107 protein-coding genes and 8 pseudogenes (1 of these 115 cut by a window edge) are annotated in these 112,794 nt (G+C 57.8%); 74 read left to right on the forward strand and 41 right to left on the reverse strand.

The window, feature by feature from the left end; translation table 11 throughout:
* Positions 1-36: 36 nt before the first annotated feature.
* The 3 genes and pseudogenes from rpsJ to CGZ77_RS10360 form a co-directional block, all read right to left on the reverse strand.
* Positions 37-348 carry a 30S ribosomal protein S10 gene (gene rpsJ / locus CGZ77_RS10350; protein ID WP_002642322.1) on the reverse strand — a complete coding sequence of 104 codons (312 nt, stop codon included), beginning with the start codon at positions 346-348 and terminating at the stop codon, positions 37-39.
* A gap of 19 nt (positions 349-367) precedes the next feature.
* Positions 368-505, reverse strand: a pseudogene (locus tag CGZ77_RS10355) (elongation factor Tu); the annotation flags it as partial.
* 105 nt (positions 506-610) lie between these two features.
* Positions 611-1,289, reverse strand: a pseudogene (locus CGZ77_RS10360) (IS1595 family transposase).
* 170 nt (positions 1,290-1,459) lie between these two features.
* Between CGZ77_RS10360 and CGZ77_RS10365 the strand changes: the two are divergent.
* The 16 genes from CGZ77_RS10365 (at position 1,460) to CGZ77_RS10445 (ending at position 16,688) form a co-directional block, all read left to right on the forward strand.
* Positions 1,460-2,002 carry an Ivy family c-type lysozyme inhibitor gene (locus CGZ77_RS10365; RefSeq protein WP_009425760.1) on the forward strand — a complete coding sequence of 181 codons (543 nt, stop codon included), beginning with the start codon at positions 1,460-1,462 and terminating at the stop codon, positions 2,000-2,002.
* Between the two features lie 85 nt (positions 2,003-2,087).
* The gene (gene aspS, locus CGZ77_RS10370) at positions 2,088-3,896 is read left to right on the forward strand and encodes an aspartate--tRNA ligase (RefSeq protein ID WP_009425759.1); all 1,809 of its coding nucleotides are present in this window, start codon (positions 2,088-2,090) and stop codon (positions 3,894-3,896) included.
* Between the two features lie 77 nt (positions 3,897-3,973).
* Complete coding sequence (pyrC, locus tag CGZ77_RS10375; protein ID WP_009425758.1) at positions 3,974-5,008, forward strand: dihydroorotase; 1,035 nt, start codon at positions 3,974-3,976, stop codon at positions 5,006-5,008.
* A gap of 189 nt (positions 5,009-5,197) precedes the next feature.
* A complete protein-coding gene (locus CGZ77_RS10380) occupies positions 5,198-5,740 on the forward strand; it encodes a carboxymuconolactone decarboxylase family protein (RefSeq protein ID WP_009425756.1) in 543 nt (180 codons plus the stop codon).
* Positions 5,741-6,003: 263 nt separating this feature from the next.
* A complete protein-coding gene (locus CGZ77_RS10390; protein WP_009425755.1) occupies positions 6,004-7,110 on the forward strand; it encodes an acyl-CoA dehydrogenase family protein in 1,107 nt (368 codons plus the stop codon).
* Between the two features lie 103 nt (positions 7,111-7,213).
* Positions 7,214-7,387, forward strand: coding sequence for a rubredoxin (locus CGZ77_RS10395; protein WP_009425754.1), 174 nt, complete (start codon positions 7,214-7,216; stop codon positions 7,385-7,387).
* 90 nt (positions 7,388-7,477) lie between these two features.
* The gene (gene dnaB / locus CGZ77_RS10400; RefSeq protein ID WP_036495828.1) at positions 7,478-8,887 is read left to right on the forward strand and encodes a replicative DNA helicase; all 1,410 of its coding nucleotides are present in this window, start codon (positions 7,478-7,480) and stop codon (positions 8,885-8,887) included.
* 121 nt (positions 8,888-9,008) lie between these two features.
* Positions 9,009-9,692, forward strand: coding sequence for a Tfp pilus assembly protein FimT/FimU (locus tag CGZ77_RS10405; RefSeq protein ID WP_083479436.1), 684 nt, complete (start codon positions 9,009-9,011; stop codon positions 9,690-9,692).
* Between the two features lie 13 nt (positions 9,693-9,705).
* Positions 9,706-10,299 (forward strand): type IV pilus modification protein PilV, encoded by a 594-nt coding sequence (gene pilV / locus CGZ77_RS10410; protein ID WP_009425751.1) that lies wholly within the window; start codon positions 9,706-9,708, stop codon positions 10,297-10,299.
* Positions 10,296-11,414, forward strand: a complete 1,119-nt coding sequence (locus CGZ77_RS10415) for a PilW family protein (protein ID WP_009425750.1) — start codon at positions 10,296-10,298, stop codon at positions 11,412-11,414. Before pilV ends, CGZ77_RS10415 begins: the two co-directional genes overlap by 4 nt.
* Before the next feature lie 12 nt (positions 11,415-11,426).
* Positions 11,427-11,921, forward strand: coding sequence for a PilX N-terminal domain-containing pilus assembly protein (locus CGZ77_RS10420; protein WP_083479435.1), 495 nt, complete (start codon positions 11,427-11,429; stop codon positions 11,919-11,921).
* Between the two features lie 13 nt (positions 11,922-11,934).
* Positions 11,935-12,426, forward strand: a complete 492-nt coding sequence (locus CGZ77_RS12685) for a prepilin-type N-terminal cleavage/methylation domain-containing protein (protein WP_009425749.1) — start codon at positions 11,935-11,937, stop codon at positions 12,424-12,426.
* 130 nt (positions 12,427-12,556) lie between these two features.
* Positions 12,557-13,405 carry a presqualene diphosphate synthase HpnD gene (hpnD, locus tag CGZ77_RS10430; protein ID WP_036495834.1) on the forward strand — a complete coding sequence of 283 codons (849 nt, stop codon included), beginning with the start codon at positions 12,557-12,559 and terminating at the stop codon, positions 13,403-13,405.
* Positions 13,402-14,697 (forward strand): hydroxysqualene dehydroxylase HpnE, encoded by a 1,296-nt coding sequence (hpnE, locus tag CGZ77_RS10435; protein WP_009425747.1) that lies wholly within the window; start codon positions 13,402-13,404, stop codon positions 14,695-14,697. The genes hpnD and hpnE overlap by 4 nt, the downstream gene beginning before the upstream one ends.
* A gap of 178 nt (positions 14,698-14,875) precedes the next feature.
* Entirely contained in the window at positions 14,876-15,628 is a 753-nt protein-coding gene (surE, locus tag CGZ77_RS10440) for a 5'/3'-nucleotidase SurE (protein WP_009425745.1), read from the forward strand.
* A gap of 127 nt (positions 15,629-15,755) precedes the next feature.
* Positions 15,756-16,688, forward strand: a complete 933-nt coding sequence (locus CGZ77_RS10445; protein WP_036495824.1) for a peptidoglycan DD-metalloendopeptidase family protein — start codon at positions 15,756-15,758, stop codon at positions 16,686-16,688.
* Between the two features lie 126 nt (positions 16,689-16,814).
* On the opposite strand, the gene CGZ77_RS10450 is transcribed toward CGZ77_RS10445, so the two are convergent.
* Positions 16,815-17,681, reverse strand: coding sequence for an ATP-binding protein (locus CGZ77_RS10450; RefSeq protein WP_009425742.1), 867 nt, complete (start codon positions 17,679-17,681; stop codon positions 16,815-16,817).
* A gap of 97 nt (positions 17,682-17,778) precedes the next feature.
* On the opposite strand from CGZ77_RS10450, the gene CGZ77_RS10455 reads away from it, so the two are divergent.
* A complete protein-coding gene (locus CGZ77_RS10455; protein ID WP_036495821.1) occupies positions 17,779-18,189 on the forward strand; it encodes a hypothetical protein in 411 nt (136 codons plus the stop codon).
* Between the two features lie 114 nt (positions 18,190-18,303).
* Here CGZ77_RS10455 and CGZ77_RS10460 read toward each other — a convergent pair whose 3' ends face one another.
* Positions 18,304-20,103, reverse strand: a complete 1,800-nt coding sequence (locus tag CGZ77_RS10460; RefSeq protein ID WP_009425740.1) for a bifunctional chorismate-binding protein/class IV aminotransferase — start codon at positions 20,101-20,103, stop codon at positions 18,304-18,306.
* A gap of 131 nt (positions 20,104-20,234) precedes the next feature.
* Here CGZ77_RS10460 and ppk2 point away from each other — a divergent pair, with 131 nt between their 5' ends.
* Both ppk2 and CGZ77_RS10470 read left to right on the forward strand, forming a co-directional pair.
* Entirely contained in the window at positions 20,235-21,164 is a 930-nt protein-coding gene (gene ppk2, locus CGZ77_RS10465; RefSeq protein WP_009425739.1) for a polyphosphate kinase 2, read from the forward strand.
* Between the two features lie 313 nt (positions 21,165-21,477).
* On the forward strand, positions 21,478-24,930 hold the full coding sequence (locus CGZ77_RS10470; protein WP_157697538.1) for a PilC/PilY family type IV pilus protein: 3,453 nt from the start codon (positions 21,478-21,480) through the stop codon (positions 24,928-24,930).
* A gap of 359 nt (positions 24,931-25,289) precedes the next feature.
* Here CGZ77_RS10470 and zwf read toward each other — a convergent pair whose 3' ends face one another.
* From zwf to plsY, 6 genes are all read right to left on the reverse strand, one after another.
* A complete protein-coding gene (gene zwf / locus CGZ77_RS10475; protein ID WP_009425734.1) occupies positions 25,290-26,702 on the reverse strand; it encodes a glucose-6-phosphate dehydrogenase in 1,413 nt (470 codons plus the stop codon).
* Between the two features lie 162 nt (positions 26,703-26,864).
* Positions 26,865-28,526, reverse strand: a complete 1,662-nt coding sequence (locus CGZ77_RS10480; protein ID WP_094031227.1) for an LTA synthase family protein — start codon at positions 28,524-28,526, stop codon at positions 26,865-26,867.
* Positions 28,527-28,834: 308 nt separating this feature from the next.
* On the reverse strand, positions 28,835-29,500 hold the full coding sequence (locus tag CGZ77_RS10485) for a TIGR02117 family protein (RefSeq protein ID WP_009425731.1): 666 nt from the start codon (positions 29,498-29,500) through the stop codon (positions 28,835-28,837).
* Between the two features lie 202 nt (positions 29,501-29,702).
* A complete protein-coding gene (locus CGZ77_RS10490) occupies positions 29,703-30,794 on the reverse strand; it encodes a metallophosphoesterase (RefSeq protein WP_009425730.1) in 1,092 nt (363 codons plus the stop codon).
* Positions 30,795-30,968: 174 nt separating this feature from the next.
* Positions 30,969-32,477, reverse strand: coding sequence for a patatin-like phospholipase family protein (locus tag CGZ77_RS10495; protein WP_009425729.1), 1,509 nt, complete (start codon positions 32,475-32,477; stop codon positions 30,969-30,971).
* A gap of 116 nt (positions 32,478-32,593) precedes the next feature.
* Positions 32,594-33,199 carry a glycerol-3-phosphate 1-O-acyltransferase PlsY gene (plsY, locus tag CGZ77_RS10500; RefSeq protein WP_036495819.1) on the reverse strand — a complete coding sequence of 202 codons (606 nt, stop codon included), beginning with the start codon at positions 33,197-33,199 and terminating at the stop codon, positions 32,594-32,596.
* 59 nt (positions 33,200-33,258) lie between these two features.
* On the opposite strand from plsY, the gene folB reads away from it, so the two are divergent.
* The 15 genes and pseudogenes from folB to CGZ77_RS10575 all read left to right on the forward strand — a co-directional run.
* Positions 33,259-33,609, forward strand: a complete 351-nt coding sequence (gene folB / locus CGZ77_RS10505) for a dihydroneopterin aldolase (protein ID WP_009425727.1) — start codon at positions 33,259-33,261, stop codon at positions 33,607-33,609.
* A gap of 294 nt (positions 33,610-33,903) precedes the next feature.
* Positions 33,904-34,107: a cold-shock protein gene (locus CGZ77_RS10510; protein WP_003770035.1), complete on the forward strand. Its 204-nt coding sequence runs from the start codon at positions 33,904-33,906 to the stop codon at positions 34,105-34,107.
* Positions 34,108-34,224: 117 nt separating this feature from the next.
* The gene (locus CGZ77_RS10515; protein ID WP_009425726.1) at positions 34,225-34,431 is read left to right on the forward strand and encodes a hypothetical protein; all 207 of its coding nucleotides are present in this window, start codon (positions 34,225-34,227) and stop codon (positions 34,429-34,431) included.
* 264 nt (positions 34,432-34,695) lie between these two features.
* Positions 34,696-36,039 carry a Na(+)-translocating NADH-quinone reductase subunit A gene (locus CGZ77_RS10520; protein ID WP_009425724.1) on the forward strand — a complete coding sequence of 448 codons (1,344 nt, stop codon included), beginning with the start codon at positions 34,696-34,698 and terminating at the stop codon, positions 36,037-36,039.
* Positions 36,040-36,041: 2 nt separating this feature from the next.
* Positions 36,042-37,274, forward strand: coding sequence for an NADH:ubiquinone reductase (Na(+)-transporting) subunit B (locus tag CGZ77_RS10525; protein WP_009425723.1), 1,233 nt, complete (start codon positions 36,042-36,044; stop codon positions 37,272-37,274).
* A complete protein-coding gene (locus tag CGZ77_RS10530) occupies positions 37,267-38,043 on the forward strand; it encodes a Na(+)-translocating NADH-quinone reductase subunit C (protein WP_009425722.1) in 777 nt (258 codons plus the stop codon). Before CGZ77_RS10525 ends, CGZ77_RS10530 begins: the two co-directional genes overlap by 8 nt.
* Positions 38,043-38,669, forward strand: coding sequence for an NADH:ubiquinone reductase (Na(+)-transporting) subunit D (locus tag CGZ77_RS10535; RefSeq protein ID WP_003741088.1), 627 nt, complete (start codon positions 38,043-38,045; stop codon positions 38,667-38,669). Before CGZ77_RS10530 ends, CGZ77_RS10535 begins: the two co-directional genes overlap by 1 nt.
* A 3-nt stretch (positions 38,670-38,672) precedes the next feature.
* Positions 38,673-39,266, forward strand: coding sequence for an NADH:ubiquinone reductase (Na(+)-transporting) subunit E (nqrE, locus tag CGZ77_RS10540; RefSeq protein WP_003741087.1), 594 nt, complete (start codon positions 38,673-38,675; stop codon positions 39,264-39,266).
* 13 nt (positions 39,267-39,279) lie between these two features.
* Positions 39,280-40,497 carry an NADH:ubiquinone reductase (Na(+)-transporting) subunit F gene (nqrF, locus tag CGZ77_RS10545; protein ID WP_009425721.1) on the forward strand — a complete coding sequence of 406 codons (1,218 nt, stop codon included), beginning with the start codon at positions 39,280-39,282 and terminating at the stop codon, positions 40,495-40,497.
* A gap of 200 nt (positions 40,498-40,697) precedes the next feature.
* Entirely contained in the window at positions 40,698-41,495 is a 798-nt protein-coding gene (locus CGZ77_RS10550) for an ABC transporter permease (protein WP_094031170.1), read from the forward strand.
* A complete protein-coding gene (locus CGZ77_RS10555; RefSeq protein WP_198142881.1) occupies positions 41,495-42,187 on the forward strand; it encodes an ATP-binding cassette domain-containing protein in 693 nt (230 codons plus the stop codon). Before CGZ77_RS10550 ends, CGZ77_RS10555 begins: the two co-directional genes overlap by 1 nt.
* Before the next feature lie 253 nt (positions 42,188-42,440).
* Positions 42,441-43,547, forward strand: coding sequence for an NnrS family protein (locus CGZ77_RS10560; RefSeq protein WP_255351467.1), 1,107 nt, complete (start codon positions 42,441-42,443; stop codon positions 43,545-43,547).
* Between the two features lie 70 nt (positions 43,548-43,617).
* Entirely contained in the window at positions 43,618-44,661 is a 1,044-nt protein-coding gene (locus CGZ77_RS10565) for a nitronate monooxygenase family protein (protein WP_009425716.1), read from the forward strand.
* A gap of 145 nt (positions 44,662-44,806) precedes the next feature.
* Positions 44,807-46,432 (forward strand): ABC-F family ATPase, encoded by a 1,626-nt coding sequence (locus CGZ77_RS10570; RefSeq protein WP_094031171.1) that lies wholly within the window; start codon positions 44,807-44,809, stop codon positions 46,430-46,432.
* 173 nt (positions 46,433-46,605) lie between these two features.
* Positions 46,606-46,907, forward strand: a pseudogene (locus CGZ77_RS10575) (IS1595 family transposase); the annotation flags it as partial.
* Between the two features lie 36 nt (positions 46,908-46,943).
* On the opposite strand, the pseudogene CGZ77_RS10580 reads toward CGZ77_RS10575, so the two are convergent.
* The 8 genes and pseudogenes from CGZ77_RS10580 to CGZ77_RS10615 all read right to left on the reverse strand — a co-directional run.
* Positions 46,944-47,204: pseudogene (locus CGZ77_RS10580) on the reverse strand (transposase); the annotation flags it as partial.
* A 264-nt stretch (positions 47,205-47,468) separates the two neighbouring features.
* The gene (locus tag CGZ77_RS10585) at positions 47,469-48,101 is read right to left on the reverse strand and encodes an NAD(P)-dependent oxidoreductase (RefSeq protein WP_009425605.1); all 633 of its coding nucleotides are present in this window, start codon (positions 48,099-48,101) and stop codon (positions 47,469-47,471) included.
* Position 48,102: 1 nt separating this feature from the next.
* Positions 48,103-49,932: a heme anaerobic degradation radical SAM methyltransferase ChuW/HutW gene (gene hutW, locus CGZ77_RS10590; protein WP_009425604.1), complete on the reverse strand. Its 1,830-nt coding sequence runs from the start codon at positions 49,930-49,932 to the stop codon at positions 48,103-48,105.
* A gap of 233 nt (positions 49,933-50,165) precedes the next feature.
* Positions 50,166-50,963 carry a 4,5-DOPA dioxygenase extradiol gene (gene ygiD, locus CGZ77_RS10595; protein ID WP_009425603.1) on the reverse strand — a complete coding sequence of 266 codons (798 nt, stop codon included), beginning with the start codon at positions 50,961-50,963 and terminating at the stop codon, positions 50,166-50,168.
* Positions 50,964-51,344: 381 nt separating this feature from the next.
* Positions 51,345-51,827, reverse strand: coding sequence for an aminoacyl-tRNA deacylase (locus CGZ77_RS10600; RefSeq protein ID WP_009425602.1), 483 nt, complete (start codon positions 51,825-51,827; stop codon positions 51,345-51,347).
* A gap of 65 nt (positions 51,828-51,892) precedes the next feature.
* Positions 51,893-52,537 carry a TetR/AcrR family transcriptional regulator gene (locus tag CGZ77_RS10605; RefSeq protein ID WP_009425601.1) on the reverse strand — a complete coding sequence of 215 codons (645 nt, stop codon included), beginning with the start codon at positions 52,535-52,537 and terminating at the stop codon, positions 51,893-51,895.
* Positions 52,538-52,612: 75 nt separating this feature from the next.
* A complete protein-coding gene (locus CGZ77_RS10610; protein ID WP_009425600.1) occupies positions 52,613-53,842 on the reverse strand; it encodes a multifunctional CCA addition/repair protein in 1,230 nt (409 codons plus the stop codon).
* Between the two features lie 91 nt (positions 53,843-53,933).
* Complete coding sequence (locus CGZ77_RS10615; protein ID WP_094031172.1) at positions 53,934-54,884, reverse strand: class I SAM-dependent methyltransferase; 951 nt, start codon at positions 54,882-54,884, stop codon at positions 53,934-53,936.
* 363 nt (positions 54,885-55,247) lie between these two features.
* On the opposite strand from CGZ77_RS10615, the gene CGZ77_RS10620 reads away from it, so the two are divergent.
* The gene (locus tag CGZ77_RS10620) at positions 55,248-56,582 is read left to right on the forward strand and encodes a DEAD/DEAH box helicase (RefSeq protein WP_094031173.1); all 1,335 of its coding nucleotides are present in this window, start codon (positions 55,248-55,250) and stop codon (positions 56,580-56,582) included.
* A gap of 349 nt (positions 56,583-56,931) precedes the next feature.
* On the opposite strand, the gene CGZ77_RS10625 is transcribed toward CGZ77_RS10620, so the two are convergent.
* Complete coding sequence (locus CGZ77_RS10625) at positions 56,932-57,570, reverse strand: hypothetical protein (RefSeq protein ID WP_036495713.1); 639 nt, start codon at positions 57,568-57,570, stop codon at positions 56,932-56,934.
* A gap of 119 nt (positions 57,571-57,689) precedes the next feature.
* On the opposite strand from CGZ77_RS10625, the gene CGZ77_RS10630 reads away from it, so the two are divergent.
* The 8 genes from CGZ77_RS10630 (at position 57,690) to CGZ77_RS12170 (ending at position 62,628) form a co-directional block, all read left to right on the forward strand.
* The gene (locus CGZ77_RS10630; protein ID WP_009425594.1) at positions 57,690-58,076 is read left to right on the forward strand and encodes a Spx/MgsR family RNA polymerase-binding regulatory protein; all 387 of its coding nucleotides are present in this window, start codon (positions 57,690-57,692) and stop codon (positions 58,074-58,076) included.
* Positions 58,077-58,086: 10 nt separating this feature from the next.
* Positions 58,087-59,148 carry a tetraacyldisaccharide 4'-kinase gene (gene lpxK, locus CGZ77_RS10635; protein ID WP_009425593.1) on the forward strand — a complete coding sequence of 354 codons (1,062 nt, stop codon included), beginning with the start codon at positions 58,087-58,089 and terminating at the stop codon, positions 59,146-59,148.
* Positions 59,145-59,672: a DUF2059 domain-containing protein gene (locus CGZ77_RS10640; RefSeq protein ID WP_009425592.1), complete on the forward strand. Its 528-nt coding sequence runs from the start codon at positions 59,145-59,147 to the stop codon at positions 59,670-59,672. Before lpxK ends, CGZ77_RS10640 begins: the two co-directional genes overlap by 4 nt.
* Before the next feature lie 10 nt (positions 59,673-59,682).
* On the forward strand, positions 59,683-59,865 hold the full coding sequence (locus CGZ77_RS10645; RefSeq protein WP_009425591.1) for a Trm112 family protein: 183 nt from the start codon (positions 59,683-59,685) through the stop codon (positions 59,863-59,865).
* Positions 59,862-60,623: a 3-deoxy-manno-octulosonate cytidylyltransferase gene (gene kdsB / locus CGZ77_RS10650; RefSeq protein ID WP_009425590.1), complete on the forward strand. Its 762-nt coding sequence runs from the start codon at positions 59,862-59,864 to the stop codon at positions 60,621-60,623. Before CGZ77_RS10645 ends, kdsB begins: the two co-directional genes overlap by 4 nt.
* A 112-nt stretch (positions 60,624-60,735) precedes the next feature.
* Positions 60,736-61,323 carry an aminodeoxychorismate/anthranilate synthase component II gene (locus tag CGZ77_RS10655; protein ID WP_094031174.1) on the forward strand — a complete coding sequence of 196 codons (588 nt, stop codon included), beginning with the start codon at positions 60,736-60,738 and terminating at the stop codon, positions 61,321-61,323.
* 71 nt (positions 61,324-61,394) lie between these two features.
* The gene (locus CGZ77_RS10660) at positions 61,395-62,246 is read left to right on the forward strand and encodes a DUF1853 family protein (RefSeq protein WP_009425588.1); all 852 of its coding nucleotides are present in this window, start codon (positions 61,395-61,397) and stop codon (positions 62,244-62,246) included.
* Positions 62,247-62,472: 226 nt separating this feature from the next.
* Positions 62,473-62,628: a hypothetical protein gene (locus CGZ77_RS12170; protein ID WP_009425587.1), complete on the forward strand. Its 156-nt coding sequence runs from the start codon at positions 62,473-62,475 to the stop codon at positions 62,626-62,628.
* Positions 62,629-62,738: 110 nt separating this feature from the next.
* Here CGZ77_RS12170 and CGZ77_RS10665 read toward each other — a convergent pair whose 3' ends face one another.
* Both CGZ77_RS10665 and rnc read right to left on the reverse strand, forming a co-directional pair.
* Complete coding sequence (locus tag CGZ77_RS10665; protein ID WP_009425586.1) at positions 62,739-63,074, reverse strand: hypothetical protein; 336 nt, start codon at positions 63,072-63,074, stop codon at positions 62,739-62,741.
* A gap of 25 nt (positions 63,075-63,099) precedes the next feature.
* Positions 63,100-63,852 (reverse strand): ribonuclease III, encoded by a 753-nt coding sequence (gene rnc / locus CGZ77_RS10670; protein ID WP_036495710.1) that lies wholly within the window; start codon positions 63,850-63,852, stop codon positions 63,100-63,102.
* 175 nt (positions 63,853-64,027) lie between these two features.
* Here rnc and folP point away from each other — a divergent pair, with 175 nt between their 5' ends.
* The 10 genes from folP to rplS all read left to right on the forward strand — a co-directional run bounded on the left by folP (position 64,028) and on the right by rplS (position 73,615).
* Complete coding sequence (gene folP, locus CGZ77_RS10675) at positions 64,028-64,879, forward strand: dihydropteroate synthase (protein WP_036495725.1); 852 nt, start codon at positions 64,028-64,030, stop codon at positions 64,877-64,879.
* A gap of 171 nt (positions 64,880-65,050) precedes the next feature.
* The gene (gene glmM / locus CGZ77_RS10680; RefSeq protein ID WP_036495708.1) at positions 65,051-66,388 is read left to right on the forward strand and encodes a phosphoglucosamine mutase; all 1,338 of its coding nucleotides are present in this window, start codon (positions 65,051-65,053) and stop codon (positions 66,386-66,388) included.
* Between the two features lie 240 nt (positions 66,389-66,628).
* A complete protein-coding gene (locus CGZ77_RS10685) occupies positions 66,629-67,321 on the forward strand; it encodes a DedA family protein (RefSeq protein ID WP_036495707.1) in 693 nt (230 codons plus the stop codon).
* Between the two features lie 84 nt (positions 67,322-67,405).
* Positions 67,406-67,927 carry a shikimate kinase gene (locus tag CGZ77_RS10690; protein ID WP_009425581.1) on the forward strand — a complete coding sequence of 174 codons (522 nt, stop codon included), beginning with the start codon at positions 67,406-67,408 and terminating at the stop codon, positions 67,925-67,927.
* 3 nt (positions 67,928-67,930) lie between these two features.
* Positions 67,931-69,010, forward strand: coding sequence for a 3-dehydroquinate synthase (gene aroB, locus CGZ77_RS10695; protein WP_009425580.1), 1,080 nt, complete (start codon positions 67,931-67,933; stop codon positions 69,008-69,010).
* Positions 69,011-69,426: 416 nt separating this feature from the next.
* The gene (locus tag CGZ77_RS10700) at positions 69,427-71,637 is read left to right on the forward strand and encodes a GNAT family N-acetyltransferase (protein WP_157058114.1); all 2,211 of its coding nucleotides are present in this window, start codon (positions 69,427-69,429) and stop codon (positions 71,635-71,637) included.
* Between the two features lie 79 nt (positions 71,638-71,716).
* The gene (gene rpsP / locus CGZ77_RS10705; protein WP_009425577.1) at positions 71,717-71,965 is read left to right on the forward strand and encodes a 30S ribosomal protein S16; all 249 of its coding nucleotides are present in this window, start codon (positions 71,717-71,719) and stop codon (positions 71,963-71,965) included.
* Positions 71,966-71,968: 3 nt separating this feature from the next.
* On the forward strand, positions 71,969-72,478 hold the full coding sequence (gene rimM, locus CGZ77_RS10710) for a ribosome maturation factor RimM (RefSeq protein WP_009425576.1): 510 nt from the start codon (positions 71,969-71,971) through the stop codon (positions 72,476-72,478).
* Positions 72,478-73,230, forward strand: a complete 753-nt coding sequence (gene trmD / locus CGZ77_RS10715; RefSeq protein WP_009425575.1) for a tRNA (guanosine(37)-N1)-methyltransferase TrmD — start codon at positions 72,478-72,480, stop codon at positions 73,228-73,230. Before rimM ends, trmD begins: the two co-directional genes overlap by 1 nt.
* Before the next feature lie 13 nt (positions 73,231-73,243).
* Entirely contained in the window at positions 73,244-73,615 is a 372-nt protein-coding gene (gene rplS, locus CGZ77_RS10720; RefSeq protein ID WP_009425574.1) for a 50S ribosomal protein L19, read from the forward strand.
* 188 nt (positions 73,616-73,803) lie between these two features.
* Here rplS and purN read toward each other — a convergent pair whose 3' ends face one another.
* The 4 genes and pseudogenes from purN to CGZ77_RS10740 form a co-directional block, all read right to left on the reverse strand.
* On the reverse strand, positions 73,804-74,430 hold the full coding sequence (gene purN, locus CGZ77_RS10725; protein WP_036495719.1) for a phosphoribosylglycinamide formyltransferase: 627 nt from the start codon (positions 74,428-74,430) through the stop codon (positions 73,804-73,806).
* 801 nt (positions 74,431-75,231) lie between these two features.
* Positions 75,232-78,264 (reverse strand): annotated as a pseudogene (locus tag CGZ77_RS12535) (hypothetical protein); the annotation flags it as partial.
* Positions 78,265-78,382: 118 nt separating this feature from the next.
* Positions 78,383-78,857: pseudogene (locus tag CGZ77_RS10735) on the reverse strand (transposase).
* A 58-nt stretch (positions 78,858-78,915) separates the two neighbouring features.
* Positions 78,916-79,608: a hypothetical protein gene (locus CGZ77_RS10740; RefSeq protein ID WP_009426185.1), complete on the reverse strand. Its 693-nt coding sequence runs from the start codon at positions 79,606-79,608 to the stop codon at positions 78,916-78,918.
* 342 nt (positions 79,609-79,950) lie between these two features.
* On the opposite strand from CGZ77_RS10740, the pseudogene CGZ77_RS12690 reads away from it, so the two are divergent.
* Positions 79,951-80,121 (forward strand): annotated as a pseudogene (locus tag CGZ77_RS12690) (helix-turn-helix domain-containing protein); the annotation flags it as partial.
* Entirely contained in the window at positions 80,054-80,296 is a 243-nt protein-coding gene (locus CGZ77_RS12175) for a hypothetical protein (RefSeq protein WP_157697540.1), read from the forward strand. The pseudogene CGZ77_RS12690 and the gene CGZ77_RS12175, both read left to right, overlap by 68 nt.
* 662 nt (positions 80,297-80,958) lie before the next feature.
* Here CGZ77_RS12175 and dnaG read toward each other — a convergent pair.
* Positions 80,959-82,728, reverse strand: coding sequence for a DNA primase (dnaG, locus tag CGZ77_RS10755; protein WP_009425197.1), 1,770 nt, complete (start codon positions 82,726-82,728; stop codon positions 80,959-80,961).
* Positions 82,729-82,882: 154 nt separating this feature from the next.
* Positions 82,883-83,446, reverse strand: a complete 564-nt coding sequence (locus tag CGZ77_RS10760; RefSeq protein ID WP_009425196.1) for a YceI family protein — start codon at positions 83,444-83,446, stop codon at positions 82,883-82,885.
* Between the two features lie 189 nt (positions 83,447-83,635).
* Here CGZ77_RS10760 and CGZ77_RS10765 point away from each other — a divergent pair, with 189 nt between their 5' ends.
* The 5 genes from CGZ77_RS10765 (at position 83,636) to CGZ77_RS10785 (ending at position 88,234) form a co-directional block, all read left to right on the forward strand.
* On the forward strand, positions 83,636-83,908 hold the full coding sequence (locus tag CGZ77_RS10765; RefSeq protein ID WP_009425194.1) for an accessory factor UbiK family protein: 273 nt from the start codon (positions 83,636-83,638) through the stop codon (positions 83,906-83,908).
* Between the two features lie 141 nt (positions 83,909-84,049).
* Positions 84,050-85,069: an ABC transporter substrate-binding protein gene (locus CGZ77_RS10770; RefSeq protein ID WP_009425193.1), complete on the forward strand. Its 1,020-nt coding sequence runs from the start codon at positions 84,050-84,052 to the stop codon at positions 85,067-85,069.
* Between the two features lie 83 nt (positions 85,070-85,152).
* Entirely contained in the window at positions 85,153-86,061 is a 909-nt protein-coding gene (locus tag CGZ77_RS10775) for an ABC transporter permease (protein WP_009425192.1), read from the forward strand.
* Entirely contained in the window at positions 86,058-86,852 is a 795-nt protein-coding gene (locus CGZ77_RS10780; RefSeq protein WP_009425191.1) for an ABC transporter ATP-binding protein, read from the forward strand. Before CGZ77_RS10775 ends, CGZ77_RS10780 begins: the two co-directional genes overlap by 4 nt.
* Before the next feature lie 317 nt (positions 86,853-87,169).
* Positions 87,170-88,234 (forward strand): 2,3-butanediol dehydrogenase, encoded by a 1,065-nt coding sequence (locus tag CGZ77_RS10785; protein WP_009425178.1) that lies wholly within the window; start codon positions 87,170-87,172, stop codon positions 88,232-88,234.
* A gap of 291 nt (positions 88,235-88,525) precedes the next feature.
* Here the strand turns inward: CGZ77_RS10785 and CGZ77_RS10790 are convergent, their stop codons facing one another.
* Together CGZ77_RS10790 and ccoG are read right to left on the reverse strand one after the other, a co-directional pair.
* On the reverse strand, positions 88,526-89,074 hold the full coding sequence (locus CGZ77_RS10790; RefSeq protein WP_198142877.1) for a FixH family protein: 549 nt from the start codon (positions 89,072-89,074) through the stop codon (positions 88,526-88,528).
* 2 nt (positions 89,075-89,076) lie between these two features.
* A complete protein-coding gene (gene ccoG, locus CGZ77_RS10795; RefSeq protein ID WP_009425180.1) occupies positions 89,077-90,645 on the reverse strand; it encodes a cytochrome c oxidase accessory protein CcoG in 1,569 nt (522 codons plus the stop codon).
* Between the two features lie 227 nt (positions 90,646-90,872).
* Between ccoG and hemA the strand changes: the two genes are divergently transcribed.
* The gene (gene hemA / locus CGZ77_RS10800; RefSeq protein WP_009425182.1) at positions 90,873-92,132 is read left to right on the forward strand and encodes a glutamyl-tRNA reductase; all 1,260 of its coding nucleotides are present in this window, start codon (positions 90,873-90,875) and stop codon (positions 92,130-92,132) included.
* 92 nt (positions 92,133-92,224) lie between these two features.
* On the opposite strand, the gene tuf is transcribed toward hemA, so the two are convergent.
* The 3 genes and pseudogenes from tuf to CGZ77_RS10815 form a co-directional block, all read right to left on the reverse strand.
* Entirely contained in the window at positions 92,225-93,415 is a 1,191-nt protein-coding gene (gene tuf / locus CGZ77_RS10805; RefSeq protein ID WP_094031176.1) for an elongation factor Tu, read from the reverse strand.
* A 97-nt stretch (positions 93,416-93,512) separates the two neighbouring features.
* Positions 93,513-93,752: pseudogene (locus CGZ77_RS10810) on the reverse strand (IS1595 family transposase); the annotation flags it as partial.
* A gap of 142 nt (positions 93,753-93,894) precedes the next feature.
* Positions 93,895-95,484, reverse strand: a complete 1,590-nt coding sequence (locus CGZ77_RS10815; protein ID WP_009424847.1) for a sigma-54-dependent Fis family transcriptional regulator — start codon at positions 95,482-95,484, stop codon at positions 93,895-93,897.
* A gap of 266 nt (positions 95,485-95,750) precedes the next feature.
* Here CGZ77_RS10815 and CGZ77_RS12330 point away from each other — a divergent pair, with 266 nt between their 5' ends.
* The 10 genes from CGZ77_RS12330 (at position 95,751) to CGZ77_RS10860 (ending at position 102,404) form a co-directional block, all read left to right on the forward strand.
* Positions 95,751-95,912 (forward strand): hypothetical protein, encoded by a 162-nt coding sequence (locus CGZ77_RS12330; protein ID WP_198142873.1) that lies wholly within the window; start codon positions 95,751-95,753, stop codon positions 95,910-95,912.
* A gap of 126 nt (positions 95,913-96,038) precedes the next feature.
* Positions 96,039-96,284: a hypothetical protein gene (locus CGZ77_RS12335; protein ID WP_198142872.1), complete on the forward strand. Its 246-nt coding sequence runs from the start codon at positions 96,039-96,041 to the stop codon at positions 96,282-96,284.
* The gene (locus CGZ77_RS10825; protein ID WP_009424845.1) at positions 96,229-96,594 is read left to right on the forward strand and encodes a factor H binding protein domain-containing protein; all 366 of its coding nucleotides are present in this window, start codon (positions 96,229-96,231) and stop codon (positions 96,592-96,594) included. The genes CGZ77_RS12335 and CGZ77_RS10825 overlap by 56 nt, the downstream gene beginning before the upstream one ends.
* A 152-nt stretch (positions 96,595-96,746) precedes the next feature.
* Positions 96,747-97,406 carry an amino acid ABC transporter permease gene (locus CGZ77_RS10830; protein ID WP_009424844.1) on the forward strand — a complete coding sequence of 220 codons (660 nt, stop codon included), beginning with the start codon at positions 96,747-96,749 and terminating at the stop codon, positions 97,404-97,406.
* A complete protein-coding gene (locus CGZ77_RS10835; protein ID WP_009424843.1) occupies positions 97,396-98,064 on the forward strand; it encodes an amino acid ABC transporter permease in 669 nt (222 codons plus the stop codon). Before CGZ77_RS10830 ends, CGZ77_RS10835 begins: the two co-directional genes overlap by 11 nt.
* Position 98,065: 1 nt before the next feature.
* Positions 98,066-98,797, forward strand: a complete 732-nt coding sequence (locus CGZ77_RS10840) for an amino acid ABC transporter ATP-binding protein (RefSeq protein WP_036495395.1) — start codon at positions 98,066-98,068, stop codon at positions 98,795-98,797.
* 158 nt (positions 98,798-98,955) lie between these two features.
* A complete protein-coding gene (locus tag CGZ77_RS10845) occupies positions 98,956-99,822 on the forward strand; it encodes a cysteine ABC transporter substrate-binding protein (protein WP_009424840.1) in 867 nt (288 codons plus the stop codon).
* Positions 99,823-100,079: 257 nt separating this feature from the next.
* The gene (locus tag CGZ77_RS10850) at positions 100,080-100,403 is read left to right on the forward strand and encodes a hypothetical protein (protein WP_094031177.1); all 324 of its coding nucleotides are present in this window, start codon (positions 100,080-100,082) and stop codon (positions 100,401-100,403) included.
* Between the two features lie 189 nt (positions 100,404-100,592).
* Positions 100,593-101,282 carry a nitroreductase family protein gene (locus CGZ77_RS10855; RefSeq protein WP_009426243.1) on the forward strand — a complete coding sequence of 230 codons (690 nt, stop codon included), beginning with the start codon at positions 100,593-100,595 and terminating at the stop codon, positions 101,280-101,282.
* Between the two features lie 282 nt (positions 101,283-101,564).
* Positions 101,565-102,404, forward strand: a complete 840-nt coding sequence (locus CGZ77_RS10860) for an SDR family NAD(P)-dependent oxidoreductase (RefSeq protein WP_009426245.1) — start codon at positions 101,565-101,567, stop codon at positions 102,402-102,404.
* Between the two features lie 155 nt (positions 102,405-102,559).
* Here the strand turns inward: CGZ77_RS10860 and cysS are convergent, their stop codons facing one another.
* The 7 genes from cysS to purD form a co-directional block, all read right to left on the reverse strand.
* Positions 102,560-103,981 carry a cysteine--tRNA ligase gene (cysS, locus tag CGZ77_RS10865; RefSeq protein ID WP_009426246.1) on the reverse strand — a complete coding sequence of 474 codons (1,422 nt, stop codon included), beginning with the start codon at positions 103,979-103,981 and terminating at the stop codon, positions 102,560-102,562.
* Positions 103,982-104,007: 26 nt separating this feature from the next.
* On the reverse strand, positions 104,008-104,241 hold the full coding sequence (locus CGZ77_RS12545; protein ID WP_232304387.1) for a hypothetical protein: 234 nt from the start codon (positions 104,239-104,241) through the stop codon (positions 104,008-104,010).
* The gene (locus CGZ77_RS10870; protein WP_232304388.1) at positions 104,222-104,629 is read right to left on the reverse strand and encodes a hypothetical protein; all 408 of its coding nucleotides are present in this window, start codon (positions 104,627-104,629) and stop codon (positions 104,222-104,224) included. Before CGZ77_RS10870 ends, CGZ77_RS12545 begins: the two co-directional genes overlap by 20 nt.
* Positions 104,610-104,825, reverse strand: a complete 216-nt coding sequence (locus CGZ77_RS10875; RefSeq protein WP_009426248.1) for a hypothetical protein — start codon at positions 104,823-104,825, stop codon at positions 104,610-104,612. Before CGZ77_RS10875 ends, CGZ77_RS10870 begins: the two co-directional genes overlap by 20 nt.
* Before the next feature lie 40 nt (positions 104,826-104,865).
* Positions 104,866-106,014 (reverse strand): GTPase ObgE, encoded by a 1,149-nt coding sequence (gene obgE / locus CGZ77_RS10880; RefSeq protein ID WP_009426249.1) that lies wholly within the window; start codon positions 106,012-106,014, stop codon positions 104,866-104,868.
* Positions 106,015-106,158: 144 nt separating this feature from the next.
* On the reverse strand, positions 106,159-107,613 hold the full coding sequence (gene pyk / locus CGZ77_RS10885; protein WP_009426250.1) for a pyruvate kinase: 1,455 nt from the start codon (positions 107,611-107,613) through the stop codon (positions 106,159-106,161).
* Positions 107,614-107,750: 137 nt separating this feature from the next.
* On the reverse strand, positions 107,751-109,034 hold the full coding sequence (gene purD / locus CGZ77_RS10890) for a phosphoribosylamine--glycine ligase (protein ID WP_009426252.1): 1,284 nt from the start codon (positions 109,032-109,034) through the stop codon (positions 107,751-107,753).
* 141 nt (positions 109,035-109,175) lie between these two features.
* On the opposite strand from purD, the gene lptB reads away from it, so the two are divergent.
* From lptB to hpf, 3 genes are read left to right on the forward strand one after another with little or no spacing between them, the layout of a single operon-like run.
* Complete coding sequence (gene lptB, locus CGZ77_RS10895; protein WP_009426254.1) at positions 109,176-109,910, forward strand: LPS export ABC transporter ATP-binding protein; 735 nt, start codon at positions 109,176-109,178, stop codon at positions 109,908-109,910.
* A 20-nt stretch (positions 109,911-109,930) separates the two neighbouring features.
* Positions 109,931-111,283, forward strand: coding sequence for an RNA polymerase factor sigma-54 (rpoN, locus tag CGZ77_RS10900; protein WP_009426255.1), 1,353 nt, complete (start codon positions 109,931-109,933; stop codon positions 111,281-111,283).
* 58 nt (positions 111,284-111,341) lie between these two features.
* Positions 111,342-111,704, forward strand: a complete 363-nt coding sequence (gene hpf, locus CGZ77_RS10905) for a ribosome hibernation-promoting factor, HPF/YfiA family (protein WP_009426256.1) — start codon at positions 111,342-111,344, stop codon at positions 111,702-111,704.
* A gap of 636 nt (positions 111,705-112,340) precedes the next feature.
* On the opposite strand, the gene CGZ77_RS10910 is transcribed toward hpf, so the two are convergent.
* Positions 112,341-112,794 carry the 3' portion of a LysR family transcriptional regulator gene (locus tag CGZ77_RS10910; protein ID WP_009425006.1) on the reverse strand. Its footprint extends 395 nt past the window's final position, so 454 of the gene's 849 nt are visible here — the last part of the coding sequence; its start codon lies off the right edge, out of view; the stop codon is at positions 112,341-112,343.

Genomic DNA, 112,794 nt, shown 5'->3' on the forward strand with positions numbered 1-112,794 from the left:
TTTCCCGTTCGGCTTTTCTTTACCGCTGCAAGCAGATTATTGGACTTTGATTTCCACGTCCACACCGGCCGGCAGATCCAGCTTCATCAGCGCATCGGTGGTTTTGTCGGTCCAATCCACGATGTCCATCAGGCGCAGGTGGGTACGGATTTCCAGCTGTTCGCGGGAAGTCTTGTTCACGTGCGGCGAACGCAGGATGTTGAAACGTTCGATTTTGGTCGGCAGCGGAATCGGGCCTTTGACAACGGCACCGGTACGCTTGGCAGTTTCAACGATTTCCTGTGCGGAACGGTCGATCAGGCTGTAATCGTAGGCTTTCAGACGGATACGGATTTTTTGGTTTGCCATTGATTCGTTATCCTTCAAATTAAGCGATTACGGTAGACACAACACCCGCACCGACGGTACGACCGCCTTCGCGGATGGCGAAGCGCAGACCTTCTTCCATGGCGATCGGAGCAATCAGTTCGACTGTGATGGCTACGTTTTCACCAGGCATAACCCCTTTTTCTGCTTTGAGGCCGTCTGAAAAGTCCAAAACGGCTTTTTCAGACGGCCTTTTCGCGTCGTATAGTGAGCCAAAATAAAAAAGGGGCTTAGGAAGCAAAAATCATTTTAAAGGATCATTCCGCAACATTTTCAGCAGTACTTTGTACAAATCATCATGCCTGTGATTGAAGCGAAATTCAGTTTCTTTCAGATGCAAGTAAAACGTATGTTTTGCTACACCATGTTGTGTATCAGACGGTGTTTTGCATAACTCCAAAACGACTCAATACCGTTAATATGTTGCGCTCCACGAGCAAACTCATTTTGCCCGTGATGCACCCTAAAATGCTTTGCAAATCCCATATCAATCAAACCATGATAACCGCGCCATCCGTCAGTATTGATGACGCTCTCAATGGAGATATGGCCGCGTATAACCTTTTGTAGCGTGGCTTTGGAGGCATCGGGTACGATTTCTGTATAAACCTTATCGCCCCGTTTGAGTACCCCAAAGACGATGGTTTTACCACCAGCACCGCGTCCGCGTTTGCCACGAATACGCTTCGCACCAAAGTAGGATTCGTCAAGTTCAACAACGCCATCAAAAGGAGTTTGCTGCTCGCATTCGGCAGCTAACCGTTGCGTAATTTTAAGAATAGCGTGTTGATACTTCTGACACTGATGCCAGTTAGTCTGGCAGTATCAGAAGCAGTCAAATCCAAGGCAAATAGCCGTAGAATTTGACGAAATTGTGGTTCAGAAATTTTGCTGAACTTTTGGTACTTGTTTTTTAATTTCATTTCAGAAGCTTATCACTGATTTGGGTGATTTTGCTTCCTAAGCCCCAAATAAACCTTTTCAGACGGCCTCTGAGGCCGTCTGAAAGCCCGATTAAAACCGCACAAAGTTTTGCAATCCGCCCGTTTGCCCTTTTCAGGCAGCCTGAAAAGGCTTTAACCCGTTTTATCAAATGCCCGCCATGCCCCGCCTTGCCCGAATTGCCGCCGCCCTTGCCCTGATGCTGGCCGTTGCCGCGCCCGCCGCCGCCAAATCCGTAGAAATCGAATGGATAGCCGATCGCCATCTGTCCGAGCTGCTCAAAAAACCCGCCTACCAACAAGTCTGGCGCAGCCAAATCCTGTCCGAAATCCCCGCAGAAGATCAGGCTTGGATTCAAGACGCCCTGAGTTCGAGCGGCCCCCACGGCGAAGTAAGGATAAACGGCAAACGCTATCTCGCTTCCACCCTGTGCCATCCGCACAACTGCGACGACAACAAGCTCTATATCCTGATCAACGAACAACGCGCCGTGGCGGCACACGCGCAGTTTCACGAACCGCACCGGATGCCGGCACACAGCGAACCTTACCAACGCACCGAAGCCTTCACGCTCCGCCACTACGGCCGGCCCGATAAAGCCGAAAAAGAAGCCCTGAAAGAACTGATATTTCAGGAATGGAAAGCGGAAGCCGAAGAAAATGCCCGGCAAAAACCGGACAGCAAAAACGAATAAACCGTTTTCAGGCTGCCTGCCTGAAAGCAGCTTGAAACAAACTTTTCAACCTATTTAATTGACGACTAACAGAAAGACCCAAAACATGCGTACCAACTACTGCGGCTTAATCAGCGAGCAATACTTAGATCAAACCGTAACCGTCAAAGGCTGGGTGCACCGCCGCCGCGACCACGGCGGGGTGATTTTCATCGACCTGCGCGACCGCGAAGGCATCGTCCAAGTCGTGATCGACCCCGACACGCCCGAAGCCTTTCAGACGGCTGATTCCGCCCGCAACGAATACGTTTTGAGCATCACCGGCCGCGTGCGCAACCGCCCCGAAGGCACCACCAACGACAAAATGGTTTCCGGCAAAATCGAAATTCTGGCCAAAGAAATCGAAGTATTGAACGCCGCCGCCACGCCGCCTTTCCAAATCGACGACGAAAACATCAGCGAAAACGTGCGCCTGCAAAACCGCGTGATCGACCTGCGCCGCCCCGTGATGCAGCGCAACCTGCGCCTGCGTTATCAGGTAGCCATGGGTGTGCGCCGTTATTTGGACGAACAGGGCTTTATCGACATCGAAACGCCGATGCTGACCCGCTCCACCCCTGAAGGCGCGCGCGACTACCTCGTGCCCAGTCGCGTGCATACGGGAGAATTCTTCGCGCTGCCGCAATCGCCGCAGTTGTTCAAACAATTGTTGATGGTAGCCGGTTTCGACCGCTACTACCAAATCACCAAATGCTTCCGCGACGAAGATTTGCGTGCCGACCGCCAGCCTGAATTCACCCAAATCGACTTGGAAACCTCGTTCTTGAACGAGGATGAAATCATGGACATCACCGAAGGTATGGCCAAACAGGTATTCAAAGACGCGCTGGGCGTGGATTTGGGCAACTTCCCGCGCATGCCCTATTCCGAAGCCATGTTCCACTACGGCTCGGACAAACCCGACATGCGCATCAGCCTGAAATTCACCGAGCTGACCGACCTGATGAAAACGGAAGAATTCAAAGTCTTCCGCGCCGCCGCCGACATGAAAGGCGGTCGCGTTGCCGCCCTGCGCGTGCCGAACGGCGCCAAATTCTCGCGTAAAGAAATCGACGAATACACCAAATTTGTCGGCATCTACGGCGCGAAGGGTCTGGCCTACATCAAAGTCAATGATGTAACCAATCTCACTAACGGCGAAGACAGCGGCCTGCAGTCGCCCATCGTCAAATTCCTGTCCGAAAGCAGCCTGAAAGAAATCATCGCGCGCACCGGCGCACAAAACGGCGATTTGATTTTCTTCGGCGCAGACAAAGCCAAAATCGTCAACGAAGCCTTGGGCGCATTGCGCATCAAAGTCGGCCTGGAACACGGCGCGGCCGACGGCTATTTTGTCGATGAGTGGAAACCCTTGTGGGTAGTCGATTTCCCGATGTTTGAATACGACGAAGAAAACGAGCGTTGGGCGGCCATGCACCACCCGTTTACTTCGCCCAAACCTGGCCATGAAGATTTGATGGACAGCGACCCCGCCAACTGCCTTGCCCGTGCCTACGACATGGTGCTCAACGGCTGGGAAATCGGCGGCGGCTCCATCCGTATTCACCGTGCCGACATTCAGGAAAAAGTGTTCGCCGCACTGAAAATCACACCTGAAGAGCAGCAAGAAAAATTCGGCTTCCTGTTGGACAACCTGAAATTCGGCGCACCGCCGCACGGCGGTTTGGCCTTCGGCCTCGACCGTTTGGTAACGCTGATGACCGGCGCCGAATCCATCCGTGACGTGATTGCCTTCCCGAAAACGCAACGCGCACAATGCCTGCTCACCAACGCGCCGAATGCGGTGGACGACAAACAGCTGCGCGAACTCGGCCTGCGTTTGCGCGTGAAAGCGGCGGAAAATAAAGAAGCCTGAGCAGTTTGAAACAAAAGGCCGTCTGAAAATCCTTTCAGACGGCCTCAATCACAAATACAGATTCCAAAGGAACATCCATGCAAACCCTCACCATCATCCGCCCCGACGATATGCACCTGCACCTGCGCGACGGCGACGCACTCAAAGCCGTTGCGCCCTATACCGCCCGCCAGATGGGGCGTGCCGTGATTATGCCCAACCTCAAGCCGCCCGTAACCGCCGTTGCCGACGCACTTGCCTACAAACAACGCATTCTCGCCGCCCTGCCCGCAGGCAGCCGCTTCGAGCCGCTGATGACGCTGTATCTCACCGACCAGGCTACGCCCGAACTGGTGCGCGAAGCCAAAGCCGCCGGCATCGTCGCTTTCAAACTCTACCCCGCCGGCGCGACCACCAATTCCGACTCGGGCGTAACCGACCTGTTCAAACTCATCCCCGTATTGCAGGAAATGGCGCGTCAGGGCATCCTGTTTCTCGTACACGGCGAAGTTACCGACCCCGACATCGACATCTTCGACCGCGAAGCCGCCTTTATCGAACGCGTGATGAAGCCCGTGCTCGCGCAAGTGCCCGATTTGAAAGTCGTGTTCGAGCACATCACCACCGCCGAAGCCGCGCGGCTGGTATTGGCAGCGGGCGACAACGTGGCCGCCACCGTAACTCCGCAACACCTGCTGCTCAACCGCAACGACCTCCTCGTCGGCGGCGTGCGCCCGCACCATTTCTGCCTGCCCGTGCTCAAACGCGAAAGCCACCGACTAGCCCTCGTCGCCGCCGTAACCGGCGAAAAATCCCACAAATTCTTCTTGGGCACCGACTCCGCCCCGCACGCCCGAACCGCCAAAGAAAACGCCTGCGGCTGCGCGGGCATGTTCAGCGCGATGACCGCCATCGAGCTGTACGCCGAAGTATTTGAAGCCGCCGGCGCGTTGGACAAACTCCAAGCCTTCGCCTCGCAAAACGGCGCACGCTTCTACGGCCTGCCCGAAAACAGCGACACCGTTACGCTGGTCAAAGAGCCGCAAAACATCCCAGCGTCCGTACCCTACGGCAGCGAAACCCTCGTCCCCATGCGCGCAGGCGGACAAACCGCCTGGCGCATGCTGGACTGAACCCGTCCGTACCGTCGGCAAGAGGCCGTCTGAAAAAACCGCGCAGCTGGTTTTTTCAGACGGCCTCCCACATTTCAGACGGCCTTATAACTTTTAGTTTGCCGCAACGGAAAAAGCGTTCTTTCCCCCGTCAGGCCGCCTCCGCTATTATCGCCGCCTCCCGAATACACACCGAAAAAAGGAAAAAACATGGCACGCTTAACCATCCATACCGTCGAAACCGCTCCCGAAAAAGCCACACCCCGCGTCGAAGCCGCGCTCAAAGCCAACGGTTTCCTGCCCAATCTTATCGGCGTGCTCGCCAATTCGCCCGAGGCGCTGGCCTTTTATCAGGAAGTGGGCAAGCTCAACGGCGAAACTTCGCTCACGCCGGGCGAGCGCGAGGTGGTGCAGATTCTCGCCGCCAAAATCAACGAGTGCGGTTTCTGCGTGGCCGGCCACACCAAACTCGCCACGTTGAAAAAACTGCTGACCGCCGACCAAATCGCCGCCGTGCGCGCCGTGTCCCCGATTGATGATGCCAAGCTGAATGCGCTGTCGGATTTCACGCAGCAGGTGATTGCGAAAAAAGGCAATGTATCCGACGACGAATTGCAGGCCTTCTTTGCTGCGGGCTACAACCAGCAGCAGGCGGTAGAAGTGGTGCTCGGCGTGGCGCTGGCAACGCTGTGCAACTACACCAACAATCTGGCGCGCACCGAAATCAATCCCGAATTACAGGCCTACGCTTAAAGATTCATTGCTTCAAAGGCCGTCTGAAACACCGAAATCCGCTTTTCAGACGGCCTTTTCCGTATCCGTACCGTAGGGGCTGTTGACATTCAGCTTGCGAAGCGGTTTTTTGAGGAAAAATCCGTGTTTGCAAGGAAAAAAGCGCAGCAAGGTTGGACACCTTGCGAGCATTTTTGACGCGGCAGGCGCGGATTTTTACCAAAAATACCGCCGCAATGCTGATTGTCAACAGACCCTAATACACCAATCAGGAGAACCGAAATATGTCACGCGAAACCCTGTTGCGGCAAACCGCCGAACTGGTGCAAACCGAATTGAAGCCCTTAGTCGAAGACATCGACCGCAAAGGGCTGTATCCCGAAGAATTTTTGCGCGGCCTGGGCGCGATCGGCGGTTTTGCCGCCGTCGGCACGCCGGAGGAGGGCGGCAGCGGGCTGGGTTTGACGGCGCAGATAGAAGTGCTGCGCGAGGTGGGGAAAGTGTGCGGCGCAACGGCCTTTTCCGCCTGGTGTCAGGCCGCCTGCGCCTGGTATCTGCACCAAACGCCCAATGCGGAAGTGAAACGCCGCTATCTGGCCGACGTGTTAAACGGCAAAGTGCTGGCGGGAACGGGTATGTCCAATACTGTCAAACACTTGGCAGGCATCGAGAAGCACCAGTTGCAGGCGGAAAAAACCGACGGCGGCTATATTGTCAACGGCATCCTGCCGTGGGTGTCCAACCTCGGCGAAAACCACATTTGGGCGAACACGGCGCAAATCGGCGGCAGCTACGTGATGTTTGTCACCGGCGGACAACGAACGGGCGTGTCGCTGATTCCCTGCCCGGAATTCTGCGGCTTGGAAGGCACGCGCACCTTCGCCATCAAATTTGAAAACGTGTTTGTGCCTCACGAAGACGTGATTGCTGAGCCTGAGCAGTTTGCCGACTATATCCAGAGCATCAAAGCGGGCTTCATCCTGCTGCAAATCGGCATCGGCGCGGGCATTGTCGACGGCTGTCTTGCCGAAATCGCCGCTGCCAACACGGGCAGCGAAACCAACGATTTCCTCGACAACGGTTATGAAGAACTGAACGGGCGTTTTCAGACGGCCTTAAACAAAACCGCCGAGCTGGCCGACGCTGCCTACCGCAACGAACCCGAACTCTTGGAAACCCTGCGCCTGCGCGAAGCCGCCGCCGTGCTCTGCCTCGACGCCGCGCAATCGGCCGCCCTGCACACCGGTGCGGCGGGCTATTTGATGCAAAGCCCCGTGCAGCGGCGCGTGCGCGAAGCGATGTTTGTCGCCATCGTCACCCCCGCCATCAAACACCTGCGCAAGGAAATCAGCGAGCTGGAATTTATGGGCGAAGGCGAGTTTTCGATTTAACGCCGCAGCAAGAGCCGCTACAATATGCGCGGGACGGACAGGCCGTTTTCAGACGGCCTGTTTCGTTTTGTGTAAAAACGGCAAATAAAAAGGAAAACGGAATATGGCTCAGTATGTATGCGTATTGTGCGAATGGATTTACGACGAAGAAGAGGGCGATCCCAAACGCGGCATCGCCCCGGGGACGAAATTTGAAGACCTGCCCGACGATTGGGAATGCCCCGAATGCTTCGCAGGCAAAGAGGAATTTCAACTGCTGGAATTTGGCGCGGAATAAAGTGCGCAGACAGAAAAAAGGGAGCGGCCGCAGGGCTGGCTCCCTTTCGTTTCGGCTATAATGCCGTCTGAAAAATATTGTGGTAAAGACATGAACGACTACGCCGATTACGACGAACATTCTTCCGAAGAAACCGCCGCCCTGTCGCTGCCGCCCAATTCGGTTGAGGCCGAACAGTCGGTGCTCGGCGGCCTGCTGCTGGAAAACAGCGCGTGGGACAGAATCGCCGACGTGGTGGGGGGCGAGGATTTTTACCGCCACGAGCACCGCGTAATCTTCCGCACAATCGCGTCACTAATCAACGAAAGCAAGCCTGCCGACGTGATTACCGTGCAGGAATACTTGGAACGCAACGACGAGCTGGAAACAGTCGGCGGTTTCAACTATCTGATTTCGCTGGCACAAAACACGCCGTCGGCCGCCAATATCCGCCGCTATGCCGAAATCGTGCGGGAGAAATCGGTGATGCGCCAGCTCGCCGAAGTCGGCACGGAAATTGCTAGGAATGCCTATAATCCGCAAGGCCGCGATGCCGCCCAGCTGCTCGACGAAGCCGAAAACAAAGTTTTCCAAATCGCCGAAAGTACGGCCAAATCCAAACAGGGCTTTTTGCAGCTGCCCGACTTGCTGCGCGAAGTGGTCGAACGTATCGACATGCTTTATGCCCGCGACAATCCCGACGAAGTAACCGGTGTTTCCACCGGTTTTATCGATTTGGACAAAAAAACATCCGGCCTGCAGCCGGGCGATTTGATTATCGTGGCCGGGCGTCCTTCGATGGGTAAAACCGCGTTTTCCATCAATATCGCCGAACACGTGGCGTTGGAAGCCAAGCTGCCGGTGGCCGTGTTTTCGATGGAAATGGGCGGCTCCCAACTGGTGATGCGTATGCTCGGTTCGGTGGGGAGGCTCGACCAGCATGTTTTGAAAACCGGCAAGTTGCAGGACGAGCACTGGGGGCGTCTGAACGAGGCGGTAAACCGTTTGGCCGATGCACCGATGTTTATCGACGAAACCGCCGGTCTGACCGCTTTGGAACTGCGCGCCCGCGCCCGCCGTCTTGCCAGGCAGTTTGGCGGCAAACTCGGTCTGATTGTTATCGATTACCTGCAATTGATGGAAAGCTCCGGCCGCACCGACAACCGTGCCGCCGCACTGGGTGAAATATCCCGGTCGCTCAAATCGCTGGCAAAAGAGCTGCAAGTGCCGATTATTGCCCTGTCCCAGTTGAGCCGCTCCGTCGAGCAGCGCACCGACAAACGTCCGATTATGTCCGATTTGCGCGAATCGGGCGCTATTGAGCAGGATGCGGATTTGATTATGTTTATGTACCGCGACGAATACTACAACCCCGAGTCGCCGATGAAGGGGTTGGCCGAATGTATTATCGGCAAACACCGTAACGGGCCGGTCGGTAAAATCTTCCTTACCTGGATGGGGCAGTTTACCAAGTTTGATAATGCTGCTTATGTGCCGGATGCGGCTACGGTTGAAGAGTGAGATACAGGGGTTTTAAATCAAATTGTGCTGGAATATGTATGCCTTTATCGTTTAGAATAACGGAATAATTATTTGATATGGGACATACGCTCTGTGAAAAGACGCGAATAGGGAAAGCTTCATGAAAATATTGGAAAAGGGTTTTACATTAGTTGAGTTGATGGTGACGATTGCCATTATGGCTATCATGGCAGCTGTAGCCATACCAAACTTCTCTGAGTGGTTGGCAAAACGCCGTGTTGCCGCAGCAGCAGAAAAGGTAGCTAACATGATTCGTTTGGGTAGATCTGAAGCTGCTCGATTGAATCTGCCCGTTTACCTTTGCCCTGCTCAGATCAGGAAAGATGGAAATCCTAATGGACAGTGCCAAGAGCAATACTCAGGTTCTGGATTGATGTTGTGGGCAGATAGAAATTTAGATAAGCAATATGTTCGAGGTGTTGATGAATCTTTGCGTGTGGCAATCATCAACCAAAGAAGTCAAGGGAACGATAATAGCGGCGATCGGGTTCAATATAGTGTACGTAGTGTGAAGTATGATGGGAGCGATGCGGCTAAAAATCCGAATACTTCCGTATTAGCATTTTTACCAGACGGATCTGTTCGGCGAATTACGACAGGAAATGCTACTGCAGATTTTCGTACGATAGATCCTATTAGTGGCTATGTTAAATTTACTCTAACCGATGCTCAGGCTAAGGATGAAAATAGTAAGTCTTCTCGTTCTGTTGTATTATTAGTATCAGGAAATCAAGTAAAATTCTGCGATAGAGCAGGTGATTTGAAAGCATGCGAATATAAATAAAGGGATATGTAGCATGAAGTCTGTAAATGTTTCTCAAGATAAATTACGAGTTCAAGGTTTTGCTCTTGTAGAGGTGTTGGTCTCTGTTGTTGTTTTGGCTTTGGGAATTTTGGCGTTGTTGGCGACACAGTTGCGCTCTGTGAGTAGTGTTAGAGAGGCCGAAACACAAACCATTGCAGCTCAAGCAGCTCAAAATCTGATTGAGGGGATACTTTCTAACCCTGAATTGGAGTTGGATAATGCTGGAACTTGGACTAAAAAAAATTATGGGCATTATAAATCAGATGATACAAAAATGCCTAAAAACGAACCAAAATATAATGAATATACATTAAATCAACTAGCTTTGTGGCAACTATTTAATTTTTCTAAAGAATTGGAATCGGGTAAGCTGGGGGATATGGGGGTTAAATGGCGAATTTGTGAAGATGATAATTTAAATGATAAGCCAGAGATTATGGCTGATGGTACTTTTGATGCTAAATGTAGTGGTAGTGGTAATATTGCTATCAAGATAGCGTGGTTAGTAGATCCAAATTCTTCTGGAGTGCAGGGGGCGAAAAACCAGTCAGTAAGTTATCAAACATATTTGAAAGATGGACAATGATGAGCAATAAAAATATAAAAATTAGTATGTTGTCTAATAATTATAGACGACAATTATCCGTATCTGGCTTTACTTTGATTGAACTCTTAGTAGCTGCTGCTTTAAGTATGATTGTTCTTGTTGCTGCTGGTTCTGGTTTTATTGCAACTCAAAAATTAAGTACTGCGGCTAATGCACGGCTTCAGGTACAGCAAGATTTAAGAAATGCAACTAATATGATTGTGCGTGATGCACGGATGGCTGGTTTCTTTGGATGTTTCAATCTATCTAAACAAAGTGTTGATGGTGGAATTGTTCTTAATGACTACGGGGTGTATAAAAATAATAATTATACTAATCACAATAGACTGGATGACTTGCTTTATAAAAATGAACAGAATCAGGGTATAAAATTGATACCTGTAGCGGATGCTCGTGGGTGGTTGAATTCTAATTTTTCCTTTCTAGGAAATAATGTTTTATTATTTACTTATGGTATTGGATCTGGTAACGCTAAAGTAAGCGGTAATTTTTTTAATATTAATATTCCTCAGACGGATGAGTTAGCAGAATTAAGTGGTCATGATGCTGCTCCTGTTGTAGTTAGTAGCTGTTCTACTTTGGAGAGGTTTTCTGGAGCAAAAAAAGTTTATGCTAGGCAACAACTACGAGTTGCTCAGGTTCCCGTTCCTCTTGTGGATGTGAATAATGCGACCATTTTTAGGCAATCCGTTAATGTATATGCTATTGGCCAACCTAATGGGGGAGATAAAGGTTTGTATTTGTTCCAGATGAATGCAGATGGTACATTTGGTGAACCGCAACTTTTATTAACGGGAGTGGATAGTTGGGATATACAGTTTGGTTATTATGCCTCTTCTCCTGCGTGTACTGAAAAAAATAATGATGCAAAAATTAAATTTCAAAAAACAATATTGACAGGAGCTAAGGCTCCTCCCCCAACTTTATTGCGTCTTAAGTTGCAAGGTAGGGGAGGGGATGGGAATTTAGTTGCAGGAAAAAGTTCTAATGGTTCTGCATCTGATATTCAAACGTATCATATTGATGCTACAGTACATGCAGGTGCTTTTTGTGCTGATCGTGGTTTCCAGCAAGAAGTGAAATTTATAAGATAGGAAAATTTTACAATGAGAATAAAGCAAAGAGGGTTTTCATTACCTGTGGTTATGGTGATGATGCTTGTGCTGGCAGTTATGGTATTGGCAGCAGCACAGTCATTTAATACAGAGAGTAGAATCAGCAGCAATGATGCAGATAGGAAGATGGCGATGCAAGTGGCTGAGTCTGCATTACGAGGGGGTGAGGCTAAGATCAGCAGTCTTAAATTAAGTCAATTTCCGACAGTTCCAGGCTGCAGTAAAGAGGGATTATGTATGCCTGGTGATAAAAATCCTGTTTGGGAAGGCTCGTGTGATGGTTCTCAAGTTAGTTGCTGGGAATCAAGAGCTGTTGATTATATTGTAAAACCTAAAAGCCCGGTTTCTCGAAATCCTAAATATTTAATTGAACTTATCGGAAAAGAAGATGATGAAGATATTTTACGTGTTACAGTAAGAGCTTGGGGAGAAAATAAAAATACAGTGGTGACCCTTCAATCATATGTTGCTGCCACTCTTGATTGATTAAGGAATCCGAATGCAAAACAAAAAAATGTCTTACGTTGGTTTTACCTTAGTCGAGATGATGGTTACAGTTGCCATTATCGGTATCCTTGCCGCAATTGCAATTCCGTCTTATCAGGAACATGTAGAAAAAACCAATTTGGCTTATGCCCAATCGGAAATGTCTGAGGCTGCTACTTTTTTCAAATCGGAAATGGTTAAAAAACCCGGTTATTTTGAGAACGACATCAAAACAGAAGGAAAGCTTAAGACTGAAGCTGACAAAATAATTGATTCCGAAATAAGGGGAAAATACGACTTTAATGTTTCATTTATTACAAGATCTCCGGCTGATGCCTACAAGGTCGGCTTCCGCGCCTATGCCGTACCTAAGAATTCAGGTTACCGTTATGCGGCTTGGGCGGACAGCAGAGGTGCTAATTATGCCTGTATCGGAAACAATAGGGCAGCAAATATAGCGGCAGCAAAAGCGTTTCAGACGACTTCTCCCTGTGTCGTGAAATAATTTGAATTGTCTAATAGCTTCCTCAAACAAACAGCCCGCGAATCTGTTTTCAGTTCGCGGGCTGTTTGTTTGTCCCGCCGAATCACATTACAATCGCTTCCTTTTTTAAATGCTTGTCGCATACATACAAATGCAGCCCTTGGAATATTGCCGTGAAAAAGTATTGTCCAGCCGCTCCAATTTTTTAGCGGGGTTTCGTTTTCTCGAACGGGAGAAGCGTGACGCTTTGCTTGTTTTGTATGCATTTTGCCGCGAGTTGGACGATGTGGCCGACGATTGTTCGGATGCTGCGGTTGCCAATATTTCTTTGCAATGGTGGCGTGGTGATTTGGCTAAAGTTTTTTCAGACGGCCTCCCCGAACATCCCGTAAACCGTGCTTTGCAGCAGGTGGCGGCGGATTTTTCACTACCTCACGAAGAACTGTCGGAAATTATTGAAGGCATGCAGATGGATTTGCAGCAGGTGCGCTATGCCGATTTTGCCGCGCTGTCGCTGTACTGCCACCGCGTTGCCGGCGTAGTGGGGTGCCTGATTGCGCGGATTCTGGGGTTTTCCAATGTCCAAACCCTGCTGTATGCGGAAAAACAGGGTTTGGCTTTGCAGCTGACCAATATTATCCGCGATGTCGGCGAGGATGCGCGTATGGGGCGGATTTATCTGCCGCAGGACGAGTGTTCCCACTTCAATGTGACGGAGGATATGATTTTGCAGGCTCGGCTAACCCCCGAATTTGCCGCGCTGATGGATTTCCAAATCAAGAGGACGCAGCAGACGTATCGGGAGGCGCGTGTCCTGCTGCCGTCTGAAGACTATAAAAAACAAAAGGCGGGATTGGTGATGGCGGCGGTGTATTACGCGCTGTTGCAGGAAATCCGCCGCGACGGTGCGGCCAACGTGCTGCGTTACAAAACCGCCATTCCCTCGCCGCGCAAAAAGCGGATTGCCCTGAAAACCTGGCTGTTCGGATTTAACCCATGAAAAACAAAGCGAAACAAAAAATCGCCGTAATCGGCGCGGGGTGGAGCGGTTTGTCTGCCGCTGTCAGGCTGTCAGACGCTGCCGATGTCACCGTATTTGAAGCCGGAAAAACGGCGGGTGGCAGGGCGAAATCGCCGGCGTCGGGAAATGAGGGCTTCACTTTTTTGGACAACGGCCAGCACATCATGCTCCACGCCTACCGCAGCGTACGCCATCTGCTGGACAAAATCGGTGCGGACTGGCGGCAAAGTTGCGAACGTCTGCCGCTGCAATGGCATCTGGCCGACGGCTTGCAGTTTCAGACGGCCTCATCCCTTCCCGCGCCGCTGCATATCGTGTGGGGCGTATTGCGGGCGAAGAATATCGGGCTAACGGAAAAAACGGCTTTACTCGGCCAGATGCGGCGGTTGAAAAACAGAACGGGTGGAGATATGCCCGTCGGCCGCTGGTTGGCGGAACAGCAATGTCCGCCCCGTTTGGCGGCGCGGTTTTGGCGGCCGCTGGTGCTGGGCGCATTGAACACACCTTTGGAAACGGCCGGCCTCAACGCTTTACAGGCGGTTTTACAGGACGGCGTGTGGGCGGAAAAGGACGCAGCCGATTACCTGTTGCCGAAAACCGGTTTGAGCAGCCTGCTTGCCGAACCTGCCGTGGCGTTTTTGCGCCGTCGCGGCGCGGAAGTGCGTTTCGGCCGCAGGGTAGGGCGTTTGGAAATTCTGCCCGACGGACGCGTGCGGGCGGACGGGGAGGATTTCGATGCCGTGGTTTTGGCCGTGGCTCCCTATCATGCCGCCGCACTGATGCCGTCTGAAACGCCTCCCGAAATTCAGACGGCCTTCAACAGCATCCGCTGTCATGCCATTACCACCGTTTATCTGCGTTACCCGGAAGACGTCGGGCTGCCCGCGCCGATGTGCGGACTCTCCGATGCAACGGTTCATTGGTTTTTCCGACGCGGCAGTTTGGGCGGCAGCGGGCGAGAAGTGGCGGCGGTAATCAGCGCTTCCGATCTCGCGGGCATCACTAGTGCCGACGAATGGATAAGCTGCGCCGATGCCGATTTGCGCCGCATCTGCCCCAATCTCGGTGCGCCGCTGGCCGCCAAAGTCCTGACTGAAAAACGCGCCACCGCCGCCTGTGTGGCCGGGCGGCAGATTCCCGACTGTCGCTGGCTGCAACAAAACCGCATCTACCCGGCGGGCGACTATCTCCACCCGCGTTATCCCGCCACCCTCGAAGCCGCCGTGCAAAGCGGGCAGACGGCGGCGGAGCTGATTTTAAACCGCGTGTAAAACATCCGGCCTGTTTGCCCTTCGTCTTGCAAACGCCTGCCGCATCATGCAAAAACGGCGTTGAAGCCGTCTGAAAACCAAGCGCGGCCATTTTCAGACGGTTTCAACGCCTGTTTGCCGAGCAGCGGGCATCCGCATAAAAACGGCAAACCCAGCCGCAATCGAAAGGACATCCCGAATGAACATCCTCATCTGCAACGACGACGGCTATCTGGCCCAGGGCATTGCCGTGCTCGCCCGCGTCGCCGCCGAATTTGCCAACGTGCGCGTCGTTGCTCCCGAGCGCAACCGTAGCGGCGTCAGCAACTCGCTCACCCTCGACCGCCCGCTGCATCTGCGCCAAGCCGAAAACGGCTTTTATTATGTCAGCGGCACGCCTACCGACTGCATCCATCTCGCCCTGCACGCCCTGCCGGATTTCAAGCCCGATTTGGTGCTTTCGGGCATCAACCACGGCGCCAATATGGGTGACGACACCCTCTATTCCGGCACCGTCGCCGCCGCTACCGAAGCCTATCTGCTCGGCATCCCCGCCGTTGCCTTCTCGCTCAACGACCACAGCGACCGCTACTGGCCGACCGCCGAAAAAGCCGCCTGGCAACTTTTGGAGCGCCTCACCGCCGAGCCGCCCGCCGAACCCGTTTTGTGGAACATCAACATCCCTGCCGTTGCTGCGGAAGACCTGCGCGGCTGCAAAATCACCCGCCTCGGCCGCCGCCACCACGAGCAGAGCATCGTTCCCGCCCGCAACCCGCGCGGCGAGCAGGTTTACTGGATAGGCGCGGCGGGAGAGGCGGCCGACAGCGAGGAGGGTACTGATTTTGCCGAATGCGCCGCAGGGTTCGTCACCATTACCCCGCTGCAAATCGACCTCACCGCCTACAACCGGCAAAGTGAAACCGCAAGGTATTGGCAGAAAGCGGTGCGATAACGCGATTTTACAGTCCGAGCGCCCGATAAGCCGCCGCGCCGCGCCCTTCGGGGTTGAGAAGGGCGCACGCTTTGATTATGATAGCGCCCGCTCGAATCCCCCACCAATCCAAGAAGGCAAGAAGAATATGTTGAACAAGACAGTATTGAAAACCGGCTCCCTGGCCGCCGTCCTGATGCTGGGCGCCTGCTCGTGGCTGCAACAGCCCGCCGCGCCCGTTGTCGAAGGCGGCAGCACCGGCACCGGCGTTCAAAGCGGCGCGGTTACCGACGGCAATCCCTACGGCGCCGAGCCCTACCATCCGCAAAACGAAACCGGCGCCGCCGTTTACACTCCTCCGCCTGCCTACACGCCGCCTCCCGCCGCTTCCGGCACCTACGTTCCCTCTTACGCCCCCGTGGACATCAACGCCGCCACCCACAAAGTCGTCCGCGGCGACACCGTGTACAACATTTCCAAACGCTACAACATCACCCAAGACAACCTGCGCGCCTGGAACAATCTGATCGACAACAACATCAGCGTCGGCCAGACCCTGCGCGTCAAACCGTCGGGCTATTCCGCCCCCGCCGCCGTGCACACCCCCGTGCCGGCTTACACGCCTCCCGCCGCTCAGACAAGCGTCAGCCAGCCTGCGGCAACGCCCGCCCCCGCCGTTACGCACACACCCGCACCTTCGGGCGGCAGCCGCACCGTTGCCGGCATCACTTGGCAGCGCCCGACTGCGGGCAACGTCGTCGCCAATTTCAGCGGCAGCAACAAAGGTGTGGACATTGCGGGCACAGCCGGACAAGTGGTTGTTGCCGCCGCCGACGGCAAAGTGGTTTACGCGGGCAACGGCCTGCGTGGCTACGGCAACCTCGTTATCGTCCAACACAACTCCACCTATCTGAGCGCCTACGGCCACAACCAGGCGCTGCTGGTGAAAGAAGGCGATTTCGTCAAACGCGGCCAAACCATCGCCCGCATGGGCAACACCGATGCCGACCGCGTGAAACTGCATTTCGAAGTGCGGCAGGACGGCAAACCCGTCAATCCCGTCAACTACGTCGCATTCTGATACGTCCGTGCAAACAAAAAGGCCGTCTGAAAGTTTCAGACGGCCTTCAATATATTGGTTTCGCTGTGCGGGTATTCGGTCTGCCTTTATCAAAAACACCGCCGCGATGCTGTATGTCAACAGACCCTAATCCGCCACCCGCTCCTGCGGCAGCCTGCCCGCCCAATCGCAGGCAAACTGCCAGGCCGTGCGGCCGGAGCGGCTGCCGCGCATCTGCGCCCAGTTGAGCGCCGCCTGACGCGCGGTATCGTCGAAAGGCAGGCCGTAGTGATCCAGCCAGTTGGCGGCGGCACGCAGATAGTCTTCCTGATCGAAAGGATAAAAACCCAGCCATAGGCCGAAGCGGTCGGACAGCGAAACTTTTTCTTCCACCGCCTCGTTCTGGTGCACTTCGCCGCGCACTCCGGTGCGCCCGACATTGTCGGCCATGTATTCGGGCATCAGGTGGCGGCGGTTGGACGTGGCGTAAACCAGCACATTGGCGCAGCGCTGCGACAGGCCGCCGTCGAGCGCGGTTTTCAGCGCCTTGTAACCGCTTTCGCCCTCTTCAAACGACAGATCGTCGCAGAACACGATGAATTTCTCCGGCCGCGCCGCCAACACGTCCAGCAGCGCGGGCAGGGTGGCCAAATCGCTTTTGTCCACTTCGATGAGCCGCAGGCCGCGCGCGGCGTATTCGTGCAGCAGCGCCTTAACCAGCGACGATTTGCCCGTGCCGCGCGAACCGGTGAGCAGCACGTTGTTGGCGGGGCGGCCGCAGACGAACTGCTCGGTGTTGCGCACCAGCCGCGCTGTTTGCGCGTCCACCGCCGCCAGCCGCGACAGCGGGAAAGTGTGCGGCGCGGGCAGGCTTTCCAGCACGCCGCCGCTGCCCGCCTTCTGCCAGCGGTAGGCCGTGGCGCGCCAGTCGGGTTCGCGGTTTTCCGGCGGCAGCCAGGTGTCGAGGCGGTTTAACACCGAAGAGGCTTGGCGCAGAAAGGATTTCAGTTTCACGGTTGCTCTCACGTCGGGGAAAAGGCGGCATTCTACACCATATCCAAAGCGGCGGTTTTGCGGTATATTCGCGCAGTTTTTCGCTCAGGAGCAGATGATGTTCAAACGTCCGGAAGAATTGATTATGGCGGTGCTGGCCGGCCTGTGGGTGGTGCTGACCTATTTCGCTGCTGCCTATTTCGGCGCGCCGGGGCAGACGGCGCTGCTGATTGCCGTGCTGACGCTGGTGTGGGCGGTGCTGCTGTTTCTGCTGTGGCAGCGCGATCATGCGCGGCTGCTCTGGCCGCTGTTTCTCGGCCTGCTGGTTGCCTGCTGGTGGCCGTTTCTCGACTGGTATGCGGTGAAAAATATTGTGATTCCAGCTGCATCGGCGGACACCATCGTCATCAACAAGCCGTGGTATGCCTCGTGGACGTTCAAAACCATACTCGCGCTGATTCCGACCGTGGCAGGCTATGCTTTGAAAATCAAGCAATACCGCCATAGAAAAGACGCGCTGATCGACTGATGCCCCGTTTGCAAAAGGCCGTCTGAAAACCTGAAACCGGGTTTTCAGACGGCCTTTTGCCGTTTGGCAAATATTGCTTGTGTTCGGAGGCCGTCTGAAAGCCAAACCGGCATTTCAGACGGCCTCAAGCAATTCTACCGCCAACACGCCGCGCAGGGCGTTGGTGAGATAGATTGCTTCGGCTTCGGCCAGCATTTCGCGCGTGATGTGCGCTTCGGACACGCTGTCTGCGCCGAGGTAGCGTTGCGGATTTTCGAGCACTTCCTGCCGCATCACGCCGCACAAAATATCCAAATCCGCAGCGGGCGTGAGCCAGCGGCCGCAATGTCTGACAAACACGTTGCTGCGGCCGCCTTCGAGCAAAAGGCCGTCTGAATTGAAAAACAGGCTGTCAAACGCGCCCTGCCGCTCCGCCGCCTGCCAACCCGCGTCGAAGGTTTCGCGGCGCGTGGTTTTGAAGCGGCGCAGGTAGTCGCGGCGCGGCAGGATTTCGGGCGATACGGTTACGCGCAGCGGCGTGTCCAAGTCGGCAATCGCGGCACTTGCAAACGCGAGGCCGTCTGAAGAAAGCGTGATTTTCAGGCGTGCGGGCGTGTCGGGCAGCGCGGCGATGCGGTTACGGATTTGCGTTTCGTAATCGGAAGGCAGCGGCAGGTTGAGCGATTCGGCGGCGGTTTTCAGACGGCCTAAATGCCTGTTTAACAAAGCGCATTGCCCGTTTTCCACGCGCAGGGTTTCAAACACGGCGAAGTCGGGGCGCAGCTCGGTAAGGAAACGCGCTTTCCAGCCGCATTCGCGCCATTCGGCCTGCGGGTCGCTGTCGGCAACGATGCCGGAGCCGACACCGTATTCGCCCTGCCAAAGGCCGTCTGAACGCGGCGAGAGGGTCAGCGTGCGGATAACCACGTTGAGCGTGCCTTCAAAACCGATTCCGCCGCTGCACGGGTTGAGAAAGCCGATGCTGCCGGTGTAAAGGCCGCGCGGCGTGGTTTCGAGGCTTTTGATGATTTCCATGCTTTTGCGTTTGGGTGCGCCGGTGATGCTGCCGCAGGGGAAGGCGGAGCGGAAAATGTCTGCCGCACTTGTGCCGCGCCGCGCCTGCGCTTCGATGCGGCTGGTCATCTGCCACACGCTGCCGAAGCGCGATACTTTAAACGGCTCGGGTACGCGCACGCTGCCGGTTTCGGCGGTTTTGCCCAAGTCGTTGCGCAGCAAATCGACAATCATCACGTTTTCGGCGCGGTTTTTCGGATCGGCCTGCAAGGCGCGGGCGCGGGTGTCGTCGAGGCCGTCGCCCACAAACGGCGCGGTGCCTTTCATCGGCTCGGTGCTGATGAGGCCGTCTGAACGGATATTTAAAAATAGTTCGGGCGAAAAACAGAGCGTCCACGTTTCGCGGCCGTCTGAATCGGGCAGGCAGGCCAGCGCGGCGTAGGGCACGGGCTGGCGCAGGCGGCGGTAAAGCGCGACGGGGCTGCCATAGGCCGTGAGTGCAAGGCGGAATGTGTAGTTGATTTGGTAGCAGTCGCCGCGTGCAATCGCTTGCTGTATGGTGCGGATGTGGGTGAGGTATTCGGTTTCGGAAACAGACGGACGCGGCACAGAGATGCCGCAGGGGGAGTCGGAAAGGCCGTCTGAAAGCGCGTTCAGCGCGGATTGGGTATCGGTGTCGGCGCACGATTCAAACCAGTGCAGCGCGAGCGTGCTCGGCTTTTCAGACGGCAGTTTTTGCAGCGGCAGGCCGAAAGAATAGTCGGCAGCGACAACGGCGTGCAGGCCGCGCCGCCAACCTTGCTGCAGCAGACCGTCGAGGCGGGAGAGGCCGTCTGAAAGCAGGAAATCGCTGTATTGCAGTTTGCGGTAGAGGACGGCGCGGCGGGAAACGGCGTCGTCGAGAAGGACGAATCCGGACATGGTTCTGGGGCGGAAAAAAGGGCGGATTATAGCCGCACCGGCGCGGCCGGCAATTTGTTTGTTTGTGTCAATGAGCGTAAAATTGCGCTGTTGTCAAACGACGGCAGTTTTAACGAAAGGAGCTTTAAAACATGACAGACCACCAACTGAAACCCTTTGAAGAAGTGAACGTGGACGCAAGCAAAGACCGCCTGCAAGTGTTTGAAGAAGAAGTGTTGCAGCATCAGGGCAGAGTGTCGGGCGAAGATTCCAGCACCGCGCCGCTGCCGGAAAACTACCCCTACCGCCTGCGCATGAGCCGCCGCGTGTACGAAAAAGAAAAAGCCAAGCTGCAAATCGAGCTTTTAAAAGTGCAAAGCTGGGTGAAAGAAAGCGGCCAGCGCATCGTCAGCCTGTTTGAAGGCCGCGACGCCGCGGGCAAAGGCGGCACCATCAAGCGTTTTATGGAACATCTCAATCCGCGCGGCGCCCGCGTTGTCGCGCTGGAAAAACCCACCGAAACCGAACGCGGCCAATGGTATTTCCAACGCTATGTGCAAAACCTGCCCACCGCGGGCGAAATGGTGTTTTTCGACCGCTCCTGGTACAACCGCGCCGGCGTCGAGCGCGTGATGGGCTTCTGCACACCGCAGGAATACCTGCTCTTTATGCGCCAGGCGCCCGAATTGGAAAGAATGCTGGTCAACAGCGGCCTGCATCTTTTTAAATTCTGGTTTTCCGTATCGCGCGAAGAACAGCTGCGCCGCTTCATCTCCCGCCGCGACGATCCGCTGAAACACTGGAAACTCTCGCCCGTCGACATCCAGTCGCTCGACCGCTGGGACGACTACACCGAAGCGAAAAACGCCATGTTCTTCCACACCCACACAGGCGACGCGCCCTGGACGATTATCCGCTCCGACGACAAAAAACGTGCCCGTCTCAACTGCATTCGCTACTTCCTCCATCAGCTCGGCTACCCGGGTAAAGACGAAAAAGCCATCGGCAGAATCGACCCGCTGATTGTCAAAGTGCCGAACACGCAGTTTAAAGACAAAAACATGGACATCATCGGCGACTGACGCCGCCAAACGCGATGCCCCGCCGCAAGCGGCGGGGAAAGGCCGTCTGAAAAGTTTGCAGGCTTTTCAGACGGCCTTTTCGCTGCTGTTTTTAGGATGCAGGAAATTAGCGGCTCGTTGTGCAACGGCTGGCAAATTTTGTTGCATAGCCGCTTGTCTGATAAAAATAAAAATGTTTGTTTGAATTGAAAATATTACGATATAATACGGGAGCTAGTAGAACTAGGTTTTAAATTTATGCGGGGAAAACATCCGGCGGCAAGACGGTTGATTTGGAATGTTGTCATTTCGCAGTAAACACAAGGAAAACAAAATGAATAAATTAAGATTAAAACCATGCTGTTCGGCGGTGCTGGCCGCTATCACTCTGTTTTCGACAAGCGGGGTTGGTGCACTGGTTATCGAAGAGGATTTCACAAAGGGTGTAACCAAAAACAGATGGTATATGCCGCAGCCGGGTAGCGGCATTACCAGTAGGACTGACTCAACTGCCGTAAACGAGGCTTGTTTGACTGCCGGAACAGGCAGCCAAACCGCATCAGCGACCGTTTCAGGCACTCCGGGTGCGTGCGCAACCGGTAAGAAAGATGATGTGGGTAGCGGTGCTTTGCGCCTGACACCTGCGACCAACCACCGTGTGGGTGGTATCGTTTCTGAACAGCCGTTCCCTACTAATGAGGGTGTTGAAATTACTTTTACCACTTATGTATGGGGCGGTAACGGTGCTGACGGTATGTCTTTTTATTTGTTAGATGCAGATCGTCCTGTCAGCATTGGTGCGAATGGTGGATCATTGGGCTATACCTGTGCCAACGATAACCCGATTTATAGTGGTGTGGATGGCGGATATTTGGCCATCGGTATGGATGAATTCGGTAACTTCGTCAATGGCCCTCAAGATAGTACCAGTACAGGCGTGGGTAAGCGGAAAGATGGAAGTTGGGTAGATGCTAGGGATGAAGGAAGATATCCGGAATTCAAATATCCCAATGGATCATTTAATGCTATCGGTATTCGTGGTGCAGGTAAAACCAATATCAACTATATGCTGTCCGGCGATTTTTTACGGGATCTTTATAGGGTGAACGGTTGGGGTACTGTGCCAACAAGTAAACTGAATGACTGGAAGCGTGCTTGGGAAGGAAACAAGTTTAAATATTTTTGGACTCGTAATCCAACTCCGAATCTGACGGAGCCAGCATTGAGTGCTAATCAGCGTGGTTGGTGTGATGCTTCTGGCTGCCATAATCTGCCAAACAATGATAATAATAAAAACTGGTTGAAAAGTATGTGTCGTACGGGGACGCTGACAATTACCCCAACGTTTCTACCAGGTCATATAAAGAGCAATATTACCCTTTCCGCAGACTCTAAAGATCCTAAACGTAAGTTATACAATTACGAATATATTGATAGCAAACGTTTGCCCGTCTATATGTGGACTAATACGAAAAGTCGGTCTACTGCTGTGCCTATTCAATATAGAATCAAAATTACTCCTGATAACAAGGGTACTGTCCAATATAGCTGGAATGGCGGTGAATACCAGACAGTTATTAAAGATAGGGACTTGGCGTCTACCAATGGTGCTTTGCCTCGGGCATTCCGTTTTGCCTTCGTAGGCTCAACAGGTGGATCACATAATAACCATGAAGTCACCTGCTTTAAGGCTGCGCCCAGTACGCAATCGGAAGGTAGTGCTAGTGTAAACTTGCCAAATGCAAAAGTAGTGAGTGACACGCAGGTTTATCTTTCGCTTTACAACCCGTATGATTGGTCAGGTCAGTTGTTGGCGAGAACCTTTGTTCATAGTGGAACGGGGGACAATGCTAAATTCGGCGTGAATGGAAAAGCCAACTGGGATGCTGCTTGCAATCTGAATGGAGGTGCTTGTAAAGAAACCAATGTGGCCAATACGCCTAAACAGACTTCTAGGAAATTCTTTACTTGGAATGGTGTGGCAGGAACATCATTGGAGTGGGGAAATCTTACTCAAGCTCAAAAAGCAAGTTTGTATTCTACTGGCGAAACCGAAACAACTGGCCAACAACGTCTGGACTATATAAAAGGTGACCGCAGCCAAGAACAGGTTCGGGTAGGCGTTGGTCAATTCCGCGTTAGAAATAGCGTTTTAGGCGATATTATTAATTCCAGCCCAGTATGGGTGGGTTATCCTTCCAATATGAATTATCACCGCATATGGAATGATCGCCGTGGAAATGCTGTTGGAGATGAAAAAGACTATCGCGATTTTGCTGATCAGAATTATGGTAGAGTAAATGCCGTGTATGCCGGATCGAATGACGGCTTCTTACATGCTTTCCGCAGCGGTAATTATAATTCGAGCAGACAATTTGATACCCGAAATAATGATGGTCAGGAGTTGTTTGCCTTTATGCCGTCTTCTGTTTTGCAGAGAATGCATAATAAAGGGAATGATTCACTTGATTTTTCACATTCTCATTATGGCCATAATTTCTACAATGATGCCTCTCCTGCAACGGGAGATGTGTATTACAACGGCAAATGGCACACATGGTTGTTAAGCGGTTTGGGTGCCGGTGGCAGTTCCGTATATGCATTAGACATTACTGAACCTGATAAATTCTCTGCTGCAAATGTTATCGGAGAATGGTCCAATACTAGCGGTGGGGTTTGGTCGAACTTGGGTAATACTTATGGTACGCCGGTATTCGGACGCTTCCATGATGGTACTTGGGGAGCGGTGTTCGGTAATGGCTGGTGTTCGAAAGAGGATGCAACAAATGGTAACTGTACTCCTTCTGCAGGACCTGCCGGTATCTATGTAATGTCGATTAACAAGCAAACGGGTGTGCCAAGCTTCCGTTTCATCAGTACCAATGTTGGTGGAACAGCCGATGCTCCTAATGGTATTGCTTATGTGACGCCGACAGATGTCGATGGCGATTTGATTTATGACTATGCTTATGCCGGTGACTTAAAAGGCAATGTATGGAGGTTCGACTTAACCGATAGTGTAGGTAAAGCAGAAAAAATCTTTACGACACGTACCGGACAGCCGATTACTACGAAAATTGTTGTAAGTACTGATAATGGTACAGGTGGTGATCCAGTTTTAAATTTCGGTACAGGTCATCGCCAAGAAGGTTATTTGGAGAAAAAAGCTTCTTATGCAAAAGGAACGCAAAGTTTATATGGTTTGCGCGACAGGACTGCTGTGAAGTTTGCTCCGGTTAATATCATTGGTCATAACCAGCTTCAGCAGCAAACAGTTAGCACTACAACAAAAGCATTTACCGATGCCAATGGTGAGACTCACGATTCCAAAACACTGAGCACCAATAAGGTGGATTGGACTAAACAGCATGGCTGGTATATGGATTTGGGTACTAAGACGTACAGGGAAGGTGGACAACTAGTTACTCAATATGAACAGATTATTTACAGCCCATATTTGAGCAATGGTAAATATCTGATTGTGAATAGCTACATCGATGGAAGCTCTCCTCTCCTTTCTTGCGATACCGTTAGCTCATCGGGCGTTACTTATCCGTTATTGAGTAGTACAGGTTCGGGTATTGTTGATTACTATAAACAAGGAACAGGACCGATCGCAGCGCTGTTGGGTGCTAATGGTACTGTCAGCCTTTTGAAAGTAACGGATTCTAGTGGTGTTGTACATAATGTAATGGTTTATAAAACGCCAGACGGTAAAACTAATGTACTCAAAGTAAACTTGCCGCGGCCGCCTATCCGCCGAGTTAGCTGGCGTGAAATCTTTTAATAGGTGATATGTGAGTAAGTGAAACCGCCTGAAAAGTTTGTAAACTTTTCAGGCGGTTTTTTATACAGGGGCTGAGTGTTTGTCTTGTGGTTGTTTTCTTTAATATATAAAAATCATCGGCAGTTTTTTGCTATCCGAAAATATATAGGGTAGTGTTTTTAGGTTTGTGTTTTTACCCATATCAACTTTCAGGCCGTCTGAAAAGTTTGCAGGCTTTTCAGACGGCCTTTTGTGGCGAACCGGTGCGGCGCAAAAGAAGATTGCCGGCCTGCCGTATCGGCTTTCTGCGTTTTCAGGAACGTCATCCTCGCACGATGCAGGCGGGGATGGCCTTTTCGCGGAGGCCGTCTGAAAGTGCGTCAGTCTCCCGTCTGCCTGCCGTCGGCGGCAATGAGTCTGTCGGCTGCGGCGGGGCCGCGGCTGCCGGCGGGGTAGGGGTGCGGCGGGGCGGGGTCTTGCGCCCAGTGTTTGAGAACGGGGTCGAGCCATGCCCAGGCGGCTTCGAGTTCGTCGCGGCGGTTGAAGAAGTTTTGCCGTCCGGCAATGGCTTCCAGCAGCAGGGTTTCGTAGGCGCCGGGGCGGGGAGCGGCACTTGCGGCGGGCGGGAGGACGGCTTCGGCGGGGGAGAGGCTGTCGCTGCGGCCGGGGGTTTTGACGGCGAAGTGCAGGTGGACGGTTTCGTCGGGGTGCAGTTGGATAACGATGCGGTTGGCAAACGGGGGGAAGAGGCCGTCTGAAAGCGGCTTGAAGGTGAGGGCGATTTCGGCGGTGTGGGTGTCGAGGCGTTTGCCGGTGCGCAGGTAGAAAGGGACGCCCGCCCAGCGGGGAGTGTCGATTTGGCAGCGCAGGGCGGCGTAGGTTTCGGTGTGGCTGTCGGGGGCGACTTTGTGTTCTTCGGTGTAGCCTTTGCAGCCGTCGGCGGCGGTGTATTGGCCGCGCACGGCGTCGCGTTCGGGGTTGAGGGGTTTGAGGCTGCGGATGAGTTGCAGCTTGGCGTCGCGCACGTCGTCGGCGGACAGGGTTTTCGGGCGCTCCATGGCGGTGAGGCAGAGCATCTGCATGATGTGGTTCTGCACCATGTCGCGCAGGGCGCCGACGGTGTCGTAGGATTCGCCGCGCTCTTCGACGCCGAGGCGCTCGGCGGCGGTGATTTCTACGGATGCGATATGCTCGCCGTTCCACAACGGTTCGAGCAGGGTGTTGCCAAAGCGCAGGGCGGTGAGGTTTTGCAGGCTTTCTTTGCCCAGGTAGTGGTCGATGCGGTAGATCTGCCGTTCGGAGAAGTATTGCGCAACGTCGTCATTGATGCGGCGGCAGGAGGCAAGGTCGGTGCCCAGCGGTTTTTCCAGCACGATGCGGACGTTTTCTCCGTTCAGCCCCGCCTGTGCCAGATGGCGGCAGGCTTGGGTGAAGAATTTGGGCGCGGTCGCCAGATAAATGACGACGGCCGCGTGCGGTTTCTGCGCGGTTTGCGCGGAGAGCGCGGCAAAGTCGTGTGCCTCGGCGATGTCCAGCGGCAGGTAGCTGATGCGTGCGGCAAACGATGCCCATTGTTCGGGCGTGATTTGGCCGAAGGGGATTTTGCTTTCTTCGCGGATTCTGTCCAGGTATGCGTCGCGGCTGAGGCGGCTGCGGCTGACGCCGATGATGCGTCCTTGCGGGTGCAGCGCTCCGGCGGCGTGGGCATTGAAGAGGGCGGGCAGCAGTTTGCGCATCGCCAGATCGCCGGTGGCGCCGAATAAAACCAAGTCGAAATCGGTGGTGGTCTGCATGGTTGTCCTGTCTGAGGCCGTCTGAAAAAGAGCGGGCGATGGTACACAGGCGGCGGGGGCTTGTCTATGGCGCTTGCATGAAACAGACTTTAGAGAGAACCAAAAGGCCGTCTGAAAGCCCAATCAGGTTTTCAGACGGCCTTTTGCTGCTGTTCAGACGGCCTAACCGCTGATTTTGATATGCCGGTAAAGATAGTCGCGGTAGTCGTTCAGCAGACCTTTGTCGGCGCAGTCTTCCAAGCCGCCGCCGGATAAGCGGCGCATGGCGGTGTTGGCGCGCATGAAGTTGTCTTGCGGGCTTAGGCCGGCGGCTTCGAGTATCAGGCCGCCGAAAAAGGCGAGATCGAGGATTTCAGGCTGCTCTTGCGGCGTGCAGTCAAGGCTGCTGCGGATAGCGGCTTGGGTCACGTAATCGGGGTTGGCGAAACGGCCTTTCTTGGGCGGGGTGGCGGTTTCAAAGTTGGCCTGATGATCGCCAAAGTAGGCAAACACGAAATCGCGCCCGCGCGTGTGCAGCCATGAGTTGAAGGCTTCGGTGGCGTCGTTGAGCGCGGCGATGCGGCCGGCGTAGTCGTTCAGGCAGGCGATGGATTTTTCGGGCAGGCCGTCTGCAACCAAGCGGTAATGGTTGGGCGTGTCGGCGCGGTAGGGGCCGTGTTCTTTCATGGTGAGCACATACACCAGCATCGGCTGGGTGATGTTTTGCAGCGCGGGATGGCGTTTGTCCAAAATCATCTGCGCGTATTGCAGCATTTCGTCGCTGCCGATGTGCCACAGGTTTTTGCTCAAAGGCGCGGGGTAGCCGAGCTCTTGCGGCTGGAGCATCAAATCGAAACCGAAATGGTCGTAGGCGGCTTTGGCGTTGTAATTGCCTTTGGTAAAGGGCGAGAGGGCAACGCAGTAATAGCCTGCGGCTTTGAGGTTGCGGATCAGGCCGCTTTGGATGTGGGGCACGACGGAGTAAAACACGCCGCTGGCGAGCGCGCCGAAATCGGTGGAGGGCAGGCCGGCGAGCAGGGCAAACTCGGATTTCCATGTGCCGCCGCCAAAGGTGTGCACGCGCAGCGGCGCGGCAAAACGGGTGTCGGCCTGCGGCTCGAACATGGGCAGCGGCGGCAGGTTTTCGCTTTTAAAATCAAACCGGTGAGGGTTGAGCGTGGATTCCTGCAAACAAATCACAATGTCGGGTTGGGCGTTTTCAGGCTGCTTTTCGGGTTGTTCAGACGGCCTTTGCGCTTCCAAAAGCTGCTTGAAACGATTGCCGTCGCCGTCAAACTCGGGCGTTTTGAAAAACACGCCGCGACAGGACATCGGCAGGTTGAGAAACACGTCGCGGCCGTCGTCGGGCAGCGAATCGAGCCACACCTGCACCGCGCGTTTGTCTTTGGTGTAACGCGCCATTAAAAGCAGGCTGACGATAGCGGCAGCGGCGGCCAAGCCGCGCCAGAGGCCGTCTGCAACGGGCGCGCCCGACCAGCAGAAAACCGCGTAGCCCAAAATGCCGAGCAGCCCGACCACGGCGACAATCGCGCCTTTGTAGTGCGCCAGCGTTTCCCAGTTGCGCCAGTCGAAAGCAAGAAAAAGGTCGGACACCAGCAGCGGCTGTTTGTAATAGTGGATTTTCAGGCGGTGAAACAGGACAAATACGACAAACAATACAGACGCAAAGTTCAAGCCGCGCTGCCATTGGCCGCTGGCGGCAAACATCGCGCCAAACAGGAAAACAAACTGGGAGGCGGCGAAAAAACGTGTCCAGCGGTAATGGGCTTTGGCGCCGAGTATCAGCGCGGCGGCGGCAAACAGGGCAAGCAGGATGTAGTGCATGGCGGGTGGAAGGCGGAAAAAGGCGGCATTGTAGCCCAAAGAGGCCGTTCCCGCCTGTACCCCTTCGGGGCATAAACGCGGGAATAACGGGGGTTTCAGACGGCCTTTCCTGCTGTTTTTTTCAGACGGCCTTTTGCCCGCGCAGTGCTTGGGCTTGGAGGCTGTCTGAAAGCTTGTGCCGACGGGGCTTGCGTCAGCCGAACCGTCCGCCGCAAATACGGGCTGCCGCAGCGGGGCAAAGATTCCCGCCTGTACCCCTGCGGGGCATAAACGCGGGAATGACGGGGTGGGTGGTTTTTCAGACGGCCTTAGGGTTGGCGGTAGGCATCGAGCAGCGGGGCGGCGAAGGGTGTCCAGACGACGGAGCGCAGGCCGCTTTCGGCGAGGCGGCGGTTGAGCCAGCTGTTGCAGGTATTGAAGAGGTGGTAGCGGCCTTCGGCTTCGTAGAAGGCGTCGTCGGCGGTGTAGTGTGCGGCGGCGACGGGCAGGGTTCGGCCGTTTTGCCGTTTGAAGTGTGCGGCGAGGTTTTCGGCGAGGCGGCGGTATTGGCGGCGGGAGACGGTGAAGCGGACGGTGTGTTCTCCTTCGGCGGGCGGCGCGGTGTAGTAGACGGTGTGGATCAGGGTTTGGTTGGCGCCGCTGAGGGCGCGGAGGGCGGTGGCGGCGGTGAGGTCGCGCCAGCGCGGGGTGTTGAGGTAGAAATTGCGCTCGCCCCAGCCGAGGGCGATGTGGCGGTAGGCGGCGCCGTTTTTGCCGCCCGTGGTGTGTTCGGGCGGTGCGGCGGTGCGCCAGTCGAAGGCGGGGTCGGTGAGCGGCATGACGATGTCGGCGTGCGCGCCGTTGCTGTGCAGGTAGAGGGTGACTTCGCCGCCGCTTTCGTTTTCGCGGCAGACAAGGGAGGAGAGTATCCAGGCGGCGGCGAAATAGGCGGCAAGGACGGCGGCGGTTTTGGACAGGGCTTTGCGGATGTTCATGGCGGTTTGCGGGGAGGCCGTCTGAAAGTATGTTTGGACGGCAGGGCGTGTTGACATTTAACTTTTGCAGCGGATTTTGCGGCATAAAACGGCAGATGCAAGGAGAAAATGTGAGCCTATGCGTCCATAGGAGAGTATTTTCAACGCGGCAGATGCCGTTTTAGGACGGAAAAGCCGCCAAAATGTTGATTGTTAACACGCCCTATTGCCGCCCTTCCACGTCGATAATCCATACTTCCGACTGCGAACCCAGCCGCAGGGGGATGCCCCAGAAGCCGTAACCCGATGTGACGAAAAAGTGGCCGTTGCCGATTTTTTCGTAGCCGTAGTGCAGGCGGTAGAGGGTGCGGACGATGAGGTTGGCGGGGGCGATTTGGCCGTTGTGGACGTGGCCGGACACTTGGATGTCTACCGGCAGGCGGCTGTGTTCTTCGATTTGCGTCGGGCGGTGGTCGAGGAGGATGACGGGCAGGGCGGTATTTTGGCCGGACAACAGTTTGCGGGTGCTTGGGCGGCGTTTGTCGAGGTCGTCGTTGCGGCCGACGATTAAGAGGCTGTTTTTCTCGACGGCGCGGTTGGCCAACACTTGGATGCCCGCTTTTTCCAGTTCTTCGTACACTTCGCGCTCGTCGCCGAGGAAGTCGTGGTTGCCGAGGGTGGCGTAGACGCCGAGCGGGGCAGCGAGTTTGGCCAGGTGCGGGCGCATATTTTCGCGGCGGTAGGCTTGTACGTTGTCGTCCATCAGATCGCCCGGCAGCAGGATGAGGTCGGGCTTTTCCTTGTTCATGATGTCGGCGAGGCGGTCGAGCTGGCGGCCGCCGAAGAGGATGCCCAGGTGGGTGTCGCTGGCCATGCCGATACGCAGCGGTTTGGCGAGTTTTTTGTTGATAACGATTTTTTGATGGCGGACGACGGGGGTGTAGGCGTTGTAGAGGCCGAAGGCGAACAGGGCGAGGACGGCCAGCGGTGCGAACAGGCGCAGGGCGCGGGCAAGGCGGGCTTCGGGCAGCAGGCGGCGCAGCAGCAAATGGAGCAGGAAGGTGGCGAGGGCGGCATACATCACGAAAAGCAGCAGCACCATCCAGAATGCCATGGCTCGGAAGATGAAATGACCCAGTTGCAGCAGAAGGCCGGCAAGGAGGCCGTCTGAAACGAAAAAGGCCAGCACCATCAGCCAAATGCGGCCGCGCCGCGCCAGAAACGGGGCGAGCAGCCATTGCAGCGAACGCCCCAGCCCGAAGGTGAAAAGTTGGAGAACGATGACGACGAGGATGAAGATTTCGGGATGGTTCATGGGCGGTTTCGGTTTGTGCGGCGGGGGGGTAACTTCGTTGGGCTTCGTTTTCAGACGGCCTGATAACGGGAGATACCGTTTTTGTCTGCGCTCCTGTGGGGCATAAACGCGGATATGGCGTCGGCGGGGCGGATTTGCTTTCAGACGGCCTGTCCTTCATATGATGGTGCGACCTCACTGCGCCTGTGCGGCTGAGGCGCTTTGTTCGGGCGGGGCGGCGTTTGCGGCCGCTTCTTTCGTTTTGTCTTTGCTTTGAACCTGCGGTTCGGGAATCGGTTCGGCGGCGGGGGCGGGCAGGGCGAGGTCTTGCAGCAGGTGGCGGTATTCCTGCGAGTGGGCGAGCAGGGCGCGGCCGGCTTCTTTGAGGTTGTTCACGTCGTGGGCGGGCAGGTAGAAGCTGGTGGGAATGTTGAGGACGTTGCGGCGCAGCGCGGAGTCGGGCAGGTCGCGCAGGTTGAGGCTGACGAAATACATGTCCACCGATTTGCCGGTGTTTTTGCCGCTTTTGACGTCGGCGTTCCATTGGTCGACGAAGGCGCGGAAGCGGCGCAGGGTTTCCTGCGAGTAGCGGTCGATGGGGATGTCGACGATGGCCTGGGTGACGGCGCGCAGGCCGGGCACGTTGGCGGAGGCGTCGATTTCGTTGGCGGGGTCGTTTTGCGCGTTGACGTTGATGATGACGATTTTGTTCAGGCGGCGGCTGCCGATGAGGGAATAGAGGGTGTTGCCGTAGAGTTCGTTGATGTCTAAAAGGCTGCGCAGGCCGAGGTTGTCGGTGAGGCCGCCGTCGAGCAGGTGGATGTAGGGGCGTTTTTTGCTGTCTTGGTAGGTGACGACGTTCTGCACCAGCATTTCGAGGCGGGTTTTCTGTTGCAGTTTGTCTTCACCGCCTTCGCCGCTGACGGCTTCGATAACGCGTTCGGGCAGGCGGTAGCCGCAGTTGCCGCCGTTGTTGTTGAGGGTGAGCGGGGAGAAGACGAGGGGCACGGCGCTGGATGCGGCAACGGCGCGGGCGACCGGCAGGTCGGAGAGGTTGAGGCACATCGCGTCGAAATATTCCTGCGTGAATTCGAAGCGGTTGCCCACCGACATGTCGGTGGCGGTGATGACGGCGAACGGGCCTTTGCGCCGCGCGGCCAAATCGCCGAAGGTGGTGTTTTTGAACAGGGTGCTTTCAAACTGTTCCTGCAACAGGTCGCCGCGCCCGAATTCCGGCGAGGTGAGGCGCGGCAGGTTGGCGAAGGAGAAAAATTGTTTGGAAACCTGGCGCTGGAAGTTCTGTTTCAGGAAGCGGCGCTCGAAGGCGGGCACGGTGTCCTTGCCGTGCAGCGAGAAATAGGCCGCCAATACCGAGCCGCCGGAGACGCCGTAAACGACGTCGACGGCTTCGAGCATGGTCTGCCGTTTGCCGCTGCCGTAGATTTCCTGTTTGTCCAGCTCTTCGAGCACGCCGTAGCCCAGCGCCGCCGCGCGCGTGCCGCCGCCGGAAAACATCAGCACCACCAACATGTCGTCGCCGGCAATGGTTTTCTGATAGGCGGTTTCCAGCCGGTAGCCGCTGTTGCGGTCGATACGGCCGATGGTTTCGACTGGGCGGTATTGGAATTTGGCGCAGGCCGAAAGGGCGAGCAGCGCGGCCAGCAGCAGCGGGGCTTTGAGGCCGTCTGAAAAACGTCTGTTCATTTTGGTTTCCCTAAAACCCGTTCCGCCGCACGTTTGCGGGCAGGCGGATTCCTAATATATGAAAAGCTTTCAGACGGCCTGTGCTGCAAAGGGCCGTCTGAAAGCGGCGGGGCTTTTTATTGCGCCTTTTCGCCGATTTTCCCTTCCCTGCCCGCCAGCAGGTTTCGGATATTGCTTTTGTGGCGCCAGAGCACCAAAACGGCAATGGCGGCGGTTGCCGCCGTCCACGACGGATAAGGCATGAACAGCAAGGCCGCCACCGGGCTGAACAGCGTGGCCGCCAGCGCCGCCAGCGAGGAGACGCGGAAGCCGAAGGCCACAACCAGCCACACCGCCGCGCACACCAAAGCCGTCGGCCACGACAGCGCCAGCAGCACGCCCAGCGCCGTTGCCACGCCTTTGCCACCCTTAAAGCCGAAAAACAGCGGCCACATATGGCCGATCAGCGCTGCCAGAGCCGAGAGCGCGATGGTCGGCGTGGACAGCGCGAGCGGCACCCACAGCGCCTTGGCCAGCAGCACCGCCGCCGTGCCTTTGAGCGCGTCGCCCAATAAAGTGAGCGCGGCGGCCTTTTTCCTGCCGCTGCGCAAAACGTTGGTCGCGCCCGGATTGCCCGAGCCGTAGGTGCGCGGATCGTCCATGCCCGAGAGCTTCGACACAATCACCGCAAACGACAGCGAGCCGATCAGATAAGCCGCCGCCACAACCAAGAAATCAAACATGGTTTGTCCGTATTGTTTTAAAATCCGCGGCATTCTATCCGAAAACGGAGTGCGGCAAAATGGACAAAATCTTCCTCCGCGGCATGAAGGCCGATACCCTGATCGGCGTGTACGACTGGGAGCGCAGGCAGCCGCAAACGCTCGTTATCGATCTCGACATCGGCCTGCCCCCGCGCGGCGGCAGCGACGACATCGCCGACACAGTGCACTACGGCGAAGTGTGCGAAGCGGTGCGCGAAAGCCTGCACGGGCAGCAGTTTTTCCTGATCGAAACGCTGGCGGAACACATCACCGATCTGGTGCTCTCCGACTTTCCCGCCGTGTGGGTGAGGGTGCGGCTGGTCAAGCCCGGCATCCTGCCCGACGTGCACGAAGTCGGCGTGGAAATTGAGCGGGAAAAGGCCGTCTGAAAAACGCAAGGCCGTCTGCACGGGCGGCAATGCCCGTTTCAGACGGCCTCTTTACGCAGCGATACGGGAAACTGCCTGAATTTCAGGCAGTTTTATTCGATAACTGTTGTTTTTTGCGTTTTTTGCCGGGAAAAAACGATTTTCCCCGTTTATTGCTTGACTACATTGCTTAACATAGGTAAAAAGACGGTTAAGCCCGACTCGGACAATTACTCTAAAACGGAAAATGCGTCTTACGGTAATACCCCGTCCGGCTTGGTTTTATCAATTTTTCAATATAGAAAGTAGTAATTTATGGCAACCGGTACTGTTAAATGGTTTAACGATGCAAAAGGTTTTGGTTTCATCACCCCCGACGAAGGCGGCGACGATCTGTTCGCACATTTCTCCGCCATCAATATGGAAGGCTTCAAAACCCTGAAAGAGGGTCAGAAAGTTTCCTTTGATGTAACCAGCGGTCCCAAAGGCCTGCAAGCCGCCAATATCCAGGCAGCCTGAGCATCAGTATCCGATTGGCCGGTTTGTCCGGTTTCAAACGCTATGGCGGGTTTCATACCCGCCGTTTGTTTATCTGTAAGATTTGTTTATCCGTAAGAAAAGAAAAAAGGGAAAACCATGTCCGATTTCGAACAGGCGAAACGCCAGCTTGCCGAGATGATCGATTATCTGCGCAAAAACCAGTCGGCCGACTGCGCCGAAGCCGAAAAAGAAGACGAAGAACTGATACGCCTGACTTTGCAGCAGCGCATCCTGACCCCGACCGACGCCGTTACCATCGGCCGTATCGATCGGTATTACAAGAAGTTTTTCGACGGGCGCTGAACGCTTCCGAGCCAAGAGGCCGTCTGAAAACCCGCCGCCGCCGCGCAGCCGTTTTCAGACGGCCTCTTCATGGAATCTGCTGTAAAAAGCAGCAGCGCTATGGCAAAAAAAAGGCGCTTCCTGTAAAATCGGCGGGCTTATATTGTAAACAATCTTTACATTACGTCTGTTTTCAGGCGGAAAAACAAAGCCATAAGAATGCCGCCAACCCGAATAGTCGGCGGCTGCTGTATTTTTTAAACCTACCAAAAGTAATGCAGACCTATGATCAGAATCAAAAAAGGCTTGGATCTGCCCATTGCGGGCAGGCCGGAACAAACCGTCTTTGACGGTGCTGCCATTACCGAAATCGCGTTGCTTGGCGAAGAATATGCCGGTATGCGCCCCTCGATGAAAGTCAAAGAGGGCGATGCCGTCAAAAAAGGCCAAGTATTGTTTGAAGACAAGAAAAATCCGGGTGTGGTGTTCACCGCGCCGGCGGCGGGCGTGGTGTCCGCTATCAACCGTGGCGAAAAGCGCGTGTTTCAGTCGGTGGTTATCCGGCTTGAGGGCGACGGCGAAATCGAGTTCGACCGCTATGCGCCCGAAGAGCTGGCCAAGCTCGATGGCGACGCGGTGCGCCGCAATCTGATTCAGTCGGGCTTGTGGACGGCTTTCCGTACCCGCCCGTTCAGCAAAATTCCCGCTGTTGATGCCGCTCCGGCTTCGATTTTCGTCAACGCGATGGATACCAATCCGCTCGCGGCCGATCCCGTCGTTATCATCAAAGAGCACGCCGAAGATTTCAAACGCGGCCTGCTGGTGTTGAGCCGCCTTACCGAGCGCACGGTGAATGTGTGCAAGGCGGCAGGCGCGGATGTGCCGTCTGAAAACGCGGCCAATATCGCCGTGCACGAATTTTCCGGCCCCCATCCGGCGGGCTTGAGCGGTACGCACATTCACTTTATCGACCCGGTCGGCCTGAATAAAACCGTGTGGACCATCGGTTATCAAGACGTGATTGCCATTGGTCAGCTGTTTGCCACGGGCCGTCTGAACAACAGCCGTGTGGTGGCTTTGGGCGGCTCGCAGGTGAAGAAACCGCGTTTGCTCCGCACGCTCTTGGGCGCGAAAGTGTCCGAATTGTGCGCGGGCGAGCTGGAAGAGGGCGACAACCGTGTGATTTCCGGCTCGGTGTTAAACGGCGCGGTTGCGGCCGGCGCACACGATTATCTCGGCCGCTACCACAACCAGATTTCGGTTATCGAAGAGGGACGCAACAAGGAATTTATGGGCTGGATTGCGCCGCAACCCGACAAATATTCCATCACGCGCACCACGCTCGGCCATTTCCTGAAAAGCAAGCTGTTCAAATTCGACACCGCGCAAAACGGCGGCGACCGCGCGATGGTGCCCATCGGCACTTACGAGCGCGTGATGCCGCTCGACATTCTGCCCACGCTGCTGCTGCGCGATTTGATTGTCGGCGACAGCGACAGCGCGCAGGCTTTGGGCTGCCTGGAGCTTGACGAAGAAGATTTGGCTTTGTGCAGCTTCGTGTGCCCGGGCAAATACGAATACGGCGCGTTGCTGCGTAAGGTGCTGGAAACCATCGAGAAGGAAGGCTGAACATGGGCTTGAAACATTTTTTGGAAAAAATCGAACCCCAGTTTCTTCCCGGGGGCAAACACGAACGCTGGTACGCGCTTTATGAAGCCGTTGCCACGATTTTCTACACATCGGGTGCGGTAACGCGCAAAGCGGCACACGTCCGCGACGCGCTCGACTCCAAACGCATGATGATTTTGGTGTGGCTGGCTTTGTTCCCCGCCATGTTCTTCGGTATGTACAACGTCGGCGCGCAGGCATTCGGCGCGCTGACGCCTGATTTGCTGCAACAAAGCATCGCCGATGACTGGCATTACGCCCTTGCCAACGCTTTGGACATCAATATGTCGTCTGAAGCGGGCGTGTTGGGCAAAATGCTGTTCGGCGCGATTTACTTCCTGCCGATTTATGCGACCGTATTTGCCGTCGGCGGTTTCTGGGAAGTTTTGTTCGCCACCGTGCGTAAACACGAAATCAACGAAGGTTTCTTCGTTACTTCGATTTTGTTCGCCTTAATTGTTCCGCCTACGCTGCCGCTGTGGCAGGCCGCCTTGGGTATTACCTTCGGCGTGGTGGTTGCGAAAGAGGTATTCGGCGGTACGGGTAAAAACTTTATGAACCCCGCGCTGGCAGGCCGTGCCTTCTTGTTCTTCGCTTATCCCGCCAATATTACCGGCGACACCGTTTGGACAGCGGTTGACGGCTATTCCGGCGCAACTGCGCTGGCGCAATGGGCGGCAAATGGTTCAGAAGGCCTGAAAAATGCCGTTACCAATCAACCCATCACTTGGATGGATGCGTTTATCGGTAACTTGCCCGGTTCTATCGGCGAAGTATCCACTTTGGCGCTTTTAATCGGCGGCGCGTTTATCGTGTTTGCCCGCATCGCTTCTTGGCGCATTATTGCCGGTGTGATGATCGGTATGATTGCCATGTCTTCGCTGTTTAACGTTATCGGTTCGGACACCAATCCGATGTTCAGCATGCCTTGGTACTGGCATCTGGTCGTCGGCGGCTTCGCCATCGGTATGCTGTTTATGGCTACCGACCCCGTGTCCGCTTCCTTTACCAATGTCGGCAAATGGTGGTACGGCGCGCTAATCGGCGTGATGTGCGTGTTAATCCGCGTGGTCAATCCGGCTTACCCCGAAGGCATGATGTTGGCGATTCTGTTTGCCAACCTGTTTGCCCCGATTTTCGACTATTTCGTCGCACAAGCGAACATCAAACGCAGAAAGGCGCGCAGCAATGGCTAAGAAATTCGATAAAGACAGCTTCAGCGGCACGCTGATTGTGGTGTTGGCGGTCAGCCTGATTTGCTCGGTCATCGTGGCGGGCGCGGTTGTCGGCTTGAAACCGGTGCAGGAAAAACAAAAGGTTCAGGACAAGCAAAGCTACATCCTGAGCGTTGCTGGTTTGCTCGATAAAAATACCGACATCAGCAAAACCTTTGCCGACCGCATCGAACAACGCGTGGTCGATTTGGCGACCGGCGAATATGTGAAAGACGCGCCGAAAGACTTTAGCGCGCGCGTTGCCGCCAAAGACCCCGCGCAAAGCATCCAAATCAAACCCGAAGACGATTTGGCAGGCATCAAAAGCCGCGCCAAATACACCGAAGTTTATTTGGTAAAAGGCGATGACGGCAAAGTCAGCCAAATCATCCTGCCTATGCACGGCAACGGTTTGTGGTCAGTCATGTACGGCTTCGTCGCCATCCAACCTGACGGCAACACCATCAACGGCATCACCTACTACGACCAAGGCGAGACTCCGGGCTTGGGCGGCGAAATCGGCAATCCGTTGTGGCAACAGAAATTCGTCGGCAAAAAACTCTTTGACGAACAAGGCAAACTTGCCCTGCACGTCGGCAAAGGCGCAGGTTCGGATAAAGAACACGGCGTAGATGCACTCTCCGGCGCATCGCTGACTTCCAAAGGAGTACAAGGCTCGTTCGACTACTGGTTCGGCGAAAACGGCTATATCCCCTACCTGAATAAATTGAAATCAGCAGGAGCACAATAATGGCTGATATGAAACGCTTGAAACATTTAATGTTTTCACCCTTTATCGACAACAACCCGATTGCCTTGCAGGTTTTGGGTATTTGTTCGGCGCTGGCGGTTACCACCAAACTTCAGACGGCCATCGTGATGGGTATTTCCGTCAGTTTGGTAACCGGTTTTTCCAGCTTCTTCATCTCGCTGGTGCGCAACTACATTCCAAACAGCATCCGCATCATCGTGCAGATGGCGATTGTTGCATCGCTGGTTACGCTGGTTGACCAATTGTTGCAGGCCTATGCCTATGAATTGTCCAAACAGCTTTCCGTATTCGTCGGTCTGATTATTACCAACTGTATCGTGATGGGTCGTGCCGAAGCCTTCGCCATGAAAGAGCCGCCGCTGGAAAGCTTAGTGGACGGTATTGGTCAGGGCGCGGGTTACGGTATGTTGCTGATTATCATCGCCAGCATCCGTGAATTGATCGGTTCGGGCAAACTCTTTGGGTACACCATTTTCCAAACCGTACAGGACGGCGGCTGGTATCAAACCAACGGCCTCTTTCTGCTGGCACCGAGCGCGTTCTTCATCATCGGCTTTTTGATTTGGGGTTTGCGCACATGGAAACCCGAACAGGCGGAGAAATAAGACATGGAACACTATTTAAGCCTTTTTGTGAAATCCGTCTTCATTGAAAACATGGCGCTGTCCTTCTTCTTGGGCATGTGTACTTTCTTGGCGGTATCGAAAAAAGTATCCACCGCATTCGGCTTGGGCGTTGCCGTTACCTTCGTACTCGGTCTGTCTGTCCCTGCCAACCAACTCGTTTACTCGCTGCTCAAAGACGGCGCGATTGTCGAAGGCGTGGATTTGACCTTCTTGAAATTCATCACCTTCATCGGCGTGATTGCGGCTTTGGTGCAGATTTTGGAAATGTTCTTGGACAAATTCTTCCCCGCCCTCTACAACGCACTGGGTATTTACCTGCCGCTGATTACCGTAAACTGCGCGATTTTCGGCGCCGTTTCGTTTATGGCGCAACGCGAATACAACTTCGGCGAATCCGTCGTGTACGGCTTCGGCGCGGGCTTGGGCTGGATGTTGGCAATTGTCGCTTTGGCGGGCATTACCGAAAAAATGAAATATTCGGACGCTCCCAAAGGTCTTAAAGGACTGGGCATCACCTTCATCTCCGCCGGCCTGATGGCGATGGCGTTTATGTCGTTCTCCGGCATCCAGTTATAAGAAAGGATTCGGCATGGAAATTATTTTAGGTATCGTGATGTTTACCGTCATCGTCTTGGCTTTGGCACTGATGATTCTGTTTGCCAAATCCAAGCTGGTGAGCGAAGGCGACATCACCATCAAAGTCAATGATGAAAAAGAGCTGACTATGCCCGCCGGTGGCAAACTGTTGGGCGCGCTTGCCAGCCAAGGCATCTTCGTTCCCTCCGCCTGCGGTGGTGGTGGTTCGTGCGGACAATGCCGCGTTGTCGTGAAAAGCGGTGGCGGCGACATTCTGCCGACCGAGTTGTCCCACATCAGCAAACGCGAAGCACGCGAAGGCTGCCGTTTGTCTTGTCAGGTCAACGTCAAAAACGACATGGACATCGAAGTACCCGAAGAAGTGTTCGGCGTCAAAAAATGGGAATGCACCGTCATCTCCAACGACAACAAAGCCACCTTCATCAAAGAACTCAAACTCGCCATTCCCGAAGGCGAAGAAGTCCCCTTCCGTGCCGGCGGCTACATCCAAATCGACGCCCCGCCGCACACCGTGTACTACAAAGACTTCGACATCCCCGAGGAATACCACGAAGACTGGGACAAACACGACCTCTGGCGTTACGTCTCCAAAGTTGACGAACCCATCCTGCGCGCCTATTCCATGGCCTCCTACCCCGAAGAAAAAGGCATCATCATGCTCAACGTGCGTATCGCCACTCCGCCGCCGCGTATGCCTGATGTCCCTCCCGGCCAAATGTCGTCCTACATCTGGTCGCTCAAACCCGGCGACAAAGTAACCATCTCCGGCCCCTTCGGCGAATTTTTCGCCAAAGATACCGATGCCGAAATGGTCTTCATCGGCGGCGGCGCAGGCATGGCACCCATGCGCTCCCACATCTTCGACCAGCTCAAACGTCTTAAATCCAAACGCAAAATCTCGTTCTGGTACGGCGCGCGCTCCAAACGCGAAATGTTCTATGTCGAAGACTTCGACGGCCTGCAAGCCGAAAACGACAACTTCCAATGGCACGTCGCCCTGTCCGACCCCCTGCCCGAAGACAACTGGGACGGCTACACCGGCTTCATCCACAACGTGTTATACGAAAACTACCTCAAAAACCACGAAGCCCCCGAAGACTGCGAGTTCTACATGTGCGGCCCGCCCGTAATGAACCAGGCCGTCATCAAAATGCTCAAAGATTTGGGCGTGGAAGACGAAAACATCCTGCTCGACGATTTTGGAGGGTAGCAGACAATGAAAAAATGCGTGGGAAGCAACACTTCCCACGCATTTTTTCAGGCCGTCTGAAACCAAAAGGCCGTCTGAAACCCTTGCGGGCGGTAGTGTAAAGTGGTATTTACAATACCCGCCTGACACAATCCCAAACCCATCTTTTCAGACGGCCTTCCGCCTTCGAGGCCGTCTGAAAGCCGCAAACCGCAAAAGCCATGATTAAAACCGACAAAATCCGCAAGCCCCAGCCCGTGTTGTTTTACATTGCCGACTATCTTTGGAGCGGCTTTGCCGGCTTGGGCGTGGCAATGGCGGCGGTGGCCTTGTGGGCGTGGGGCAGCGCGGTGTTTGGCGAATTTATGCTGCCCGCGCCTTCGGCCGTGTTTGCGCAATCATTTGAATTGTTAAAACAATTTCAGGCGGCCGAATTGGGTGTGTCGCTGTGGCGCGCGTCGGCGGGCATTGGCATCGCGCTAGTGGCGGGCGTGTCGGCCGGTTTGCTGGCGGGGCGGTTTAAAACGGCGATGGCGCTGCTCAAACCGCTGATTACGGTGTTGCTGGCGATGCCGCCGATTATCTGGGTGGTGATGGCCTTGTTTTGGTTTGGCTTCGGCAATCCGAGCGTGCTGTTTACCGTGATTATTTTGGTGGCGCCGCTTACCTTTGCCGGTGCGGCGGCGGGCATGGCGAGCGTGGATAAGAAAAACGAAGAACTGTTCGACGCTTACCGCTTAGGCCGTCTGAAAAAAATCCGCTATTTGTATGTGCCGCACCTTACGGGCTATCTGCTCTCCAGCATCAGCGTGGCGGTGGCGATGGGCGTGAAAGTGGTGATTATGGCCGAGCTGTTGGGCGCAAGCGAGGGCATCGGGGCGCGGATTGCCGATGCGCGGGCAATGCTGGAAACCTCAAGCGTGATGGCTTATGTGGTCTTGGTGATTGCCTTTGTGTCGCTGTTTGAGTACCTGTTTGTCAAGCCTTTGGAAATTTTGTTTATGCCGTGGAGACGATGATGCTGGTGTTGGAAAACCTGCGTTTTGAAATCCTGCGCGATGTAGTGGTGCGCGATTTTTCGCTGACGCTGGACGCGGGCGAAGTGAAAACGCTGTTCGGCCCCAGCGGCTGCGGCAAGACGACGGTGTTGCGGCTGGCGGCGGGTTTGGAAACGCCCAAATCAGGCCGTCTGAACAACACTTTCCGCAAAACGGGCTTTCTGTTTCAGGAAAACCGCCTGCTCGACAACCTCACCGCGATGCAGAATATCGCCGTGTTTATGGAGCGCGCCGACGAAGCAGCCGTGCTTGTGCTGGCGGAAAAAGTCGGCCTCACGGCAGGCGATTTGAACAAATATCCGTCCGAATTGTCGGGCGGAATGGCCAAGCGGGTGGCGTTTTTGCGGCTGATGCTGTGCGGCTGCGATTTGGCCTTGCTGGACGAGCCTTTTGTCGGCCTCGACCGCGATTTGCGCGAGGTGTTGGCGGCGATGCTGGTGGAAAAAATCGAGCGCGAAGGCTGGGCGTGTTTACTGGTTACGCACGACCGCTTCGAGGCCGCCCGCCTGAGCCGCGAAATCATGCTGCTCGCGCCCAAAGGCATGGGCGTGGAAAAAACCATTTTCCTGCCCGAGCCGCTGTCTTCGCGCGATTCGGCCTACGAAGAAGCCGCCGTGGCAAGGGAATTTGGCGGCGTCCGCTACTATGAGTAGCCCCGTCATTCCGCCCGCCGCCGTTCAGACGGCCTCTGTTTTTTTCTAGGGGCTGTTTACAAACCAATTGCAAACAGCCCCTAAAGGCAGCCTGAAAACAAAATATCGGGTATCGTCCTATCGGTTTTTACCATTCGTCAAATATCATTGTTATAGTGAGTCAAAATAAAAAAGATACAAGGCAGCAAGCCGCAGGTTTTTGTGTGGACTTGCTATAAAACACCTGATCGGCCATACCAGCAAAGGTTTTAACTTGAACACCCGCAACCTGTTTTTCACCCACCCGATGCGCCCGTTTTTCACGGCGGCAGCAGCGGCGGCCGTGTTCGGCGCGGCCTCGTTTTTCCTGCGTGCCGACGCGGTATTGTTTCACCGCTTGGTGTTTTTGCAGCTGCTGCCTGCGGCGGCGTATAGCGGATTTTTATTAACCGCCGTGCCGGACTGGACGGGCTACACAGGCCGTCTGAAAAACATCGGCTTCGCGCTTTTTGCGCCGCCGGTTTTCGCCGCCCTCGCGCTGCCGTTTTGGCCGCAGGCCGCCGCGTTTGCCGTGGCCGCGTGCTGGTGGCTGCTGCTTGCGTTTTGCACATATTGCGTATGGCGCGGCCGCAATACCGACAATTTCGCCATCCTGCTGCTGCTTCTGCTGTTTGCCCTCGTTCAGACGGCCTATGCATCAAGCGGCAACTTGCGCCTTTTACGCAGCCTGATTCATCTCAACATCGCCGCCGTGATGCTGGTTTCCTTCCGCGTCAGCGTGGTTCTGGGCGCGGAGGCGCTCAAATCATGCCGTCTGAAAGACCCGGTGTTCATCCCCAATTTCGTTTACAAAAACATGGCCATCCTGTTTTTGTTGCTCTACGCCGCCGCCGAGCTGCGCCTGCCTGCCGAAGCGGCGGGATTCGGCGCACTTGCTGTCGGCTTTGTGATTCTGGCCAAGCTGCGCGATCTGCACCATTGGGAGTTGCTGCGCCGCCACTACATCGCGTTTTACTACCTTATCCAGCTATCCGCCGCCGCAGGCTATCTCTGGCTGGGCGCAAACACGCTGCTTGGCAATCCGCAGGGCGCGCCGCTGCACCTGATTACCCTCGGCGCGATGCTCGGCGCCATCATGCTGGTTTTTCTCACCGCCGGCCTGCGCCACAGCGGCTTTGTCGGGCTGAATTACCCCAAGCCCGCCCGCGCCGCCTTCTCCTGCCTGTTTGCCGCCGCCCTCTGCCGCGCCGTGTTGTCGGCTTGGCATCCGCTGTTTTTAATAACTGTACCCGCCGCGCTCGTTGCCGCCGCGTTTGCGCTCTATCTGTATTGCTTTATCCCGATATTTCGGGCAAACGCCTTTACCGACGACCCCGAATAAAGGCCGTCTGAAAGATCGTTTTCGGTTTTCAGACGGCCTCCACTCCAAAACCGTAAACAAAGGAGAAACCATGTCGAAAATCCTCTCTTCGCTGAAATACCCGATTATCCAGGCACCGATGGCCTTTGCCCACGATACCGCGCTGCCTCTGGCCGTGTGTCGCGCGGGCGGTTTGGGCTCGCTGGCAGCTGCGATGTATGCGCCCGACGCGCTGGCGGCGGCGCTGCAAACCATGCGCGACGAAGCGGGCTCGATGCCGTACAACGTGAATTTTTTTGCCCACCGCACGCCGTTTGCCGACGAAGCGCAGCATGCGGCCTGGCTGGCGGTATTGCAGCCGTTTTTCGCGGAATATGGCCTGACGCAGGCCGACATTCCCGCAAGCGGCGGGCGGCAGCCGTTTGACGAAGCCGCGCTGGCGCTGGTCGAACAATACCGCCCGCCCGTCGTCAGCTTCCATTTCGGCCTGCCGCCGCAGCCCATGCTCGAACGCGTGAAAAAAACGGGCGCTGAGGTTTGGGCGAGCGCTACCACTGTGGCCGAGGCGCGCTGGCTGGAAGGGCAGGGCGCGGACGCAGTGATCGCGCAAGGCTGGGAAGCGGGCGGCCACCGCGGCTGGTTTCTCGACAAAGACCCAAACGGCCAAAGCGGCCTGTTTGCCCTGCTGCCCTCCGTCGTCCGCGCGGTGAAGCTGCCCGTTGTCGCTGCGGGCGGTATTGCCGATGCGGCGGCGGTGCGCGCGGCCGTGGATTTGGGCACGGCGGCGGTGCAGGCGGGCACGGCGTTTCTGCTGGCGGACGAAGCGTGGACGAAACCCGCCCACCGCGCGGCGATACAGGCCGCGCAGCCGGAGGATACCGCCGTCAGCAATCTGTTCAGCGGCGGCGCGGCACGCGGTATCGTCAACCGCTTTATGCGCGAAGCCGGGCCGGCCAACCCCGCCGTGCTGCCGTTTCCGCTGGCAGGCGCGGCGGCGGGCGCATTGCGTGCGGCGGCCGAAGCGCAAGGCTCGTTTGACTTCACGCCGTTTTGGGCGGGGCAAAACGCCGCCCGCTCGCAAGCGGGCAGCGCGGCGGAGATTGTGGCGCGGCTGGCCGAGGGGCTGCGGCGCTGAGGCCGTCTGAAAACAAAAAACGGCAAAAGGCCGTCTGAAAACGCCGCGCGGCTTTCAGACGGCCTTTTTCAGACGGCCTCCCCCTTATGTTACAATCCGCCCATTTTTGATTACGCAAATTAACAGAAACAAAAGGATTCAAAACATGATTTCCACCAACAACATCACCATGCAGTTCGGCGCGAAGCCGCTGTTTGAAAACGTCTCCGTCAAATTCGGCGAAGGCAACCGCTACGGCCTGATCGGCGCGAACGGCTCAGGCAAATCCACCTTCATGAAGATTTTGGGCGGCGATTTGGAGCAGACCAGCGGCGAAGTGGCGATTGAAAACGGTGTGCGCTTGGGCAAACTGCGCCAAGACCAGTTTGCCTACGAAGACATGCGCGTGCTGGACGTGGTGATGATGGGGCACACCGAAATGTGGGCGGCGATGACCGAACGCGACGCGATTTACGCCAACCTCGAAGCCACCGAAGACGACTACATGAAAGCCGCCGAACTGGAAGCCAAGTTCGCCGAATACGACGGCTACACCGCCGAAGCGCGTGCCGCCGAATTATTGAGCGGCGTGGGCATTGCCGAAGAACTGCACAACGCCACCATGGCGGAAGTCGCGCCCGGCTTCAAACTGCGCGTGTTGCTGGCACAAGCCCTGTTTTCCAAACCCGACGTTCTGCTCTTGGACGAGCCGACCAACAACTTGGACATCAACACCATCCGCTGGCTGGAAGGCGTGTTGAATCAATACGATTCCACCATGATTATCATCAGCCACGACCGCCACTTCCTCAACGAAGTCTGCACCCACATGGCGGATTTGGACTACAACACCATCACCGTTTACCCCGGCAATTACGACGACTACATGCTGGCCTCCGCCCAATCCCGCGAACGTGCCCTCAAAGACAACGCCAAAGCCAAAGAAAAACTGCAAGAACTGCAAGAGTTTGTCGCCCGCTTCTCCGCCAACAAATCCAAAGCCCGCCAAGCCACCAGCCGTCTGAAACAGGCCGACAAAATCAAAGCAGAAATGGTGGAAGTGAAACCCTCCACCCGCCAAAACCCCTACATCCGCTTTGAAACCGACGAAAAAGCCAAGCTGCACCGTCAGGCCGTTGAAGTGGAAAACCTCGCCAAATCGTTTGACAAAAAATTGTTTGAAAAACTGGGCTTTATTTTGGAAGCCGGCCAGCGTCTCGCCATCATCGGCCCCAACGGCGCGGGCAAATCCACGCTGCTGAAACTCTTGGCAGGCGCGTACAACGCCGAGTATTCAGACGGACTCACGCCCGATGCAGGCAGCATCAAATGGGCGGAAAAAGCCCACGTCGGCTACTACCCGCAAGACCACGAAAACGACTTCGACGTGGAAATGAACCTCACCGAATGGATGCGCCAATGGGGTCAGGAAGGCGACGACGAACAAGTCATCCGCGGCACGCTGGGGCGTTTGCTGTTCGGCAGCAACGATGTGGTCAAACAAGTGAAAGTGCTCTCCGGCGGCGAAAAAGGGCGCATGCTCTACGGCAAACTGCTGCTGCTAAAACCCAATGTGCTGGTGATGGACGAACCCACCAACCACATGGACATGGAAAGCATCGAATCGCTCAACATGGCACTGGAAAAATACAACGGCACACTGATTTTCGTCTCGCACGACCGCCAGTTCGTCTCCTCGCTCGCCACCCAAATCATCGAATTGGACGGCAACGGCGGGTATGAGCATTATCTGGGGGATTATGAGAGCTATTTGGAGAAGAAAGGGGTTTGATTGGAAAGAAGGCAGCCTGAAAGGTTTTTTGCATATATTTCAGCAGTGTAGCTTGGATCGAGACTCAACATGACCGGCAATCAAAAAGTTGGGAGTACAACCCAACTTACCTTGCTGATAAAAATTAGGGGCTTAGGAAGAAAAATCACCCAAATCAGTGATAAGCTTCTGAAATGAAATTAAAAAACAAGTACCAAAAGTTCAGCAAAATTTCTGAACCACAATTTCGTCAAATTCTACGGCTATTTGCCTTGGATTTGACTGCTTCTGATACTGCCAGACTAACTGGCATCAGTGTCAGAAGTATCAACACGCTATTCTTAAAATTACGCAACGGTTAGCTGCCGAATGCGAGCAGCAAACTCCTTTTGATGGCGTTGTTGAATTTGACGAATCCTACTTTGGTGCGAAGCGTATTCGTGGCAAACGCGGACGCGGTGCTGGTGGTAAAACCATTGTCTTTGGGGTACTCAAATGGGGCGATAAGGTTTGGGGCTGTACTAGATAAGCCCTAAATTTCACACCACCGACGCAGCACTTTAAGCTGCTCGGAGGGTGTGCCAAAGTTAAAACGGAACTCGCATTCTTTCAAGAAAAGCGGGAAAGATTTACGGTCGATTCCATTGTATTTGCGCAGTACGCGCTTTGCCTGATTCCAGAAATTTTCAATGCCGTTGATATGGTTCTGTCTGTCGGCAAACAGCTTGCTGTGATTAATGCGGTGGTGGGTAAATCCGCTTACATCCAACACATCATAGCTGCTCAAACAATCGTTTATGTGCGGCATGGTAGCCTGCGTGGGCGGCGGCTGGCAAGCAATTAATAATACTTGGGGCTGTACTAGGGGCTGTTGCTTGCGACCATGCGTTCCTTACTGTTTGAGAGGCCGTCTGAAACCGCAAACCCTGGTTTCAGACGGCCTCTGCTTTTGCCGCATGATCTGCCGCGGCCTTGGCAACTAGGTAAACGCAAACACGAAAAGGCCGTCTGAAACTTTGAATGCGGGTTTCAGACGGCCTTTTTATGCTGTTGCGGTTTAAGCGGTGACGGAATAGACGGTTTCAGACGGCCACGGTTCTGCCGCGATGACGGAGGCGACGGCGGCGGCGAGGCCGTTTCTGTCCATGTAGTCGCGCGGGATTTCTGTGAGACCGGTGTGCAGGGTGTGGCTGCCGCCTTTGTCGTCGCCGAGGCCGCAGGGGCGGAGGATGACCCATTGCAGGGAGCTTTGGCGCAGGTGGTTTTCGGCTTCGGTTTTGGCGCGGACGGCTTCGCCGAGGGCTTGTTTGAACATGTCGCTCATGCCTTCGTATTGTTCGCCGCAGCCCATGCTGGTGACGAGCAGCAGACGCGCCTGCGGGGCTTGGGCGGCAAGGGCGTCGATGATGTTGATGTTGCCTGCGGCGTCGCTGCGTATGCCCGCGCTGTTTTTGCCACCGACGAAGCTGACGACGGTTGCGGGGCGGCTTTGGCGCACGGCGTCGGCGCAGGCTTGCAGGTCGAGGACGTCGGCGGTGAGGGTTTGCACTTTGTGTTCGGCGTAAAACGGGTCGTCTGCCTGTTCGCTGCTGCGCAAAACGGCGGTGAGGCCGTCTGAAAAGCCGTTTTGGCGCAGGTGGGCGATGAGGGCGCGGCCGCTTTTGCCGTTGGCGCCGAAGATGGTGATCATGTTATGCCTCCCCGATGCCGAAGAGGGCGCGCATGGCTTGGATTTGGCGTTCGATGAGTTCGCCGTTTTCGTCGCGGCCGACGTAGATTTTGAACATGGCGCCGCCTGCGCGGTTGATGAAGTTGAGGGAGACGGTGCGTTTGCCCATGAAGGGGCGTTCGATGAGGTAGATGGCGGCGCAGTTTTCGTAGTAGATGTGGCCGTGGATGCCGCCGGGTTCGCTTTCTTTGAAGTTGTAGAAGCCGCGGCCGACGCTGCCGTCGGGCAGTTTGCCGGTGACTTCGGCGATGACGTCGGGGGTGTGGGCGATGAAGGTGACGGCTTCGTTCCAGGCGGCGACGGCCTGCATGATTTCGACGAAGCGGCCGCCGTCGGTTTGGTGCACGGTGCCGGCGGGCAGGCAGTTGATGATTTCTTCAAAAGTGCACTGGTGTTTGGCAGCCAGCATTTCGAGGATTTGGCCGGGGTTTTCGGCCAGGGTGTTGCGCAGGACGGTTTTTTGTTCGTCGGAAAGGGGGGTGTTCATGGTTTGCTCCTTGTCTTCGGTTGCGGGTAACGCAAGCATGAGCCTGCGGGTGAGGGTGGGCGACCAGTAGCGGCCGCTGGTGTTGAGACGGATGAGGCCGTCTGAATCGGGTGTGCCCATGAGGCCGAGTCCGGCCCACTGCGTCAAGAGGGCGGCGGCGCGGGGGTGGGGGGCGAAGAGGCGGCTGTCGATGTATCCGAGTTCGATGTCGTGCTGCAAGCGGCCGAGCAGGTATTTGTTGTCGCTGTGGCGGCTCATGTGGCTGATGTTTTTTTGCCCGGCGGGGGTGGCGAGGTAGTTTTCGAGATCGCTTTGTACCTGATAGCTGTAGCCGCCGCCGTTGCCGCCCGCGCCCGAGCCGAAGGCGAGGCAGGGAATGTTGGATTTGACGAGGTTGTTGTACAGGTTGCGCTCGCCGCGTCCGGGGTAGGCGAAGTGGTTGTTGCTGATTTGCCGCCAGCCTTGCTTGGCCATGTAGTCGACGGTGTGGGCGTATTGCACGGCCTGGATGTCGAAACCGGCGGGGGCGGGAAACGCGCCTTTTTCTATCATGCGGTTGATGGGTAGGAAGGGGTAGCAGTTGAAGGCGTAGGTGTCGAGTCCGGCCAGCGGCAGGGCGGCGGCGGTGCGCAGGTCGTTTTGCCAGATTTCTTCCGTTTGGCCGGGCAGGCCGAAAATAAGATCGGCCACCAAAACGGTTTTCAGACGGCCTAAGCGTTCGAGATAGGCCGCCGCTTCTTCGCCGCTGTGTTTGCGGCCGAGGCGGCGGCGGATGTGGGTGTTGAAGGTTTGTACGCCGATGGAGATGCGGGTGACGCCCGCATCGATGGCGGCCTGCGCTTTGTCAAGGTCGAAATGGCTCATGCGGCCTTCGAGGGTGAATTCGCAGTCGTCGGCCAGCGGCAGGTATCGGTAGCAGGCGCGGATAAGGCGCACGAGGTCGCCGGTGAGCAGGGCGGTGGGGGTGCCGCCGCCGAAATAGACGGCGCGGATTTTGCCGCCGCCTTGGCGGATTTCGGCTTCTTGGGCGAGCTCTTCGATAACCTTGTCGGTGTAGCGTTGGCTTTGATCGTCTTTCCAAGCGTTGCGGTAGAAACCGCAGAAAACGCAGTGGTTGGCGCAGAAGGGGATGTGCAGATAGGCCAGCGCGTCTTCGTGTAAAACGGTTTGTGCCTGCTCGCGCCAAAGCTGCTGCCATTGGCCGTTTGGCACGGGCAGGCCGCCCCATATCGGCATCAGAGCCTGGCGTTCGGGAAAGGCGTCGGGCACGGCTTGGTCGGACCGGATTTTTATTACTTGATTCATATTATCATGATATATAATCTAATGGTAACCATTATTGTATAAAATGATATTATGAATTTTGATTTATATCAAGTTTTGTAAGCGTATGTTGGCAAGACGGAAACTGCGGTTTACTCAAATGATGTTGTGTGTATAGTCTATTGTTTTATCAGTAAAAAACATATGAATAAATTAGATTTCAAGCACAATCCTGCCTTATATACCTGTTTTCAGACGGCCTTAATATCCGCGCATCAACCCACTTTTACCGAAGTCATACTCAAAGACCCGCCGACCAGCGCGTCGTTGAACAGCTCCACCGGTTCGCCCTCATCGCGCAATGCCGCAGCATACAAGAGCGGCAGATAGTGTTCGGGCGTGGGTACGGACAACGCGGCGGCATCGCCGAGACGCAGATAATCGGTCAGCGTATCGTTGTCCCCCTGCATTACGGCTTGGTTGATGTGGTAGGCAAATTCAAACGCCCAAGCGTAACCCGTGCCGATTTGGTCGATGTGTTCGCGGCTCATCAGACGCAGGTTGTGGACGATGTTGCCGCTGCCTGCCACCAATACGCCTTCGTCGCGCAACGGCCGCAATTTGCGTGCCAGCTCAAAATGCTGCTGCGCGCCCAACCGGCTGTCGATGCTCAGTTGGACAACCGGAATATCGGCATCAGGATACAAATGCTTCATTACCGTCCACATTCCGTGATCAAAACCGCGCTCACGATTTTCGTGCACGTCCTCGTCCGACAGAAGTTCGCGCACCCGTGCAACCAATGCGCTGCTGCCTTGAGCGGGGTAATCCACCTGATACAGCTCGCTTGGAAAACCGTAAAAATCGTAAACCAGCCCCGGCCTCTCGGCCGCCGTTAGCTCCAATGACGCGCCGTACCAGTGCGCCGACACCATCAACACAGCCTTAGGCTTGGCAAAAGTCTGCGCGACGCGGGCAAAACCTTGGTTAAACGGATTGTCGCGCTTGAGTACGTTCATCGGATTGCCGTGGCCGAGAAACAGGGCAGGCATTTTGATTGGTTTGCTGTTCATGATGCTTTCTCTTTTTATGCGTGTGCAAAGGTACGGATTGTAGAAGCGCTGCAGAGACGGATAAAGACGGCTTTCGCAGAGGCTGCGTTAACCGGATGTTGATGATGCGCGTTTGGAGGCCGTTCCTGCCTGCGCGGAAGCAATGTTTATAAGCTGAAGTTTCAACGAAGTGGAAAAAGAATTTGTCATGTCTGTGTTCAAACGATTTGTTCTGTTAACGTCGTATCAGAGTATCATCGGTAAACGCGTGCGCTACAGGGCGGCATATTCTATGCGGCTTGGCTCAAACGATGCTGGATCCTGCGGGTAGAAGGCCGTCTGAAAGCCGAATCCGGGCTTTCAGACGGCCTTTTTCAGACGGCCTTTCGTGTTGCGGTTGTGCTAATCCGTTGCCACGTCGACGCTTTGCGGGTTGAGGGTGTGCAGCACCTGCGGGCTGATTTCGACGAGGAAGCCGCGTTTGCCGCCGTTGATGTAAATGGTGTCCAAATCCAAGATGCTGCGTTCGACGAAGACGGGCAGGGCGGTTTTGGTGCCGAAGGGGCTGGTGCCGCCGACGAGGTAGCCCGTCCATTTGGCGGCCTGCTGCGGGGCGGCCGGTTCGATATGTTTCATGCCCAGTTGGCGGGCGAGGTTGCGGGTGGAGATTTGCCGGTCGCCGTGCATGAGGACGATGAGGCCTTTTTTGGCTTCGTTTTGCAGGACGATGGTTTTGACGACTTGGTGTTCGGGCACGTTGAGGCAGGCGGCGGAATGCGCCGTGCCGCCGTGTTCTTCGTAGGGGTAGAGGCGGGGGGTGAAGGCGGCGCGGGCGGCGCGCAGGAAGCGGACGGCGGGGGTGACGGGGTAATCGGGTTTGCTCATGGTGCGGCTCGGGGGCGGTTTGTGCCTGTATCCGTTTGGGGCATAACGGGGCGGGGCTGTGGGTTTCAGGCTTTGAGTTTGGCGTTGATGGCGGCGAACTCGGCGCGGTGGTCGGGGTGGATGTAGGGTTTGAGCAGGCTGAGGTTGCGCAGCACGCCCAGGCGTTTGGTGTCTTCGGGCAGTTTGCCGCTGCGGCGTACGGAGCCGTGCAGGTCGAACCAGTATTTGGTGATGATCCACATGTTGAGGGCGAGGTTTTGCAGGTCTTCTTTGTCGGCCTGCAGGATGCCGGTGGCGGCGAGGTGTTCGAGGTAGCGCAGGACGACGGGGGAGGCTTTGGCGCGGGTGAATTCGTTGTAGTCGCCCAGAAGTTCGGCGTTGCGCGAAAGGAGGGCGTTGGTGTCGCTGAACAGGAAGCGGTAGTCCCACATGGTGGCGAAGATGGCGTCGAGGTAGGCGGCGACGTCGGACAGGTTTTGCGGGGCGTCGGCTTCGCGGATTTGCGCCATCATGGTGCTGCTGTAGCGGCGGTGGAGCTGGAGGATGATTTCGTCTTTGTTGCGGAAGTGGTAGTAGAGGTTGCCGGGGCTGATGCCGAGGTAGGCGGCGATGTGGTTGGTGGTGGTGGCGCGTTCGCTTTCTTCGTTGAAGAGTTTGAGGGCGGCGTCGAGGATGCGGTTGTAGGTGTTGGGGCGGGTTTCTTTGGTCATGTTTTTTTCCGTTTGGTTTGTCGGAGACCGTCTGAAAGGGGCGTTTCACGTTTTAATTTCGTTGAAGCTTCGCTTTCATACGGCCGTTTTGCGGTAGGGTTCGTGCACGGCTTGGAGTTTTGCCAGGCGCGCGCGTCTGACGGCTTCGGGTATGCGCGCGGGGTCGGTGCAGGAGGCGGCGACGGCGGCGGTGTCGGTTTCGTTGGCGGCGGACAGGAGGGCAAGCCAGTGCGCCATTTGCGGGTAGGGTTCGTGTTCCCTGCCCAGGCGTCCCTGCACGTCGGCCAGGCAGACGTTTAAGGCCGTCTGAAAACGTTCGGGGCGGCGGAAGGCGTCGGTGCGCTGCAAAACGTCGAGGGCGGTGGCAGGGCGCAGGGTTTTGACGCTGTGGAGGATGATGTGCCAGCGGCAGACGAGTTCGGCCAACTCGGCGCAGGCTTTGGGTACGCGCCAGCGGCGGTTGACGGCTTGGACGGGTTTGACGCCCGCAATGTCGTGGCCGTGGTGGCGCGGCAGGATGTCGGGCGGGGTGAGGGCTTTGCCCAAATCGTGCAGCATAGCGGCGTAGCGTTCGGGCAGGCTCAGGCCGAGGTCGGCGGCGCGTTGCAGGGTCATGAGTGTGTGGATACCGCTGTCGATTTCAGGGTGGTGTTCGGCACGCTGCGGCACGCCGAACAGGGCGTCCACTTCGGGCAGGATGGTTTTGAGCGCGCCGCATTCGCGCAAAACTTCAATCATGCGGCGCGGCTGTTTTTCCATCAGGCCTTTGGCCAGCTCCTGCCAGACGCGTTCGGCAACGAGGGCGTCGGCTTCGCCCGCATCCACCATTTGTTTCATCAGGCTCATGGTTTCGGGGGCGACGGCAAAGCCGTAGCGGGCGGCGAAGCGGGCGGTGCGCAGGATGCGGACGGGGTCTTCGGCGAAGGCGGGGGATACGTGGCGCAGGATTTTGTTTTGCAGATCGGCGCGGCCGCCGAAGGGGTCGGTGATGCGGCCGTCTTTGTCCTGTGCCATGGCGTTGATGGTGAGGTCGCGCCGCATCAGGTCTTGTTCGAGGGTGACGCTTTTGTCGGCGTGGAAGGCAAAGCCTGCGTAGCCTTTGCCGGTTTTGCGTTCGGTGCGGGCGAGGGCGTATTCTTCGTGCGTTTCGGGATGGAGGAAGACGGGAAAGTCTCTGCCGACGGGCTGATAGCCCTGCGCCAGCATGGCTGCGGCGTCCGCACCGACGACCACCCAGTCGCGGTCTTTTACTGCCAATCCGAGCAGGGCGTCGCGCACCGCGCCGCCGACGAGATAGGTTTGCATGTTCTGCCCTTTGCTGATGCCCTTTGAGGGGGCGGATTATATGCGAAAGGCCGTCTGAAACGCACTTTCAGACGGCCTTCGTGCTGCCGTTTCAGACGGCCTTATGGCGGATTTCCCAACACTGGTGGATTTTTTTGTTGCGGAAATCGTCGGGTACGGATTGTTTGGAAATGTCTTTGATTTCATAGCGTTGCGAGACGTCTTCGTCCAGAGTGAAGCTGCGGAGGTTGTTGGAAAAATACAAAAGGCCGTCTGAATCGAGCAGGCTCATGGCGCCGTCGATGAGGCGGGCGTGGTCGCGCTGGATGTCGAGCGTGTCGGGCATTTTTTTGCTGTTGGAAAAGCTGGGCGGGTCCATCACGATGAGGTCGAACCGCTTGCCCTCGCGCGAGGCCGTCTGAAGGTATTGGAACACGTCGGCGCGGATGATTCGGTGCTGCGCGGCATCGATGCCGTTGAGCTCGAAATTGCGCTTGGCCCAATCGAGATAAGTTTTCGACAAATCAACGGTTTCGCTCGATACCGCGCCGCCCGTTGCGGCATATACGGTGAAGCTGCCGGTGTAGGAAAACAGGTTGAGAAAGCGTTTGCCCGCCGCGCTGTCGCCCACTTTTTTGCGCGTGTTGCGGTGGTCGAGAAAGAGGCCGGTGTCGAGGTATTTGTCGAGATTGACCCAAAAGCGGCGGCCGTGTTCGGATACGGTGAAATCTTCGCCTGCGCGGCCGGTTTTTTCATACTGCTGCGTGCCCTTTTGCCGTTCGCGCCGCTTGAGGTGGATGTCGTCGGGCGAAAAACCGGTTACGAAAACAACCGCTTCGATGATTGCGGCGAGCCATTCTTCGTATTCGTCGTCAGCCATCAGCCAGCCGGTGTCGTATTCCTGCAAATGGATTTGGCTGCCGTACACATCGACTGCAAAGGGAAACTGCGGAATGTCGCGGTCGTAAATGCGCCATGCTTCGAGGCCGTTGCGCTTGGCCCATTTCATCAGGTGTTTGATGTTTTTGCCCAGGCGGTTGGCAAAGGGGGTGATGTCGGTCATTCAGACGGCCTTTCGTGCGGCAGGGTTGCAAAGGGCTTGATTTTACCGTAATTAACGCCGCCGCGCTTGACCGCGTCGCCTTGCGCCTATATTATCCGCCGTTCGCCTTTTTATCCGAAGCCATCGTCTGCCAACCTAAGAATCTGATTGTTTACAGATTCTCAAACCGCCCCGACGGGCGCGTTTCTTTTGTCTTTTCCCTTGCGGAAAACGTATCTTGCAGGTTGTTGTCGATGTTAACCACAAGCCAGAGCCGCTTGCGACAACCCTGTACCGCCAATCTTCATTGACGTTACCCATCCGAGCTTCAGGCCGTCTGAAAACGTGCAGACGGAAGCGTGTTGTTGTCTCTGAAAGATAGCCGTGTCTATTAAATTCTCCGATTTACACCTCGACAAAAACATCCTCTCCGCCCTGACAAGCGCGGGCTACGAAACACCCACGCCGATTCAGGCGCAGGCCGTGCCTTTTGCGCTGGAAGGCCGCGATATCATGGCTTCGGCACAAACCGGTTCGGGCAAAACCGCCGCCTTTCTGCTGCCCACGCTGCAACGCCTGACCCGCCGCAGCGACAAACCCGGCAAAGGCCCGCGCGCGCTCGTGCTCACGCCCACGCGCGAGTTGGCCGCCCAAGTGGAAAAAAACGCGCTCAATTACGCGAAAAACATGAAATGGTTCCGCACCGTCAGCATCGTCGGCGGCGCGTCGTTCGGCTACCAAACCCGCGCCTTGAGCAAACCGGTTGATCTGATTGTGGCCACGCCCGGCCGTCTGATGGATTTGATGAACAGCGGCAAGGTTGATTTTGACCGGCTCGAAGTGCTGATTCTCGACGAAGCTGACCGCATGCTCGACATGGGCTTTATCGACGACATCGAAACCATCGTCGCCGCCACGCCCAAAGAGCGCCAAACCCTGCTGTTTTCCGCCACATGGGACGGCGCGGTCGGCAAACTTGCCCGCAAGCTTACTAAAAACCCCGAAGTCATCGAAATCGAACGCGTGGACGAACAAGGCAAAATCGAAGAGCAGCTTTTGTATTGCGACGATATGCGCCATAAAAACCGCCTGCTCGACCATATTTTGCGCGATGCCAACATCGACCAATGCGTGATTTTCACCTCCACCAAAGCCATGACCGAAGTCATCGCCGACGAGCTTTACGAAAAAGGCTTCGCCGCCAACTGTCTGCACGGCGATATGCCGCAGGGTTGGCGCAACCGAACATTGATGGATTTGCGTAAAGGCCGCTGCAAAATCCTTGTCGCCACCGACGTGGCCGCACGCGGCATCGACGTGCCCACCATCACCCACGTTATCAACTACGACCTGCCCAAACAGGCCGAAGACTACGTGCACCGCATCGGCCGCACCGGCCGCGCCGGCCGCACCGGCACCGCCATCACCTTTGCCGAAGTCAACGAATACGTGAAAGTGCACAAAATCGAAAAATACATCGGCCGCAAACTGCCCGATCTGACCATCGAAGGCATGGAGCCGACCCGAAAACGCAAAGCCGCAGGCGGCAAGCCCAAATCACGCGGCAGCTGGGGCAGCAAAGGCGGCTTCGACAAAGACAAAAAATTCGGCCACCGCGAGGGCGGGTTTAAAAAAGAAGGCGGCTTCAAGAAAGAGGGCGGCTTTAAAAAGCGCGACGGTTTCAAAGGCAAAAAACCGTCTGCCGCCAAACGCGGGTAAACTTAGCTGCCGATACGCCAAAGGCCGTCTGTAAAGATGTTCAGACGGCCTTTTTGTGTTTGGCGGCGGTAGGTCGGGCATTGATGCCCGAATTTTGTGAACGGGATTTGTCGGGCATGAATGCCCGACCTACAAACTCCATTGATATAGAGAGCCAAAATAAAAAATCTACGGCGTTGCTGCGCCTTGCCGTACTACCTGTACTGTCTTCGGCTTGCTGCCTTGTATCTTTTTTATTTTGACTCACTATACGTCAAAGGCCGTCTGAAAACCGGATAACGGGTTTTCAGACGGCCTTTTTCATACAAAAATGCGTTTTGACTTCGTTGAAACTTCGCTTTCAGACGGCTTAACGGCTCAAATCCCGCATATCCTTCCAGCCCTTGTTGGTCTGCACCAGGGTAATGCTTTGGTTGCGCGGCTCTTTGAGCGGCTCCCATTCTTTGCCGCCCGCCTTAATCAGCTTGTCCGCCCATTTTTCCGCGTCCAATTCGGCCTGATAGGACACTTCCGACACGGTGAAACCGTTGTCGGGCGTCGGCGTGGTGAACCAGTTGATTTTGCCGATTTTCTGTTTGCCGACGCAGAACAGCGGCCCGCGCGGCGTACCGCGTGCCTGTGCCGCGCCTTTTTCGGTCAGCTCGAAAACGGCGGGGGCGTTTTTGTCTCCGCCGTCCTGCGCTTTCACTTTGCGGTAGAAGCCCTCTTTTGTCAGGATTTCAATCTGTTTGGCCGCCGTTTCGTTGATGCGTTTGCCCGCCGCATCGCGCGCGGCGTATTGCAGCAGCGGCTCGCCCACCGCCACATTGCGGAAGGCCGGCTGTCCGTCGGGCGTCTGCACGTCGAGCACCAGCGGCAGGCAGACGTTGCGTCCGCCGCCCGACTCTTCGAGCGCTTTTTTGAAGTTCGCTTCGCCGGCCTCGTTGCCGCTGCCGCAGGCGGCAAGCAGCAGGGCCGCAACAGCGGGCAGGAATACGGTTTTTTTCATCTGTTTTCTCCAAATACGGTTTGCACAAAACGCGGCAAGCATATAGAGAAACCCCGCATGAGGCAACTGCCGCGCGGCTTTGCTACAATCGCGGCTTTTGCGAAACAAGGAATCGGCACATGACGGTTTTATACGGCATCCCCAATTGCGACACGGTGAAAAAAGCGCGCCTCTGGCTGCAGGAACACGGCATCGCTTACGAATTTTCCGACTTTAAAAAACAGAGGCCGTCTGAAAACCAAATCCAAGCCTGGCTGGCCGACATCCCCTTGTCCGTGCTGCTCAACCGGCGTGGCACGACTTGGCGCAGGCTGACGCCCGAACAGCAGGCCGCCGCCGACAATCCCGCGGCCGCCGTCGCCCTGATGGCCGCCGAACCGAGCCTGATCAAACGCCCAGTGCTCGAACACGGCGGCGCTGTCCACTGCGGCTTTCAGACGGCCTTGTACGAAGAACTCTTCGCTCCGTCCCTTTCAGACGGCCGCAACCAGCCGTCTGCCGGATAGGCCGTCTGAAATGCCCAAGCTCCACCAAATCATCGAAAGCCACTGGCAGCGGCCGCGTCTGCCGCTCACCCTGCTGCTGTGGCTGCCCGCCCGCCTGTTTCAGACGGCCTCCGCCCTGCGCCGCCATCTGTACCGCACAGGCCGTCTGAAAAGCGAAAAACTGCCCGTGCCCCTTATCGTTGTCGGCAACATCCACGCGGGCGGCACGGGCAAAACGCCGGTCACCGCCGCGCTGGTAAAAGGCTTGCAGGCGCAGGGGCTGAAAGTCGGTATCGTCAGCCGAGGCTACGGGCGGCAGGGCGGCGGCGTCCACGTTTTACACCCGCGCAGCACCGCCGCCGCCGCGGGCGACGAACCTTTGATGCTCTACCGCCAAACCGCCGCGCCCGCCGCCGTCGGCAGCCGCCGCGCCGACGCCGCCCGCGCCCTGCTGGCGGCGCATCCCGATTTGGATGCTATTGTCGCCGACGACGGTTTGCAGCATTACGCGCTGGCGCGCGACATCGAAATCGCCGTTTTTCCCGCCGCCGATCTGGCGCGGCGCAATCTCGACCTGCTGCCCAACGGCTGCCTGCGCGAACCGCCCTCCCGACTGGCGCAGGCCGATTACGTCGTTATCAGCGGCAGCACGGAAGACACCGACGCCGCGCCGCTGCGCCTGCCGCCGGAAAAAGTGTTTTTCTCGACCGTGCAGCCGGGCGCAATCTACCGCCTTGCCGACCCCGGCGAAACCTTCGATACAGACCGTCTGAAAACGGGCAAAACCGCCGCCCTGGCCGCCATTGCCAAGCCCGAACGCTTTTTCCGCAGCCTGCGCGTGCTGGGCATCGTGCCCGACGAAACCGTGTCCCTGCCCGACCATGCCGCCCTGTCCGCCGCCGATCTGCCCGCGGCCGATACGGTGTTCGTCACCGAAAAAGACGCGGCCAAATTTTCAGACGGCCCCATCCCCGAAAACGTTTGGGTGCTGCCCGTTTGTGCGATAATCCGCCCCGATTTGGCGGCGCAGCTTGCAGGCCGTCTGAAAAACCCGCAACCCGTTTGCGAACCGAACGAAAGGACAACACCGTGAAAAAAAACCTGCTGGCCGCCGTGCTCTCCTGCGTCTGCGCCGCCGCCTTCGCCGCGCCGCCCACCGATGCCTCGCTGGAAAAGCTGATGGAAGTGCAGCACATCGACGAGATGTGGAAAAACATGTCCGCCGCCATTCCCGACATGGCCAAGCGAGTCATCGCCGACAGCGGCGAAATGAAGGCCGTGTTGGAGCGCGTACCCGAAAGCAAAAAAGAGCGGTTTGCCCAAATCACCGAAAAATTCCTGCGCGACACCGCCGCCGAAACTGCTTCGCCCGCTTTTCAAGGCCGTCTGAAAAAATACGTTATGCAGGAAATGAAAGCCACCTACACGCAGGAAGAAGTGGACGCCATGACCGCCTTCTTCGGCACACCCGTCGGCCAGTCGATACTCGGCAAACAGGTCGGCTTCGTCAAAAAAATCATGCCGCAGGTGATGAAAATGACGCAGGAAACCACCGCCCGCCACGCCCGCGCCTACATCAAAGAACTCGAGCGCCTCTCCGCCCGCCCCGAAAAATAAGGAATCCGCCATGGAACAAAAATACTTCGACATCCTCGTCTGCCCCGTTACCAAAGGCAGACTCGAATACCGCCGCGACAAACAGGAGCTGTGGAGCCGCCAGGCCAAACTCGCCTTCCCGATTAAAGACGGCATCCCCTATATGCTCGAAAGCGAAGCGCGCCAACTGAGCGAAGAGGAGCTGGCCGCATGAACACCGAATTCACCGTTATCATCCCCGCCCGCCTCTCGTCCAGCCGCCTGCCGCGCAAAGCGCTGGCCGACATCGGAGGCAAACCCATGGTCGTGCGCGTGGCCGAACAGGCAGGCAAAAGCGGCGCGGCGCGCATCGTCGTCGCCACCGACGCCGCCGAAATTCAGACGGCCTGCCAAGCGCACGGCATCGAAACCGTGCTCACCGCCGACAGCCACGAAAGCGGCACCACCCGCCTGGCCGAAGCCGCACAAATCCTCAGCCTGCCGCCGCAAACCGTCGTCGTCAACGTGCAGGGCGACGAGCCGCTGATCGATCCCGAACTCATCCGCCAAACCGCCGCAGCCCTCGCCGACGGCCGGGCACCGATGGCCACCGCCGCCCACGAAATCAACGATTTCGACGAATTCCTCAACCCCAACGTCGTCAAAGTCGTGCCCAACGCGCAGGGGCAGGCACTCTATTTCAGCCGCGCCCCCATCGCCTACCCGCGCGACACCATGCGCGCCGGAGAACGCAAACTGCCGCAGCCCCTGCCGCTGCGCCACATCGGCATCTACGCCTACCGCGCCGGATTTTTGCAGGAATACGCCGCCATGCCGCCCTCGCCGCTGGAACACACCGAATCGCTGGAACAGCTGCGCGTCCTCTGGCACGGCCGCGCCATCGCCGTCGGCATCACCGCCCAAGCCCCCGCCCCCGGCGTCGACACCCAAGAAGACCTCGAGCGCGTGCGGCAGATTTTTCAGACGGCCTGAACCGTGCAGGCAGATAAAAAGGCCGTCTGAAAAGCAAAGCAGACGGCACATCTGTTTTCAGACGGCCTCCCGCGAAACCGCGTCTTCAATCCAATCAAACGCTTAGTGAACCATGCTACTCTTTATCGACAACTACGACAGCTTCACCTACAACATCGTCCAATACTTCGGCGAACTCGGACAGGAAGTGCTGGTACGCAGCAACGACGGCATCACCCTTGAAGAAATCGCCGCCCTCGCGCCGCAGTATCTCGTGATCGGCCCCGGCCCCTGCTCGCCCAAAGAAGCGGGCGTGTCGGTGGAGGCGATACGGCATTTCGCGGGCAGGCTGCCTGTTTTGGGCGTGTGCCTCGGCCACCAGGCCATCGGCGAAGCCTTCGGCGGCTGCATCGTCCGCGCCAAAGAGCTGATGCACGGCAAAGTCTCGCCCGTGTACCACAACAACGGCGGCGTGTTCGCCAATCTGCCCAACCCCGTCACCTGCACGCGCTACCACAGCCTCGCCGTCGAACGCGACAGCCTGCCCGACTGCCTCGAAATCTCCGCATGGACGCAGGACGGCGAAATCATGGGGCTGCGCCACAAAGAATACGCCGTCGAAGGCGTGCAGTTCCACCCCGAAGCCCTGCTCACCGAACACGGCCACGACATGCTCGCCAACTTCCTGCGCGAATTTGCCGCCTTCCAGGCGCAACGCTAAACTTCTTTTCAGACGGCCTCAAACATACTTTGAGGCCGTCTGAAACATTCCGCCCGCTCCTTTGCCGAACCATGAACTACGCCCTCGACGCCCTCTGGTGGCGGCTCGCCGACCCGCACGTCCGCGCCCTTGCCGCTATTCTCACCGCCCCCGCCCCCTGGCACAGCGGCTGCGAACTGCCCGTGCGCACCCTGCTGGGCGAAGGCGGCTTCCGCTACCTTCTCGCTTTGGACGACGATCCCGCACCGCTTGCCGCCCGCCTCGCCGCCGACGCCCCGCACCACGGCCGCCTCGGCCGCTACGCCGAAAGCCTGCTTGCCTTCTGGCTGGACACCGCCCCGCACAGCCGCCTGCTCGCCCGCAACCTCCGCCTTTCAGACGGCCTGAACACGGCGGGCGAACTCGATTTCATCGCCGAACTCAGCGGCACGCCCTATCACATCGAATTGGCCTGCAAATACTACGGCGCGGCCGACGGCAGCCCCGACGGCTTTGTCGGCCTCAACCCGCAAGACCGCCTTACCGCCAAAGCCGCCAAGCTGCAAAAACAGCTTGCCGCCGCACAGAGCGGAGCAGGGCGGGCAGCTTTGGCCGCAGCGGGCGTTTCCCGCGAGCCGCGCAGCGTCAGCATCCTGCGCGGCACCCTGTTCGCCCCCGCCGCCGCCGTTTGGCAGAGCCCGCTCAACCCGCTGGGCTGGCACGGCCTTTATTTCGACCAATGGCCGTCTGAAAACGGGTTTTCAGACGGCCTGCGCTACACCCGCCTGCCGCGCCTGTCCTACCTCGCCCCCGCACGGGTGCGCGAAGATGAAACGCAAGACTGGCGGCAAATCCGCCAAGAACCGCACGGCCTCTTCGCCGCCCTCGAACGCCGTCCCGACGGCTTCTGGCACGAAACCGCACGCATAATGAAACGCGGCTGAACGCAGCCGTGCTAGGGCGTGTTGACATTCAACTTTTGAAGCGGATTTTTTGGCATAAAACGGCAGATGCAAGGCGAAAATGCGACATAGGCGAGTATTTTCAACGCGGCAGATGCCGTTTTAGGACGGAAAAGCTGCCAAAATGTTGATTGTCAACACGCCCTAAGGCAGGCGTTGCCGCACGCAACAGTATTTTTGACCCACCCCCGAACGGCTTGAACGCATCATGAAAACCCTCGAATTTACCTGCGGCGGCCTGCTGACCCTGTGGCCGACGCCCGAAGTCCGACAATGCAGCGGCATTTCCCTGATTCAAATCCGCCTGAACGCGCAGCAGACAGACCGTCTGAAACCTCTTATCGGCGCTTTTGTGCCGTCGTAACGCAGGCAGTCGGCAAACAATCAGGCCGTCTGAAAAGCAGCAAAATGCTTTTCAGACGGCCTTTTTGTTTTTCAGACGGCCTTACGGGCAAAGGCCGTCTGAAATCGGTTTTACTCCGCCGAATATTCGATGGTGCCGTTTGTACGCTGGACGATGATGCCGATGCAGCCTGCGGACGGGCAGATAAAGACGAAGCGGTAGGCGTCGTCTGTGAAGTCTTCCAACCACGGGTATTCGTCCAGCCAGCTTTGCGGAGCTTGGCGGGACGGGTAGGTGTAGACGTCGAGGATGATGTTTTGTTCGGTCAGCGTTTGCAGCAGGAAGGCGGCGACGGAGCTGAGGCGCAGCGTGCCGCCGTCGAGGAAGATGTCCAGCGTTTCCTGCTGCGGGTGGTGGCGGGCGCCGAGGATTTTGCGGTCGTGCAAATCGGGGGAGAAGCTGTTCATTGTTCGCTCCGCTGGAACTTTGCTTTCAGACGGCCTTTTTGCCGTGGCGGCTTTTGCGTTTTTTCGCGGGGGCGGAAACCGGATGGCGTTCGGCGAGCCAGGCGAAGGCTTCGGCGGCGGCCTGCTGTTCGGCGGCTCGGCGGCTGGATGCTTCGGCGGTGGAGATGAAGCCGAGTTCGCCCAAGTCGCAGGAAACGGTGAAACGGGCGTCGCTGCCTTCGCCTTCCTGATGTTCGATGCGGTATTTTGGAAGGGCGAAGCGCTGTGCCTGCAAGGCTTCCTGCAGGCGGGTTTTGGCGTCTTTGGCTTCGGTTTCGCCGCAGTCGGCGGATCGGACGCGCTCGGCAAACAGGCGGCGGACGACGGCTTCGGCGGCGGCAAAATCGGCATCGAAGCTGACGGCGGCAAACAGGGCTTCGAGGGCGTCGGCGAGGATGGAAGGCCGTCTGAAACCGCCGCTTTTGAGTTCGCCCGCGCCCAGAAGCAAGCCGTCGCCCAGGCCGATGGCGGCGGCGGTTTCGGCCAGAGTTTCTTGGTTGACGAGGTTGGCTCTGAGGCGGGAGAGGCGGCCTTCGGGCAGGTCGGGATAGGCGTCGAACAGCATTTTGGCGACGGCATAGTTGAGGATGGAATCGCCGACAAATTCGAAGCGCTCGTTGTGGGCGGACGAGTGGCTGCGGTGGGTGAGGGCGCGCAAGAGCAGGGCGGGATCGGCGAAGCGGTGGCCGATTTTGTCTTCGATGCGGCGCAGGGCGGCGGCGTGGAGGGTTTTGTTCATGGTATTTGGCGCGGTTTTTAACCGGGTTGGAACATGGCTTTCAGACGGCCTTTTGCGGGCGAAAAGGCCGTCTGAAAACGTGTCGGAAAAAGGCGGCATTGTAGCGGATTAGTCTGCCGTGGTCTTGCCCGCCCTGCTGTATAATCGCGCCTTTTTCACAAGGGCGGGGCAGGGTATGGAACGGATTTGGCAGGCGGGGCGGTTTGAATTGGATTTGGCCGCGCCGAAAATCATGGGCATTGTGAATGTGACGCCCGATTCGTTTTCCGACGGCGGCACTTATGCGGCGGCTGCGGCCGACACGCTCGCGCATGCGGAAAAGCTGCTGCGCGGCGGCGCGGACATTTTGGACGTGGGCGGCGAATCGACGCGGCCGGGAGCGGATTTTGTGTCGGCGGAAGAGGAGTGGCGGCGGCTGTCGACGGTACTGCCCGAGCTGGCGAAATGGAATGTGCCGATTAGTGTCGATACGCGGCGCACGGAGATTATGCGGCGGCTGCTGGATGCGGGCTGGGCGGACGTGATTAATGATGTGCAGGCGCTGGAAGATGCGGGTGCGGCGGCGCTTTTGGCGCGGCATCCGATGGTCGGCGTCTGCCTGATGCATATGAAGGGGCTGCCGCAGACGATGCAGGACAATCCCGCCTATGGCGATGTGGTGGCGGAAGTGGCGGCCTATCTGAACGAACGCGCGGCGGCCTGCGAAGCGGCGGGCATTGCGCGGCGGCGGCTGGTGCTCGATCCGGGTTTCGGTTTCGGCAAAACGCTGGAACACAATACCGCGCTGATGCGCGGCCTGTGGGCGCTGGCGCGGGAATGCGGCCTGCCGCTTTTGATTGGTGTGTCGCGCAAACGGATGATCGGGGCGCTGACAGGCGAAGAGAAGCCGTCTGAACGGGCGGCGGGCAGCGTGGCGGCGGCGCTGGCGGCGGTGTCGCGCGGCGCAAACATCCTGCGCGTGCACGATGTGAAGGAAACCGCCGACGCGCTAAAAGTGTGGGCGGCGCTGGGTGGGGATTTGGCTTGACGGGATATGAGGCCGTCTGAAAAGCCTTTCAGACGGCCTCCGATGCACAAAGACCGAGAAAGCGTGGCGCATGGCTCAATATGGCGGTTTATTACGCGCTTAACTGCTGTTTTTCAAAATTATTTTTCCGTTTTCATTCTATATTTTCATTCTATAAAAAGGAGCAGAATCATGGCTAAAAAATATTTCGGCACCGACGGCGTGCGCGGCGAGGTGGGCAAATTTCCGATTACCCCCGATTTCGTGTTGAAACTGGGCTATGCCGCCGGGCGCGTGCTGGTAAAACACGACGGCAAGGGCAGGCCGACGGTGATTATCGGCAAGGACACGCGCATTTCCGGCTATATGCTGGAAGCGGCGCTGGTGGCGGGCTTCACCTCGGCGGGCGTGAACGTAATCCAGACCGGCCCGCTGCCCACGCCCGGCATCGCCTATCTGACGCGCGCGCTGCGGCTGGCGGCGGGCGTGATGATTTCCGCCTCGCACAACGGCTATGCCGACAACGGCATCAAGTTTTTTGCCGAAGGCGGCGTGAAGCTGTCCGACAAAATCGAGCTGGAAATCGAGGCCGAATTGGACAAAACGGCGCAAACCGAGCATTCCGACCGCCTCGGCCGCGCCCGCCGCATCAACGGCGCCGACGACCGCTACATCGAGTTCTGCAAATCCACCTTCCCCAACCATTTCGACCTGCGCGGCCTGAAACTGGTGGTAGACAGTGCCAACGGCGCGGGCTACGGCGTCGCACCGAAAGTGTTCCACGAGCTGGGCGCGGAAGTGGTGAGCATCGCCGACGAACCCAACGGCTACAACATCAACGAGCGCTGCGGCGCAACCTATGCGAAAAACCTGCAGGCCGCCGTTTTGCAGAACGAAGCCGACTACGGCATCGCCCTCGACGGCGACGGCGACCGCCTGCTGATGGCCGACAAAAACGGCCGCGTCTACGACGGCGACAAACTCATCTACGTTATCGCCAAAGCCCGCGCGCAGGAAGGGCTGCCGTTGGGCGGCGTGGTCGGCACGGTCATGACCAATATGGCGATGGAGCTGGCCTTGCAGGAAAAAAACATCCCCTTCGCGCGCGCCAAAGTCGGCGACCGCTACGTGCTCGAACAATTGCACGAGCGCGGCTGGCTGGTGGGCGGCGAGGCCTCCGGCCATGTGCTGTGCATGGACAAACACAACACGGGCGACGGCATCATCTCCGCCCTGCAAGTGTTCGCCGCCCTGCAAATTCTGGGGCAGGACTTGGAAACAGCGGTGGACTGGAAAGCCTTCCCGCAAACCATGATTAACGTGCGCATTGAAAAAGGGCGCGACTGGCAGGGCGCGTCGGCCGCCGTGCTGGCCGAAGTGGAACAGAGCCTTGCGGGCGAAGGCCGCGTGGTGCTGCGCGCATCGGGCACAGAGCCGGTAGTGCGCGTGATGGTCGAAGCACGCCGCGCCGACGCCGCCAAACAGGGCGCGGAGAAAATCGCCGACGCCATCCGCCAAGCGGCCGGATAAGGCCGTTCCCGCCTGCGCGGGAATGACGTTTCTGAAACAGGCCGTCTGAACCGCGCAGCTGTGCGGCGCAGACGGTTTTTCTGCGCGGATTTGCTGCTGCGCCCGCAGGGCTAAACGGTGTAAAAACGGCGCGCCGCATGGCTTGTGATACGGTATAATCCGCCGCTTCTTTCAGACGGCCTGATGCCGCGCGGCATCAGGTTTCGGTTTTTCGACAACGCCCGACAGGAAACAGGATTTATGGCTGCCTTTTTAGAAAGTTTCTTCCTCCAATACGGATACGCAGCCGTGTTTTCGGTGCTTATCGCCTGCGGCTTCGGCGTGCCCATTCCCGAAGACATCACCCTCGTCACCGGCGGCATCATCTCCGGCCTTGGCTATACCGACGTGCACATCATGGTTGCCGTGGGCATGGCGGGCGTGCTGGCGGGCGACGGGCTGGTGTTTGCCGCCGGACGCATCTGGGGCGACAACATCCTCAAATTCAAACCCATCGCCCGCGTCATGACGCCCAAGCGCTACGCGCAGGTGGAAGAAAAATTTGAAAAATACGGCAACTGGGTGCTCTTCGTCGCCCGTTTCCTGCCCGGCCTGCGCACCCCCATCTACATGACCGCAGGCATCAGCGGCAAAGTGTCCGTGCTGCGCTTTATCGTGATGGACGGCCTCGCCGCCCTGATTTCCGTGCCCATCTGGGTTTATCTCGGCGACTACGGCGCCACCAACCGCGACTGGCTGATGAAAACCGTCCACCAACTCCAACACGGCCTGTTCGCCGCCATCGGCATCGGCGCGGCCGTTATCGGCTGGTTTTGGTGGAAAAAACGCACCCGCATTCGCTTTTACCGCGAGAAAATGGCCGAGTCCCGCGCCAAACGCAAAGCCGCCAAAGCAGAAAAAAAAGCGGCAAAGCAAAGCGCCGACAAAAAATAACCAGAAAAAGGCTTTCAGACGGCCGTCTGAAAGCCTTTTTCACACAGCGCAGATTTCCGTATTTTTCGGTTAAAATACGTTGCCATGAACCCAGCCAAAAACAACCTCTTCCTAATCGGCCTGCCGGGCGCGGGCAAAACCACCCTCGGCAGACAGCTTGCCAAACGGCTCGACCGTCCGTTTTACGACAGCGACCAAACCGTCTGCGGGCGCACCGGCGTGTCCGTTCCCACCATCTTCGAGATGGAGGGCGAAGAAGGCTTCCGCATCCGCGAAGCGGCCGTTATCGACGAGCTCACCGCCCTTGACGGCATCGTCCTTGCCACCGGCGGCGGCGCGGCCATGCGCGAAGAAAACCGCCGCCGCCTGCACGAACGCGGCACCGTTATCTACCTGCACGCCGTGCCCGAAATCCTGCTCGAGCGCACCCGCTGCGACAAAAACCGCCCGCTGCTGCAAGTGGCCGACCCGCTGACCAAACTGCGCGCCCTCTACGACGCGCGCGACGCCGTCTACCGCGCTGCCGCCCACCTTGTCGTCGAAGCCGACCAACACGACGGCCGCAAAACCGTCGCCCGCATCCTGCAACTTCTCCAACAGGACTAAACCATGCGCACCCTCACCGTCGCCGCCCCGTCGCACAGCTACCCCATCTTTATCGGCGAAAACCTGCTGTCCGGCCTCGCGCCGCACCTTGCCCCCTACGTCGGCAAAAAAGCCGCCGTCATCACCAACACTACCGTCGCCCCCCTCTACCTCAAACACGTTCAGACGGCCTTAGACAGCCTCGGCGTCGAACACTTCCCCGTCATCCTGCCCGACGGCGAAGCCTACAAAACCTTCGACTCCCTCAACCTGATCTACGACGAACTCCTGCGCCGCCACGCCGAACGCGGCACCACCCTTATCGCCCTCGGCGGCGGCGTTATCGGCGACACCGCAGGCTTTGCCGCCGCCACCTACCAGCGCGGCGTCCCCTTCGTCCAAATCCCCACCACCCTCTTAAGCCAGGTCGACTCATCCGTCGGCGGCAAAACCGCCGTCAACCACCCGCTGGGCAAAAACATGATCGGCGCGTTTTACCAGCCACAGGCCGTCTTCGCCGACCTCACCGCCCTCGCCACCCTGCCGCCGCGCGAATTTTCCGCAGGCATGGCCGAAGTCATCAAATACGCCCTGTTGGGCGACGCGGATTTTCTCGACTGGCTGGAAAACAACATCGACGCCGTGATGGCGCAGCAGCCCGCAGCCCTCGCGCACACCGTCTACCACTGCTGCAAAATGAAAGCCGACATCGTCGCCGCCGACGAAACCGAACGCGGCATCCGTGTGCATCTCAACCTCGGCCACACCTTCGGCCACGCCGTCGAAGCCGAAATGGGCTACGGCAACTGGCTGCACGGCGAAGCCGTCGCCGCCGGCATGGTGCTCGCCTGCCGCCTGTCCGAACAGACAGGCCGTCTGAAAGCCGCCGATACCGAACGCGCCGCCGCCCTCATCCGCCGCGCCCGCCTGCCCGACGCGCCGCCGAAATTCCCGTTTGCACAATGGCTCGCACACATGCGCCACGACAAAAAAGTCAGCGGCGGCGTCATGCGCTTCATCGGCCTCGAACGCCTCGGCCAAGCCGAAATCACCGCCGTCGAAGACACGGAAATCCTCCGCCGCACCCTCGAGCCTTATCTGTAAAATCCTTCTCAGAAAAACCTTTCAGACGGCCTGTTGCAGGGTATGTTGCGCAGCAACGCACGCGGTTTGGAGAACCAAAAACCGTCCCGCCGCCATCAATCAGGCCGTCTGAAAACGAGCCGCCTTGATTTTCAGACGGCCTCCGTCAGTAGAGTGCGTGCCGCAGCAAACACGCGGCACGAAGCGGAAACCGTTCCTCCCCGTAGGGCGTGTTGCGCAGCAACGCACGTGGTTTTGGTTTGCTGCAAACCATGCCAATCATTCAAAATAAAAAGCTATCTGGAAACAGACCAACCGCTTTTTCAGACGGTCTCCGCCGCAAAGTCCGTCTTTCCAGAAACGCCATCCCCGCGAAGGCGGGGCGCCTCCCGTCCTTTATAAAGAGGCCGTCTGAAACCGCCGCACAGGAGAAAACCATGCTGCCCCTTCCCCTGACCCCGCTTTTCGATGCCCGCCACATCGCCGTTATCGGCGCCAGCCAGCGCATGGAAACCCTCGGCGGGCGCGTGTTTGCCGCCCTGCTGCACCGGCCGTTCTACGGTCGGCTCACACCCGTCAACCTGCGACGCAAAACCGTGGCAGGGCTGGCGGCTTATGCGGCGGTGGCGCAGATCGGCGAAACGCCCGACGCAGCCGTGGTTGCCGTCAACGCGCAGGGCAGGGCGGGCGCGGTGGCGGCCTGTGCGGCGGCGGGCGTGCCCTGCGTGCTGGTGCTGACGGCCGACGGTGAAGACGGCGGCGCGGGCGAATACGCCGCGCTGCTGAAAGCGGCAGGCGGCGAAGATGCGCCGACGCAGCTTCTGCTCTGCGGCGAAGACGGTTTCAACCTGCCGCAAAACGGTCTGTATGCCAACGGCGGCGGCCTGTTTCCCGCAGCGGGGCGCGTGGCGTTGATCGGGCGGCAGGACGGCTTCTGCCGTGACGTGTTCCACCGGCTGGACGGTTTGAATGTCGGCTTTTCCTTTGCCGCCGGCTTGACGCCCGCCGCGCCGCCCGACCCGTGGCTGAACCGTTTCCGCGAAGACGCGGGCAGCCATGTGCTGGTTGTCCAATACCTGCCCGGACAGGATGCCGCTTTTTACAGCACGCTGCGGCTCGCGGCGCAGGACAAACAGATCATTCTCCACGCCGCGCAAAGCCTGTCCGAACAGGAAACCGCGCTGCTGCACGCATTGTGCGGACGCTGCGGCGCATTGCCGACGCGCACGCCCGACGAGTTGCGCGCCGCCGTGCACGCCGCCTGCCTGCCGCGCCTGCGCCACGCGGCGGGCGTCCACATCCTCGGCGGTGGCGAAACGGGCTGGCTGGCCGATATGGCGCGCGCCGCCGGTGTGCAGCCGCAAGTCCTGCCTGCCTACGGCCGCCACGCCAATCCTCTGGAAATCCGCGATTTGGCCGCCGCCGCGCTGAACGGGCAAGACTGCCGCGCCCTGCTGGTGTCGGCCGCCGAACGCCCCGATGCCGTGCCGCAGCTTGCCCAATTGCAAAAACAGAGCGAAACGCCGCTTTATCTGGCCGCAGGCAGCGCGGCGGCAGGGTTTTCAGACGGCCTTCTGACTTTCGATACATCCGAGCAGGCAGTACGCACGCTGGCGGCGCAAAGCGCGTGGCAGCGCATCCGCAAAGAGCGGCAAACCGCCGCCAAACCGCCGCAGCAGACGCCGTCGCCGCCCGATTTGCGTCAGGCCGCGCTGTTGTCCGAGCATCCAACCGAGCTTGCCGCCGCCCTGCACCTGCCGCCGACGGAAGCGGAAAACCTGTTTTCAGACGGCCTTTTGTCCTACCGCATCCTGCCGCACTACGGCGCGGTGCTTGAAGCGCAATACCGCGGACAGACGGTGATGCTTCTGCCGCCCTTCGACACCGGCCACGCCCGCCGCCTAAACCGCTTTTTCGGCGGCAGCAGGCTGACCGGCGCGCTGGAACAGCTGCTGTTTTCCCTCAATGCCGCCGCTTACGGCCTGCCGCAGCTGCAATCGCTGTGTATCCGCGTCGATACCGCCGCTGCACGGATGCAGACGGAAAGCCTGTCTGTCGCCCGGGAAGCCGACGGACAAAGCTCCCCGTTTTTTGCCGCCGCGCCGCTTTCAGACGGCCGCTTCTTCACCGCCGCCGACGGACGGATACTTTTCGTCCGCCCGCTTTTGCCCGAAGACGCCGAAGCCTTGCAGCAGTTTGTCCGCAACATGGACGAAAACGACCGCCGCACGCGTTTTATGAGCGCCGTCAAAGAACTGCCGGGCGAGCGCCTTGCCCGTTTCAGCCGTTTGGACTATGCCCGCGAGGCAGCCGTTGCCGCGTGGTACGGCAATGGCGAGATGGCCGGCTGGGCGCAATACGCCTGCCTGCGTTTCCCCGACGCCTGTGAGTTCGGCATCGCCGTGGCCGCCGACATGAAAAGGCAGGGACTGGCGCAGTATCTGATGCGGCTGCTGGTGCGTAGCGCCGGGCGGCAGGGCTACCGTTCCGTCTGCGCCGAAATCCTCGCCGGAAACGCCGCCATGCTCGCCCTGGCCGCAAAACTGGGTTTCAAAACCGCGCCTTCGGCGGAGGACGGCGGCCTTTTTTCCGCGAAGCTGCCGCTGCAAAAAGAAAAACGCCCGAAAAACCGCCTGCTGCGGCAATAAACGCTTGCGCGAAGCCGCCAAAGCAGCTTAAAATCCGCGCCTTTGTGTATCTCCGAACTTTCATTTGAGGAAAATAAACATGGTAGTTATCCGTTTGGCCCGCGGCGGCTCGAAAAAACGTCCCTTTTACAGCGTTGTCGTGACCGACAGCCGTAACCGCCGCGACGGCCGCTTCATCGAACGCGTCGGCTTCTACAACCCCGTTGCCAACGAAAAACAGGAACGCGTCCGCCTGAACAGCGAACGCCTGAACCACTGGGTCGGCCAAGGCGCGCAAATGAGCGATTCCGTTGCCAAACTGGTTAAAGAGCAACAGGCAGCCGCTTAATTTATGGCAGACGAAACGCAATGGGTAGCCATGGGCTACATCAAAGGCGCGTTCGGCGTGAAAGGCTGGGTAAAAGTCTCGGCTGACACCGAATACGCCGACAGCCTGCTGGATTACCCGCAGTGGCGTCTGCGTAAAGACACACATGCCGTTCAGGTCGAAGTTGAGGCCGGGAAACTGAACGGCAGCGAACTGCAAGTCAAATTTTCCGGCACAAACGACCGTGATGCCGCGCACGCCCTGCGCGGCTACACCATCGAAATCAGCCGCGCCGACTTCGCCCAAACCGAAGAAGGAGAATATTATTGGGCGGATTTGGTCGGTATGGCGGTTATCAGCCGCAGCGGCGAATCTCTCGGTACAGTGTCCGGGCTGATGCAAACGGGTGCGCACGATATTCTCATCGTCGACGGCGACAAAGGGCGGCAGCTGATTCCTTTCGTTGATTACTTTATCGATGACGTCAGCCGCGAAAACCGTACCATCACCGCCGATTGGGCTGCGGATTACTGATGAAAATCCAAGCGATTACCCTGTTTCCGGAAATGTTCGACAGCATTACCGGCTACGGCGTGACCGGAAGGGCGCTGCAACAGGGGCTTTGGCAGTTTGAAGCGGTCAACCCGCGCCGTTTTGCCGACAACAAACTTGGCTATATCGACGACAGACCGTTTGGCGGCGGACCGGGCATGATTATGATGGCACCGCCGCTTTATGCCGCCATCGAAGCCGCACGGGCGCAGACGCAAAGCGGCAGGGGCAGGGTGATATACCTCAGCCCGCAGGGAGCAGCGCTGACCCATGCAAAAGCAGCAGAACTGGCGCAGCTTTCCGATCTTATACTGCTGTGCGGCCGCTACGAAGGCATAGACGAGCGGTTGCTGCAAAGCGGCGTTGATGAAGAAATCGGTATCGGCGACTTCGTCGTCTCCGGAGGCGAATTGCCCGCTATGATGCTGATGGATGCGGTATTGAGACTGGTGCCCGGCGTATTGGGCGACGCGCGCTCTGCCGAGCAGGACTCGTTTTCAGACGGCCTCTTGGATTGTCCGCACTACACCAGACCCACAGAATTTCAGGGCATGGTTGTTCCCGAAGTCTTACGTTCGGGCAACCACGGCCTGATAGCCGAGTGGCGGTTGGAACAATCGCTGCGACGCACCTTGGTGCGCCGGCCGGATTTGCTGGCACGGCGCAGTTTGATCCCACAGGAAGCCCGCCTCTTGCAGAAAATCGAGCAGGAGCAACGGGAAATCCAATCATAATTTAGGAAAAACAATGAATCTAATCCAACAACTCGAGCAGGAAGAAATCGCCCGCCTGAACAAAACCATCCCCGAATTTGCACCGGGCGACACCGTTGTCGTATCCGTGCGTGTGGTCGAAGGTAACCGCAGCCGTCTGCAGGCTTACGAAGGCGTTGTTATTTCCCGCCGCAACCGCGGTTTGAACAGCAACTTCATCGTCCGCAAAATCTCCAGCGGCGAAGGCGTCGAGCGTACTTTCCAGCTTTACTCCCCCAACGTCGAAAAAATCGAAGTCAAACGCCGTGGCGACGTGCGCCGCGCCAAGCTGTACTACCTGCGCGGTCTGACCGGCAAAGCCGCCCGCATCAAAGAAAAACTGCCTGCCCGCAAAGCACAGGGCTGATTTCTGCCGTACAGCTTGTTATGCACAAAACCGCCGTCCTGTCGCGACAGCGGTTTTGTTTTGTCTGTAACGGCGGTGATGTGCGGTTTTGTGGCTAATGTCAGGAAAGTAACTGCGGACAAACCAAAGGCCGCCTGAAAGCCGAAACCGGTTTCAGACGGCCTTTTTCCGCGTCTGCCGGAAAGCAGTCAGTTGGACAAAAATGTATCCGAATCGGCAGAGCGGGTGTTGCTGACGCGGTTTCCGGATATTTTCAGACGGCCTGCGGCAAAGTCGGCGACGGCCTGCGGCAGCAGTTTGTGTTCTACGGCGAGGACGCGCTCTGCAAGAGTGTCGGCAGTATCGCCGTCGAAAACGGGTACGGCGCCCTGTGCTATAACCGGGCCGCAGTCGAGTTCGGGGGTGACGAAGTGGATGGTGCAGCCGGCAAGGCGGCAGCCGGCATCGAGGGCGCGCCGGTGGGTGTGCAGGCCGGGGAATGCTGGCAGTAGGGAAGGATGGATGTTGATCAGACGGCCTTCGTAACGGCGGCAGAATTCCGGCGTCAGGATGCGCATAAAGCCGGCAAGGACGACGAGATCGGGCTCGTAGCGGTCGATTTCGGCTGCCATGGCGGTATCGAAGGCGGCGCGGTCAGGGTAGTTTTTGTGACTGAGGGCGGCGGTGGCGATGCCGCGCTCTGCCGCCCAAACCAGTCCGGCAGCGTGTTCGTTGTTGCTGAGCACGGCACGGATGCGGACGTCGGGAATGGCGGCTTCGACAACGGCCTGCATATTGCTGCCGCGTCCGGAAATCAGGATAACAATGTTTTTCATGGCGGGTTTGCTTAATAGAGAGTAAAGGGGGCGGAATTGTAGCCGAAAGGCCGTCTGAAAGGGGAGGCAGGCTGCGGTCGGTTTCAGACGGCCTCTTGGAAGACGGCAGATTGCTGCTGCACAGAAGACGGCCAGGCTGTCTTCGTCAAGACGCACGGCGTTCAGGGCGTAGGGATTGACGACGTCTTCGCCCGCCTTTCTCTCTTCGCGCGGCACGTAGTGGCGGCTGTACCAATCGCGCCCCGAGAGGCCGTCTGAAAAACGCTCTTCCAAATCGCGCACGTCGGCCTTGCCGTTGTCGGTGGGCAGATAGCCCTCTTCGGCCAGCAGTTCCGCCATCTCGTCGATGCTGCGGCCTTTCGTGCGCCGCAGAACGGGCATACCGAATACCGGCGCGGGGATTTTGTCTTTCGCATCCAAGCCCCACTCGCGCACCAGCTCGTCTTTGTTCAGGCCGCCCAGTTTGGCAATGGCGGCCATGAGGGTGTCGGACGACGGATCAAGCGCGGTGCGGTCGGTTTTGGGCTTGTAAGCAAGCAGCTTAGAGAGTACACTGGCTACATCTTCCGACTGCAACTTGCCCGTCGGCAGAACTTCCGTATCGGGTTTCCCGCGCGGCTCGGATGCTCCGGCACCGGCGGCGGAATCACCGTCCAATCCGGTAAGAGCCTGATTCGGAATCCCTCCTGACTGCAACCCTCCACGCGGCTCGGATACCGGAGTATCAGCGGTGGATTCGTTTAAAGGGGTTGTTTTCAGGAGGTTTTCTTTTGCGATCACGCTGTGCAGATACATTTTCTGCGTGTTCATGTCTTTGTGTACCAAAACGGTAACAATGTCTTCCTCGCCCATAATCCGCACGGGTGCACTGACAAAGAAACTTGTCAGACGGTCGTGATCGGCTTTCGCCACTACTACCCCGTTTTCAATCACAGACGGCACAGCTTCAAACGCAGCGGCCTTAAACGGATTCATGCCGTGCGCCATTGAATCTTTTACCGACTTGCGCGTTAAGGCCACTTCGCCGATTTCGGGATTGACTGCCTTGCCGCCCGCTTTTTCAAACAAATCGGCTGCCCAATCGCGCAAAGCCTTGTTGTCGGTCGGCGCGTTGCGCGTTTCGATGGTGTACACGGGCTTGCCCTGCAACACTTTGGCCTTGCGTCTGAACTCGCGCTCTTCCTTGCTGTTGCCGTCTATCCTGTCCTCATCCGTCATCTTCGCCGTGAACAACTGCCATGCGCGATAGACCGGCTGGCGCATAATGCTGCGCCGCGCATCCATCTCCGCCCGCGCAAAATCGGCCTTGTATTCCCGTTTCAGGCGGCGTATCTCGCGGTTGCGGGCGTTGCGCGAAAAGGCCATGTCGCGCAGGGCGCGTCTGCCCAATTCGTCCTCTGCTTCGCGCCGCGCGGCTTCGTCCATCGCCTGAAATTCCGCGTCTTCGGCAAACAGCAGCGTCGCGCCGTTGATATACGAAGTTTCCGCAATCTGCCCGTCACTTGCCAGCAGGCGGTCGAATACGCCGCGTATGTCGTCCGACAGCTCCACATTCAGATTCAGCAGGGAGCGGTAGATGCGTTTCAGCAGCCGCGCCATGCGGCTGAACACGCCGCGCAGGGCTTCGCTCGGCGCCGTGCCCTCAAACAGATAGGCTTCCATGCCACGCGCGAATTTCTCGTGATGCTCGCGCTGTTCTTCAAGGCTCATCGCCGCCCAAGCGTCCGCGTCCTTCACGCCGAACCAGTCCAAGGCCGTCTGAAAGTCCGCCAGCACCTGCCGCTCGCCCTCCGTCATTTCCGAAACCGGAACGGCGCGCAAATCCCGCTCGATGCGGCTCATCACTTCCAACTCGAAATGGCCGAACTCATGGATAAAGGTCGAAGCGTCGGCGTTTTTCAAGAGGGCGATGGTGTTGCCCATGCGGTCGAACATGCCGCGTGCGTCTTGGCGGAGCAGTTGGTCTTTCACTTCGGCCAGGCGTGCCGAAAGCATTTCGCGCAGCGCGTCAATCTGCTCCTGTTTCGTCGCCATCTGGTTTTGCCCGGACAACTGGGGGATGGTTGAAACGGTTTTGCCGCCCGCATCACGGAAGTAGCCGCTTTTTTTGCTGCCCGAGCGCGTATAGGTAATGCTGTCGTCTTGCGCTGCCTTTTCAACGGCGGCAAGCTGGTTCTCCAAATGCGCGATGGTGTTGCGGATCAGCTTGCTGTCTGAATAGCCTTGCGCCCGTTTCGTTAACGAAGCCTTGACCGATGCCGGTATTTTCAGGCCGTATTCGTTCGCAAACCATTTGACTGCGTCTGCCCAATCGCCGTCTGTGACGTGTGTTGCGTTTTTGCCCGACTTCACATCATAGGTACGCTCTGCGAAGTTGTCGGCATAGTGCGCGGGCAGATCGTGATTGGAAGCGCGGAACTTCACATAGCGCGGATTTTCGCCGTCGGGGTCGTCGAGATAGGCATACAGGTATTCCGAAGCCGATACGCGCGAAGTGTCGCGGCGAACCGGCACGCCCATTTTGCCAAACGCCCGTTCCATCTTGTCCAAAGCGTCTTCATAGATGCTCTGATACAGAATGCTGTCGTTATCTGCCGAGAATGCGCCGCTGTTGGCCGTGGCGGATTTGATTTGGTTGGGCTTGAATACAACATATACATTCGCAACTATTTCTCCAAATCTAGCCGTTGGAGCATCTTGAACATTATCTATGATCGCGCCGTCATATCCTTTCCTTCTCGAATCTGCGGCATACCCATTTGTTGAGGTATATTCCCCCTCCTTCTTATCAAAAAACGAACCATAAAATGCGCCTTCCGCATCTTCTATATTTGGATTGCGCACATTCAAAAAGGTTTCAAAAACCTGCCCACTGTTGCCATATCGGTAAGCATCACTAAGATTCTTGTCATCAGTAAAGAAAATCAATGGATTATATGGGTTGGTTTTGAATGAATGAAATTGTTCATCTGTTTGGGTCCCGTGATACACCACCAACGGCTCGCCCGTCTTCTCATTCACCACTTTGGAAGCATTGTCCGGGTCGTTTTCCCAATCGCCGAACCACTCCTTGAACGCAGGCGTACGCACCTGCACCCACTGGCGGTAGTCCAGTTCGGTTCTGCCTTCGGCCTTGGCCGCTTCATAGGCTTCGCGCCCGCCGTATGCCGCTTCCGTTTCGGCAAACTGCGCCTGTTCGGCGGTCATGTCTTGAAAGAGGGGGGCGGCTGCGCTATCATCAGCCTGTATGTGGGATACGCCCCCTTCCGTTTCGGGCGTTGGGTACAGGGACATGGCGTGATTCAAAGCGTCTTGGGCATTGGCCGATTGGGGATACTTCCACATACTCACAGCTTTCAAATCTTTCTTTCTCACGCTGCTTTCGGCGACATACACCACCAAACCATCATCAAAACGCTTGGCGAACACCACGCGCTTATTGTGCGTTCCCGCAATATCAACCGAACGGATGCCGTCATACCCGCCGACAATCTCGGGAATACGCGCAATATCGCCGTCTGTAACTGCAAGCTGCCCGCGTACCGCTTCCGTATCCGCATTGCCGTGATGGTTGCGGATATGATTGATGGCATTTTTGTCCGCCGATACCGACGAATATCCCGCCAACGACGGTACATCTTGCGCCAGTTTCCCCTGCGGCATATCCCAAAACACCGCCTGCGCGTCGCTTGTGCCGTTCCATAACGCAGCCGCTTCCGCTCCGTCCGCAACATGCACCCAGCCTTTAGGCGGCGCGGAAGCCAACGCCTGCGAAAACACTCCGTCCTGCGTCAGGCTTTCGCCGACCACGTTCAGACGGCCGTACCGTTCCATAAACGCCTCGGGCGACAGATTCAGACGGGCTGAAATGGGCTGCGTGATTGTTGTTTTGAGTGGGATTACATCGGGTGTTGGGCTTAAAGAAAAGAATAGGGGCTGTACTAGATAAGCCCTAAATTTCACACCACCGACGCAGCACTTTAAGCTGCTCGGAGGGTGTGCCAAAGTTAAAACGGAACTCGCATTCTTTCAAGAAAAGCGGGAAAGATTTACGGTCGATTCCATTGTATTTGCGCAGTACGCGCTTTGCCTGATTCCAGAAATTTTCAATGCCGTTGATATGGTTCTGTCTGTCGGCAAACAGCTTGCTGTGATTAATCCTTTCCCGCCGCACCGCGTCCGCGTTTGCCTTTGCGGTGTCCGCCAAAATAACTCTCGTCCAACTCAATTGAGCCGCCAAAAACCGTATCGGCTTCCAATGAAAGATGATGGCTGATGACTTCGCGAATCTTGCGGTAAAACAGCACTGCTGAATTGGGGTGGATGCCCAATAAATCAGCAGCCGAACGGGCAGTAACTTCGAGTACAAAAAACTGAAGCAGTTTCTTTTGAATACTCTTTTTTATTTTACAACGGGTTATCTTCATTTTTGCAGTCTGACATGACTGCTTATCTAGTACAGCCCCCTATCTTTTGCTGTGGAGTCTATTCTTCATTCTCTTCGTCGTAACTGGTATACGACCAATCGTCGTCGCTGTCGAAAATATCAAGCAGCTCGTTAAAGCATTCTTGGTCTTGCGAGCCGACAAACAGGCCGGTTGCTTCGCCTGCGGCGTTTTTGCAGACGACAACGGCATCAGTGTCGCCGCGCGTGTAATAGTCGGCGCCACGGTCGCAAAGTTCGTCGAGCCGCTGCCGCCGCTCGGCGATGCGTTGCAGGGCGGCGGGCGGCAGGGGCTCTTCGCCGACATAGTTGGCGACAAAGCGCAGCCCTTCCATCGTGCCGTTGAAAAGGGCGTTTTTCCACAAAAAGGCACTGAGTTTTTCGTTTTCCAACAGCCAGCCGCCGCTTTCGGCCGTGTTGTAGCAGACGTAGACGGGCGGGTCTTCGGCGGCCGAATCTTCGTGCCGTATGCCCCATACGGCGGCCTGTTGGTATTCCTCGCAGAAAATCAGGAAGCCGTCGCCGCTGTCGCGGGTGTAGCCGGTGGCGGCAAGCAGGCGGTTGAAGCTTTGGTTGGCGGCGGCGCTGCCGCCGAGGCGGCGCAGGTATTGTTTCAGCGCGGCGGGCAACGCTCCGCCCGCCTGTTTTTCGGCGGCGGCAAGGGCGGCTTCGTTCCGGCACCCTTCGTCTTCGGAGAGGGCGTAGAGTTTGGCGATGCGGTCGGTGTAGTGCATATTTGTCCTTTTGAAACGTGCTGTTTGGTTTGTTCAACAGCTTGTTGGAGCTTTGTTTTCAGACGGCCTTTGATGCGGATGCCGTCGGCAGCGGCGCGGCGGGCGCGGTTTGGTTTTGATGTGTTCGAACCATGTTGGTGGGCTATAGCCGCTGTCTCGCAGGTGTTCGCGGAAAGTGTAGCGGCAGATTCTGCCCTTGCCGTTGCGCCATCGGGCGATGATTTTGTCGTCGTAGCGGAAGCGGCGACGGGCGATGATGTATAGTTAACCAAAAAAAAAGTATATAATTCTCTCCCTTAACTCCACACCTTACCCGTTCCCGTTTTATGGCCTACTCACTCTATCGATTTCCGTCAAAAAGCATTAGACCACTACGAACAGCACGGCAACATCAGCCAAACCGCACGCACCTTCCGCATTACCAACCGAACCCTTTACCAATGGATTGCCCTCAAAAAGGAAACAGGTTCGCTGCAACACCGCACCAAAGGCGGCAATTCGGAACGTATCGACTTTCAGACGGCCTCACCCCTTTCAGACGGCCTCACCCCTTTCAGACGGCCTCACCCCTTTCAGACGGCCTCACCCCTTTCAGACGGCCTCACCCCTTTCAGACGGCCTCACCCCTTTCAGACGGCCTCACCCCTTTCAGACGGCCTCACCCCTTTCAGATCCAATCGGGCTGTAGGGTGTGTTGCGCAGCAACGCACGCGGTTTTTTGCGGCTTCAGACGGCCTCAGGGACGTAATCCACGAATGATGCGTGCGTCGCATTGGGGGCGACACTCCCTATGAGCCGCGCCGCACTTGTTTTCAGACGGCCGAAAAGGCCGTTTCCGCCTGCGCGGGAATGACGTTTCTGAAAACATGTTCCCTATCCGCCTGTACCCCGTTGGGGCATAAACGGGGGCGGACTGGGGGGTTCCCGCCGCTGCGGCCACTTTTGCAGAAACGGCACAAAAGCAGTTCTGCGAACCGCCACCCCCTCTCCAGCCCTCCCCCGCGCTTTGGCGCAGGGGAGGGAGTTTGGTGCGCGGCGGGATTGGCGGTTTCAGAAACGTCATTCACGCGAAGGCGGGAACGGCCTTTCGGATTTTGGTTTGACAGAAACTGTGTTTAACTTCGTCGGAGTTTCCCTTTCAGACGGCCTCTTGAATTTTCGGCTGTCGCGCAGCCGTCCTGCTCCCTCCCCTGCGCCCAAAGCGCGGGGGAGGGCTGGGGAGGGGGTGGCGGTTCGCAGAACCGCTTGTCTGCCGCCGCATCGATGCCGTTCAAATCACCCCCGCCCATCCTGTAAGCAGGAGAAGGAACAGGTTTCAGAAACGTCATTCCCGCGCAGGCGGGAACGGTTTCACCTCTCAGCCAGCAGTTTCAGCAGCAGTTGTTTTTCCGCCGCATCCAGTCCTTCGGCGGCGGCTTTGCGTTTTAGGGTGTCGATTTGGGCGGTTTTGAAGGCTTTGGCGAGTTTGTCCATGCCTTCGGCGAAGGCGGCTTCGTCTTCTTCGCCCGCGCCGTCTCCGTCGGCGCCGCCGTTGCGGTAGATGCCGCGCAGGATCTGTTCGCCGGTGCTGCCGCGGAAGTGTTCCCAAATCTGCGCGTGGGCGGGCAGGGCGGGGCTGCTGCGGATGAAGTCGGCGATGTTGGCGAGGCAGGCGGCGTCGCCGTCGAGGACGAAATATTCGGGCAGGCGGACATGGACGACCCAGGCGGGGTTGGCCATCAGGCTGCGGATAAGCTGCTGTGTCAGCGTGAGTATCTGCGGACGGCCGGACATGGCGGGCGGCGGCAGCTTGTAGCTTTTGGCTTTGACGTGCCGCTTGGGTGCTTCCTGGCCGAGCAGGTGGGCGAGGTTGGCGGGATCGATGCCGACCAGTTCGCTCAATGTCTGTTTCAACAAAAACGCGAGCGCAGGCGCGGTAATCTGCGCCAGAAGCGGCGAGGCGGTTTTCACCAATTCGGCCTTGCCTTCTTGGGTGCTGAGGTTGAGGCCGTCTGAAAGCGCGTGCCAGAAGTATTCCGACAGCGGTTTGCTTTGGTGTACCAGCGCGTCTTCAAACTGCGCTTTGCCGTAGGCGCGGATGTAGCTGTCGGGGTCGTGTTCTTCGGGCAGGAAGAGAAAATGCAGCGATTTGCCGTCTTTGAGCTGGGGCAGGGCATTTTCCAGCGCGCGCCATGCGGCTTTGCGGCCTGCGCTGTCGCCGTCGAAGCAGAAATAAATGCTGTCGGCCTGACGCATCAGGATTTTGACATGTTCGGCGGTGGTGGCCGTACCCAGCGCGGCCACGCCGTAGCCGATGCCGAACTGCGCCAGCGCGACCACGTCCATATAGCCTTCGACCACCAAAATCCGCCCCGCTTCTTTGACGGCGGCGCGGCCTTCGTAGAGGCCGTAGAGGTTTTTGCCTTTGTCAAACAGCGGCGTGTCGGGCGAGTTGAGATATTTGGGTTTGGAATCGTCGAGCACGCGCCCGCCGAAGCCGATAACTTGGCCGCGTGCATCGCGGATGGGAAACATCACGCGGTGGCGGAAGCGGTCGTAATGGCGGCCTTGCTCTTCATTGTGGATAACCATGCCGCTTTCCACCAGCGGGCTGTTGGGGTAGGGCTGGAACACTTGCGAGAGCGGCGTCCAGCCGTCGGGCGCGTAGCCTAAGCCGTAGCGGGCGGTGATTTCCGCGCTCAGGCCGCGCGTGTCGAGATATTGTTGCGCGGCCGGATAGAGCTTGAGCTGCTGGGCGTAAAAATCGGCGGCGGCGGCGGTGGTTTCTTCCAGCGTCTGCTGCTTTTTTTTGCGCTCGGCGCGGATTTCGGGATTGTCGTTCTGCCCGCGCACACGCGGCACGACCATGCCCGCGCGGTCGGCCAGATACTGCACCGCTTCGGGAAACGACAGCCCCTGATGCTCCATGATGAAGCCGATGGCCGAGCCGTGCGCGCCGCAGCTGAAGCAGTGGTAAAACTGTTTGCTGGGGCTCACGGAAAACGACGGCGTTTTTTCTTTGTGAAACGGGCAGCAGGCCATGTAGTTTGCGCCGCCTTTTTTCAGCGGCACCTGTTCGTCGATGATGTCGACGATGTCGATTTTGGCCAAAAGTTCGTCGATGAAGTCGGATGGAATCATAGTGTGGTGGGGAAGGGGGAGATTCAGACGGCCTTCGGGCGCGCAAAAAAGCAGGCCGTCTGAAAAACAAGGCCGCGGATTTTAACACGCCTCCCCGTTTTGGCTGCGCCGAAGCGGCGCTTTCAGACGGCCTGCCGTTTTGCGTTCAAACGGCCTATTTCTTCACCGCCTCGATCTGAATCGCCAGCTTCACATTTTTCGTCATGCCGGCGGATACCAGATAATCCATGCCCCACTGTGTGCGGTCGATCAGCGCGGTGAAATCGCCGCCGCACACTTCGGCCTTTTTCATCGGATTGACATAGCAGTTGAATTTGGTTGCTTTGAGCGTTACCGGATGGGTTTTGCCCAGCATGGTGAGTTTGCCCTGCACGGCGGCGACTTTTTTGCCGTTGAAGACGAATTTGTCCGACACGAAACGCATTTCCGGATATTTTTCCGCGTTAAACAGGTCGGCCGATTTCAGATGTTTGGTGAACGCCGCGCTGCTCGATTGCAGGTTGGCGAGCGGCATCACGGCTTCCACCGAGCCGGTTTTTTTTGCCGCATCAAACGTTACCTTGCCGCTGACTTCGTACACGCCGCCGACATTGCTGCTGGTGCCGAAATGGTCGATTTCGAAACGGGCGTTGGTGTGGAAGGGGTCGATTTCGTATTGCGCGGCACAAGCTGCGGCGGCCGCGGCGGCCAATACGGAAACAAACAGGATTTTTTTCATCGTTTTCTCCTTGAGAACGGGTGTTAAAGGGAAACCGATTGTAGCAAGTTTCGGCGGCAGCGGACGTTTCCCGTCAGGAAAAACAGCCTTTTTGCAAAAGAAACGCCGCCGTGCCGCAACTTTTCAGACGGCCTCTTTCCCGCTACAATCGCCCGCCTTACCATCGTTCAGCCATTAAAGGAAGCAGCCATGTTCGGTTCGAAAATCCTCGAAGAAGTCTCCGCCAAAATCAGCGCCACCATCGCCGAAAGCCCGGCCAAAGACGTGGAAAAAAACGTCAAAGCCATGCTCGGCAGCGCGTTCAACAAAATGGATCTGGTGACGCGCGAAGAGTTCGACATCCAGCAGCAGGTGCTGATCAAAACCCGCACAAAACTGGCCGAACTGGAAGCGCGTCTGGCCAAGCTGGAAGCGCCGCAGGAAAATGCGGCGCAAGCGGAAGAGGGCGCGGAGGCCGTCTGAAAGCGGAGTGTCAACGAAGTATCAAACAGGCCGTCTGAAAACGCCGATTTGCGTTTTCAGACGGCCTTATGCCGCGCTGACAAAAACTTACAAAAAAACGCTATAATCGCGCCTTTTCACACGCATGGAATCCCCGTCGTCATGACCGCCAAAGCCGCCTTCCTGTCCGCCATCCCCGCCGCGCTTGTCGCCGCCGTACTGGCCGCCTGCTCGCCCGCCGAACAAAATGCTTCTCCTGCCGACGGTGCGTCTGCGCCTGCGGCGGCAGATACGAAAAAAGTTTCCGTCACCGCCATCGCCGACCATCCCGCCCTCGACACCATCCGCGCCGGCGTGATCGACGGTCTGAAAAGCGAAGGCTTCGAAGAAGGCAAAAACCTCACCGTCGACTTCCAAAGTGCGCAGGGCAGCACCGCCAATGCCGCGCAGATTGCGAAAAAATTCGCCGGCGACCAGCCCGACGCCATCGTCGCCATCACCACCCCCAGCGCGCAGGCCGCAGCAGCAGCCACCAAAACCGTTCCCGTCATTTTCACCGCCGTCACCGACCCCGTTGCCGCCAAACTCATCGCCAACTTCGAGCCTTCGGGCGGCAACATCGTCGGCGTGTCCGACGAATTGCCCGTCGGCCCGCAAATCGACCTGATGAAACAGCTCGTGCCCAATCTGAAAACCATCGGTTACGTTTACAGCCCCGGCGAAGTCAACTCCGTCACCGTGCTCGAACGCCTGAAAGCCAAAGCGGCCGAACAGGGTCTGCAAGTGGCCGAAGCGCCCGCCGCCCGCTCTGCCGACGTGCTCACCGCCGCCCGCAGCCTGGGCGGCAAGGCCGACGTGATTTTCACCTCGCTCGACAACAACGTCGTCTCCGCCTACGAATCCATGTACAAAGCCTCCGTCGAAATGAAAATCCCGCTGGTGGCCTCCGACGCCGATTCCGTCACACGCGGCGCCGTCGCGGCTCTCGGCATGGACTCCTTCGGCACGGGACAGCAGGCGGGCAGACTCGCCGCCGCCGTGCTCAAAGGCAAAAAACCGGGCGAACTGCCCTCGGAAAAACTCGACAGCCTCGAACTCTACCTCAGCAAAAAACACGCCGCCGCGCTGGGCATCGCCCTGCCCGAAGCGCTGCTGAAAACGGCAAAAGAAGTGAAAGAATAAGCGCCACGCGTTTTCAGACGGCCTCAGGTACACATGAGGCCGTCTGAAAACACCGGGCGCAAGCGCGAAAGAACCGACAAACCATGAGCCTGATAGCCTTCTTCGGCGGTATCGAGACCGGCCTGATTTACGCCCTGGTCGCCCTCGGCGTGCTGATTTCGTTCAGCATCCTCGACTTCCCCGACCTCACCGCCGACAGCAGCTTCCCGCTGGGCGCCATCGTGTTCGCCGTGTCCGTCGGTGCGGGCGTCAACCCCTGGATTGCCTGCCTGTTGGCCGCCTTCGCGGGCGCGGCGGCGGGCGCGGCCACCGCCTGGCTGCACGTCGGCCTGAAAATCCTGCCGCTGCTCGCGGGCATCTTGGTGATGGTGGCGCTTTATTCTGTCAACCTGCGTATCGCCGGCGGCTCGCCCAACCTGCCGCTTATCGACAGCCCCAGCGTCTTCTCCCCCTTTGTCGCCGCCGATTTTTCCAACCAATATTGGGTGCAGCCCCTCGTCGCCGCCGCTTTCGTACTGGCGGCCAAGCTGCTGCTCGACTGGTTTTTCAACACCAAAACCGGTCTCGCCGTGCGCGCCACCGGCGTCAACGAACGCATGGCGCGCGCCCAAGGCGTCAACACCGGCAAAATGATCATCCTCGGCATGGCGCTCTCCAACGCCCTCGTCGCCCTCGGCGGCGCCCTGTTCGCGCAAACCAGCGGCAGCGCCGACATCACCGGCGGCATCGGCACCATCGTTATCGGCCTGGCCGCCGTTATCATCGGCCAAAACCTACTGCCCGCCAAACGCATCGTCTTCGTCACCCTCGCCGCCGTGATCGGCGCCGTCGTCTACCGCCTGCTCATCGCCTTTGCCCTGGGCAACGACGCCCTGCAAAACCTCGGCGTGCGCCCCACCGACCTCAACCTCATCACCGCCCTCCTGGTTGTTGCCGCCCTGCAAATCCCCGCGCTCAAAGGCCGTCTGAAAAAAAGGAAACCCGCCCCATGATGTGCGCCGACAACCTCAAAGTCACCTTCAACGCCGGCACGCCGATGGCCAATCCCGCCATGCGCGGCATGAGCCTGCACATCCGCGAAGGCGAGTTCGTCACCGTTATCGGCAGCAACGGCGCGGGCAAATCCACCCTGCTCAACGCCGTCAGCGGCGACATCGCCGTCGACAGCGGCAGCATCGCCATCGACGGCCGCGACGTCACCCGCGAGCCTGCCCACAAACGCGCCCACCTTGTAGCCCGCGTCTTCCAAGACCCGATCGCCGGCACCTGCGAAGCCCTCAGCATCGAAGAAAACATGGCGCTGGCCTACGCGCGCGGCAGCAGGCGCGGCCTCGGTTTCGCCCTCAACCGGCAAAACCGCGAACTCTTCCGCGAAAAACTCGCCATGCTCAAACTCGGTCTGGAAAACCGCCTCACCGACCGCATCGGCCTGCTCTCCGGCGGCCAGCGCCAGGCCGTCAGCCTGCTGATGGCCAGCCTGCGCCCGAGCAAAATCCTGCTGCTTGACGAACACACCGCCGCCCTCGACCCGAAAACCGCCGCCTTCGTGCTCGAACTCACAGAAAAAATCATCGCCGAAAACCGCCTCACTGCCATGATGGTCACCCACTCCATGCGCCAGGCGCTCGATTACGGAAGCCGCACCGTCATGCTGCACCGGGGCAGGGTGGTGCTGGACGTCGGCGGCAGCGAACGCGCGGGCATGGACGTTGCCGACCTGCTTGCCCTGTTCGAGCAGACGCGCGGCGAACAGATCGCCGACGACAGCCTGCTGCTCGACTGATACCGCCAAAGGCCGTCTGAAAAACGCCGCTTCGACAGAAGCGGCGTTTTTCAGACGGCCACAACATTCAGACGGCCACAACTTTTCAGATACCGCAGTTTGGTCGGCTGCATTCGGCCGCTGCATCTGCACGGCCGTTTTGCAAAAAAATCTTTCGTGCCGCCGCTCTCTCCAAAGCACGGCGGCGGGAGTAGAATGCTGCCGAAACAAACGTTTCACTGCCGGTTCGGGCCGTCCGGCAGACCTCCCGCCCCGCGGCCGCGTCTGCCCGCACAACCTGCCCGGTTTTCTTCCTATCTCAAATAAGGAGCAGACTCATGAAAGCAGCACGTTTCTACGACAAAGGCGACATCCGCATCGAAGACATCCCCGAACCCACCGTCGCCCCCGGCACGGTCGGCATCAATGTGGCCTGGTGCGGCATCTGCGGCACCGACCTGCACGAATTTATGGAAGGCCCGATCTTCATTCCGCCCTGCGGCCACCCGCACCCGATTTCCGGCGAATCGGCGCCGGTAACGATGGGACACGAATTTTCCGGCGTGGTGTATGCCGTCGGCGAAGGCGTGGACGACATCAAAGTCGGCCAGCACGTTGTGGTCGAACCTTACATCGTGCGCGATGACGTGCCGACCGGCCCGGGCAGCAACTACCATCTTTCCAAAGACATGAACTTCATCGGCTTGGGTGGTTGCGGCGGCGGCTTGTCCGAAAAAATCGCCGTCAAACGCCGCTGGGTGCATCCGATTTCCGACAAAATTCCGCTTGACCAAGCCGCATTGATCGAACCGCTGTCCGTCGGCCACCACGCCTATGTGCGAAGCGGCGCGAAAGCGGGCGACACGGCACTGGTGGGCGGCGCGGGTCCGATTGGTCTGCTGCTGGCGGCGGTTCTGAAAGCCAAAGGCTTGAAAGTCATCATCACCGAATTGAGCAAAGCGCGCAAAGACAAAGCCCGCGAAGCCGGTGTGGCCGACTACATTCTCGACCCGTCGGAAGTGGACGTAGTGGAAGAAGTGAAGAAACTCACCAACGGCGAAGGCGTGGACGTGGCCTTCGAGTGCACCAGCGTCAACAAAGTGATGGACACGCTGATTGAAGCCTGCAAACCCACCGCCAAAATGGTGATTGTGTCGATTTGGAGCCATCCGGCCACGATTAACGTACACAGCGTGGTGATGAAGGAATTGGACGTGCGCGGCACCATCGCCTACTGCAACGACCATCAGGAAACCATCAAATTGGTGGAAGAAGGCAAAATCAATCTCGAACCTTTCATCACCCAGCGCATCAAACTCGACGAGCTGGTTTCGGAAGGCTTCGAGCGGCTGATTCACAATAACGAATCGGCGGTGAAGATTATCGTCAATCCGAATCTGTAAGCCGTTTAATTTGAATGCAGAAAGGCCGTCTGAAATATTTTCAGACGGCCTTTTATAGTCAGGCAGGGTTTGGAAACCCGACATTTTCCATGCTGTTAAAACTTTGTCCGGTCTCGCTCCAAGCCGCCGATGTGTTCCGTCATTCCCGCGCAGGCGGGAATCTTGTCTGAGCCGCAACACACGGTAGTGAAACCATGCGTCCGTAACCGGTAAAAGATTCCCGCCTGCGCGGGAATGACGGCGGTTTAAGCTTTCAGACGGCCTCTTGCCGCAATGCCGAATGTCAATCCCCTAGCGCTGCTGCGCCGCGTTGGCGAGGTTTTTCACCGGGGCGAGGCTGACCGAGCCGCCCTGGCCGGTAATCCATTTGTTTTCCACGCGCCAGATGCGGGCGGTGTCTTCGAGGCGGACGTACCAGTGTTGGGTGGGAGGCAGGGTGGCGAAGCGTCCGGTAAATTCGGTTTTGTCGCCCGAGGGCGGGGCGGCGGATTTTTGCAGGACGATGCTTTGGTCGAATTCTTTTTTCGCCGGATGCATCAGGGTCAGTTTGACGGGCACGCTGTTTTCGAAGCGGCCGGAAAGGTAGACGCGCACGGCGCTGCCGTCGGGGCTGATGAGCACTTGGGCGTTGATGCCGCGTTCGATGGCGGCGGTGTCGCGCTTGATGTCGAGGTCGATGTGTTTGCCGTCTTTGTAGTAGTCGTCGCTGACGAGGTCGGAGCTGTTGCTGGCGGCCAGCCAGAGGGTGACGAAGGCGGCAACGACGACGATGGCGGGGCCGGACATCAGCAGCCACGGCCAGGGTTCTTTGTACCAGGGTTTAGGGGTTTGCCCGTTCACGGTCATTCTCCGATGAAGTTGGATTTTTCGGTGATGGTGTGGCCTTCGGCGCTGCCTTCTTCGCGGTAGGTGAAGGTGAATTCGATGGAGTGGCTGCCTTTGTCGGCGTATTCGGGGATGGTGGAAACCTGCACGGGGATGGTGAGGGTTTCGCGTCCGCCGACTTTGACGCCGCCTTCGGGCAGGCCGGTGAGGGCGATGTCGTCGAAACCGGCGACGGCGGCGGTGACGGTCTGCTCTTTTTCGCTGTTGTTGATGATGCGCAGGTTGTAGGCGTTTTCCAGCCAGCCTTTGCTGTTTTCGCGCACCATCACGCCCCTGTCTTTAATGATGTCGACGCGCAGGGTCTGGCGGGTGGCCACGCCGACGAGGAAGGCGGTAACGACCACGGCCAGGACGGCGCCGTAGCCGATAACGCGCGGGCGCAGCAGTTGTTTTTTGATGTCGCCGTCGCCGTATTTGTGTTCGAGGACATTTTCGGTGGTGTAGCGGATAAGGCCGCGCGGATAGCCCATTTTGTCCATGATGTCGTCGCAGGCGTCGATGCAGGCGGCGCAGCCGATGCATTCGTATTGCAGGCCGTCGCGGATGTCGATGCCGACGGGGCAGACCTGCACGCACATGGTGCAGTTGATGCAGTCGCCCAAATCGGTTTCGTCGCGGCCGACGTTTTTCTTGCGTGCGCCGCGCGGCTCGCCGCGTTCGGTGTCGTAGGAGATGATGAGGGTGTCGGGGTCGAACATTGCGCTTTGGAAGCGGGCGTAGGGACACATGTGTTTGCACACCTGTTCGCGCATCTGGTGGGCGAAGAGCCAGGTGACGAAGCCGTAGAAGGCGGCGGCAAAGAGGGCGCCGCCGCCCGCCTGTCCGTTAAAGAGGGCGGGCACGAAGTCGCGGATGGGGGTGAACCAGCCGGCGAAGGTGATGCCCGTCCAGGCGCAGACGGCGAAAATCAGCAGGTATTTGGTGAGCTTGATGCGGATTTTGCGCGCGTTCCACGGTTCTTTGTCGAGTTTCAGGCGCTTGTTGCGGTCTCCTTCGACGAAGTGGTCTATCCACAGCATGATTTCGGTGTACACGGTTTGCGGGCAGGCGTAGCCGCACCACAGGCGTCCGGCCACGGTTGTCCACCAAAACAGGCCGAAGGCGCAGATAATCAGCAGCAGGGCGAGGTAAATCAGGTCGGCCATGCCGAAGGAGAGGTTGAAGATGAAGAAGTGGCGGTTGGGAATGTCGAACAGCACGGCCTGCCGCCCCGACCAGTTGAACCACGGGATGCAGTAGAACACAAACTGGGTGGCAAGGATGGCTGCGATGCGCAGCTTGGCAAAACGGCCTTCGGCCTTTTTCGGATGGATGCGCTTGCCGGATTCGTAGAGCTTGATCACCTGCTCTTTGGGCTTGCCTGCCGCTTTGGTTTTTGCGGCGGGTTTGGCTTTCGCGTCGGCTGCGTCATTGATTTTGATGGCGGGTTTGGCTTTGGTTTCGCCCGACGGAGCGGCGGCGGTTTCGGGGCTTGAACCGCCTTCCGGTTCGGGATTGGCGGCATCGTTTTTCTGCTGTTCGGCCATGGCGGTGTTCCTTTGGTTTGCGGTTTGTTTATAACTTGAAATTATAGGCTTATGGCGGCTCTGGATTATACGCCCTTATCCTGCGGGCGGTTTTGCGCAGAGAGGCCGTTTATGGCCTTCATACACTATTTCAATCCCGCCGTTTCTGCGGCTTCATATTGCATTTTCATGAATAAAGGCCGTCTGAATTTGCTATAATACGCCGTTTTTTCATTCCGCCTCCCGCCATGCAGCTGACCGTTATCGGACTGAACCACCAAACCGCGCCGCTGGGCATCCGCGAGAAACTGGCGTTTTCCGCCGATGCGCTGCCCGAAGCGCTTGCCGGTCTGACCGACAGCGGCGCCGCGCGCGAAGCCGTCATTCTCTCCACCTGCAACCGCACCGAACTCTACTGCGTCGGCGATGCCGAAGCCGTTACCGGCTGGCTGGCCGCAGAGCGCGCCCTCAGCCCCGAAGAAATCCGCCCCTATCTCTACACCTACGGTTGCAGCGACACCGTCCGCCACGCCTTCCGCGTTGCCTGCGGGCTCGACAGCATGGTGCTGGGCGAGCCGCAAATCCTCGGCCAGCTCAAAGACGCCGTGCAGACCGCGCAGGAGCAAAACGCCCTCGGCAGCTGGCTCAACGCCCTGTTTCAAAAAACCTTCTCCGTCGCCAAAGAAATCCGCAGCGGCACGGCCGTGGGCGAGCAGTCCGTTTCCATGGCCGCCGCCTCGGTGAAAATGGCCGCCCAAATATTCCCCGACGTCGGCAAACTCAACGTCCTCTTTATCGGCGCGGGCGAAATGATAGAACTCGTCGCCACCTACTTCGCCGCCGAAAACCCGCGCCTGATGACCGTTGCCAACCGCACCCTCGCACGCGCCGAAGAATTGTGCGGCAAACTCGGCATCCACGCCGAACCCTGCCTCTTGGCCGACATCCCCGCCATCCTCCACCGCTACGACGTCGTTATCTCCTCCACCGCCAGCCCCCTGCCCGTCGTCGGCAAAGGCATGGTCGAAAACGCCCTCAAACTGCGCAACCAAATGCCCGTCTTCATGCTCGATCTGGCCGTGCCGCGCGACATCGAAGCCCAAATTGCCGAACTCGACGACATCTACCTCTACACTGTCGACGACATGGCCGGAGTCGTACAGAGCGGCCGCGAAGCGCGGCAGAAAGCGGCAGCGCAGGCAGAGGCCATGGTGGGGCAGAAAGTCGCCGAATTTCTCGAATGGCAGAAAAGCCGCGAAAACGTCCCCCTGATCCGCGCCCTGCGCGACGAAGGCGAACGCGCCCGCCGCCACGTCCTCGAAAATGCCATGAAACAGCTCGCCAAAGGCGCCTCGCCCGAAGAAGTGCTCGAACGCCTCTCCGTCCAGCTCACCAACAAACTCCTGCACTCGCCCACCCACACCCTGTCCAAAGGCGGCGGCGACAGCGGCCTCGTCGATGCCGTGGCGCAGATTTACCACCTGACCCACCCCGAACGCAAAGGCTGAACCCGCGCCGCCACAAGGCCGTCTGAAAAACGCCGCTTCGACAGAAGCGGCGTTTTTCAGACGGCCACCGTTTTTCAGACGGCCACCGTTTTTTAAGCGATTACGGTAGACACAACACCCGCACCGACGGTACGACCGCCTTCGCGGATGGCGAAGCGCAGACCTTCTTCCATGGCGATCGGAGCAATCAGTTCGACTGTGATGGCTACGTTTTCACCAGGCATAACCATTTCCACGCCTTCTTCCAGAGTAACCGCACCGGTCACGTCGGTAGTACGGAAGTAGAACTGGGGACGGTAGTTGGCGAAGAACGGGGTGTGACGACCACCCTCTTCTTTGCTCAGTACGTACACTTCAGCTTTGAATTTGGTGTGCGGGGTGATGGTACCGGGTTTTGCCAATACCTGGCCGCGTTCCACTTCTTCGCGTTTGGTACCGCGCAGCAGTACGCCGACGTTGTCGCCTGCCTGGCCTTCGTCGAGCAGTTTGCGGAACATTTCGACACCGGTACAGGTGGTTTTTTGGGTTTCTTTCAGACCGACGATTTCGATTTCGTCACCGACGTGGATGATACCGCGCTCTACGCGGCCGGTTACTACGGTACCGCGGCCAGAGATGGAGAATACGTCTTCAATCGGCAGCAGGAAGGGTTTGTCCACGGCACGCTCGGGTGTCGGGATGTAGCTGTCCAGTGCGTCGGCCAATGCAAAGATAGCGGTTTCGCCGATGTCGGAAGTGTCGCCTTCCAGTGCTTTGAGTGCGGAACCTTTGATGATCGGCACGTCGTCGCCCGGGAATTCGTAGCTGTTGAGCAGGTCACGGATTTCCATTTCAACCAGCTCCAGCAGCTCTTCGTCGTCAACCATGTCGCATTTGTTCATGAAGACAATGATGTAGGGTACGCCTACCTGACGGGCAAGCAGGATGTGTTCGCGGGTTTGCGGCATGGGGCCGTCGGCTGCGGAACATACGAGAATCGCGCCGTCCATCTGGGCAGCACCGGTAATCATGTTTTTCACATAGTCGGCGTGACCCGGGCAGTCTACGTGGGCGTAGTGGCGGCCTTCGGTTTCGTATTCTACGTGGGAGGTGTTGATGGTGATGCCGCGGGCTTTTTCTTCCGGGGCATTGTCAATCTGGTCGTAGGCTTTGGCCGCGCCGCCAAATTTTTTGGCCAAAATGGTGGTCAGTGCGGCGGTCAGGGTGGTTTTACCGTGGTCGACGTGACCGATGGTACCGACGTTTACGTGCGGCTTGCTGCGTTCGAATTTTTCCTTAGCCATGAGCTAATTCCTTTACAAATAAAGATCACAAAGAACAAAGGCCGTCTGAAACGGATTCCAGAATCTTCAGACGGCCTGGCGGGGTACCGAATCAGCCGCCTTTGCGGTGTCCGCCAAAATAACTCTCGTCCAACTCAATTGAGCCGTCAAAAACCGTATCGGCTTCCAGTGAAAGATGATGGCTGATGACTTCGCGAATCTTGCGGTAAAACAGCACTGCCGAATTAGGGTGGATGCCCAATAAATCAGCTGCTGAACGGGCAGTAACTTCGAGTACAAAAAACTGAAGCAGTTTCTTTTGAATACTCTTTTTTAGTTTACAACGGGTTATCTTCATTTTTGCAGTCTAACATGACTGCTTATCTAGTACAGCCCCTTTATGTATCCAACCGTTGCTGGTTGGTTGTGTCAAAAAGTCCGGCGGATGTCTGCGTATGTTTTCCGTATCGGGTTGCGTGCAGACCGTCCGCCGTTTTTTTTCAGACGGCCTTCTTCTTTTCCCGTTCTTGTTTCAGTTTTTCCAGCCGGTAGTAAAGCTGGCGGGTAGACAAACCCAGCATTTGCGCGGCTTGTGTTTTGTTGCCGCGGCAGTAGGCCAGCGTTTGCTCGATTTTTTCCGGCGAATGGGAGTCGGCTTGCAGATATGGGCGCGCCTGGTTGCCCTGAATGGCGAAACCGGCTGTTTTGGCTTTGGCAGCGGGTTTGGGGGCAGGATTGTGGGCAGGTCTGGCCGACAGCCGGTTTAAGAGCTGCCAAACCTGATGTTCGTCTGCCACGTTGCCTTCGTTTGCTTTTACCAGCTCGGTAAGAAAGCGTTCGAGTTCGTATACGTTGCCCGGCCAGGAATAATGCTGCAGCTGTTCGACCGCTTCGGCTGTGAGGTTGACGTTTTTTCCCGTATCGCGGTTGATGCGGTGCATGAAGTAGGCGGTGAGTTCGGGAATGTCGCCGGGACGTTCGCGCAGGGCGGGCAGACGGATGGGGACGACGTAGAGACGGTAGTAAAGGTCGGCGTCGAAGCGGCCTTTTTCCACTTCCGCGGCTAAATCGTGTTCGGTGGCGGTGATGATGCGCACGTTGATGTTGCGTGCTTTGCCGCCGTTGATGCGCCGCACGGCGTTTTCCTGCAAAACGTGCAGCAGGCGGATTTGCTGGTCGGATGAGAGGGCGGCGATTTCGTCGAGGAAGAGGGTGCCGCCGTCGGCCTGTTCGATCAGCCCCGGGGTTTCGCCTTCGCCGAAGATTTCCTGGCCGAGTTCTTCCTGTTCTGTGTTTGTGCAGTGTACTTTGATAAAAGGTTGGCCGACGCGGCGGCTGGCGGTGTGCAGGGTGCGGGCGAACATTTCTTTGCCGGTGCCGTTTTCGCCCAGAAGCAGGACGTTGGCGTTGCTGTGGGCGACGCGTTCGAGTTCGCTGACGGCGTTGAGCAGCGGGGCGGACGAGCCGACGATGCCGTAGCGGCGGCTGTGCGATTGCAGAGTTTGCCGCAGTTTTTGGTTTTGTGTTTTCAGCAGCTGCCGCCGTGCTTCGCTGTGTTCGTGGATATAGAGCAGCTGGCCGACGAGGGTGGCGAGAATGTTGAGCAGGGAAATGTCGTCGTGCAGCGGGCGCGGGCTGTAGCGGGCGCGCAGGCAGGCGAGGACGCCGAAGGTGCGGTTGTGTGCGGTAACCGGCAGGGCGATGAACATGGTTTGCTCGGCGGGGATGTCGTCATGCAGGACGGTGCGGCCGAGAAACAGCGGATCGCTGCGCACGTTGTCGGCAACAATCATGTGGGCGTGTTTTAAAACCGTTCCGGTAATGCCTTCTCCGGGCGCGTAAACGCCGCGCGCGGTTTGTTCGGGCGACATGCCGTAGGCGTAGCGTATGGAGGCGTTTTCGTCGTTAAGGTGTTGCAGGACGATGCGTCCCTGGTTGAGGCCGAAAAATTCGCTCATCAGTTGCAGCATGATGTGCAGGGCGGTGTCGTGTGCGCCGTCGTCTTTTCCCAGGTTGCGCATAACCTGTTGCAGCAGCAGCATTTCCTGGGCGCGCCAGTCGCTGCGCTCGTTTTGGTGTTTCGATGTCATGAAGGGATGGGGTTGGTGTAAACGTTTGGCGGGCATTGTAAACAAAACTCAGGCCGTCTGAAAGGCGGCGCGGCGGTTTCAGACGGCCTCTTGGGGCAGCACAGTCAGGCTGGCGGGTAATAGGCTCTATGGTTCATATCGGATAATTTTAATGTGTTATCAGCCTGTTATTGTTTAAGTTGATTTGACAGATAGCCGCTGTCAATATTTTATTGTTATCGGTGTTATAATATAGCTGTTTTAACGGTGTATGAAAGGATAATGCCATGGAACAACACAAACAGCGCCATATTCTCGGCATTCTTGCCGTCTCTGCGGCATTGGCCGGTTGCAGCAGCGCGGGGGAAGCTTTGGGCGATAGCCTGACCGATCCGCTCAAACTGAAGGCAAACGGCAATTATAAGGAGCTGACTATCGAGTCGTCGTAGTCGAACAAACTGCTGCCGGACAGCCAATCCTCCATTACGATTACCGATGATGAAAAACAAGGTGCCGACCGCACAAAAACCTACCGTGCGGGCGACAAATTCGATATCGGTTTCAAAAAACAGGACTTGATTACCGAGCTGACTTACGAGCGCAAAACGGGCGACGGCAGCACCGACGGCGGCAAACTTCTGCTCTACAAACAAGATTATTCCGCCATTGTCGGACTGGTTCCGGCTCACGCGAAAGATGCCGCCGGAACAGACCGCCCCGACGTGGTCAATAAATTGGAGATTGCCAGCGTTCAGGGCAAATATCGTGACGATCAGGGTAACGTTTTTCGACATCCCGACAACCGGCACGGCCAACTATAAAGGCAGCGCGTTTGCCGAAGCGGGCTACTGCAAGAAAGACTACGGCAAACTCGATTACACCGTCGATTTTGCCAGCAAAACAGGGCAGGGCAGCATCACCGGCCTGCCGGGCAAACAGGACATCACGCTTAAACAGGCGCAGTTGCGCGCTCGCCCCGACAACACCAGTGGCTTTGACGGCAATGCCAAATCAAAAGATTTCGGCGACGGCAGTTACTCGCTCAGCCTTTACAGCCCGAAAGCCGCCGAAATCGTAGGCAAAGCGAGTTTCCGCAATGGCGACATCGGCATAGCCGGTAAGAAACAATAAGCGCGCCGCGTAAAGAGGCCGTCTGAAAACCCGTAACAGGGTTTTCAGACGGCCTTTCCATATGTTTTTTCCCGTCTGCCTTATTCCGTGCCGCTATTTGGCAAGGGGCGGGACGGGCGATACAATGCTACCTTTTTCCCGTCTGCCGCGCCATGAACTGGTCTTACCTGATAAACGCCGTACCGAAATTCGCCGAAGCCGCCAAGCTCACGCTGGCGCTGTCGGCTTGGGGCATCGCCCTGTCGCTGCTGTTCGGGCTGGCGGTGGCGGTGGTAACGGCCTACAAAATCAAACCGTTTGCCGCGCCCGCCCGCGCCTATATCGAGCTGTCGCGCAACACGCCCCTGCTGATCCAGCTTTTCTTCCTTTATTACGGCCTGCCCAAAGTCGGCATCAAATGGGACGGCTTCACCTGCGGCGTTATTGCCCTCACTTTTCTCGGCGCAAGCTATATGGCCGAAGCGATACGCGCGGGCATACTCGCCGTTCCCGCCGGACAAATCGAAGCGGGCAAAGCCATCGGCCTGAGCCGTCGGCAGATTTTCCGCTACGTCGAGCTGCCGCAGGCGTGGGCGGTGGCCGTGCCCGCCGTTGGTGCAAACATTTTGTTTTTAATCAAGGAAACCTCGGTAATCAGCGCGGTGGGCATTGCCGAGCTGCTGTTTGTGACCAAAGACATCATCGGCATGGACTACAAAACCAACGAAGCCCTGTTCCTGCTGTTTGCCAGCTACCTGATTATCCTGCTGCCGGTGTCGCTGCTGGCGCGTTGGGCGGAAAACCGCGTGCGGAGTGCGAAATATGGCGTTTGACTGGCTTTTTGAAGGACAAAACCTCGCTCGCCTCGGCAAGGGACTGCTGCTGACGGCGCAAATCTCGCTGCTTTCCGTCGCCTTCTCCTGCGTGTTCGGCACCCTGTTCGGCCTGCTTTTGCGCGCCGACAACCGCGCCATCCGCTTTTTCAGCCGCTTTTATCTGGAAACTGTCCGCATCGTGCCGATACTCGTGTGGCTGTTCGGCTTCTATTTCGGCCTCCCCACCTGGACGGGCATCCACATCGACGGCCTGTGGGTCTGCGTATGGGTATTCACCCTGTGGGGTGTGGCAGAAATGGGCGACCTCGTGCGCGGCGCGCTCGGCTCCATCGAAAAACACCAAGTCGAATCCGCCCTTGCCCTCGGCCTGAACCGCTGGCAGGTCTTCCGTTACATCGAGCTGCCGCAAAGCATCCGCCGCGTCCTGCCTGGCGCCATCAACCTCTTCACCCGCATGGTGAAAACCAGCTCGCTGGCCGCCCTGATCGGCGTCATCGAAGTGGTGAAAGTCGGCCAGCAGATTATCGAAAACTCGCTGCTCACCGCACCCAACGCCTCGTTTTGGGTGTACGGACTGATTTTTATACTGTATTTCCTCTGCTGCTGGCCGCTGTCGCTGCTGGCCGCGCGTCTGGAAAACCAATGGGAACACTGAAATGGCACTACTGAGCGTGCGCAAGCTGCACAAAGAATACGGCAGCGTCACCGCCCTGCACTCGCTGGATCTCGACCTGCAAAAAGGCGAAGTCATCGTCCTGCTCGGCCCCTCGGGCTGCGGCAAATCCACCCTCCTGCGCTGCATCAACGGCCTCGAAGAACACCAGGGCGGCGACATCGTCATGGACGGCGTCGGCACATTCGGCAAAGACGTCTCCTGGCAAACCGCGCGGCAGAAAGTCGGCATGGTCTTCCAAAGCTACGAACTCTTCGCCCACATGACCGTCATCGACAACATCCTGCTCGGCCCCCTGCAAGTGCAAAAACGCAGCCGCGCCGAAGCCGAAGCGCAGGCCGACAAACTCCTCGAGCGCGTCGGCCTGCTCGACCGCAAAAACGCCTACCCGCGCGAACTCTCCGGCGGGCAGAAACAGCGCATCGCCATCGTCCGTGCCCTGTGCCTCAACCCCGAAGTCATCCTGCTCGACGAAATCACCGCCGCCCTCGACCCCGAAATGGTGCGCGAAGTGCTCGAAGTCGTGCTCGAACTCGCCCGCGAAGGCATGAGCATGCTCATAGTCACCCACGAAATGGGCTTCGCCCGCAAAGTCGCCGACCGCATCGTCTTCATGGACAAAGGCGCCATCGTCGAAGAAAACAGCCCCGAAAACTTCTTTGCCGCCCCCAAAAGCGAACGCGCCAAACAGTTCCTTGCCGGCATGGACTACTGACCGCGCCCGCTGCGGCAGAGGCCGTCTGAAAAGACGGAAAACCGTCTGACTTTGTTGGAACCGCGCTTTCAGACGGCCTCAAACACAGTTGCCGCCATACCGTTTTTCAGACGGCCTCAAACCGTCCCCTCAACCACCCGCAACCGAAAGGAAAACACATGCAGCTCAACAGCAAATTCAAAGCCCTGCTCGCAGGCGCAACCCTCGCCCTCGGCCTGGCCGCCTGCGGCGGCAGCGGCGACACCGCCCAAAGCGCAGGCGGCGCGAATGCCGCCCCCGCCGCCGACACCGTGGCCGCCATCAAAGAAAAAGGCGTCATCCGCATCGGAGTGTTCGGCGACAAACCCCCCTTCGGCTACGTGGACAGCCAGGGCAAAAACCAGGGCTTCGACGTCGAAATCGCCAAAGAAATGGCCAAAGACCTGCTCGGCAGCCCCGACAAAGTGGAATTCGTCCTCACCGAAGCGGCCAACCGCGTCGAATACGCCCGCTCCGGCAAAGTCGACCTCGTTCTGGCCAACTTCACCCAAACCCCCGAACGCGCCGAAGCCGTCGATTTCGCCGCCCCCTACATGAAAGTCGCCCTCGGCGTCGTTTCCCCCGACAAAAAACCGGTTACCGACATCGCCCAGCTCAAAGACCAAACCCTGCTGGTCAACAAAGGCACCACCGCCGACGCGTTTTTCAGCAAAAACCACCCCGAAGTGAAACTGCTCAAATTCGACCAGAACACCGAAACCTTCGACGCCCTCAAAGACGGACGCGGCGTCGCCCTCGCACACGACAACGCGCTCTTGTGGGCATGGGCGAAAGAAAACCCCGGCTACGAAGTGGCCATCGGCAACATCGGCCCGGCCGAAGTCATCGCCCCCGCCGTGAAAAAAGGCGACAAAGCCCTGCTCGACTGGGTGAACGCCGAAATCGCCGCCATGAAAAAAGACGGCCGCCTCAAAGCCGCCTACGAAAAAACCCTCAAACCCGTCTACGGCGACAAAGTGAAAGCCGAAGACCTGCTGGCCGAATAAGCCTGCCCGCAGAGCACAAAACCAAAGAGGCTGTCTGAAAAAACCTGCGAAGCAGGTTTTTTCAGACAGCCTCAACGTTTCAGACAGCCTCAACGTTTCAGACAGCCTCAACGTTTCAGACAGCCTCAACGTTTCAGACAGCCTCAACGTCTCTTTTTTAGTTTACAACGGGTTATCTTCATTTTTGCAGTCTGACATGACTGCTTATCTAGTACAGCCCCTTTGATTTTCAAAATCTGATCGAAATCCACTTTGGTTTGGAGCGCGATTCGCTTTTAATCAAATGCAACGGCAGCAAAGAAAATCTAGCCTGCGAGTTCAACCACGAGCTTGAAAACGTTTCGTTGGGAGAATATGGGGCGTTCAAAATATTTGATGTGGGCGGGCTTGATCTGTTCCGTCCGCTGCAAGGCGAGACTTTGCTGGACATGAAAAAACTGTACGATATTCACGGCGAAGAAATCGGTTTCCGCCTGCTGTTCCAACACACTTTGCTTGATTTGATCAACTGGGGGGACGAATTGCTGGTTTTACAGCAACCAAATGATTTATCAGGAGAATATTTTTGTAAACAAGAGTAGAGAAGTCTCTACCGTTTTCAGGCTGCCTTTAAAGAACGGCTGCCGTAGGTCGTGCATTTATGCCCGACAAATCCCGTTCACTATCCCAAAACAGTTCCAAAGGCAGCCTGAAAGCTACTCCCACTTTCAGGCTGCCCCATCCAAAGGAACCCCATAACCCTACGCGCCCTGTTAGACCACCGCCGCTCCGTGCGCCGCTATGCCGACGCCCCCACCAGTGCCGACACCGTGCGCGACTGTCTCGCCCAAGCCCGGCTTGCGCCCAGCAGCTCCAATATGCAGCTTTACGCCTTCTACCACATCACCGAAAAAACCGTGCTGGCAGAACTCGCCGCCGCCTGCCTCGGGCAGAGTGCCACCGCCACCGCGCAGCAAATGGTCGTCTTTATCACGCGGCAAGACCAGTACCGCCGCCACGCCCAAACCGTATTGGAATTTGAACGCGGCAATATCCAACGCAACAGCCCGCCCGAGCGCCAAGCCAAGCGCATCAAAGACAGCGAACTTTATTACAGCAAACTGATGCCCTTTCTCTACACCCGCTGCTGGGGACTGCTCGGCGCGCTGCGCTGGCTGATTTCGCGCAGCATCGGACTGTTCCGCCCCATGCAGCGCGAAGTAACTGAAACCGATATGCGCATCGTCGCACACAAAAGCTGCGCCCTCGCCGCGCCAACCTTTATGCTCGCCATGGAAGAACAAGGGCTGGACACCTGCCCGATGGAAGGACTGGACAGCCGCCGCGTCAAACGCATTCTCAAACTGCCGCGCAGCGCCGAAATCAACATGATCGTCGCCTGCGGCATCCGCGACGGCAACAAAGGCATCTGGGGCGAGCGTTTCAGGCTGCCGTTTGACGATATTTACCAAAGGATTTGAGCGGGGTTGTGCGTTTCAGGCTGCCTTGATGCCGTCTGAAACCGAAAATCCCGCAGCGCACCAAACTCCCTCCCCTGCGCCGCGCGGGGGAGGGTTGGGGTGGGGGTGGTAGTTCGCAGAAGTGCTTTGCGCAGAAACCCTACAAACATTACCGAAGTGGCACAAGCCCCCACCCTAGCCCTCCCCCGCAAGCGGAGAGGGAACGCGGTTGCCCGACAAATTTCAGACGGCTTCAAAGGCAGCCTGAACCCCTTTTCAACCCCAACCCCGAAAGGAATCCCCATGCAAAACCCATCCCAAGTCTGGCTCGTAACCGGCGCGTCCGGCGGTCTCGGACTCGCGCTCGTCAAAGCCCTGCTTGCCGCTGGACACCGCGTCGCCGCCACCACGCGCAATGCGGACAAGCTCGCCGAAGCCGTCGGCGGCAGCCATGAAAACCTGCTCGCGCTCACCATGGCGCTCACCGACGAAGCCGACATCAAACGCGGCATCGCCGCCATCACCGAACGCTTCGGGCGCATAGACATCACCGTCAACAACGCAGGCTACATTCTCGTCGGCGCGATTGAAGAGCTTTCCGACGCCGAAATCCGCGCCAATTTTGACATCAACGTCTTCGGCATGATGAACGTCATCCGCGCCGTGATGCCCGTTTACCGCGCGCAAAAGAGCGGGCGTTTTCTCAATATTTCATCCATTTCGGGCAGCGTTACCGACCCCGGTCAGGCGATTTACAGCGCCAGCAAAGCCGCCGTCATCATGCTCACCGAAGCGGTGGACGACGAAGGACGCGATTTCAACGTGCGCGCCACCGCCGTCTGTCCGGGCGGGCTGCGGACTTCTTTTCTCGGCGGCTCGGCGCGTTTCCCCGAACAGCCGATTGCCGACTATGCCAGCGTGCGCCAATACGAAGAAAACTACCGCCGCCTGAACCAAAACCAAAGCGGCGACCCCGCCAAAGCCGCTCGCGCCCTAATCACGCTCGCCGCCGCCGACAACCCGCCCAAACGCATCTATCTGGGCACCGACAGCTTCGCGGCGATGGAGCGCAAAATGGGCAAAGTGGCAGCGGAAATGGCGGCGTGGGACGAGTTGTCGCACAGTACGAAGTATGAGGGTTGAGGCCGTCTGAAAACGGGAAAGGCCGTCTGAAAGGCATGGGCTTTTCAGACGGCCTCTGCCGCCGATGCAGGCACAAGCGCCCTGCCCCGCATATCCGTTCAAGAAAAAGGCCGTCTGAAACCTTAATCAGACGGCCTTTTTGTTCATTAGCGGGCTTAACCGCGCCGCCAGCTTGTGCCGCCTGCGCCGTCTTCGAGGATGATGTTTTGCGCGGTCAGGAGGTCGCGGATGCGGTCGGATTCCGCCCAGTTTTTATCCGCGCGCGCCTGCTTGCGTTGGGCGATGAGGGCTTCGACTTCTTCGTTGGAGAGGCCGTCTGCAACCGCACCGCCCTGTAAAAACTCGGTCGGGTCGCGCTGCAAGAGGCCGATGATGCCGCCCAAGGCTTTCAGGCAGCCCGCCAGTTCGGCCGATTGGGTTTTGTTCACTTCGCCCGCCAGTTCAAACAACACGGCCACGGCTTCGACTGTACCGAAGTCGTCGTTCATCGCGGCGTAGAAGCGGCGCGTGTAGTCGTTGGCGTTTTCGCTTAAGGCAAATTCGGCCGGCGGCGTGTGTTTGAGCGCGGTGTAAAGGCGGGTGAGTGCGCCTTTGGCATCGTCAAGATGTGCGTCGGAATAGTTCAGCGGGCTGCGGTAGTGGGCGCGCAGGATGAAAAAGCGCACTACTTCGGGGTCGTATTGTTTCAATACGTCGCGGATGGTGAAGAAGTTGCCCAGCGATTTGGACATTTTTTCGCCGTCCACGCGGATAAAGCCGTTGTGCAGCCAGTATTTCACATGGCTGGCAACGGGTTTGCCGTGGTGCGTTACCGCATGGTCGTGGCCGCAGGCATGCCCGCTTGCGCCGACGCTTTGGGCGATTTCGTTTTCATGGTGGGGAAACTGCAAATCCGCGCCGCCGCCGTGAATGTCGAATGTGTCGCCGAACAGTTTTTCGCTCATCGCCGAGCATTCGATGTGCCAGCCCGGACGACCGTTGCCCCACGGACTTTCCCATGCCGGCTCGCCCGCTTTGGCGGCTTTCCACAGCACAAAATCGAGCGGGTCGCGTTTGAAACCGTCCACTTCCACGCGTTCGCCCGCGCGCAGATCATCGAGCGATTTGCCCGAAAGCTGGCCGTAGGCGGCAAATTCGCGCACGGCGTAATACACGTCGCCGTTGGCCGCCGGATAGGCTTTGTCGCGTGCAATCAGGTTTTCAATCATCGCAATCATCTCGGCGATGTTTTCGGTGGCCTTCGGTTCGAGGTCGGGGCGCAACACGCCCAGCGCGTCGGCATCTTCGTGCATCGCCGCGATAAAGCGGGCGGTCAAATCGCCGATGGTTTCGCCGTTTTCCGCCGCGCGGGCGATGATTTTGTCGTCGATGTCGGTGATGTTGCGCACATAAGTGAGCGGATAGCCGCACTCGCGCAGCCAGCGCGCAATCATGTCAAACACCACCATCACGCGGGCATGGCCGAGATGGCAGTAGTCGTAAACCGTCATGCCGCAAACGTACATGCGCACGTTGGCAGGATCGATGGGGGAAAAGGCTTCTTTTTGGCGGGTAAGGGTATTATAGAGGTTTAGCATGGGTTTTATGTTGGATGATGGAAAATCTAATGTCCGTCGGCAGGCAGAAAATCTTCAAATATCAATTTTCTCGCCAATATGGCTTGTTCTATCGGCCGTATCCATTCAGACGGCCTTTCGCGTTTCAAATAGTGCGTGCCGCTAATCCACAGTTGCAACACCGGCTCAAACCATGTGTTATCAAAGATAAAACATTCGTCGGCATATCCGACAGCGGTTTGCAGATTGCGCAGGCTTTCGCTAAATCGTTTGCGGATCAAACCGGGATCGATCCGGTGGCCGCCGTTGCGGACGCGTTCTTCTACGCGGCAGACGTTCAGTTCGGGAGAAGACAGGCCGATATAGTTCAAAATGATATGGAACCCGGCCGCTTTGGCGGTCTGCATCCTTTTTAGCGACGAAACGCCGGCCAAAGTGGATTCCAGTGAAAAGAGGTGCGGCTTTCGATAGCCTGACGGAACAGACGCAGCGCCCCTTTTTACCTGCCTCCATATCGGCCGCACGCGGATTGGCGGGATTCAGTTCGGCAGCAATGCGGTCTGAATCGATCACGACGGACACGTCGTCCTGATTCAGACGGCGCAGCGTTGATTTTCCCGCGCCGTTGGTGCCGCAGTAAAACACTGCCTTAGAACGGGTGTTTTGCATATCCGACTATCTTTTCCGTGCCGTCCGGCTGTAATTCCACAATATTGCCGTACTCGTCGCCGACATACACCGATGTGTATTTGCGCTTTTCGGCCATGCATGCGCGGTAGAGGCTTTGCAGGGTGTCTTGTTTGCGCTTGAGGGCTTGGATTTGTTCGGGCGTAATCATGTTTGTCCTTGCGTGGCTGTCGGGCATAAGGCCGTCTGAAAACCTTTCAGACGGCCTTTGCCGTTATTCACTCTGCCTTCAACACCGAAGTATCCGTCTGCGGCTGCGCGGCGGCGGTGTCGGCGGCGGCTTTTTCGGCGGCTTCGGCCTCGGCGGCGAGGCGTTTTTTCTCGGTAAGATATTGGCCGATTTGGTGTACCAGGTTTTGTGTGCCCTGATGGGTTAACGCGCTGATTTTGAACAGGCGGGGGGTGGCCATGTCGAATTGGAAGCGGTCATCTGGTTTGGGGTGGTCCCAGCCGATGGCTTCGAGGAAGGCGGCGCTACGCGCTTGGGCCTCTTCTTCGTCGAGCATGTCGAGTTTGTTCAGCACCAGCCAGCGCGGTTTGCCGTAAAGTTCTTCATCGTATTTGCGCAATTCGTTGATGATGGCGAGTGCTTCTTCGGCCGGGTTGACGGTTTCGTCGAAGGGTGCCAAATCGACGACGTGCAGCAGCAGACCGGTGCGTGATAAGTGTTTGAGGAAACGGTGTCCGAGACCTGCGCCTTCTGCCGCGCCTTCAATCAGGCCGGGAATGTCTGCCATGACGAAGCTGTGGTTTTCGTCGATACGCACGACGCCCAAGTTCGGATGCAGTGTGGTGAAGGGGTAGTTGGCGATTTTGGGACGTGCGGCGGATACGGCGGTAATCAGGGTGGATTTACCGGCGTTGGGCATGCCTAATAAGCCGACATCGGCGAGGACTTTGAGTTCGAGTTGCAGGGAACGGGTTTCGCCTTCTTCACCGGGCGTAGATTGTTTGGGGGCACGATTGACGGAGGATTTGAAGTGGATGTTGCCCAAGCCGCCTTTGCCGCCTTTGGCTAGGCAGACGCGCTGACCGTGGTACGTAAGGTCGGCGACGATTTCGTCGGTATCGAGGTCGCGGATGAGGGTGCCGACGGGCATTTTGAGGACGATGTCGTCCGCCCCTGCGCCGTAGCGGTCGGAGCCGTGGCCTTTTTCGCCGTTTTTGGCCTGGTAGCGTTTGACGAAGCGGTATTCGACGAGGGTGTTGGTGTTTTCGTCGGCTTCGGCGTACACGCTGCCGCCGCGTCCGCCGTCGCCGCCGTCGGGGCCGCCGCGCGGTACGAATTTTTCGCGGCGGAAACTGGTTGCGCCGTTGCCGCCGCGTCCTGCGGCCACTTCGATTTTGGCTTCGTCGATGAATTTCATGTGTCGGATTCCTATGGTTTTCAGACGGCCTTTATGAAGATGGGAGGCCGTCTGAAAAGCGTATGCAAACGGGCGGCATTATAAGGGATAGGCCGTCTGAAAGCCGAAACTTTTTCAGACGGCCGACTCCCTGCTCTGCCCGCTTTATTTGGCGCACATGATTTGCAGGGTGTCGGTGCTGCCCGATTCGCGCATTTTGGTGCCGCTGGTGATGATGTAGCGCTCGCCGCTTTTGAGGATGCCGAGTTTGACGAGTTCGGCTTCGACCTGTTCGAGCGCGGTGTCGCGGTGGAGGCTGGTTTGCAGATGCAGGGGGCGCACGCCGCGGTACATGGCCATGCGGCGCTGGGCGGCGGGGTGGGGCGTGAGGGCGTAGATGGGGATTTGGATGCCGTAGCGGCTGATTTGGAAGGCGGTTGTGCCGCTTTCGGTAAGGGCGACGATGGCTTTGGCATCCACTTCGCGGGCAACGTGCACCGCGCCGCCCGCTATGGCATGGTCGGTGCGGCGGCTGTCGTCGAAATCGTCTACCGTGCCGATGAGGGAGTCCTGCTCTTTTTCGGCGGCGGCGCAGATGGCGGCCATTTGGCGCACGGTTTCAAAGGGATAGGCGCCGGTGGCGGTTTCGGCGGAACACATCACCGCGTCCGTGCCGTCGAGCACGGCGTTGGCCACGTCGCTGACTTCGGCGCGGGTGGGCACGGGGTTGGTAATCATCGATTCCATCATCTGCGTGGCGGTGATGCTGAAACGGCGCAGCTCGCGGGCGCGGCGGATCATGCGTTTTTGCAGGGCGGGCACGGCGGCGTTGCCCACTTCCACGGCCAAATCGCCGCGCGCCACCATGATGCCGTCTGAAGCTTCGATGATGCTGTCGAGGTTGCGCACGGCTTCGATGCGCTCGATTTTGGCAACCAGCCCCGGGGGCAGACCGCCCTTCCCGCCTGCGGTGGCAAGGTCGCGGGCGATTTTCATGTCTTCGGCGTTTTTGACGAAGCTGACGGCCAGATAGTCGCAGCCGATGTCGAGGGCGGTGTTGAGGTCGCGGAAGTCTTTTTCGGTGAACGAACCGGCGCTGAGGCCGCCGCCGCGTTTGTTGATGCCTTTGCCGCTTTTGAGGAAACGGGCGTTTTCGGCGACGGCGCGGATTTCGCTGCCGGACACGGAATCCACGGTCAGCGCGAGCAGGCCGTCGTCGAGCAGGAGGACGTCGCCCGGCTGCACGTCGTCGGGCAGTTCGCGGTAGTCGAGGCCGATGCGTTCGCGGCCGCCTTCGCCTTCGTAGGCGGCGTCGAACACCAGCATATCGCCCGTGCGCACGTCGAGGCCGCCGCCCGCGATTTTGCCGATGCGGATTTTCGGCCCCTGCAAATCGGCCATCAGGGCGACTTCCTGTCCGGCCTGCCGCGCGGCTTCGCGCACGGTTTCGGCGGCAGCGCGGTGGCTTTCGGGCGTGCCGTGGCTGAAATTGAGGCGGACGACGTTCAGGCCGCCTGCGGTAATCATGTCGCGCAGCAGCTCGACGCTGCTGCTGGCGGGGCCGAGGGTGGCGATGATTTTGGTGTTGTGGCGGATGCGGGAGAGATCGCGGATGTGCATGGTGTTCCTTGCGGGGAAAACGGCGCCGCACGGCTTTCAGACGGCCTGCGGCGCGGAAAATAGGGGAAGGAGGCCGTCTGAAAAAACGGCGCGGAGGTTCGGGGCGGGTTTCAGACGGCCTTTTGATACGGCGGCGTTTATGCGGCCGAACCGCGTTTGACGGCCTTATCGGCAATGTCTTTGCGGTACTGCATGCCCTCGAAGCGGATTTTTTCTACGGCGCGGTAGGCGGTTTGCTGCGCTTCTTCCACGCTGTCACCGAGGCCGACGACGCAGAGGACGCGGCCGCCGTTGGTGGCCGTGCGCCCGCCTTCGGCAAAGGCCGTGCCCGCGTGGAAGACTTTGCCGGTTTCGTTCGCTTCGTCTATACCCTCGATGATGTCGCGTTTGCGCGGATTGTCGGGATAGCCCGCAGCGGCAAGGACGACGCCGACGGCGGTTTGCGGCTTCCATTCGGCCGACACTTCGTTCAGACGGCCTTCAATGCCCGCCTGCACGAGAGCGGCAAAGTCACTGTCGAGGCGGCTCATCACCGGCTGGGTTTCGGGGTCGCCGAAGCGGCAGTTGAATTCGATGGTGTACGGCGCACCGGTTTCGTCGATCATCAGCCCTGCGTATAGAAAACCGGTAAACGGAATGCCGTCTTCCTTCATGCCGCGCACGGCGGGCAGAATGATTTCGTCCATCACGCGGCGGTGCACTTCGGGCGTAACGACAGGCGCGGGGCTGTATGCGCCCATGCCGCCGGTGTTCGGGCCGAGGTCGCCGTCGAGCAGGCGTTTGTGGTCTTGGCTGGTGGCCATCGGCAGCACGTTGTCGCCGTCGGCCATCACAATAAAGCTGGCTTCTTCACCGTGCAAAAAGTCTTCAATCACAACGCGTGCACCCGCGTCGCCCATTTTGTTGCCCAGCAGCATATCGTCCACGGCGGCGTGCGCTTCGTCTTCGTTCATGGCGACAATCACGCCCTTGCCCGCCGCCAAACCGTCGGCCTTAATCACGATGGGCGCGCCTTTTTCGCGGATATAGGCGTGCGCCGCTTCGGCGTCGGCAAAGGTTTGGTACTGCGCGGTGGGAATGCCGTGGCGCTGCATAAAGGCTTTGGCAAAGTCTTTCGAGCTTTCGAGCTGCGCGGCGGCGCGGGTGGGGCCGAACACGGGCAGGCCGGCGGCGCGGAAATCGTCGACTATGCCCGCAGCCAGCGGCGCTTCCGGCCCGACAACAGTGAAGGCGATTTTTTCGGCGCGGCAAAAGGCGATCAGGCCGGCATGGGCGGTGAGCGGCAGGTTGCGCAGCTTGGATTCGACGGCCGTACCCGCGTTGCCGGGGGCGACGAAAACGGTTTCTACATCGGGCGACTGCGCCAGCTTCCACGCCAGCGCGTGTTCGCGGCCGCCGCCGCCGATAACGAGCAGTTTCATGACTGAATATCCTTGGAAAACGGGGAAAAAACGGGATTATAGACCAATCCGCAGAGGCCGTCTGAAAAGCCGCCGCAGGTTTTCAGACGGCCTGAAAACACAGTACAATAAAGAAACATCATAAAAAACACCCGTCAATATATGTCAGCAGAAAACAGCCGCCTGGTTGCCCGCAACCTGCAAAAAACCTTCAAAAAACGCCAAGTCGTCAAAGATTTCTCGCTCGACATCGAAAGTGGCGAAGTCGTCGGCCTGCTCGGCCCCAACGGCGCGGGCAAAACCACCAGTTTCTACATGATCGTCGGCCTGATTGCCGCCGACGCGGGCAGCATCACGCTCGACGGGCGCGAGCTGCGCCATCTGCCGATACACGAGCGCGCGCGCATGGGCGTGGGCTATCTGCCGCAGGAAGCGTCGATTTTCCGCAAAATGACCGTGGAACAAAACATCCGCGCCATCCTCGAAATCAGCCTCAAAGACAAAAACCGCATCGACGCCGAACTGGAACGCCTCCTGTCCGACCTCAACATCGAACGCCTGCGCCACAGCCCCGCCCCCGCCCTCTCCGGCGGCGAGCGGCGGCGCGTCGAAATCGCCCGCGTGCTGGCCATGCAGCCGCGCTTCATCCTGCTGGACGAACCCTTTGCCGGCGTCGACCCGATTGCTGTAATCGACATTCAGAAAATCATCGAATTTCTCAAACAGCGCGGCATCGGCGTGCTGATTACCGACCACAACGTGCGCGAAACCCTGCGTATCTGCGACCGGGCCTTCATCATCAGCGATGGCACAGTGCTGGCCACCGGCCGGCCGGAAGAGTTGGTGGAAAACGAACAGGTGCGCGCCGTCTACCTCGGCGAAAACTTCCATTACTAAAACAACGAAAACAAAACATTATGGGCGGACAATCCTTCCATCTCAAACTCAAACAGACGCAGCAGCTCAACCAGGGGCTGCAACAGTCGCTGCGCGTTTTGCAGATGTCCGGACTCGAACTCGAACGCGAAGTGGACGACTGGCTGCAAGACAATCCCCTCTTGGAGCGGCGCGACCCGTCCGACGACGGCCGCCTCGAACCGCCGCACCTCTCCGCCGCCGTCTCCTCCCGCAACCAAATCGGCGGCGACGAAGCCGAAGACGTGTGGGCGACCATCGCCGAAGAAGAAGACTTCAACCACTACCTGCACGGCCAAGTCTGCGAACACCCGCTCACCGACGAAGAAGCCGCCCGCGTCCACATCGTTATCGACTTTCTCGACGACCAGGGCTACCTCACCGACACGCCCGAAGAAATCGTCGAACACACCCCCCTCGAATGGATGCTCGACGAAGACGACATCCAAACCGCCATCGACCACCTGCAAAACTTCGATCCCCCCGGCGTCGGCGCCGCCGATTTGCGCGAATCCCTCATGCTCCAACTGCAACGCCTGCCCGCCAGCCCCTCGCGCCAGTGCGCCGGACAAATCGTCAGCCGCTTTCTCGACGAACTCAACCGCAGCAGCCGCCGCAACGTCGAAAAATTCAAAAAAGCCCTGCCCGACTACACAAGCGACATCATCGAATCCGCCCTCGACCTCATCGGCAGCCTCAACCCCTATCCCGCCTACGGCTTCGCCGCCGCCGAACCCACCGCCTTCATCCAGCCCGACGTCTTCGTGCGCGAAGGCGAAAACGGCTGGGAAGTGGTCGGCAACGAAGCCGCCTGGCCGCGCCTCGCCCTCAACACCGAACTGGCCGACGCCCTCAAAGACGAAGGCATAGACGAAGTGTGGCGCGAAAAAATCCAGGAAGCGCGGCAGAAAATCGACAGCCTCGAATTGCGCAAAAGCACCGTCGTGCGCCTGGCCGAATACATCGTCGCACGGCAGGAAGACTTCTTCGTCTTCGGCGAAATCGGCCTCACCCCCATGCTGCTCAAAGACGCCGCCGCCGACTTGGGCGTGGCCGAAAGCACCGTCTCCCGCGCTGCCGGCAACAAATATCTCGCTTGCCCGCGCGGCCTGTTTGCGTTACGCTACTTTTTCACACAGGCGGTCAACGCCGAAGACGGACAGGAAGGCACCAGCCAGAGCGCGGTCAAAGCCGTGCTGGCGCAACTGATAGAAAAAGAAGACAAAACCCATCCCCACTCCGACGAAGCCCTGTCCAAACTGCTCAAACTGCAAGGCATAGACATCGCCCGCCGCACCGTCGCCAAATACCGCGAAAACCTGGGCATCGCACCGGCACACCAGCGCAAGATATAGTTTTTCCGTGCCGCCTGAACTTTTCAGACGGCCTCAACCCCACCGAAGGAGTAGAACTATGAACTTGAAAATCACCGGTTTGAATTTCGATGTAACGGAAGCCGTCAAACAACACGTCGCGCTCAAACTCGACCGCATCGCCCGCCACGCCGGCAACCTGATTTCCGTCGCCGTCACCCTTTCCGTGGACAAACTCGACAACAAAGCCGAAGCCGACGCCCACCTGTCGGGCAAAACCCTGCACGTCGAAACCGCCGGACAGGAAAACATGTATGCCGCCATCGACTCGATGATGGACAAACTCGACAGAGCCCTCATCAAACACAAAGAGAAAAGCCAAAACGTGCGCGGCGCACCCAAGCCCGCAGCCGAAACCGAAGCGGGCAACGACGACGAAGCCGACAGCGCGGCACAAGCCTGAGCCGCAGCATAAAGAAGGCCGTCTGAACACAGTTTCAGACGGCCTTTTGCCTGCCCGCCACCCTATCCTTTTGCAAACCGGTAAAGCTGCCGACGGATTCGGATAACGGAACAATTCAAAGCAAAAGGCCGTCTGAATGCGGCAGTTGCGGTAGGGTGTACCACCCGCAGGCGACGCACGCGTTTAGGGGATTGCGGAAAACGTGCGGACAGACAGAAGCCGTCTGAATCGTTGAGGCCGTCTGAAACGTTGAGGCCGTCTGAAACGTTGAGGCTGTCTGAAACGTTGAGGCTGTCTGAAACGTTGAGGCTGTCTGAAACGTTGAGGCTGTCTGAAACGTTGAGGCTGTCTGAACCGCCAAATTCAGACGGCCAAATTCAGACGGCCAAATTCAGACGGCCAAATTCAGACGGCCAAATTCAGACGGCCAAATTCAGACGGCCAAATTCAGACGGCCAAATTCAGACGGCCAAATTCAGACGGCCGTTCTGCTCCCTCTCCTGCGCCCAAGCGCGGGGGAGGGTTGGGGAGGGGGTGGCGGTTCGCAGAACCGCTTGTCCGCCGTATAAATGCCGCCGTTCAAACCGCAAGCTCCCAGACTTCCTGCGGGTGGGAAGGAACAGGTTTCAGACGGCCTTATTCCGCCAACACCTCGCCCAAAAAATCCGCCACCGCGCGGATTTTTGTCGAGCGACGCAGGTCTTCGTGCATCACCAGATAGATATCGGCGGCGAATTCTTCCTTTACCGCCGCGTCATGCAGCCCGACCTGCACGAAGCCGTCTTCGGGGTGGACGTAAAAATCGGGCAAGAGACCGATGCCGGTTTCGGCGGCAATGCCGGCTTTGATGAGGTCGAAATCGTTGCAGGCGAGGATGACTTTGCGCCCGGCGAGTTGTTCTGCCTGCCACAAGCCATGCGCACCGGCGATGTTCAGGCAGAGAAAGGCCTGCTCGGCGTGCGGGCGGTTCTTCAGGTAATTGGTGCGGGCGTAGAAGCGGTAACGGATGGGGCGCAGACGGCGGACGACCAGGTCGTTTTGCGTCGGGCGGACGATGCGCAGCGCAATGTCCGCCTGGCGCGCGTGCAGA

This window comes from Neisseria sp. KEM232 (assembly GCF_002237445.1).
Lineage (GTDB): Bacteria > Pseudomonadota > Gammaproteobacteria > Burkholderiales > Neisseriaceae > Neisseria.

What these genes read in the sequence shown, in the direction of transcription:
- rpsJ (WP_002642322.1), bottom strand. Translation starts at nt 348, where the DNA reads ATGGCAAACCAAAAAATCCGTATCCGTCTGAAAGCCTACGATTACAGC.
- CGZ77_RS10365 (WP_009425760.1), top strand. Translation starts at nt 1,460, where the DNA reads ATGCCCGCCATGCCCCGCCTTGCCCGAATTGCCGCCGCCCTTGCCCTG.
- aspS (WP_009425759.1), top strand. Translation starts at nt 2,088, where the DNA reads ATGCGTACCAACTACTGCGGCTTAATCAGCGAGCAATACTTAGATCAA.
- pyrC (WP_009425758.1), top strand. Translation starts at nt 3,974, where the DNA reads ATGCAAACCCTCACCATCATCCGCCCCGACGATATGCACCTGCACCTG.
- CGZ77_RS10380 (WP_009425756.1), top strand. Translation starts at nt 5,198, where the DNA reads ATGGCACGCTTAACCATCCATACCGTCGAAACCGCTCCCGAAAAAGCC.
- CGZ77_RS10390 (WP_009425755.1), top strand. Translation starts at nt 6,004, where the DNA reads ATGTCACGCGAAACCCTGTTGCGGCAAACCGCCGAACTGGTGCAAACC.
- CGZ77_RS10395 (WP_009425754.1), top strand. Translation starts at nt 7,214, where the DNA reads ATGGCTCAGTATGTATGCGTATTGTGCGAATGGATTTACGACGAAGAA.
- dnaB (WP_036495828.1), top strand. Translation starts at nt 7,478, where the DNA reads ATGAACGACTACGCCGATTACGACGAACATTCTTCCGAAGAAACCGCC.
- CGZ77_RS10405 (WP_083479436.1), top strand. Translation starts at nt 9,009, where the DNA reads ATGAAAATATTGGAAAAGGGTTTTACATTAGTTGAGTTGATGGTGACG.
- pilV (WP_009425751.1), top strand. Translation starts at nt 9,706, where the DNA reads ATGAAGTCTGTAAATGTTTCTCAAGATAAATTACGAGTTCAAGGTTTT.
- CGZ77_RS10415 (WP_009425750.1), top strand. Translation starts at nt 10,296, where the DNA reads ATGATGAGCAATAAAAATATAAAAATTAGTATGTTGTCTAATAATTAT.
- CGZ77_RS10420 (WP_083479435.1), top strand. Translation starts at nt 11,427, where the DNA reads ATGAGAATAAAGCAAAGAGGGTTTTCATTACCTGTGGTTATGGTGATG.
- CGZ77_RS12685 (WP_009425749.1), top strand. Translation starts at nt 11,935, where the DNA reads ATGCAAAACAAAAAAATGTCTTACGTTGGTTTTACCTTAGTCGAGATG.
- hpnD (WP_036495834.1), top strand. Translation starts at nt 12,557, where the DNA reads ATGCAGCCCTTGGAATATTGCCGTGAAAAAGTATTGTCCAGCCGCTCC.
- hpnE (WP_009425747.1), top strand. Translation starts at nt 13,402, where the DNA reads ATGAAAAACAAAGCGAAACAAAAAATCGCCGTAATCGGCGCGGGGTGG.
- surE (WP_009425745.1), top strand. Translation starts at nt 14,876, where the DNA reads ATGAACATCCTCATCTGCAACGACGACGGCTATCTGGCCCAGGGCATT.
- CGZ77_RS10445 (WP_036495824.1), top strand. Translation starts at nt 15,756, where the DNA reads ATGTTGAACAAGACAGTATTGAAAACCGGCTCCCTGGCCGCCGTCCTG.
- CGZ77_RS10455 (WP_036495821.1), top strand. Translation starts at nt 17,779, where the DNA reads ATGTTCAAACGTCCGGAAGAATTGATTATGGCGGTGCTGGCCGGCCTG.
- CGZ77_RS10460 (WP_009425740.1), bottom strand. Translation starts at nt 20,103, where the DNA reads ATGTCCGGATTCGTCCTTCTCGACGACGCCGTTTCCCGCCGCGCCGTC.
- ppk2 (WP_009425739.1), top strand. Translation starts at nt 20,235, where the DNA reads ATGACAGACCACCAACTGAAACCCTTTGAAGAAGTGAACGTGGACGCA.
- CGZ77_RS10470 (WP_157697538.1), top strand. Translation starts at nt 21,478, where the DNA reads ATGAATAAATTAAGATTAAAACCATGCTGTTCGGCGGTGCTGGCCGCT.
- zwf (WP_009425734.1), bottom strand. Translation starts at nt 26,702, where the DNA reads ATGCAGACCACCACCGATTTCGACTTGGTTTTATTCGGCGCCACCGGC.
- CGZ77_RS10480 (WP_094031227.1), bottom strand. Translation starts at nt 28,526, where the DNA reads ATGCACTACATCCTGCTTGCCCTGTTTGCCGCCGCCGCGCTGATACTC.
- CGZ77_RS10485 (WP_009425731.1), bottom strand. Translation starts at nt 29,500, where the DNA reads ATGAACATCCGCAAAGCCCTGTCCAAAACCGCCGCCGTCCTTGCCGCC.
- CGZ77_RS10490 (WP_009425730.1), bottom strand. Translation starts at nt 30,794, where the DNA reads ATGAACCATCCCGAAATCTTCATCCTCGTCGTCATCGTTCTCCAACTT.
- CGZ77_RS10495 (WP_009425729.1), bottom strand. Translation starts at nt 32,477, where the DNA reads ATGAACAGACGTTTTTCAGACGGCCTCAAAGCCCCGCTGCTGCTGGCC.
- plsY (WP_036495819.1), bottom strand. Translation starts at nt 33,199, where the DNA reads ATGTTTGATTTCTTGGTTGTGGCGGCGGCTTATCTGATCGGCTCGCTG.
- folB (WP_009425727.1), top strand. Translation starts at nt 33,259, where the DNA reads ATGGACAAAATCTTCCTCCGCGGCATGAAGGCCGATACCCTGATCGGC.
- CGZ77_RS10510 (WP_003770035.1), top strand. Translation starts at nt 33,904, where the DNA reads ATGGCAACCGGTACTGTTAAATGGTTTAACGATGCAAAAGGTTTTGGT.
- CGZ77_RS10515 (WP_009425726.1), top strand. Translation starts at nt 34,225, where the DNA reads ATGTCCGATTTCGAACAGGCGAAACGCCAGCTTGCCGAGATGATCGAT.
- CGZ77_RS10520 (WP_009425724.1), top strand. Translation starts at nt 34,696, where the DNA reads ATGATCAGAATCAAAAAAGGCTTGGATCTGCCCATTGCGGGCAGGCCG.
- CGZ77_RS10525 (WP_009425723.1), top strand. Translation starts at nt 36,042, where the DNA reads ATGGGCTTGAAACATTTTTTGGAAAAAATCGAACCCCAGTTTCTTCCC.
- CGZ77_RS10530 (WP_009425722.1), top strand. Translation starts at nt 37,267, where the DNA reads ATGGCTAAGAAATTCGATAAAGACAGCTTCAGCGGCACGCTGATTGTG.
- CGZ77_RS10535 (WP_003741088.1), top strand. Translation starts at nt 38,043, where the DNA reads ATGGCTGATATGAAACGCTTGAAACATTTAATGTTTTCACCCTTTATC.
- nqrE (WP_003741087.1), top strand. Translation starts at nt 38,673, where the DNA reads ATGGAACACTATTTAAGCCTTTTTGTGAAATCCGTCTTCATTGAAAAC.
- nqrF (WP_009425721.1), top strand. Translation starts at nt 39,280, where the DNA reads ATGGAAATTATTTTAGGTATCGTGATGTTTACCGTCATCGTCTTGGCT.
- CGZ77_RS10550 (WP_094031170.1), top strand. Translation starts at nt 40,698, where the DNA reads ATGATTAAAACCGACAAAATCCGCAAGCCCCAGCCCGTGTTGTTTTAC.
- CGZ77_RS10555 (WP_198142881.1), top strand. Translation starts at nt 41,495, where the DNA reads ATGCTGGTGTTGGAAAACCTGCGTTTTGAAATCCTGCGCGATGTAGTG.
- CGZ77_RS10565 (WP_009425716.1), top strand. Translation starts at nt 43,618, where the DNA reads ATGTCGAAAATCCTCTCTTCGCTGAAATACCCGATTATCCAGGCACCG.
- CGZ77_RS10570 (WP_094031171.1), top strand. Translation starts at nt 44,807, where the DNA reads ATGATTTCCACCAACAACATCACCATGCAGTTCGGCGCGAAGCCGCTG.
- CGZ77_RS10585 (WP_009425605.1), bottom strand. Translation starts at nt 48,101, where the DNA reads ATGATCACCATCTTCGGCGCCAACGGCAAAAGCGGCCGCGCCCTCATC.
- hutW (WP_009425604.1), bottom strand. Translation starts at nt 49,932, where the DNA reads ATGAATCAAGTAATAAAAATCCGGTCCGACCAAGCCGTGCCCGACGCC.
- ygiD (WP_009425603.1), bottom strand. Translation starts at nt 50,963, where the DNA reads ATGAACAGCAAACCAATCAAAATGCCTGCCCTGTTTCTCGGCCACGGC.
- CGZ77_RS10600 (WP_009425602.1), bottom strand. Translation starts at nt 51,827, where the DNA reads ATGAGCAAACCCGATTACCCCGTCACCCCCGCCGTCCGCTTCCTGCGC.
- CGZ77_RS10605 (WP_009425601.1), bottom strand. Translation starts at nt 52,537, where the DNA reads ATGACCAAAGAAACCCGCCCCAACACCTACAACCGCATCCTCGACGCC.
- CGZ77_RS10610 (WP_009425600.1), bottom strand. Translation starts at nt 53,842, where the DNA reads ATGCAAACCTATCTCGTCGGCGGCGCGGTGCGCGACGCCCTGCTCGGA.
- CGZ77_RS10615 (WP_094031172.1), bottom strand. Translation starts at nt 54,884, where the DNA reads ATGACCGACATCACCCCCTTTGCCAACCGCCTGGGCAAAAACATCAAA.
- CGZ77_RS10625 (WP_036495713.1), bottom strand. Translation starts at nt 57,570, where the DNA reads ATGAAAAAAACCGTATTCCTGCCCGCTGTTGCGGCCCTGCTGCTTGCC.
- CGZ77_RS10630 (WP_009425594.1), top strand. Translation starts at nt 57,690, where the DNA reads ATGACGGTTTTATACGGCATCCCCAATTGCGACACGGTGAAAAAAGCG.
- lpxK (WP_009425593.1), top strand. Translation starts at nt 58,087, where the DNA reads ATGCCCAAGCTCCACCAAATCATCGAAAGCCACTGGCAGCGGCCGCGT.
- CGZ77_RS10645 (WP_009425591.1), top strand. Translation starts at nt 59,683, where the DNA reads ATGGAACAAAAATACTTCGACATCCTCGTCTGCCCCGTTACCAAAGGC.
- kdsB (WP_009425590.1), top strand. Translation starts at nt 59,862, where the DNA reads ATGAACACCGAATTCACCGTTATCATCCCCGCCCGCCTCTCGTCCAGC.
- CGZ77_RS10655 (WP_094031174.1), top strand. Translation starts at nt 60,736, where the DNA reads ATGCTACTCTTTATCGACAACTACGACAGCTTCACCTACAACATCGTC.
- CGZ77_RS10660 (WP_009425588.1), top strand. Translation starts at nt 61,395, where the DNA reads ATGAACTACGCCCTCGACGCCCTCTGGTGGCGGCTCGCCGACCCGCAC.
- CGZ77_RS12170 (WP_009425587.1), top strand. Translation starts at nt 62,473, where the DNA reads ATGAAAACCCTCGAATTTACCTGCGGCGGCCTGCTGACCCTGTGGCCG.
- CGZ77_RS10665 (WP_009425586.1), bottom strand. Translation starts at nt 63,074, where the DNA reads ATGAACAGCTTCTCCCCCGATTTGCACGACCGCAAAATCCTCGGCGCC.
- rnc (WP_036495710.1), bottom strand. Translation starts at nt 63,852, where the DNA reads ATGAACAAAACCCTCCACGCCGCCGCCCTGCGCCGCATCGAAGACAAA.
- folP (WP_036495725.1), top strand. Translation starts at nt 64,028, where the DNA reads ATGGAACGGATTTGGCAGGCGGGGCGGTTTGAATTGGATTTGGCCGCG.
- glmM (WP_036495708.1), top strand. Translation starts at nt 65,051, where the DNA reads ATGGCTAAAAAATATTTCGGCACCGACGGCGTGCGCGGCGAGGTGGGC.
- CGZ77_RS10685 (WP_036495707.1), top strand. Translation starts at nt 66,629, where the DNA reads ATGGCTGCCTTTTTAGAAAGTTTCTTCCTCCAATACGGATACGCAGCC.
- CGZ77_RS10690 (WP_009425581.1), top strand. Translation starts at nt 67,406, where the DNA reads ATGAACCCAGCCAAAAACAACCTCTTCCTAATCGGCCTGCCGGGCGCG.
- aroB (WP_009425580.1), top strand. Translation starts at nt 67,931, where the DNA reads ATGCGCACCCTCACCGTCGCCGCCCCGTCGCACAGCTACCCCATCTTT.
- CGZ77_RS10700 (WP_157058114.1), top strand. Translation starts at nt 69,427, where the DNA reads ATGCTGCCCCTTCCCCTGACCCCGCTTTTCGATGCCCGCCACATCGCC.
- rpsP (WP_009425577.1), top strand. Translation starts at nt 71,717, where the DNA reads ATGGTAGTTATCCGTTTGGCCCGCGGCGGCTCGAAAAAACGTCCCTTT.
- rimM (WP_009425576.1), top strand. Translation starts at nt 71,969, where the DNA reads ATGGCAGACGAAACGCAATGGGTAGCCATGGGCTACATCAAAGGCGCG.
- trmD (WP_009425575.1), top strand. Translation starts at nt 72,478, where the DNA reads ATGAAAATCCAAGCGATTACCCTGTTTCCGGAAATGTTCGACAGCATT.
- rplS (WP_009425574.1), top strand. Translation starts at nt 73,244, where the DNA reads ATGAATCTAATCCAACAACTCGAGCAGGAAGAAATCGCCCGCCTGAAC.
- purN (WP_036495719.1), bottom strand. Translation starts at nt 74,430, where the DNA reads ATGAAAAACATTGTTATCCTGATTTCCGGACGCGGCAGCAATATGCAG.
- CGZ77_RS10740 (WP_009426185.1), bottom strand. Translation starts at nt 79,608, where the DNA reads ATGCACTACACCGACCGCATCGCCAAACTCTACGCCCTCTCCGAAGAC.
- dnaG (WP_009425197.1), bottom strand. Translation starts at nt 82,728, where the DNA reads ATGATTCCATCCGACTTCATCGACGAACTTTTGGCCAAAATCGACATC.
- CGZ77_RS10760 (WP_009425196.1), bottom strand. Translation starts at nt 83,446, where the DNA reads ATGAAAAAAATCCTGTTTGTTTCCGTATTGGCCGCCGCGGCCGCCGCA.
- CGZ77_RS10765 (WP_009425194.1), top strand. Translation starts at nt 83,636, where the DNA reads ATGTTCGGTTCGAAAATCCTCGAAGAAGTCTCCGCCAAAATCAGCGCC.
- CGZ77_RS10770 (WP_009425193.1), top strand. Translation starts at nt 84,050, where the DNA reads ATGACCGCCAAAGCCGCCTTCCTGTCCGCCATCCCCGCCGCGCTTGTC.
- CGZ77_RS10775 (WP_009425192.1), top strand. Translation starts at nt 85,153, where the DNA reads ATGAGCCTGATAGCCTTCTTCGGCGGTATCGAGACCGGCCTGATTTAC.
- CGZ77_RS10780 (WP_009425191.1), top strand. Translation starts at nt 86,058, where the DNA reads ATGATGTGCGCCGACAACCTCAAAGTCACCTTCAACGCCGGCACGCCG.
- CGZ77_RS10785 (WP_009425178.1), top strand. Translation starts at nt 87,170, where the DNA reads ATGAAAGCAGCACGTTTCTACGACAAAGGCGACATCCGCATCGAAGAC.
- ccoG (WP_009425180.1), bottom strand. Translation starts at nt 90,645, where the DNA reads ATGGCCGAACAGCAGAAAAACGATGCCGCCAATCCCGAACCGGAAGGC.
- hemA (WP_009425182.1), top strand. Translation starts at nt 90,873, where the DNA reads ATGCAGCTGACCGTTATCGGACTGAACCACCAAACCGCGCCGCTGGGC.
- tuf (WP_094031176.1), bottom strand. Translation starts at nt 93,415, where the DNA reads ATGGCTAAGGAAAAATTCGAACGCAGCAAGCCGCACGTAAACGTCGGT.
- CGZ77_RS10815 (WP_009424847.1), bottom strand. Translation starts at nt 95,484, where the DNA reads ATGACATCGAAACACCAAAACGAGCGCAGCGACTGGCGCGCCCAGGAA.
- CGZ77_RS12330 (WP_198142873.1), top strand. Translation starts at nt 95,751, where the DNA reads ATGGAACAACACAAACAGCGCCATATTCTCGGCATTCTTGCCGTCTCT.
- CGZ77_RS10830 (WP_009424844.1), top strand. Translation starts at nt 96,747, where the DNA reads ATGAACTGGTCTTACCTGATAAACGCCGTACCGAAATTCGCCGAAGCC.
- CGZ77_RS10835 (WP_009424843.1), top strand. Translation starts at nt 97,396, where the DNA reads ATGGCGTTTGACTGGCTTTTTGAAGGACAAAACCTCGCTCGCCTCGGC.
- CGZ77_RS10840 (WP_036495395.1), top strand. Translation starts at nt 98,066, where the DNA reads ATGGCACTACTGAGCGTGCGCAAGCTGCACAAAGAATACGGCAGCGTC.
- CGZ77_RS10845 (WP_009424840.1), top strand. Translation starts at nt 98,956, where the DNA reads ATGCAGCTCAACAGCAAATTCAAAGCCCTGCTCGCAGGCGCAACCCTC.
- CGZ77_RS10860 (WP_009426245.1), top strand. Translation starts at nt 101,565, where the DNA reads ATGCAAAACCCATCCCAAGTCTGGCTCGTAACCGGCGCGTCCGGCGGT.
- cysS (WP_009426246.1), bottom strand. Translation starts at nt 103,981, where the DNA reads ATGCTAAACCTCTATAATACCCTTACCCGCCAAAAAGAAGCCTTTTCC.
- CGZ77_RS10870 (WP_232304388.1), bottom strand. Translation starts at nt 104,629, where the DNA reads ATGCAAAACACCCGTTCTAAGGCAGTGTTTTACTGCGGCACCAACGGC.
- CGZ77_RS10875 (WP_009426248.1), bottom strand. Translation starts at nt 104,825, where the DNA reads ATGCCCGACAGCCACGCAAGGACAAACATGATTACGCCCGAACAAATC.
- obgE (WP_009426249.1), bottom strand. Translation starts at nt 106,014, where the DNA reads ATGAAATTCATCGACGAAGCCAAAATCGAAGTGGCCGCAGGACGCGGC.
- pyk (WP_009426250.1), bottom strand. Translation starts at nt 107,613, where the DNA reads ATGCACATCCGCGATCTCTCCCGCATCCGCCACAACACCAAAATCATC.
- purD (WP_009426252.1), bottom strand. Translation starts at nt 109,034, where the DNA reads ATGAAACTGCTCGTTATCGGCGGCGGCGGCCGCGAACACGCGCTGGCG.
- lptB (WP_009426254.1), top strand. Translation starts at nt 109,176, where the DNA reads ATGTCAGCAGAAAACAGCCGCCTGGTTGCCCGCAACCTGCAAAAAACC.
- rpoN (WP_009426255.1), top strand. Translation starts at nt 109,931, where the DNA reads ATGGGCGGACAATCCTTCCATCTCAAACTCAAACAGACGCAGCAGCTC.
- hpf (WP_009426256.1), top strand. Translation starts at nt 111,342, where the DNA reads ATGAACTTGAAAATCACCGGTTTGAATTTCGATGTAACGGAAGCCGTC.